This window comes from Bacteroides sp. AM16-24 (assembly GCF_003471885.1).
Lineage (GTDB): Bacteria > Bacteroidota > Bacteroidia > Bacteroidales > Bacteroidaceae > Bacteroides.
In genome coordinates this window covers 1-115,343 of the sequence record NZ_QRKI01000003.1, presented here as the reverse complement: position 1 = coordinate 115,343, position 115,343 = coordinate 1, and the positions used below count along the sequence as shown (strand labels likewise).

The 115,343-nt window shown below is 42.6% G+C and carries 78 protein-coding genes, 1 tRNA gene and 2 pseudogenes; 55 read left to right on the top strand and 26 right to left on the bottom strand.

Translation table 11 applies throughout. From position 1 onward, the window contains the following. Window positions 1-19: 19 nt before the first annotated feature. The 4 genes from DW182_RS04945 to DW182_RS04930 all read left to right on the top strand — a co-directional run bounded on the left by DW182_RS04945 (window position 20) and on the right by DW182_RS04930 (window position 4,985). Window positions 20-928, top strand: coding sequence for a glycerophosphodiester phosphodiesterase family protein (locus DW182_RS04945; protein ID WP_007661871.1), 909 nt, complete (start codon window positions 20-22; stop codon window positions 926-928). 23 nt (window positions 929-951) lie between these two features. Further along, entirely contained in the window at window positions 952-2,247 is a 1,296-nt protein-coding gene (locus DW182_RS04940) for an acetylxylan esterase (RefSeq protein ID WP_044533997.1), read from the top strand. Window positions 2,248-2,658: 411 nt separating this feature from the next. Next, window positions 2,659-3,234 carry a helix-turn-helix domain-containing protein gene (locus DW182_RS04935; protein ID WP_007661869.1) on the top strand — a complete coding sequence of 192 codons (576 nt, stop codon included), beginning with the start codon at window positions 2,659-2,661 and terminating at the stop codon, window positions 3,232-3,234. Between the two features lie 104 nt (window positions 3,235-3,338). Next, window positions 3,339-4,985: an AMP-binding protein gene (locus DW182_RS04930; protein ID WP_118294867.1), complete on the top strand. Its 1,647-nt coding sequence runs from the start codon at window positions 3,339-3,341 to the stop codon at window positions 4,983-4,985. A 75-nt stretch (window positions 4,986-5,060) separates the two neighbouring features. Here DW182_RS04930 and DW182_RS04925 read toward each other — a convergent pair whose 3' ends face one another. Further along, complete coding sequence (locus DW182_RS04925; RefSeq protein WP_115502327.1) at window positions 5,061-6,233, bottom strand: PAS domain-containing sensor histidine kinase; 1,173 nt, start codon at window positions 6,231-6,233, stop codon at window positions 5,061-5,063. 171 nt (window positions 6,234-6,404) lie between these two features. Between DW182_RS04925 and ahcY the strand changes: the two genes are divergently transcribed. Next, complete coding sequence (gene ahcY, locus DW182_RS04920; protein ID WP_199678548.1) at window positions 6,405-7,823, top strand: adenosylhomocysteinase; 1,419 nt, start codon at window positions 6,405-6,407, stop codon at window positions 7,821-7,823. Between the two features lie 113 nt (window positions 7,824-7,936). Then, window positions 7,937-10,450, top strand: a complete 2,514-nt coding sequence (locus DW182_RS04915) for a YfhO family protein (RefSeq protein ID WP_118294982.1) — start codon at window positions 7,937-7,939, stop codon at window positions 10,448-10,450. Between the two features lie 302 nt (window positions 10,451-10,752). Here the strand turns inward: DW182_RS04915 and DW182_RS04910 are convergent, their stop codons facing one another. Beyond that, window positions 10,753-11,631: an AraC family transcriptional regulator gene (locus DW182_RS04910; protein WP_118294865.1), complete on the bottom strand. Its 879-nt coding sequence runs from the start codon at window positions 11,629-11,631 to the stop codon at window positions 10,753-10,755. 183 nt (window positions 11,632-11,814) lie between these two features. Between DW182_RS04910 and DW182_RS04905 the strand changes: the two genes are divergently transcribed. From DW182_RS04905 to DW182_RS04850, 12 genes are all read left to right on the top strand, one after another. Further along, a complete protein-coding gene (locus DW182_RS04905) occupies window positions 11,815-13,200 on the top strand; it encodes a sugar porter family MFS transporter (protein ID WP_007661862.1) in 1,386 nt (461 codons plus the stop codon). Between the two features lie 98 nt (window positions 13,201-13,298). After that, entirely contained in the window at window positions 13,299-16,622 is a 3,324-nt protein-coding gene (locus DW182_RS04900) for a DUF5107 domain-containing protein (protein ID WP_118294864.1), read from the top strand. A gap of 97 nt (window positions 16,623-16,719) precedes the next feature. Continuing rightward, window positions 16,720-18,063: a hypothetical protein gene (locus DW182_RS04895; RefSeq protein WP_233564079.1), complete on the top strand. Its 1,344-nt coding sequence runs from the start codon at window positions 16,720-16,722 to the stop codon at window positions 18,061-18,063. A gap of 22 nt (window positions 18,064-18,085) precedes the next feature. After that, window positions 18,086-21,106 carry a TonB-dependent receptor gene (locus DW182_RS04890; RefSeq protein WP_233564078.1) on the top strand — a complete coding sequence of 1,007 codons (3,021 nt, stop codon included), beginning with the start codon at window positions 18,086-18,088 and terminating at the stop codon, window positions 21,104-21,106. 13 nt (window positions 21,107-21,119) lie between these two features. Continuing rightward, window positions 21,120-22,739, top strand: coding sequence for a RagB/SusD family nutrient uptake outer membrane protein (locus DW182_RS04885; RefSeq protein ID WP_022209426.1), 1,620 nt, complete (start codon window positions 21,120-21,122; stop codon window positions 22,737-22,739). A 34-nt stretch (window positions 22,740-22,773) separates the two neighbouring features. Then, window positions 22,774-24,396: a glycoside hydrolase gene (locus DW182_RS04880; protein ID WP_021968376.1), complete on the top strand. Its 1,623-nt coding sequence runs from the start codon at window positions 22,774-22,776 to the stop codon at window positions 24,394-24,396. A gap of 29 nt (window positions 24,397-24,425) precedes the next feature. Further along, the gene (locus DW182_RS04875; RefSeq protein ID WP_118294862.1) at window positions 24,426-27,176 is read left to right on the top strand and encodes a sugar-binding domain-containing protein; all 2,751 of its coding nucleotides are present in this window, start codon (window positions 24,426-24,428) and stop codon (window positions 27,174-27,176) included. After that, window positions 27,173-28,978 carry a hypothetical protein gene (locus tag DW182_RS04870; protein WP_118294861.1) on the top strand — a complete coding sequence of 602 codons (1,806 nt, stop codon included), beginning with the start codon at window positions 27,173-27,175 and terminating at the stop codon, window positions 28,976-28,978. The genes DW182_RS04875 and DW182_RS04870 overlap by 4 nt, the downstream gene beginning before the upstream one ends. Further along, a complete protein-coding gene (locus tag DW182_RS04865; RefSeq protein ID WP_147400110.1) occupies window positions 28,975-31,668 on the top strand; it encodes a sugar-binding domain-containing protein in 2,694 nt (897 codons plus the stop codon). Before DW182_RS04870 ends, DW182_RS04865 begins: the two co-directional genes overlap by 4 nt. A gap of 6 nt (window positions 31,669-31,674) precedes the next feature. Next, complete coding sequence (locus DW182_RS04860; RefSeq protein ID WP_118294859.1) at window positions 31,675-33,450, top strand: glycoside hydrolase family 88 protein; 1,776 nt, start codon at window positions 31,675-31,677, stop codon at window positions 33,448-33,450. Beyond that, window positions 33,447-35,357, top strand: a complete 1,911-nt coding sequence (locus DW182_RS04855; protein ID WP_117706016.1) for a heparinase II/III family protein — start codon at window positions 33,447-33,449, stop codon at window positions 35,355-35,357. The genes DW182_RS04860 and DW182_RS04855 overlap by 4 nt, the downstream gene beginning before the upstream one ends. A gap of 9 nt (window positions 35,358-35,366) precedes the next feature. Continuing rightward, window positions 35,367-38,153, top strand: coding sequence for a glycoside hydrolase family 2 protein (locus DW182_RS04850; RefSeq protein ID WP_118294858.1), 2,787 nt, complete (start codon window positions 35,367-35,369; stop codon window positions 38,151-38,153). A 116-nt stretch (window positions 38,154-38,269) separates the two neighbouring features. Here the strand turns inward: DW182_RS04850 and DW182_RS04845 are convergent, their stop codons facing one another. The 3 genes from DW182_RS04845 to rbfA all read right to left on the bottom strand — a co-directional run bounded on the left by DW182_RS04845 (window position 38,270) and on the right by rbfA (window position 43,440). Beyond that, on the bottom strand, window positions 38,270-40,666 hold the full coding sequence (locus DW182_RS04845) for a TIM-barrel domain-containing protein (protein ID WP_118294857.1): 2,397 nt from the start codon (window positions 40,664-40,666) through the stop codon (window positions 38,270-38,272). 1,212 nt (window positions 40,667-41,878) lie between these two features. Next, the gene (locus tag DW182_RS04835) at window positions 41,879-43,111 is read right to left on the bottom strand and encodes an FtsX-like permease family protein (RefSeq protein ID WP_118294855.1); all 1,233 of its coding nucleotides are present in this window, start codon (window positions 43,109-43,111) and stop codon (window positions 41,879-41,881) included. Then, window positions 43,108-43,440: a 30S ribosome-binding factor RbfA gene (gene rbfA, locus DW182_RS04830; RefSeq protein ID WP_117706041.1), complete on the bottom strand. Its 333-nt coding sequence runs from the start codon at window positions 43,438-43,440 to the stop codon at window positions 43,108-43,110. The genes DW182_RS04835 and rbfA overlap by 4 nt, the downstream gene beginning before the upstream one ends. Window positions 43,441-43,578: 138 nt before the next feature. Between rbfA and DW182_RS04825 the strand changes: the two genes are divergently transcribed. Further along, window positions 43,579-44,670: a sensor histidine kinase KdpD gene (locus DW182_RS04825; RefSeq protein ID WP_118216360.1), complete on the top strand. Its 1,092-nt coding sequence runs from the start codon at window positions 43,579-43,581 to the stop codon at window positions 44,668-44,670. Further along, a complete protein-coding gene (locus DW182_RS04820; protein ID WP_118216359.1) occupies window positions 44,667-46,613 on the top strand; it encodes a HAMP domain-containing sensor histidine kinase in 1,947 nt (648 codons plus the stop codon). The genes DW182_RS04825 and DW182_RS04820 overlap by 4 nt, the downstream gene beginning before the upstream one ends. Before the next feature lie 3 nt (window positions 46,614-46,616). Here DW182_RS04820 and DW182_RS04815 read toward each other — a convergent pair whose 3' ends face one another. The 3 genes from DW182_RS04815 to aroQ all read right to left on the bottom strand — a co-directional run bounded on the left by DW182_RS04815 (window position 46,617) and on the right by aroQ (window position 49,256). Continuing rightward, window positions 46,617-47,246 carry an O-methyltransferase gene (locus tag DW182_RS04815; protein ID WP_118216358.1) on the bottom strand — a complete coding sequence of 210 codons (630 nt, stop codon included), beginning with the start codon at window positions 47,244-47,246 and terminating at the stop codon, window positions 46,617-46,619. Window positions 47,247-47,353: 107 nt separating this feature from the next. Continuing rightward, on the bottom strand, window positions 47,354-48,811 hold the full coding sequence (pyk, locus tag DW182_RS04810; RefSeq protein WP_007661761.1) for a pyruvate kinase: 1,458 nt from the start codon (window positions 48,809-48,811) through the stop codon (window positions 47,354-47,356). Between the two features lie 22 nt (window positions 48,812-48,833). Continuing rightward, window positions 48,834-49,256, bottom strand: a complete 423-nt coding sequence (gene aroQ, locus DW182_RS04805) for a type II 3-dehydroquinate dehydratase (protein ID WP_007661760.1) — start codon at window positions 49,254-49,256, stop codon at window positions 48,834-48,836. A 239-nt stretch (window positions 49,257-49,495) separates the two neighbouring features. Between aroQ and xerD the strand changes: the two genes are divergently transcribed. The 9 genes from xerD (at window position 49,496) to DW182_RS04760 (ending at window position 63,854) form a co-directional block, all read left to right on the top strand. Beyond that, entirely contained in the window at window positions 49,496-50,446 is a 951-nt protein-coding gene (gene xerD, locus DW182_RS04800) for a site-specific tyrosine recombinase XerD (protein ID WP_007661759.1), read from the top strand. 138 nt (window positions 50,447-50,584) lie between these two features. Beyond that, the gene (locus DW182_RS04795) at window positions 50,585-52,276 is read left to right on the top strand and encodes a tetratricopeptide repeat protein (protein ID WP_117706045.1); all 1,692 of its coding nucleotides are present in this window, start codon (window positions 50,585-50,587) and stop codon (window positions 52,274-52,276) included. 126 nt (window positions 52,277-52,402) lie between these two features. After that, window positions 52,403-53,437, top strand: a complete 1,035-nt coding sequence (locus DW182_RS04790) for a TlpA disulfide reductase family protein (RefSeq protein ID WP_118294854.1) — start codon at window positions 52,403-52,405, stop codon at window positions 53,435-53,437. A gap of 35 nt (window positions 53,438-53,472) precedes the next feature. Then, window positions 53,473-55,011, top strand: coding sequence for a YifB family Mg chelatase-like AAA ATPase (locus DW182_RS04785; protein WP_118294853.1), 1,539 nt, complete (start codon window positions 53,473-53,475; stop codon window positions 55,009-55,011). Between the two features lie 398 nt (window positions 55,012-55,409). Beyond that, window positions 55,410-58,406 (top strand): TonB-dependent receptor, encoded by a 2,997-nt coding sequence (locus DW182_RS04780; RefSeq protein ID WP_118294852.1) that lies wholly within the window; start codon window positions 55,410-55,412, stop codon window positions 58,404-58,406. Window positions 58,407-58,419: 13 nt separating this feature from the next. Then, window positions 58,420-60,036, top strand: a complete 1,617-nt coding sequence (locus DW182_RS04775; RefSeq protein ID WP_118294851.1) for a RagB/SusD family nutrient uptake outer membrane protein — start codon at window positions 58,420-58,422, stop codon at window positions 60,034-60,036. Between the two features lie 131 nt (window positions 60,037-60,167). Continuing rightward, window positions 60,168-62,444, top strand: coding sequence for a GH92 family glycosyl hydrolase (locus tag DW182_RS04770; RefSeq protein ID WP_118294850.1), 2,277 nt, complete (start codon window positions 60,168-60,170; stop codon window positions 62,442-62,444). Beyond that, window positions 62,441-62,992: a hypothetical protein gene (locus tag DW182_RS04765; RefSeq protein ID WP_118294849.1), complete on the top strand. Its 552-nt coding sequence runs from the start codon at window positions 62,441-62,443 to the stop codon at window positions 62,990-62,992. The genes DW182_RS04770 and DW182_RS04765 overlap by 4 nt, the downstream gene beginning before the upstream one ends. 256 nt (window positions 62,993-63,248) lie before the next feature. After that, window positions 63,249-63,854, top strand: coding sequence for a DsbA family protein (locus tag DW182_RS04760; RefSeq protein WP_118294848.1), 606 nt, complete (start codon window positions 63,249-63,251; stop codon window positions 63,852-63,854). A gap of 21 nt (window positions 63,855-63,875) precedes the next feature. On the opposite strand, the gene DW182_RS04755 is transcribed toward DW182_RS04760, so the two are convergent. The 10 genes from DW182_RS04755 to DW182_RS04710 all read right to left on the bottom strand — a co-directional run bounded on the left by DW182_RS04755 (window position 63,876) and on the right by DW182_RS04710 (window position 81,781). Next, on the bottom strand, window positions 63,876-65,111 hold the full coding sequence (locus DW182_RS04755) for a histidine-type phosphatase (protein ID WP_118294847.1): 1,236 nt from the start codon (window positions 65,109-65,111) through the stop codon (window positions 63,876-63,878). Further along, on the bottom strand, window positions 65,108-66,532 hold the full coding sequence (locus DW182_RS04750; protein ID WP_118294980.1) for a glycoside hydrolase family 28 protein: 1,425 nt from the start codon (window positions 66,530-66,532) through the stop codon (window positions 65,108-65,110). The genes DW182_RS04755 and DW182_RS04750 overlap by 4 nt, the downstream gene beginning before the upstream one ends. A gap of 13 nt (window positions 66,533-66,545) precedes the next feature. Further along, on the bottom strand, window positions 66,546-68,000 hold the full coding sequence (locus DW182_RS04745) for a glycoside hydrolase family 28 protein (RefSeq protein WP_118294846.1): 1,455 nt from the start codon (window positions 67,998-68,000) through the stop codon (window positions 66,546-66,548). A gap of 22 nt (window positions 68,001-68,022) precedes the next feature. After that, on the bottom strand, window positions 68,023-70,263 hold the full coding sequence (locus tag DW182_RS04740) for a GH92 family glycosyl hydrolase (RefSeq protein ID WP_118294979.1): 2,241 nt from the start codon (window positions 70,261-70,263) through the stop codon (window positions 68,023-68,025). An 88-nt stretch (window positions 70,264-70,351) separates the two neighbouring features. Next, a complete protein-coding gene (locus DW182_RS04735) occupies window positions 70,352-71,485 on the bottom strand; it encodes an acyltransferase family protein (RefSeq protein ID WP_255421278.1) in 1,134 nt (377 codons plus the stop codon). A 44-nt stretch (window positions 71,486-71,529) separates the two neighbouring features. After that, window positions 71,530-73,692 (bottom strand): alpha-N-acetylglucosaminidase, encoded by a 2,163-nt coding sequence (locus DW182_RS04730; protein WP_118294978.1) that lies wholly within the window; start codon window positions 73,690-73,692, stop codon window positions 71,530-71,532. Window positions 73,693-73,792: 100 nt separating this feature from the next. Further along, the gene (locus DW182_RS04725) at window positions 73,793-77,968 is read right to left on the bottom strand and encodes a two-component regulator propeller domain-containing protein (protein ID WP_118294844.1); all 4,176 of its coding nucleotides are present in this window, start codon (window positions 77,966-77,968) and stop codon (window positions 73,793-73,795) included. 18 nt (window positions 77,969-77,986) lie between these two features. Further along, window positions 77,987-80,050 (bottom strand): acetate--CoA ligase family protein, encoded by a 2,064-nt coding sequence (locus DW182_RS04720; RefSeq protein WP_117706065.1) that lies wholly within the window; start codon window positions 80,048-80,050, stop codon window positions 77,987-77,989. A gap of 212 nt (window positions 80,051-80,262) precedes the next feature. Beyond that, on the bottom strand, window positions 80,263-81,333 hold the full coding sequence (locus tag DW182_RS04715) for a TIGR04133 family radical SAM/SPASM protein (RefSeq protein WP_118294843.1): 1,071 nt from the start codon (window positions 81,331-81,333) through the stop codon (window positions 80,263-80,265). Further along, the gene (locus DW182_RS04710; protein WP_225710413.1) at window positions 81,326-81,781 is read right to left on the bottom strand and encodes a radical SAM-associated putative lipoprotein; all 456 of its coding nucleotides are present in this window, start codon (window positions 81,779-81,781) and stop codon (window positions 81,326-81,328) included. The genes DW182_RS04715 and DW182_RS04710 overlap by 8 nt, the downstream gene beginning before the upstream one ends. Window positions 81,782-81,962: 181 nt before the next feature. On the opposite strand from DW182_RS04710, the gene DW182_RS04705 reads away from it, so the two are divergent. Together DW182_RS04705 and DW182_RS04700 are read left to right on the top strand one after the other, a co-directional pair. Continuing rightward, window positions 81,963-83,573: an AAA family ATPase gene (locus DW182_RS04705; protein ID WP_118294842.1), complete on the top strand. Its 1,611-nt coding sequence runs from the start codon at window positions 81,963-81,965 to the stop codon at window positions 83,571-83,573. Further along, entirely contained in the window at window positions 83,545-85,005 is a 1,461-nt protein-coding gene (locus tag DW182_RS04700) for a hypothetical protein (RefSeq protein ID WP_118294841.1), read from the top strand. Before DW182_RS04705 ends, DW182_RS04700 begins: the two co-directional genes overlap by 29 nt. Before the next feature lie 9 nt (window positions 85,006-85,014). Here the strand turns inward: DW182_RS04700 and DW182_RS04695 are convergent, their stop codons facing one another. Beyond that, window positions 85,015-86,151, bottom strand: a complete 1,137-nt coding sequence (locus DW182_RS04695) for an ATP-binding protein (protein WP_021967781.1) — start codon at window positions 86,149-86,151, stop codon at window positions 85,015-85,017. Window positions 86,152-86,250: 99 nt separating this feature from the next. Then, window positions 86,251-86,943, bottom strand: coding sequence for an HAD family hydrolase (locus tag DW182_RS04690; protein ID WP_118294840.1), 693 nt, complete (start codon window positions 86,941-86,943; stop codon window positions 86,251-86,253). A gap of 572 nt (window positions 86,944-87,515) precedes the next feature. On the opposite strand from DW182_RS04690, the gene DW182_RS22245 reads away from it, so the two are divergent. Both DW182_RS22245 and DW182_RS04680 read left to right on the top strand, forming a co-directional pair. Beyond that, a complete protein-coding gene (locus DW182_RS22245; protein WP_171032153.1) occupies window positions 87,516-87,686 on the top strand; it encodes a hypothetical protein in 171 nt (56 codons plus the stop codon). Window positions 87,687-87,700: 14 nt separating this feature from the next. Further along, window positions 87,701-88,294 (top strand): N-acetyltransferase, encoded by a 594-nt coding sequence (locus DW182_RS04680; RefSeq protein ID WP_199678547.1) that lies wholly within the window; start codon window positions 87,701-87,703, stop codon window positions 88,292-88,294. A gap of 18 nt (window positions 88,295-88,312) precedes the next feature. Here DW182_RS04680 and DW182_RS22410 read toward each other — a convergent pair whose 3' ends face one another. Next, complete coding sequence (locus tag DW182_RS22410) at window positions 88,313-88,513, bottom strand: DUF6125 family protein (RefSeq protein ID WP_118294839.1); 201 nt, start codon at window positions 88,511-88,513, stop codon at window positions 88,313-88,315. Window positions 88,514-88,836: 323 nt separating this feature from the next. Here DW182_RS22410 and DW182_RS04670 point away from each other — a divergent pair, with 323 nt between their 5' ends. The 8 genes from DW182_RS04670 (at window position 88,837) to DW182_RS04635 (ending at window position 99,383) form a co-directional block, all read left to right on the top strand. After that, window positions 88,837-90,576, top strand: coding sequence for a lipopolysaccharide assembly protein LapB (locus tag DW182_RS04670; protein ID WP_118294838.1), 1,740 nt, complete (start codon window positions 88,837-88,839; stop codon window positions 90,574-90,576). 120 nt (window positions 90,577-90,696) lie between these two features. After that, the gene (locus DW182_RS04665) at window positions 90,697-91,086 is read left to right on the top strand and encodes a DUF3244 domain-containing protein (RefSeq protein ID WP_118294837.1); all 390 of its coding nucleotides are present in this window, start codon (window positions 90,697-90,699) and stop codon (window positions 91,084-91,086) included. Between the two features lie 66 nt (window positions 91,087-91,152). Next, the gene (locus DW182_RS04660; RefSeq protein WP_147400109.1) at window positions 91,153-91,410 is read left to right on the top strand and encodes a hypothetical protein; all 258 of its coding nucleotides are present in this window, start codon (window positions 91,153-91,155) and stop codon (window positions 91,408-91,410) included. Between the two features lie 101 nt (window positions 91,411-91,511). Further along, window positions 91,512-92,642 (top strand): 6-bladed beta-propeller, encoded by a 1,131-nt coding sequence (locus DW182_RS04655; protein ID WP_118294835.1) that lies wholly within the window; start codon window positions 91,512-91,514, stop codon window positions 92,640-92,642. A gap of 119 nt (window positions 92,643-92,761) precedes the next feature. Beyond that, window positions 92,762-94,801, top strand: coding sequence for a methionine--tRNA ligase (gene metG / locus DW182_RS04650; protein WP_118294834.1), 2,040 nt, complete (start codon window positions 92,762-92,764; stop codon window positions 94,799-94,801). Window positions 94,802-94,820: 19 nt separating this feature from the next. Beyond that, the gene (locus DW182_RS04645) at window positions 94,821-96,506 is read left to right on the top strand and encodes an RNA-binding domain-containing protein (RefSeq protein WP_118294833.1); all 1,686 of its coding nucleotides are present in this window, start codon (window positions 94,821-94,823) and stop codon (window positions 96,504-96,506) included. A 151-nt stretch (window positions 96,507-96,657) separates the two neighbouring features. Further along, complete coding sequence (locus tag DW182_RS04640) at window positions 96,658-98,109, top strand: lipopolysaccharide biosynthesis protein (protein ID WP_118294832.1); 1,452 nt, start codon at window positions 96,658-96,660, stop codon at window positions 98,107-98,109. Next, window positions 98,106-99,383 (top strand): glycosyltransferase family 4 protein, encoded by a 1,278-nt coding sequence (locus DW182_RS04635; RefSeq protein WP_158580783.1) that lies wholly within the window; start codon window positions 98,106-98,108, stop codon window positions 99,381-99,383. The genes DW182_RS04640 and DW182_RS04635 overlap by 4 nt, the downstream gene beginning before the upstream one ends. Window positions 99,384-99,388: 5 nt before the next feature. Here the strand turns inward: DW182_RS04635 and DW182_RS04630 are convergent, their stop codons facing one another. Genes DW182_RS04630 through DW182_RS04615 form a run of 4 tightly spaced genes read right to left on the bottom strand, consistent with a single transcriptional unit; the run spans window position 99,389 to window position 102,581 of the window. Beyond that, window positions 99,389-99,886 carry an HAD family hydrolase gene (locus DW182_RS04630; RefSeq protein ID WP_118294830.1) on the bottom strand — a complete coding sequence of 166 codons (498 nt, stop codon included), beginning with the start codon at window positions 99,884-99,886 and terminating at the stop codon, window positions 99,389-99,391. A 13-nt stretch (window positions 99,887-99,899) separates the two neighbouring features. After that, complete coding sequence (locus DW182_RS04625) at window positions 99,900-100,940, bottom strand: N-acetylneuraminate synthase family protein (RefSeq protein ID WP_118294829.1); 1,041 nt, start codon at window positions 100,938-100,940, stop codon at window positions 99,900-99,902. 40 nt (window positions 100,941-100,980) lie between these two features. Next, window positions 100,981-101,733, bottom strand: coding sequence for a cytidylyltransferase domain-containing protein (locus DW182_RS04620; RefSeq protein ID WP_118294828.1), 753 nt, complete (start codon window positions 101,731-101,733; stop codon window positions 100,981-100,983). Further along, window positions 101,730-102,581 (bottom strand): hypothetical protein, encoded by an 852-nt coding sequence (locus tag DW182_RS04615; protein ID WP_118294827.1) that lies wholly within the window; start codon window positions 102,579-102,581, stop codon window positions 101,730-101,732. Before DW182_RS04615 ends, DW182_RS04620 begins: the two co-directional genes overlap by 4 nt. A 207-nt stretch (window positions 102,582-102,788) precedes the next feature. On the opposite strand from DW182_RS04615, the gene DW182_RS04610 reads away from it, so the two are divergent. Then, a complete protein-coding gene (locus tag DW182_RS04610; RefSeq protein ID WP_118294826.1) occupies window positions 102,789-104,054 on the top strand; it encodes a glycosyltransferase family 4 protein in 1,266 nt (421 codons plus the stop codon). Next, a complete protein-coding gene (locus tag DW182_RS04605; RefSeq protein WP_118294825.1) occupies window positions 104,047-104,793 on the top strand; it encodes a glycosyltransferase family 2 protein in 747 nt (248 codons plus the stop codon). Before DW182_RS04610 ends, DW182_RS04605 begins: the two co-directional genes overlap by 8 nt. Window positions 104,794-104,964: 171 nt before the next feature. On the opposite strand, the gene DW182_RS04600 is transcribed toward DW182_RS04605, so the two are convergent. Beyond that, window positions 104,965-105,666, bottom strand: coding sequence for an NAD-dependent deacylase (locus DW182_RS04600; RefSeq protein ID WP_118294824.1), 702 nt, complete (start codon window positions 105,664-105,666; stop codon window positions 104,965-104,967). Window positions 105,667-105,858: 192 nt separating this feature from the next. Between DW182_RS04600 and DW182_RS04595 the strand changes: the two genes are divergently transcribed. The 12 genes and pseudogenes from DW182_RS04595 to DW182_RS04540 all read left to right on the top strand — a co-directional run. Further along, complete coding sequence (locus DW182_RS04595; protein WP_044532062.1) at window positions 105,859-106,449, top strand: FKBP-type peptidyl-prolyl cis-trans isomerase; 591 nt, start codon at window positions 105,859-105,861, stop codon at window positions 106,447-106,449. A gap of 25 nt (window positions 106,450-106,474) precedes the next feature. Further along, window positions 106,475-107,341: an FKBP-type peptidyl-prolyl cis-trans isomerase gene (locus DW182_RS04590; RefSeq protein WP_007661689.1), complete on the top strand. Its 867-nt coding sequence runs from the start codon at window positions 106,475-106,477 to the stop codon at window positions 107,339-107,341. Window positions 107,342-107,533: 192 nt separating this feature from the next. Beyond that, window positions 107,534-107,998 (top strand): Lrp/AsnC family transcriptional regulator, encoded by a 465-nt coding sequence (locus tag DW182_RS04585; protein WP_007211685.1) that lies wholly within the window; start codon window positions 107,534-107,536, stop codon window positions 107,996-107,998. 10 nt (window positions 107,999-108,008) lie between these two features. After that, complete coding sequence (locus DW182_RS04580) at window positions 108,009-108,320, top strand: DUF4491 family protein (RefSeq protein ID WP_007661686.1); 312 nt, start codon at window positions 108,009-108,011, stop codon at window positions 108,318-108,320. 95 nt (window positions 108,321-108,415) lie between these two features. Then, window positions 108,416-108,489, top strand: a tRNA-Ile gene (locus tag DW182_RS04575). A gap of 611 nt (window positions 108,490-109,100) precedes the next feature. Next, window positions 109,101-110,591 carry a tyrosine-type recombinase/integrase gene (locus DW182_RS04570; RefSeq protein WP_182420361.1) on the top strand — a complete coding sequence of 497 codons (1,491 nt, stop codon included), beginning with the start codon at window positions 109,101-109,103 and terminating at the stop codon, window positions 110,589-110,591. 13 nt (window positions 110,592-110,604) lie between these two features. After that, window positions 110,605-111,850, top strand: a pseudogene (locus DW182_RS04565) (DUF6043 family protein). 179 nt (window positions 111,851-112,029) lie between these two features. Beyond that, window positions 112,030-112,350 carry a DUF3853 family protein gene (locus tag DW182_RS04560; protein ID WP_004323931.1) on the top strand — a complete coding sequence of 107 codons (321 nt, stop codon included), beginning with the start codon at window positions 112,030-112,032 and terminating at the stop codon, window positions 112,348-112,350. A gap of 1 nt (window position 112,351) precedes the next feature. Further along, window positions 112,352-113,737 (top strand): virulence-associated E family protein, encoded by a 1,386-nt coding sequence (locus DW182_RS04555; RefSeq protein WP_025081635.1) that lies wholly within the window; start codon window positions 112,352-112,354, stop codon window positions 113,735-113,737. 136 nt (window positions 113,738-113,873) lie between these two features. Next, window positions 113,874-114,221: a hypothetical protein gene (locus DW182_RS04550; RefSeq protein WP_004323933.1), complete on the top strand. Its 348-nt coding sequence runs from the start codon at window positions 113,874-113,876 to the stop codon at window positions 114,219-114,221. Between the two features lie 50 nt (window positions 114,222-114,271). Further along, window positions 114,272-114,799: pseudogene (locus DW182_RS04545) on the top strand (hypothetical protein). Between the two features lie 172 nt (window positions 114,800-114,971). Next, window positions 114,972-115,343, top strand: a 372-nt coding sequence (locus DW182_RS04540; protein ID WP_118294823.1) for a hypothetical protein, incomplete at its 3' end; no start/stop codon positions are given.

The window sequence follows — 115,343 nt, the reverse complement described above, 5'->3', positions numbered from 1 at the left end:
ATTATAAAACAAAGAATCTATGAAAAGAAAACACATTATCGCTATTATCTGTCTGTTTTGTTTGTCCTTTCAATATGAGATCACAGCTCAGAACAAAAGCAAAGTAGACGAAATACGGGACGAATTACTGAATCCCAATAATAATTCTGTATTGGTAGTCGCCCATCGGGGAGATTGGCGGTATGCACCGGAGAATTCATTGGCTGCCATTGAGAACGTCATCAAAATGGGATGTGATGTGGTAGAAATCGACATCCAAAAAACCAAAGACGGGCATCTCATACTTATGCACGATAACACATTGGACAGAACAACTACGGGACATGGTAAAATAAGCGATCAGACTTTGGATGATGTCAAAAAGCTGAAACTAAGAAATGGTTTAGGCATACATACAAGGCATACCGTACCAACATTGGAAGAGGCATTACTCCTGGCAAAAGATAAGATTATGATAAACCTGGACAAAGCCTACCCCTTGTTTGATGAAGTATATGAGTTATTGAAAAAAACAGGAACGACCAAACAGATCATCATGAAAGGTAGTCAGCCTGTGGAACAGGTAAAAAAAGAATTTGGTAAATACCTGGACAAAGTTATTTTTATGCCTGTGATTAATCTGGATAAAGCCAATGCACAGCAAATGATTGAAGATTACATGAAAAAATATCCTCCGCTTGCTTTTGAGTTCTCCTATGTATCCGATACAAATACATTACCCAAAGAAATGGGCAAACGGTTAAAAGGGAACTGTCTTATCTGGTACAACACATTGTGGGATACAATGTCCGGTGGACATGATGACGATATGGGTTTGAGAGATCCCGACAAAGAATACGGATACCTGATCGATACATTAAATGCACGTATCATCCAGACGGATGTACCGGAATTTTTAATTAAATATCTGAAAAACAAAAATATGTAGTACATAATAATCCCATCAAAAAAATGAAAAAATTACTATCCACCATCAGTTTACTTTTTATCGTAATCACCTTATGGTCTCAGCCAAAAGAGCAGATGATAAAAGTATTTGTTTCTCCCGACCATACAGACTGGCTGTATAAACCGGGAGAAACCGTAAAGTTCAATATCAGGATAACAAAGAACAATATTCCGTTGCAAAATGCAGATGCCTATTACGAACTTTCGTATGACATGATGCCTCCACTGAAAAAAGAAAGTGTGAAATTAAAAAACGGAGAACTAACAATTAATGGAAGCACCATGAATATCCCTGGATTTATGCGTTGCCGGGTATGGACTAAACACGAAGATAAGACATACAGCGGATATGCAACAGCCGCATTTGCACCCGAGGACATAAAGCCCACCACTACTTTGCCTACTGACTTTGAAGCTTTTTGGGAGAAAGCGAAATCAGAAAACTCCAAAATACCCATCGATTCACGGCTACGTTTACTCCCGGAAAGATGTACAGGAAAGGTTAATGTGTATGAAGTTAATATACAGAATTACCGTATAGGAAGCCGGCTTTATGGCATACTGTGCATTCCTAAGGCACCAGGTAAATATCCAGCAGTACTACGCGTACCGGGCGCAGGGATACGTCCTTACAATGGGATGATTGCAGAAGCAGAAGACGGCTTGATTACACTTGAAATAGGAATTCATGGAGTCCCTGTCACGATGGATCTGGTCATCTATAATAATTTACTATATGGAGGATTGAACCAATATCAATATATGAATTGGGACAATAGGGATGAAATTTATTTTAAACGGGTTTATATAGGATGTGTCCGTGCAGCAGACTATATTTTTTCAATGGATGAATTCGATGGAGAAAATCTGATCGTGTATGGAGGCAGTCAAGGCGGTGCATTAGCTATTGTTACTGCTGCTTTAGATCCGCGCATAAAAGGTTTGGTTTCCTTCTACCCGGCTCTCTGTGATTTAAACGGCTATGTACATGGTCGGGCCGGGGGTTGGCCTCACCTCTTCCGGAATTCAACAGAGAGTCCGGAGATCTTGAAACAAAAAACCAAAAATACACCTTACTATGATGTCGTAAACTTTGCCCGTAAAATAAAAGTTCCAGGATTCTATTATCTGGGATATAACGATATGACATGCCCGCCCACTTCTATGTATTCAGCATATAACACGATTACAGCCCCAAAAGTATTAGAAATAATGGAGGAGGCCGGACATTTTAGTTATCCGGAATTATGGCCTAAAGCAAAAGCTTGGATCTATACTCATCTTCAGGTTAATCAATAAAGAAATTATGCATAGGTATTAATTTTACGAGGATTTGAGACTGTTTTCTTTTTAGGGCTGGCTGGATAAGTCAGCCCTAACATCGTATTAAACTGGAAATATATTTTTTCAATCTGAAAAACAGACCAATCGAAACTACATCACACTTAAACTATACTTGCGTCATACCCTCTTCGTACCTTCCTCGTACCAACTTCGCTATTTTCTTTCCACTATAGAAGCGAAGAAAACGCGAAGAAGGTAAAAATCAAAAGAGAAAAAGAACAAAAGCCAATAATGACAAATCCCTTCTCTTTCTTCTCACAGATGAAAACTTTTCCGCACGGATTGTTGCATCAAGTAAAAGTTTGTTTTATTTTTGCAGTTTAACAATACAATTTATAACCTAATAGGCGAAAAACATTATCAATTATGGATACAAGCAAGATTGTCGGAGAAAAAATCAAGTCGCTCCGTGAAAGCCAGTCAATCAGTATTGAGCAGTTGGCCGAACGTTCCGGATTAGCCGTAGAACAGATTGAACGCATTGAAAACAACATCGATTTGCCTTCATTGGCTCCACTCATCAAGATAGCCCGCGTACTAGGTGTACGCTTGGGAACTTTCCTTGACGACCAGGACGAAACAGGTCCTGCTATCTGCCGCAAAACGGAATCCAAGGACACCATTAGTTTCTCTAACAATGCTATCCAGAGCCGCAAGCACATGGAATATCATTCCCTGTCCAAGTCGAAAGCAGACCGCCACATGGAACCTTTCATCATCGACGTAGCCGCTACGGAAGACAGCGATTTCGTACTCTCCTCACACGAAGGTGAAGAGTTTATTATGGTTATGGAAGGTATTATGGAAATCAGTTATGGCAAAAATACATACTTGCTTGAAGAAGGAGACAGCATCTATTATGACTCCATCGTTCCGCACCACGTGCATGCTTACGAAGGCAAAGCAGCAAAAATTCTTGCAGTAATCTATACACCCATTTAAGGATGGTAGGATGGTAAGATGGTAGAATGATAGGATTACTATTCTAATCTTATCACCATACCATCTTACCATCCTATCACTTTTATAATATTATCACTTCATTTATGCTTTACGAAAGAACACTCGGCCAATGGCTGGAGCACTGGGCAGAGACTACGCCCGATAAAGAATACATTGTTTATTCCGACCGCAACCTGCGCTTCACCTGGAGCCAGTTCAACCGACGGGTAGACGACATGGCGAAAGGACTAATCTCTATTGGTGTAGAACGCGGAACCCATGTAGGTATATGGGCTGCCAACGTCCCCGACTGGCTTACGCTACTGTATGCCTGTGCCAAAATCGGTGCCGTCTATGTAACCGTAAACACCAATTACAAACAAGCCGAACTGGAATACTTGTGCCAAAATTCAGATATGCATACCCTCTGCATCGTGAACGGTGAAAAGGACAGCGACTTCGTGCAAATGACATATACCATGCTGCCGGAATTGAAAAACTGCGAACGCGGACACCTGAAAAGCAAACGTTTCCCACACATGCGCAACGTTGTTTACGTAGGCCAGGAGAAACATCGTGGTATGTACAATACGGCTGAAATTCTCCTACTGGGTAACAATGTGGAAGACGAATGTCTGAATAATCTGAAAAGTCAGGTAACCTGCCATGATGTGGTAAATATGCAATACACATCAGGTACCACCGGTTTTCCGAAAGGAGTTATGCTCACCCACTATAACATTACCAATAATGGTTATCTGACGGGAGAGCATATGAAGTTCACAGCCAATGACAAACTATGTGTCTGTGTACCTCTGTTCCACTGTTTCGGTGTAGTGCTTGCCACAATGAACTGTCTGACTCACGGTTGCACGGAAGTCATGGTAGAGCGCTTCAACCCGCTAGTAGTTCTTGCCTCTATACATAAAGAACGCTGCACAGCTCTATACGGTGTGCCCACCATGTTTATTGCTGAGTTGCATCATCCCATGTTCGATATGTTCGATATGTCCAGCCTGCGCACAGGCATCATGGCAGGTTCGCTCTGCCCTGTGGAACTGATGAAACAGGTGGAAGAAAAGATGTATATGAAAGTTACGAGTGTATATGGTTTGACAGAAACATCGCCGGGTATGACAGCCTCACGCATTGACGACCCATTCGATGTGCGTTGCAATACTGTAGGACATGATTTTGAACATACCGAAGTCATGGTTATCGATCCTGAAACCGGAGAAGAATGCCCGGTAGGTGTACAAGGTGAAATGTGTAACCGGGGCTATAACAATATGAAAGGGTACTACAAGAATCCGCAAGCCACGGCCGAAGTCATTGATAAGAACGGCTTCCTCCATTCCGGTGACCTCGGAGTAAAAGATGAAGATGGTAACTATCGTATCACGGGACGCATCAAAGATATGATTATCCGTGGTGGCGAGAATATCTACCCACGTGAAATAGAAGAATTCCTTTATAAACTGGAAGGCGTGAAGGACGTACAAGTTGCCGGAATTCCATCAAAAAAATATGGTGAAGAAGTAGGTGCTTTCATCATACTGAAGGAAGGGGCAGATATACACGAATCGGATGTACGCGACTTCTGCACAGGCAAGATCTCTCGTTACAAGATACCGAAATATGTATTCTTCATTGACGAATTCCCAATGACGGGAAGTGGTAAGATACAGAAGTTCAAATTGAAAGATGTAGGATTACAACTTTGCAAGGAACAAGGAATCGAGATAATCTAAAAAATTCAACATAAAGAAACAGGCTGCAACTTAATAGTGCAGCCTGTTTTTTATGTTTAATTTCGTAATCCTCAATTATCCCAGCGGTAGCGTAAAGAAGAATGTCGTTCCTATTCCTTCGCCGGAACGTACCCAAATGCGTCCACCCATCCGTTCCACCAACATACGGGAAACAGTCAGCCCCAGCCCGGTGCCTTGTGCAAAGTTATTAATCTTGCCGAAGCGTTCGAAAATCTTCGCCACCCGGTTGGCAGGAATACCAATACCCGTATCTTTTACGTAGAACTGTACAATATTGCCGCGTAACTGATAACCAAAATGTATTTCTCCGGTAGGAGTAAATTTAGCAGCATTACTCAACAGATTCATCAATACCTGCATAATGCGCATTCGATCTCCCATCACACACAACTCCTCATCCACATCGTCCAGTATCAAAATCACACCTTTATTTACTTTCAACCGATGACTGTCATATTCTTCAAGGCAAGCATGATAAAGGTTCACCTTCTCACGAACAAATTCCAAAGTCCCTGATTCCATTTCAGACAAGTCCAGAATATCATTAAACAAACACAACAACAATTCCGAATTTTTCTCGATAATATTGCAATAATCCTCCTTGTCTCCTTCGTGCCCCGGATCAATAACCAACCTTGAAAATCCAACAATCGCATTCAATGGAGTACGGATTTCATGACTCATATTTGAAAGAAACGCAGATTTTAATCGATCGGACTCTTCAGCCTTTACACGGGCAGCCGCCAGTTCACGTAGCGCATTCACCCGGCTCGTCACATCCCGGCACATACATAATAAATATTTATCTCCCAAAGGACATACCAGATTTTCATAATGATGCATCTCTCCTTCAAACCACAATGAATGTTCTCCTATGCTGGGACAATCGGTACGCATCACTTTCTCCATATTCGCCCGGATTTTGCGGTATTCTGATTCCGGTACTATATCTTTCAGATTAGGATGTGACTTATCCTCACCGGATAATCCCTCTACATGATTGGTATCAGGAGAGGACAGTAGTTCTATATAATCCAGATTATAATCAAAAACAGTCAACATATCCGGGATAGCGTCCAGAATTTCTTTACCGTATTGCTTACGGAAGCGCTCCAAGTCTTCATCCTGGCATGAAGAATCCGGAAGAGTACGATTTTCCAATTGCTCCTCTAATTTCCGGATAATCTCCAGTAGTTCTTCTTTTGTTTTATCTTTATAGTCCTTCATTTCAAGGCCGATATGTTGTTGAGTGTTACATTCGGGCAACAAATATACTATTCTTTTCAATTATATCAACATATATTGCGAGCTTTTATTTAAAAAAAACCAATAGCTTTTGCCCTACTAATCAGAATGTTCTATCTTTGCATCACTTTTTATTTTAAATCATTAATTAATATGTCTAAAGAATTATTCTCTACTCTGCCCTACACGGTGGCAGACATTACGCTTGCCGACTTCGGTCGCAAGGAAATCGATCTGGCAGAACAAGAAATGCCCGGCCTTATGGCTCTTCGCGAAAAGTATGGAGAAACAAAACCGTTGAAAGGTGCTCGTATAATGGGTTCCCTGCATATGACCATCCAGACGGCGGTACTGATTGAAACCCTCGTGGCACTGGGCGCCGAAGTACGCTGGTGCTCATGTAACATATATTCGACTCAAGACCATGCTGCTGCTGCTATCGCTGCAAGTGGTGTTCCCGTATTTGCCTGGAAAGGTGAAACACTGGCTGATTACTGGTGGTGTACGCTTCAGGCGTTGAACTTCCCCGGCGGCAAAGGTCCTACGGTAATCGTTGACGATGGCGGTGACGCTACCATGATGATACACGTAGGGTACGAAGCCGAAAGCACTGCCTCTATTCTGGATAAAGAAGTCCATGCGGAAGATGAAATAGAACTGAATGCTATCCTGAAGTGTGTATTGGCTGCAGATCCTACCCGTTGGCATCGCGTAGCTGCCGAAATGCGTGGCGTTTCAGAAGAAACTACGACAGGTGTACACCGTTTGTATCAAATGCAGGAAGAAGGAAAATTGCTGTTCCCGGCATTCAATGTGAACGACTCAGTGACGAAGTCTAAATTCGATAATCTTTATGGTTGCCGTGAATCTTTGGCCGATGGTATCAAACGTGCCACAGATGTAATGATTGCCGGTAAAGTAGTAGTGGTTTGCGGTTATGGCGATGTAGGTAAGGGATGTTCACATTCCATGCGTTCATACGGTGCCCGTGTACTGGTTACGGAAGTAGACCCGATCTGCGCCCTGCAAGCTGCAATGGAAGGCTTCGAGGTAGTAACTATGGAAGAGGCTTGTACACAAGGTAATATCTTTGTTACTACAACAGGCAATATCGACATCATCCGCATCGATCACATGGAGAAGATGAAAGACCAGGCAATTGTCTGCAATATCGGCCACTTCGACAATGAAATCCAAGTGGATGCTCTTAAGCATTACCCCGGCATCAAATGTGTGAATATCAAGCCACAGGTAGACCGCTATTATTTCCCCGACGGACACAGCATTATTCTATTAGCCGATGGTCGTCTGGTGAACCTGGGTTGTGCTACCGGTCACCCGTCATTCGTTATGAGTAACTCATTCACCAACCAGACATTAGCTCAGATTGAGTTGTTCAACAAGAAGTATGAAACCAGTGTTTACCGTTTGCCTAAGCACCTTGATGAAGAGGTAGCACGTCTGCACCTTGAGAAAATCGGTGTGAAGCTGACGAAGCTGACTCCCGAGCAAGCTGCCTATATCGGTGTAACTGTAGACGGACCGTATAAAGCCGAACACTATCGCTATTAATAACGAAATGAAGAATGAAGAATGAAGAATGAAGAATTGGCTGCGCTGTAATGCCGCATGGTAATTTTTCATTTTTCATTCTTCATTCTTCATTTCATAAAGACTTCGTTTTTATGAAAAAGCTCCTCCCTGACCTCCTGGTCATTCTTACGTTTGCAGTACTTTCGTTCGCCTACTTCTTTCCGGCGGATATAGAAGACCGCATTCTTTTCCAACATGACACGGCTGCCGGTGCAGGTGCCGGACAAGAAGCAAGCTTGTATCGCCAGGAAACCGGTGAGTATACGCGCTGGACTAACTCCTTATTCGGTGGTATGCCGACTTACCAGATAGCCCCCAGCTACGATTCAACTCAACCGCTGACATGGGTGCAGAAAGTGTACCGACTATTTTTACCCACATATGTCAACCTGACGTTTATTCTGATGCTGGGCTTCTTCATCCTGCTGCGTGCATTCGGCATACCTACATGGCTGGCAGGGTTAGGCGGATTAATGTGGGCATTCTCGTCCTACTTCTTCATTCTGATATCTGCCGGACACATCTGGAAGTTTATCACACTGGCGTATATACCGCCCACGATAGCAGGTATCGTACTGGCATACCGGGGTAAATATCTGGCAGGAGGTATCGTTACAGCATTGTTCATTGCCCTGCAGATTCTGTCGAACCACGTACAGATGAGTTATTACTTCCTGTTCGTCATCCTCTTCATTGCAGGAGCCTATTTTGAAGATGCATGGCGCAACAAGACCTTGCCACAATTCTTTAAAGCTAGCGGTGTGCTTGTAGTAGCTGCATTGATTGGCATATCCGTCAATCTATCAAACCTGTATCACACTTACCAGTACAGCAAAGAAACCATGCGCGGTAAAAGCGAGCTTGTAGAAACCGGTGATGCAGCCAAACAAACCAGTAGCGGACTGGATCGTGACTACATCACTCAATGGAGCTATGGTATCGGCGAAACCTGGACCTTGTTAGTGCCTAACTTTAAAGGTGGTGCCTCCGTACCTCTCATCCTGAATGAGACAGCCATGGAAAAAGCCAATCCAACCTATTCCGGACTATACCAGCAATTACCCCAATACTTTGGTGACCAGCCGATGACCTCAGGTCCTGTATATGTAGGTGCTTTTGTACTCTTCCTCTTTATCTTGGGTTGTTTTATAGTCAAAGGTCCATTGAAATGGGCATTAGTCGGAGCTACATTCTTCTCCATTGTTCTTTCATGGGGCAAGAACTTCATGCCACTGACTGATTTCTTCATCGACTATATACCTATGTATAGCAAGTTCCGTGCCGTATCGTCCATTCTCGTTATTGCAGAATTTACAATTCCACTACTAGCTATCTTTGCGCTGAAAAAGATTCTGGATGAACCAGAGATACTCAAGAAGAAGATGAAGTTTATAGGTGTCAGCTTGGCACTTACTGCCGGCGTAGCCTTGATATTAGCCATTATTCCCGGAGCTTTCAGCTCAACTTTCATCCCTGCAAAGGAAGCACAAATGCTACAGAATGCGGTCAATCAGCAAATGATTCCTGCAAACGAGTTGTCCGGCATCCTCTCTAATATGGCGGAAATGCGTGCTGCAATGGTTAGTGCCGATGCACTGCGTAGCTTTATTATTATCGTAATTGGTTGTGCACTGTTGTGGCTTTACTATAGTGGAAAATTAAAGAGACCCTATATTATTGCAGGCATTGCCATTCTTTGCGTGATCGATATGTGGGGAGTCAACAAGCGCTATCTGCACGATGATCAATTCGTTCCACGTTCTACCCAAGTTGATACTTTCAAAAAAACGAAAGCTGACGAAATCATCCTGCAGGACACTGATCCGAACTACCGTGTACTGAATTTCTCCGGAGATGCATTCAACGAGAATAATACTTCCTACTGGCACAAGAGTGTGGGCGGATATCATGCTGCCAAGTTGCGTCGTTATCAGGAGATGATCGAACGGCACATTTCTCCTGAAATGCAAGCCACCTATCGGGTTATTGCCACCGCAGGCGGAGAAATGGACAGCGTAGATGCTTCCAAATTCCGCATCCTGAACATGCTGAATACGAAGTATTTCATCTTTCCTGCCGGACAAGGACAGACAGTGCCTATCGAAAACCCGTATGCTTACGGCAATGCATGGTTCGTAGATAAAGTGGAATATGTGGATAATGCAAATCAGGAAATAGATGCATTGAATACTATACTTCCAACGGAAACTGCCGTAGTAGATACACGCTTCAAAGATATTCTGAAAGGTGTTACCACCGTTCATAAAGACAGCCTTTCCAGCGTACGCCTGACGAATTACGAACCGAACCGTCTGGTTTATGAAACAAATAATTCAAAGGATGGTGTAGTCGTATTCTCCGAAATCTATTATCCGGATGGCTGGATAGCTACCATCGACGGAGAACCTGCCGACATTGCCCGTGCAGACTATATCCTGCGCTCCATGTATGTACCTGCTGGAAAACACACCATTGAAATGCGCTTTGATCCGAAGAGCTTGCATGTAACAGAAGGTATTGCTTATGCAGCACTGGCTCTAATGGTGATAGGTATTATGATAATGGTGATTGCATATAAAAAGAGGTTAAGCTCTTCCAAAAGCTAAAGCCTAGCAAAACTAATTTTTCTTTATTACAAAATGCGCCTTAAAAGTCTGTAGCAAACTTTTAGGGCGCATTTCACATTATATCCGAAGTTATTTATACCCGTTGGCGGAATTAACGGCCTCCTCCCCGTGCCCGAATAGAGACCAGGACCGGGTTTGGGCAGTATCCGATCCGTACCAACTCCGTAGTAAATTCGGTCAGAAGTACCTCTATCCGAAGATGGTACGGAGCAAATAGGGATTTGATTCCTCTCTGATACGACTCTGACAGGATGCTGACAGCCTCTAATCCCGCCAACGGGTTATTTATATCTCCTCCTATATTCTTTAGGAGTAATTTCCATCTCTTTATTAAAAGCTTTCGAGAAATGGAATTGATCGTAGTACCCTAGACGGAAAGCAATCTCTTTGATTTTTAGATCGGAGAATTGCAAGAACGAACAAGCACGTTGAATTTTTAATTGGTTATAATATTCCATTGGAGCATAAGAAGTTCTCTCCGAAAACAATGCACTGAAATGAGATGCGGAATAGCCCACATGCTGAGCTATATCCTCCAGCGTAATCTTATTCTCCATATTCTCTTTCATAAAGGAAATGCTCTTCTGTATAAAATCCGTTTCTCTCACCTTCTTTATTTCTCTGAACTGATTAATATACTTCAAAGAAGCCAGAAAATGCATCAGGCAAAAGCTAACATATTCCAAGTTCTCAGGACTATATCCCATTTCCAAGTTCTGATACATTTCTTCAAATAGTTGAAAGCGATCATCATAACGGCTCTTATCCGACTCCTCCAAAGATATAGCCTTACCTATTATAGAGGAGAACATAGCCACGCCCTCGCCACAGAAATGTAGCCAATAGATACTCCAGGGATTCACTTCGTCCGCTCCATATGCATGTTGCTCATTAGCCGGTAATATAAAAGCCTGATTTTTAGTCAGGATATACTTCTCACCTTTATAACTAACCCAACCGCAACCACTCTCACAATATATAAAGATATTCTCGTTAGTCCCTTTTTCCCTTTCCCTAAAATGATTTTCTGCATGAGGATAGTATCCAATATGACTGACGAATAATTGTTTTGTAATATTATTCTCTCGTTGAAGGTTACGTATATTATAAGGTGTAACGATAGCCTTCTCTCCTTTAAAACCTTCTGCAACCTTTTCCATAGTATCTGATTTTGGTAGTATTTTACATATATATCATAGTATTTTACATGAATGCTTATTCAAGCAATACATTCAAGCATTTACAGCCATAAATATAATAAGATTATACATTAAATTGATAACAATCTGCATTTTTTTATTAAGTTTAATGGCATACATTTGCCATACAATAAATCGTATATCATGAAAACAAAACCATTTAGCAACAATTTTTACCTATTACTTATTTCGCTGGTATCTGCCATGGGAGGGCTACTCTTCGGATACGATTGGGTAGTCATTGGAGGTGCCAAACCATTCTATGAAATCTTCTTTGCAATTGAGAATTCTCCCGGTATGCAGGGATGGGTCATGGGCAGTGCCATTCTCGGCTGTTTAATAGGGGTAACAATTGCAGGTAGCTTATCTGATAAATATGGGCGCAAACCTTTGATGATAATAGCAGCTATCACTTTTACCGTTTCTGCAATAGGTACAGGAGCTGTCAATGACCTCAATTGGTTTATCTTTTACCGCATATTCGGTGGTATTGGCATCGGCATTGCTTCCAACTTATCTCCCATGTATATAGCCGAGGTATCACCCAGCCATGTACGAGGGAAGTTTGTATCGATCAATCAATTGACAATCGTATTAGGTATTCTGGCAGCCCAGTTCGTCAACTGGTTGATCGCTGACCCGGTAGTTCCCGGCGAAAATATTCTGGAAACATGGAATGGGCAAATGGGATGGCGTTGGATGTTCTGGGCAGAAGTAGTACCTTCGGGACTCTTTTTTATCCTTATATTCTTCATTCCCGAAAGTCCCCGTTGGCTGGCTACAAAATTACAATACGGTAAAGCTGAAAATATCTTGAGCCACATAGGTGGAAAAGAATATGCCAAAAAAGAAATTGAAAGCATTAAAACAGTTATAAATGTCACCAAAGAGAAGTTAAATATCCGCCTGCTTTTTCAAGGCAAGATACCGGGAATATTATTAATAGGCATCGTTATTGCAGCCTTCCAGCAGTGGTGCGGACTAAACGTAGTGTTTAATTATGCCCAGGAAATCTTTGCAGCTGCAGGTTACGGTGTTTCTGATATCCTATTCAATATTGTAGTAACAGGAGTGACGAACGTAATATTCACTTTTGTAGGTATGTACACTGTAGATAAGTTGGGAAGACGCTCCCTTATGTTATTCGGAGCTTCAGGGCTTGCCATCATTTATATCATCATGGGCATATGTTACTACCTCAATATAACCGGAATGGCCGTACTAATTATGGTTGTATTAGCTATAGCATGCTATGCAATGACACTTGCTCCCGTTACATGGGTCGTATTATCTGAGATCTTCCCAAACCGTATCCGTGGTATGGCAATGGCAGTATCCACCTTCTCTCTTTGGGCAGCTTGTTTTGTACTGACATATACATTCCCTTTATTAAATTCCGGATTAGGTGCCTATGGTACTTTCTGGTTGTACGGAATCATCTGTATTCTCGGATTTGTATTCATCAAAATCAAATTACCCGAAACAAAAGGAAAATCACTGGAAAGCATTGAGAAAGAATTAACTAGTTAAAAACAACATATCATTTATTGAATTACATCTTACTTAAACGATGACAAGAAATCATCGCTTAACTTACCCTTATTGTCTAAAAAAACAATAAATACCTTATGGAGAAAATTACAGAATATTTAATTAAACCGACCCTCTCAGAAAAAGGAATTGTGAAAGTTTGGAAAGAAACAATCAAACTTCCGACTTATGAAATCGGAGAGGAAGAAAAAAATCCCATCTTTCTGGAAAAGCGTGTTTATCAAGGAAGTTCAGGAGTAGTTTACCCTTATCCTGTCGTAGAAAAGATATGCGACGAGAAAAAAGAAAAAGACTATCAGGCCTACTTCCTTGAAAACGAATACCTTAAAATTATGATCTTGCCGGAATTGGGAGGGCGAGTACAAATGGCTTATGACAAAGTGAAGAAACGTCACTTTGTCTACTACAACCAAGTCATTAAACCAGCCTTAGTAGGTTTGACCGGTCCTTGGATATCAGGCGGAATTGAATTCAACTGGCCTCAGCATCATCGTCCAAGTACATACTTACCTACCGACTGTATGATTGAAGAAAATGCAGACGGTAGTAAAACGGTCTGGTGCAATGAAGTAGAGCGTATGTTCAATACGAAAGGGATGCAGGGATTCACACTTCATCCGGACAAAGCTTATCTGGAAATTAATGTGAAGGTTTATAACCGAACTCCGTTCCCCCAAACTTTCCTTTGGTGGGCGAACCCTGCCGTTGTTGTGAACGACCACTATCACTCGGTTTTTCCACCCGATGTACATGCTGTTTTCGATCATGGGAAAAGAGATGTATCCAATTTTCCTATAGCTACAGGCATATATTACAAACAGGACTATTCGGAAGGTGTCGATATTTCCAAATATAAGAATATCCCTGTTCCCACTTCATACATGGCCATTAAATCACGCTATGACTTTGTAGGCGGATATGAAGAACATATACAGGCAGGATTATTACATGTAGCCGATCATCACCTCTCACCAGGAAAGAAACAATGGACTTGGGGAAATGGTGATTTTGGTATTGCATGGGACAGAAACCTTACTGATGAAGATGGTCCTTACATCGAATTGATGACAGGTGTTTATACAGATAATCAGCCTGACTTCACATGGTTACAACCTTATGAGGAAAAGTCATGGAAGCAATACTTCCTGCCATATAGTGAAGTGGGATATGTAAAGAATGCGACCAAAGATTTCATTTTGAATCTGGATGTTGCAGATAACACCGCACACATCATTGTATATGCAACCGGTAAGCAAGAAAACATCAAAATAGAATTAAAAGATATAACAGGAAAGGTGTTATTTGACAAAATAACCACACTTTCGCCAGAAAATATCTTTAAAAGTCAGATAAATATAACAGAAGAGTTACCCGAAAACCTTATTTTATCCTTGTATGATAACAGTGGCAAACTACTTTTGAAATATAAAGCTGATAAGCCTGAAATAAAACCAACTCCGGATGCTGCTAAGGCAGCCAAACAACCCAAGGAGATAGCTTCCATAGAGCAATTATTCCTGACTGGGTTACATCTGGAGCAATATCGGCATGCGACCTATGACCCAATGGCTTACTACATGGAAGCATTGGAAAGAGAACCGGGAGATATACGTTGCAATAATGCCGTAGGGTTGCTGAATATGCGCCGAGGTAAATTTGAAGAAGCTGAACAGTATTTCCGTACAGCCATAAAAACATTAACAGAGCGTAATCCTAATCCTTATGATGGAGAACCCTATTATAATCTGGGGTGGAGCCTGAAGATGCAGGGTAAGTATGATGATGCATATAGTGCCTATTATAAAGCCACATGGAATGCGGCTTGGAGAGATGCAGGCTACTTTGGTGTGGCACAGATAGATTGTATCAGAGAGAATTGGACTGCCGCTTTGGAACATATAGATCTGGCTCTCATCCACAACTGGCATAATCATAAAGCACGCCAGTTAAAAGCTTCTATCCTGAGACATTCAGGAAAGACTGAAGAAGCCTTGAAATTTATTGAGGAATCATTGATTGTCGATAAGTTTAATTTGGGATGCCGATTTGAAAAATATTTCATTGAAAGCAATCCGGTAGAATTGCAGGAAATGCTAAGTATCCTCAACGGTAGTGTACACAACTATATTGAATATGCATTTGATTTTTCATCCGCAGGAATGTATGAAGAAGCTTCCCGGATTATGCATACTTATATAGACGAACAAACCAATATTTATCCAATAGCTGCTTATATGTTAGGATACTTTGCATCAATGGCAGGAGATAAAGAAACAGCCCAGAAATGGTATAAGAAGGCACAAAGCCTATCTCCTGACAAGTGTTTTCCAAACAGAATCGATGAAGTCAATGTACTGACAGATGCTATGAAGATGAATCCAGAGGATTTCAAGGCTCCTTATTATCTGGGGAACTTCTGGTATGCACACCGCCGTTATGAAGAAGCTACTGTATGCTGGGAGAAATCAGTAGAGATAAATAATCAGTTCCCTACAGCTCTGCGCAACCTTTCATTGGCTTATTACAACAAAAAAGGCAGGAAAGAAGAAGCATGCCGATTGTTGGAGAAAGCATTTGAACTGGACCAAACGGACTCACGCATCTTTATGGAGCTGGATCAACTATATAAGAAAATGGGACGAGCCCATGCAGAACGCCTGACCTTTCTAGAGGCACATTTGGAACTGGTGGCACAGCGGGATGACTTATGCATAGAACGAATAACCCTCTATAATCAATTAGGCAACTATGAAAAGGCAAGAGAACTGATAGCCGCACGGAAGTTCCATCCGTGGGAAGGTGGCGAAGGTAAAGTTACAGGGCAATATATTCTCTGTCGGGTAGAACTTGCCCAAAAAGCTATTAAGGAAAAGCGATATCTTGAAGCCATCAGTCTTTTAAAAGAGACAGATCATTATCCGCATAATTTAGGTGAGGGTAAACTGATCAACGCCGAAGAGAATGAGGTAGACTACTATAAAGGAATAGCCTACCAAAAGCTGGGCAACGAAGCCGAATCCATAAAATACTTAATGAAAGCAACACAAGGTTCCAGCGAGCCTCAACAAGCATTCTATTACAATGACCAACAACCTGACAAGATTTTCTATCAAGGACTTGCCTGGAGGGCATTAGGAGAAGAGAGCAAAGCACGTAGCCGCTTCAACAAGCTGATAGACCACGGCAAGAAGCATCTCTTCGATGAATGCAAAATCGATTATTTCGCAGTATCCTTACCAGAGCTTGCGATCTGGGAGGATGACCTGAATGTACGTAACAAGGTTCATTGCTATTATGTTATGGCATTAGGATATAGTGGTATAGGAGAGGAAGAATTAGCAGAAGAATATTATGAAAAGGTGAAAAGACTTGATGTGAATAAACAAGTGTTCAGGATGTGATTGCTCTTATTGTACGGGGATGTGCCAAAATCGACACATTTCCCTGTACAGTAATTCACTTAGAAATAAACTATTAGTTAACAACAATATTAATATTATGAAGAGTTTATTTAGATTATCAGCATTATTAATGCTGCTTTGCTTTATGGGATGTTCGGACGATGAGGGTATCTCCTATCCTACATCTGATGCCCCGGAAATAAAAGTGTTGCGTGATGAATTGTATTCTAATCCCAACAGAAAGTTTGTGATTAAGGCTGATTTAAAAGATGATTTAGGCCTTAAGTCTTTGAAAATTGTGATTCCAGAATTTTATCTGGATAAGGAAATTGTATTCCCGACAGATACTTTAGTTACAGAATATGAGTTGACTTATGAGTTTCTGGCACCAAAGGATACGAAAAATGAAGATGTATATATCGTAAATCTTGCACTGGAGGATGTTTCTGGAAATGTTGTAACCAAAGAGCTTACATTACATTTGGATGGAGACTTTAATGCTCCTAATTTTTCAAATGTATCACCACAAGACGGAACAGTACAGCTATTGGAAAGCAAGATGGAATTGTCACTTTCCTTTAAAGTCACTGATGATTCAGGCTTAGATTCAGTATATGTGGAAGAACCGATATTGGGTATCATGGAAAGAATCAAATTAAACGGCGAGAAAGAGTACTCTTTCAACAAAACTTATTCTTTACCATCCAAACCGGAAGAGTATGAACTAAAAATAACAGCAATTGATAACTTTGTAGAAGCTAACAGGAAAACACAGAAAATTAAATATATTGTTTCCAGTGAAATGGTTACTTTGTTCTTGGCCGATGTTCCTAAGGGAACTGATTTAACAGCCGATGTTTGTGGAGTACCGATGCTCTATCATAAAAAATCAAATGGTATATTTACTTTCAAATATTATGCGGATTGTGATAATAAGGAAATCTACTTTTTGGGACAGGAGAGCGCTTTTGAACCTCACTGCTTTGGCGTATCAGAAGAGAACGGTAAATTGCTAAATAGTCCTTCTGCCGCACCAATAGTGCTACCAACAAAGGGATACTATGAGATTGTAGCAAATACCAAAGAGCAAACATATACTGTGACTCCTTATATACCTTCTTCAGCTGTGCACGATTCTCCTGATATCACGATGTGTGGTTACGGATTTGAAGGTGCCGGATGGGATCCCGCTAATAAAAACTGTCTACTCACACCCGACGCAGAGAATCCATATATACTTGGACGAACTCTTATACTGAACGCAACCCAGCTTAATGTAACCATTACCTATCCGGGTTGGAGTAAATATTGGCGCTTACTTGAAAATGGTATTATTGATTATATGGGCTCAAGCCAACCTTATTTGAAGGTAAATCAAAAGGGAAGTTATAAATTCATTATTGATACTGAGATTGCGCGTGCTAAATTATTGAAAGAATAATCATTAAATCATGTATATAGTCATGAAAAGAAATATTATATTTTCTCTTGTTGTTTTCTTCTTCTGCCTTACAGCTAATGCGCAGATAAAGGTTCGAGGAACTATTGTTGACGACAAAAATGAGCCTCTGATAGGTGTTAATATCCAAGAAGAAGGAACTACCAATGGTAGTATATCTGATGTGAATGGACAATACAGTATAACAGTAGCTGGAATAGATTCCAAACTGTCATTCTCTTTTATCTCTTACAAAACCATTGTAGAAAAGGTAGGGAATAGAACTGTCATTAATGTAACTTTGGTAGAAGATTCAGAGCTGCTTCAAGAAGTGGTGGTAGTAGGCTATGGCGTACAGAAAAAAAGTGATTTAACAAGTTCCATCTCTTCTGTGAAAGGAAAAGAAGTGAGATCAATGAATGTAAGCAATGCTACCGAAAGTCTTCAAGGAAAGGTGGCTGGTGTAACAATTGTAGGAGCCGGGAATCCAGGTGGTCAGCCAAAGGTTTTGATTAGAGGTTTCTCTACCATCAACTTGTCCACTGACCCATTGTATGTGGTTGATGGGGTTCCTATGGGCGAAGGAATCAATTTTCTTAATCCTAATGAGATTGAGAGCATTGAAGTCTTGAAAGATGCTTCTGCCAGTGCCATTTATGGTAGTCGTGCCTCAAATGGAGTTATTATGGTTACTACTCGTAAGGGAGTGGAAGGCAAACCTTCATTCTATCTCGATATGCATTATGGCGTACAGGAAATGAAAAATCCTTATAATATGGCAGATGCTGTGGAGTATGCTGAAATATTGAATACAGCCGCCCGTCAGGCCGGCTATCCGGAGGAATTTGAAAATCCCGCTTCTTTTGCAGGTAAAACAACAAATTGGTGGGATGCGGGTATTCGTCAGTTTACCCCTCAATTGAATGCAAGTTTGGGTGTACAGGGTGGAACGGAGAAGAATAAGTATTCGGTTAGTTTAAATTATTTTCAGCAAGATTCTTTCTACCAGAAGGGAGGATATAAGCGATTTACAGCTCGTTTTACCAATGATTATAAATTTAATAAGTATTTTTCAGCTGGATTCTCATTAAATCCGCGTTATGAATCATGGGGGAATCCTACTAATTGGTCGGACTTTGACAGAGTGGATCCTATTACCCCCATTTTTAAACCTGAGGATGAATTAAATGGTACTGAAAATGAATATAGTGTATATTCCCGTTCTCCTTCTCAAATTTGGAATCCAGTTGGTTATGTTCACAGATGGAATCAAAGTAATAATTCTTATGCTTTGTCATCTTCTGCCTATCTTGAAATTAAGCCGATAAAAGATTTGATATTTAGATCTCAATTCTCTATAGACTTAGATACTCGAATCTCTAATACGTTTGCACCGGATTTTGTTATTGATGCGGCTCATGAATTTCAGACGAACAACAAGTTCACGCGTAACAAGCCCACTTATCGTAATTGGAGTTTGCAGAATACATTGACATACCTAAAAACTTTTGCAAATAAGCATAATTTTTCTTTTATGGTAGGTAACACCTTGGAAGAATGGAATAGTACTACTTTGTGGGGAAGCTATGAAAAAATGCCCAACAACTCAGATAATTTACATGAATTGGATGCTGGTACCGTCAATCCACAGACCGGAGGTAATTCTTCTACCACTTCTATTTTGTCTTATTTAGGTAGACTAACTTACAATTATAATGATAAGTATTATCTTACAGCTACTTATCGCGTGGATGGTTCTTCCAAATTCCTGTCCAAGAATAAATGGGCTTCTTTCCCTTCAGCTTCTATTGCTTGGCGTATGTCTAATGAGCCGTTTATGGAAAGTATAAAATCTGTACTTAACAGCCTTAAACTTAGAATAGGTTGGGGACGCGTAGGTAATCAGAATCTTCCTTCAGGAGTTTATATGTCTCAATTAGGACAAGGTTACTATGTATTGGGCGATAATGTGGTGAATACTGTTTACCCCAGTTTGGTTAAAAATGAGGATGTGAAATGGGAAACTGTAGAAGACTATAACTTTGGTATTGATTATGGATTATTTGATAATCGTTTAACGGGATCTTTTGAGTATTATATAAAGAATACCAAAGATATGCTTTTTCAGAAAGCTTATCCCAGTTATTCCGGCTACCCGGGTGATGCCAAGATTTGGACAAATGTAGGTTCTATGCGTACCAAAGGTTTTGAAATGGCAATCAGCTACAATGACCGTTGGGGAGATTTTACCTTTGGAACTACTTTAAACTTGACTACTTTCAACGTCAATATGACAGAGTTGACAGGCGATAAAGACCCATTGTATGGAAATGGTGAAAAGACAAAGACAATAGAAGGTGAAGAGCCTGCTTTCTTCTATGGATATGTGGCTGACGGTATCTTCCAGAATCAGACTGAAGTGAATCGTCATACTAATAACAAAGGACAGTTCTTACAACCTAACGCACAAGTTGGCGATATTCGATTTAAGGATATAAACGGAGACGGACAATTGAATGCAGATGACCGTACAAAGATTGGTTCTCCATGGGCTGATATGACGATGGGACTTAATCTGAACTTAGGTTATAAGAACTTTGACTTAGTGGCAAACTTCTATGCCAGTATCGGTAATGATCTTGTCAATCAGAATATTCAAGAATTGTACAATGCTGCCGGCAGTGGTGGAAAAGTGAATAAGGTGAGCGGTTTACTTGATATGGCTTGGCACGGTGAAGGAACTTCTAACTATGTTCCTCGCTTATCTACTCAAGATCATAATGAGAACTTTACCAAATTCTCATCTTTCTACATAGAGGATGGTTCTTACTTAAGACTAAAGAATTTACAATTGGGGTATACTTTTAAGAAAATCCCTGGCGTCAATAAACTGAGATTATATATAGCAGGACAAAACTTGTTTACCTTAACTGGCTATAACGGCGTTGAACCCGAAGTTTCAGGTAGTGTGTTGAGTTTTGGATTTGGCGGATGGACTTATCCAGTACAACGTATATACTCAGTAGGTGTAAATGTAACATTTTAATAGATTGTAAATCATGAAAAAGAATATATTTGCTTTCATAATAGCGGCTTCATTGGGATTTATGTCTTGTGAAGATTTTATTGAACACGAAAAAAGAGGTGTTCAAGATTTGGATAACTATTTTAAGACAGATACAGAATGTCGTGACTTTGTCATTGACTTGTATAAGCGTGCATTGTTGAATAATGACTGGCAGCCGATAGCTCATACCAGAATAACAAATGAAACGGCTACCGATGATGCTTGGATGGGAAATACCGGACAATCTACTGATGGATTCAGTCCAGCTTCGGAATACTTGATCACTCCCAATAGAATGGGATATCTTACAGATTTATTCAAGGAGAGATATAAGAATATTATGGCATGTAATATTGCCATAAACTCTATTCCCGAAGCTCCTATTTCTGAAGACAAAAAAAAGTCTTATGTCGGTGAAGCTCTATTTTGTCGCGCATATAATTATTTGGATCTTGTAGGCAATTTTGGGGGTGTACCATTGGTACTTAAAATGCTTTCATCCAATGATATGAATCTAGGACGTTCTAGTAAAGAAGAAATATATCAGCAAATAGAGAATGATCTTAAGTCAGCCGTTCACATGGTAAATACTACGTATGGAAGTGAAGGAAAAGGTAGGGCTACTGTATGGACTTGTACTGCATTATTAGCAAGAGTTTCATTATATCAAGGAAAATGGAAAGAAGCTTATCATTATGCAGATACCACAATCATGAATAGTGGCTGTAAACTAGAACCTGATTTTCTGGATATTTGGAACGTCAATAATCACAATGGTATAGAATCGCTTATTGAAGTTCAGACAAGCCCTGAAGTGGGTAAGATTTTGGGCAATCCCCTTTCTACACTTTGTGGAGGACGTGGTGAAAGTTTGGAAAATTTCCCCAGTAAAGACCCCAATGACATTATGGATGGTTGGGGATGGGGAGTACCCACCAGCGATTTAGAAAATTGTTATCTTTCGGAAGAAGATGAGATAAGAAGGCGCAGTACAATAACGGTTTGTGGTGACGCTGTATATGGTGATGAGGATTTAAACCCTACTTATGTATTTGACTTGGCACAGAATAAGTCTGGGCGTGTAATCCGTAAATACTATATTCCTATCGCTACTCGTAGGACATTGGAAGATAAAAGATATAACGCTCCTTTGAATACTCCAATTATCCGTTTGGCAGAAATATATTTGACGCGTGCAGAAGCAGCTTTTCACTTGGGTATGTTTGATGAAGCAATGGATGATGTAGACATCATTCGTGCTCGAGTAAAACTTTCTCCGAAAAAAGGAACTGTAACCGGTAACGAAATACTTTATGCTATTTGGAAAGAGCGCAGAATGGAACTGGCATTTGAAGGATTGCGTCTGTTTGATATTAGGAGACAGATAGATCCGGTCACTAATCAACCCGTTATAGCTGGTTTGTTCGGTCCGAATGGAAGTTTTGTTCGTTACAATATGTATGAATCAACGGATCAGTATGAAACGAGCAACCTTAAAGAGCTACAGAACAAAGGTATCAACTTCGATATCAATAAACATTTGGTATGGCCCATTCCTCAATCGGAAATAGATCGTAGTTTTGGTACTGTAACACAGAATCCTAATTACTAATAAACATAAGAGATCAAACTTAAATTTTATAGAAATGAGAAATAGCAAATATTTGCAGATATTAGGTATCTGTACACTGTTTTCAGTTACGGCATGTAGTTCCAAATTGGAGATTCCAGAACCGCCTGTTTACAATAAGGTGAGAAATATTTCAGTAGACTTGAATCAGGAAATGCAGACAATTGACGGCTTTGGGGCATCAGATGCTTGGCGCTGTCAGATGGTAGGAAAATATTGGCCGGAAGAGAAAAGAAATCAAATTGCCGATTGGCTGTTTAGCCAGGAAGTCGATGAAAATGGAAATCCAAAAGGCATCGGCTTGTCCATGTGGAGATTTTACATTGGTGCGGGAAGCACAGAACAAGGGCTTGATAGCGACATTGCGGATGAGTGGAGACGGTCTGAATGCTTTTTATCAGCTGATGGTACTTACAATTGGAATAAATATGAAGGACAGAGATGGTTTTTAAAAGCTGCTCGAGACAGAGGGGTTGAGCGTTTTCTGGCTTTTAACCTAAGTGCTCCGGTTCATATGTCCATAAATGGGAAAGGCTTTTCAATTAAAGAGAAAAGGATGAATATCAAGGCAGGTATGATGCCTGATTATGCAGACTTTTTAGTAGAATGCATTGATAACTTGCAGAAGAAAGAAGGAGTTAAATTTGATTATTTAAGTCCTGTGAATGAGCCACAATGGGATTGGAGTAAAGGCAGCCAGGAAGGGACTCCCGCCACCAATGAAGAAATATCTCAGTTCGTAAAATTGCTATCAGAAAGACTCAGCAAAAGAGGATTGGCTACCAAAATAGCATTGGGCGAAGCTGGGAGTATTCAATATTTGTATAAAAATGTAGATAATGAGAACTTTGATAATCAGATTGATGATTTTTGGAATCCGTCATCTCCGTTGAGCATTGCTTCTCTGCCCAATGTAGAGCGAGTAATGACTGGACACAGTTATTGGACTGTTTGGCCCGTCAAGGATTTAGTTTCACATCGTAAAGCCTTGAATGATAAAATAAAAGAGCACAGCGGCTTAAAATATTGGCAAACTGAGTATTCTATCCTCGAAAGCCCCGGAGAGTCCGAAATTCCTAACGGAAACGGAAATAAACGCGATTTGGGTATGCAAACGGCACTTTTTGTTGCACGTACTATTCACAATGATTTGACATTGGTAAATGCTTCCTCTTGGTCTTGGTGGACAGCTCTTACCCGTGCAGACTACAAGGACGGTTTGGTATATCTGGATGATGGAACAAATAATGGTTCACAAGTTACAGACTATTGCAAAAAAGATGGATTTGCCAGGGACTCTAAGCTTATGTGGATGCTAGGTAATTATTCTTTTTTTGTCCGTCCGGGTATGAAACGTGTTGCCGTTATTACCGAAAATCCAGACCCTGAGAAAGAGGGTAAAGATGTTATGATTAGCGCATACAAAGACGGTTCTTCCAAAAAGATAGTTTTGGTAGCAGTTAATATCGGTTCTGTCAACCGAAAATATAATCTTCAAGATTTGAAACTGAAGAATCAGACTTTAACTCCTTACACCACTTCTGAAACATCCAATTTAGGAAAGGGAACGGCAATAAAAACTAATGAGATTGTTGTTCCGGCAAAGTCTGTCGTAACTTTTGTTGGTGAACTAGAATAATGTAATGAATAACTTGAAATATTGACTCTATGCGTAATATTTTCTTTCTCATATTAAGTTGCTTTTGTCTGCTTTCAGTACACGCACAGAATGAAACGTCAAAAGATCATATTTCATTAGCTGGTATCTGGAACTTTAAATTGGATCCTTTGAATGTTAGTATTCCGGTAAAAGGAAGTAATTTTGTATCTAAGTTTCCAGAAGAAATAACTCTGCCGGGGTCTACAGACCAAGCTGGAAAAGGATTTAAAACGCAAGATATGAGTTCGCTTCGGCTTACTCGCATGTTTGAATATAGTGGAGCAGCTTGGTATGAGAAAGAAAATATTTTTATTCCTGAATCTTGGAAAGACCAACAACTTTTTCTGTTTTTGGAACGAGTACATTGGGAAAGCCAAGTGTGGATTAATGGGAAATTTGTCGGAAAAGAGGAAAGTCTTTCTACACCACATTTGTATGATATAACTTCTTATGTAAAGTTTGGAGACTGGAATACTGTTCGCATTAGAGTAGATAATGGGAACATCCATGATATAGCCTATACACATGCCATCAGTGCTGAAACACAGACTAACTGGAATGGCATTATTGGACGTATGGAAATCCAGGCTGTGAGTAAGGTACATATTGCTGATGTACAGATATATCCTTTACAAAAAGAAAAAAGGCTAAAGATTGTGGCGCAGATTGTGAACTATAGTAACCTGCCGGTTAACGGCGATATACGGATAAATTGTCATTTTTTGAATGATTCTCAAGATTTGCATCTAAAGGAGAAAAATACAACTTTTAATAGTTCGGATTCTTTAATACACTTGGTACATTACTATGATTTGGGAGATAAGCTATACACTTGGGATGAATTTGAGCCTAATCTGTATGAAATTGACTATGAGATAAAGTGTTGCGGTAAGAGTGATGTGCGAAAAATAAAGTTTGGTATTCGTGACTTTGGAACAAAAGGTACGCATTTCACGATAAATGATATTCCTACATTTATTCGCGGTGCTGTAAATTCTTGCGAGTTCCCCATTACCGGTTATCCTCCGATGAGTTATGAAGAGTGGAAAAAGGTAATGAAGGTATATAAAGATTACGGATTGAACTGCATTCGTTTTCATTCTTGGTGTCCCCCTGAGTCCGCATTTCAAGTTGCAGATGAATTGGGCTTGTATTTACAAGTCGAAAACTCGGATTGGCGTTTTACGGTAGGGGAAGATGAGGCAACCAATGCTTTCTATTTAGATGAAGCTCAACGTATTTTTAAGGAATATGGAAATCATCCGTCTTTTGCCTTCTTTTGCGAAGGCAATGAATTAATTGGAAAAGGTTGTGTGGATTTTCTAAAAGAAATGCTAACTGAATGGAAGAAAGACTCACGTCATCTTTATGTGGCTGCATCTGGTTATCCTACAGTGGAAGGAAGTGATTTTTTCGATTTTTATGGTGCTCGTCCACAGCGTTGGCAGGAAGGCCTGAAAGGACGTTTTAACTCACAGCCATTAAACACAAGATATGATTACATAGATTATGTAAAAAAATTCTCAATACCTATGGTGACTCATGAGATAGGACAATGGTGTGCTTATCCTGATTTTAACCAAATATCTAAATATATAGGGGTTTTAAAACCTTATAACTATGAACTTTTTAGAGAAGATCTCCGTAATAAAAAAATGCTTGATCAGGCTCATGATTTTCACATCGCTTCAGGCAAGTTCCAAGTTCTTCAAAAAAAGGAAGAATTTGAATCTTATTTCCGCACCCCTGGTTTCGGAGGCTATCATTTACTTCAACTAAATGACTTCCCTGGTCAGGGTACTTCACCGGTCGGAGTTGTTGATGTTTTCTATGACGCTAAGCCTTATGTGGATGCCCAAACATTCAAACAGATGCAAAGTCCTTGTCTTCCTTTATTACGTACTGATAAGTTGGTGTGGAGTCAAAATGAGACTTTTGAAGGAGATGCCCAAGTAGCTAATTTTTTGAAAGAAAAACTAAAAGGAGCGGTAGTGGACTGGAAACTTGAATATCTGAATGGCAGTGTTTATAAAGACGGCTCCTTTAAACTAGATATTCCGAATGGTGGCATTACTGACTTGGGAAGAATTTCTATTCCCTTGACCGAAATTTGTCAAGCTGCAAAGATGGTATTGAAGATGGAAATTAGAAACACCTCATTTTCCAATAACTGGGCTATATGGGTTTACCCAGACAAGCTACCAGAAATATCAGAAAAAAAAGTAATGTTGACCAGAGAATGGAATAATAGAGTCAAACATTATTTGCAGAAAGGAGGAACGGTATTGTTGCTTGCTGATACTGCCCAAGTAAAATCTGACGTGCCCCCTTGTTTTTCCAGCATATCCTGGAATGCAGTCTGGTCTGGTACACCTCCAAATACTTTAGGCATTTTATGTAATCCCAAACATGTCTTATTCAGACATTTTCCTACAGAAGAACATTCAAACTGGCAATGGTTTGACTTGGTGCGTAATTCGAAACCTATGTTGCTTGATCATACTACTTATGAATTTAAACCCTTAGTGCAGATTATTCCAGATTGGAACAACAATCGAAAGATAGGCCTAATTTTTGAAGCTAAGGTGGGTAAAGGAAAACTAATGGTTACTTCTATCGCCTTTGACCGGATTATGGCTCATAGCCCTGTTGCACGGCAGATGTATTACAGTCTGGTAAACTACCTTAATTCACCCGATTTCTCTCCGGAAGTGACCCTTACTAACGAAATGATTGACAAGATATTTATTCAGCCATGAAACACAAGAATATCCCTTTGATATTGTTGATCCTTTTTTCAGCCGTGACATATAATTTATATGCCCAGCAGAAATACTGGAATGAGCACACTCAACTCACCCCATGGCGTTTTCCATTGACGGCAGACAAGACTGAACTCACTTATGAAGATCTCACAGGAGACGGTACGCCAGATATCATCCGTGCTTTCGTCCTCGACAGCATTCCCGTCATGTGGATTGATGACGACGGAGATATGAGATACGATGATTTGGAAGGTGATACAGATAATGATTGCCTGCTGATAGACCTGAACAAAGATGGCATCTTCGGTGGTCCGAAAGACCTATGCATAGACTGGGTGGACACAGACGAAGACGGAATAGCCGATATGCAATTGGTTATTTATAACGGCAGTGCCGATGCTCGTTGCGGCTATGACTGGGACTCTGATTTCATTATTGTTATAGATATTGAGAAGGATGATATCAAAAGTTTCATCGACTGGAACCAACTACTCCCTTTATGCTGGGAACATAGTGGTCATTCTAATTTCTTTCAAGATTATCATGGGAACACACTATTGCTGAAAATGCACTCATCTAGTTTCAGAGTTGCCGACACTCGCTTCAACTGCGAAAATCCTTTCATCTTCTACGATCACGACAATGATAACCTGACTGAAATGTCTGTCCGCCTGATGGATATTCCACACGTCCGTCCCTGTAACGGGGATACTCCCCATGAAACATTCAGAAAAGTGTCTGATGAAATAGATGTTGTGTATAGCGGCCGCATTCCTTGGGCAAGTATCTCTTGGGATGTGGATAATGATAACGGGCAGGGCAACGAATTCGATTTTGATATGACTGTCCATTTCTATGGAAAAGGATTCGATTATTCTGATCAGATACATAAATTTAAAAACCTGCGCGGGCTTCCGGAGGCTGACAGATATATTTATGACCCACGTTGGCGACAAATGTCCGAACTTATCTATCCGGACGAAAAAGTGGCTTATAATATGATTTTCCGAAAAGGGAAGTGGGATTACTGCTGGTTTGTCTTTGATGAGGACGACGACTGCAACCGTTGGGAGCGTGTAGAGTTCTACTATCCATACGACCTTTTCAAAGTAGGTGCCACACAAGGCGGACTCGATAGCCACAAGCAAGCTGATGCAGCCGGTGACCGTGGAGAGTTCGATCAGGATAACTCTGGAAAAGGGAGACTGTACCTCTCCCCCATCGACGGAAAGATACATCTTTTCGGTGCTGAATGGGGTGCCTGGCGCATTGACCAAAATGCAAAATGCTTTCAGGGATACGGTGGATTATATCCCCCGGGAGAAAAAGAGCAACGTTTACACAAAGACCCAGAGTCTTTCGCAACAGTCAAGTATACGGATACCGATAACAATGGATTTTTCGATTTGATAGAATATGACCTTAACGGAGACAGAATATTTGAAGAACGTGTATCTTTGCTTGAACTGAATATCGATGATTCGGGGATGATTTATGATACCTCTGAGATGAAATATGAAGATGTCAAAGCATTATTTGATATATGTACAAATGGAATGTGGGAACGGGGACAAGATGCCATAGAAGTAGCAGGACAATATAACCTGAACACAAGCTGGTACTCATTCTGGAAACAACCTCACACTCCGTTCGAACGATATTCATACGGATATTGGCTTAATTTCTATATTTATAAAGATCTTTGCCATCTGGCAGAGCTGAACAAAGATACTAAAATGCGAAAACGACTGGATAAAGCATATTATTCAGGCAATTGGAAGGAGGTACTAAAATGAAGAATATCTTGATACTTTCCTGCGTTGCATTATTGATGCTTTCCTGTACACCGACAGAGTCAGTAATAGATTTGTCTGGCGAGTGGAAAGTAAAAATTGATTCTGTACAATACAAAGTAATGCTGCCGGGTTCTCTTGCCGAAAACAAAGTCGGTTTTCAGCCTAAGGATTCCGTAACCAATATTCTGACCGAAACCTATAGCTACCAAGGAGCAGCGTGGTATGAAAAAGATATTGAAATTCCGGCTTCATGGGAAAATCATCCCGTAGAGTTGTTTATGGAAAGAACAAAAGTTTCCGAAGTATTTATCAACGGAATATTTTGGGGAAGCCAGAACAGCGTGTCCACTCCACATATATATATGATTGATTCGCTGCTTAAAATCGGCAAGAACAGTATCAGAATCAAAATAGACAACACTAAAAGTCTGCTCCCATTGGGCGGTTCGCATGCATACTCAGAACATACTCAGAGCAACTGGAACGGCATTCTCGGTGATTTTTATTTAAGAAAATTACCTGATATCTGTATCCGGCAAATACGAATAGACAGTCCATCCAACGGTAACTGCCTCGTGACGGTATCACTCGCCAATTATTCAAAGGAAACAGATACAGGAATAAAAATAGTGGTTATAAATTCCGATGACAGCAAGGTAGTAGAAGAAACTGTAAAAGTATCAGTTCCCCAAGGTAAATCGGAACATACAATAAAAGTAAGAATTCCCGTTCCGCAGTTATGGGATGAATATACCCCCTGCCTGTATAACTTCCGAATAGAGATACCCAATTATGATTCCCAATGTATTCAGACCGGATTCAGAGACTTCAAAACGGCAGGGACACAATTCATAAACAACGGAAGGGTTGTTTTTTTGCGTGGAAAAAATGAAGGTGGAGTTTTTCCATTGACTGGATATCCAAGTATGGAAATCAATGACTGGAAACGATACTTCGAAACCATCCGTTCCTATGGTATCAATCATGTACGTTTCCATTCATGGACACCTCCCCAGGCAGCTTTTTATGCAGCTGATGAAACAGGTATATTTCTCCAACCCGAACTACCTTTATGGGGAACATACCGGGAAAAAGACACCATTCTCATTTCTTATATGAAACAGGAAGGCAAAAGAATCATTCAAACATATGGAAACCATCCCTCATTTGTCATGTTCAGTTTAGGCAACGAGCTTGAAGGAGACACCGCTATAATGGCAAGTATAGTGAAAGATTTGAAGAAATATGATAAACGCCATCTCTATATTTTAGGAACCAACAATCATTACTGGGACCCTCAAACCCATACAGAAGAAGATTTCTTCGTCGCTATGCGACATGGGAAAGCGGCCAACAATAACAGTACAGACCTACGCGGTTCTTTCTCTTTTGCCGATTCCAATCAGGGAGGTATAATAAATTGCAACGTTCCAAACGCCATGCGCAACTTTACAACAGCCATACAAGGTATGGATAAGCCAGTAATAGGACATGAAACCGGACAATATCAAGTATATCCCAATTTTGAGGAAATAGACAAATATACAGGAGTATTACGTCCACTGAACTTCATAGTATTCAAAAACAGGCTGAAAGAGACTGGTATGAGTACTAAGGCAAAAGCTTTTCTGAAAGCATCAGGCGCATTGGCTGCATTGTGTTACAGAGAAGAAATCGAAATGTCGCTCCGTACTCCACAATTTGGTGGCTTCCAGTTGCTCGATCTGCAAGACTATCCAGGACAAGGCACTGCCTTAGTAGGTATCCTCGACGCATTTTTGGAATCCAAGAATGTTATCTCCACAGAAAAATGGAATGAATTCTGCAATGACATAGTCCCATTGGCACGTTTTTCTAAATACTGCTGGAACACGGACGAAACATTTGTTACAGAAGTCCAGATTGCCAACTATGGACAGTCCGATATAAAGGACAAAATCATATCATGCACATTGTCTACCGAAGACGGAGAAACTCTTTATTCAGAAGATATCAGAAATACAGCCATTCCGCAAGGCCAATTATCAACTTTCAAAAGTTTACATATACCACTTAACCACGTAAAGGAATCCCAAAAGCTGACTTTCCGCATTGCCCTAAAAAATACGTCTTACCACAACTCATGGAATATATGGGTATATCCCCGTTATGATAAAATAAAAGAAGGAGTCATAGACGGAGTGACCGTGACCCGCGATAGTAAAGTCTTCGCAAAATTATATCAGGAGGAAAAACCGGTTTTATATATCCCCAAAGAAAAGGATATCAAAGATCAATCGGTAGGAGGACTTTTCATTAGTGATTTTTGGAACTACAAAGTCTTTGACAATGTAACCAAAAGCCTTGGAAAAGAGTCTTCTCCCGGAACACTGGGATTACTAATTGAAAGTCCGGAACACAGTATTTTCAATTCTTTTCCAACGGATTTCCACTCTAACTGGCAATGGTGGAATATTATAAAGAAATCCAGCCCTATAATACTAGATGAAATGCCAAAAGATTATTACCCGATTGTACAGGTAATCGATAATTTCGAACGAAATCATAAGCTAGGGTTGATATACCAATTACCGGGAACAAAAGCATTAGTATGTTCTTCCGACTTGTTTGCAATAGCTGACGAACCGGAAGTTAAGGCACTTTTCCACAGTTTATTAAACTATTTGAAAACAGAGAAAAAACAAAAATAAAAGAATATGAAATATCTGTATCTACTATTATGCACATTGTTAGGGTTTGACGTCATGGCACAGACTGGTCAATCCTTCGAATTCACGCAAATCCGCCAAGAACTGCAAAAGAAATGGCCGGATAACAGAACTGTAAACCTTGTATTTCATGGGCACAGTGTACCTTCCGGCTATGCCAACACACCTAATGTAAAAACGCTTCAAGCTTATCCCCATCAAGTCTTGGAAGCTGTCAAAGAAATATATCCATACGCAGTGGTCAACTCTATCACCACATCCATTGGTGGTGAAAATGCCGAACAGGGGGCCAAACGATTCAAACAAGAGGTCTTACCTCATCGTCCGGACATTTTATTCATAGATTATGCTCTGAATGACCGTAGCATCGGACTGGAAAGAGCTTTGAAAGCCTGGAAAAAAATGATAAAGGAAGCACAAAAGCAAAACATCCCAATCATTCTCCTAACCCCAACACCCGATTTAACCGAAGATATATTGGACGATAATTCTCCACTTGAACAGCATAGTCGCCAGATACGCCGTTTAGCCCACGACTATAAAACAGGACTGATAGACAGCTATGCAACCTTCAAGGAGAAAAGAAAAAATGGAGAAGATTTAAAAATATATATGAGCCAGAGCAATCACCCCAATGAGAAAGGACATCGGGTAGTAACCAGACTCATCTTGAACTATTTCTTCGAAGAGGCACAATGGAATGAATACTGCCAAAACCAAACCATGACGATTATGAAAAAGGTAGCCGACTGGCAACTGATGAATTTCGAAAATCAGGTACGAAAAGGTTCTCAATGGGCCAACTCGCATGCTTACTGGGCATGGACTAATGCAACCATGTATATCGGTATGGCAGAATGGGCGAAGATGTCTGACGATCCTAAGTATTGGGACTTCCTGCTGACTATGGGCGAGAAGAATAAATGGCAGACTGGGCCTAGTATTTATTTTGCTGATGACATCTGTATTATCCAGCCTTATGCCATATTATTCAGTAAATACAAGGAACCGCACATGATCCAAAAGTCCGTTGAAACCTTAGATACTCTCATTGCCAATCCCAGACACAACAGCCTAAGCTATTATGCTGACGGTTCACATTCCCGCTGGTGTTGGTGCGATGCCCTGTTTATGGCTCCGACTTCTTTTGCCCGTATTGGAAAAATAACAGGAGAACCAAAGTATTTTGAGTTTATGGATAAAGAATTTCAAATCACTTATGACAGTCTCTACTCAGTTGCCGATAGTTTATTTTTCAGAGATACCAGATATATCAATATGCGTGAGCAAAACGGGAAGAAAGTATTCTGGGGACGAGGAAACGGCTGGGTAACAGGGGCACTAACCTTCATCATCGACAACATGCCTGCCCAACATCCCTCACGCATTTTCTATATCAGCCTTTTCAGGCAAATGATGAAAAAGATATCTACGCTTCAGGATAAACAAGGCTTCTGGCACTCTTCTCTACTGGACACAGCTTCCTATCCCATGCCGGAAGCCAGTGCATCAGGTTTCTTCACATATAGCCTGTTTTGGGGCCTTAATCATGGATATCTTGAAAAAGAAGAATATCTGCCCATTGCAAAAAAAGCGTGGAATGCATTAGCTTCCATCGTACACGAAGACGGCAAGATAGGCTATGTACAACCAATAGGAGCTGACCCGAAGAAGGTAGATATAAACGACACAGAAGTGTATGGTACGGGGGCTTTCCTGCTAGCTGCAACCGAATATGTCAAATACTTAAAGCATACAAAATGAAAAATAGACTTTTACTCGCGCTGATCTTTATCCCTTGCCTGCTTTCAGCGCAAAACGGATATTATTTCTTCACAGAAAGCGACATCAGCCAAATACGCTCAGCCGCAAAAACGGAATGGGGAAAGGATATCATAGAATCACTGAAAGATACCGTGGAAGCTCGGCGGGAATATCCCCTAACCGTACCTTTACTGGAAGGAGGACATATACACGATTATTTTTGTCCCGAACACAAAGTACGTTTTTCATTCGACTGGAATAAGCCGGAAGCACATTACTGTTCACAATGCAAGCATTATTGGACAGGGAATAAGCGTTATGATTGGGCATGGGTAAATGTGGCGCATACTCATAATTATACATATTTGCGCAACTGTATGTATTTATACCTTGCCACTGGCAATAAAGTCTATGCTGAATACATCCGGAATATGTTATTGGATTATGCATCCAAATATATTACTTATCTAGACCACGACACAGCCAGGAAAGTAGGTCCCTGGGGAGGCAAAATGTTTGGTCAAAGCCTTGATGAATCTGCATGGGCCAGTGATGTCTGCCGAGCCTATATGGTAGCCAAATCCATAATGACAACTAACGAAATAAGAGAGATAGAAAAAGGTTATCTTATACCCTGTTCCGAGCTTTTGCTGAGAAGAAGAGGAACTGCCAATTGGCAAGTATGGCACAATAGCGGTCTGATAGCATTAGGAGTAGCATTAGAAAATGACAGCATCATCAACGTAGCTATCAATGATCCAGAATGTGGATACCATGCCCAAATGGAGCGATACGTTATGGATGACGGCTGGTGGGGCGAAGGTTCTCCTACCTATCATTATTATCCTTTACGAGCTATGCTTCTGTCAGCCGATGCCGTACGTTGCCGTAATATCAATCTATATGACAGAAAACTATATAAAATGCTTGCTGCTCCTGCATCCGGAGTGTATGCAGATCTATATTTTCCAGCCCACAATGACGGATGGTATGGAGAGTCTTTAATTGCTCAGGTCAGCCTATATGAAATTGCCTACCAACGCTACAACAAGGATCCATTTTTCCTGAGTGTACTTCAACAGTGCTACCGATATACAGACAGGAACTTCGGTGAAGCATTACAGAATAATATAGAAATTCCTCAAGTAACAGCAATGGCAGCATGGCCATCCGTTCATTTTAAGGAAACGGGCTATGCTGTACTCAGATCAGGCACAAAGACAGTAGTCATGAAATACGGTCCACATGGTGGAGGACATGGTCATCCAGATAAACTATCCATTTCCATTCATGACGGTGAAAAGGAGATTGTATCTGACATGGGGACATGTGCCTATGGAGTACCTACATTTACGAAATGGTATCGGAAGACTTTATCACACAGCACACTAACCGTAGATGCTAAAGATCAAAAAGAATCAACCGGCAAATTGTTAGCATTCAAAGCATATAAGGACGGAGGAGAAGTTTCGGCTGAAGCTCTGGGGGCATATTCTGGAGTCGCAATGGAAAGAAGGTTAATTTTAAAAAAGAATAAACTTACAGATATACTTACCGCCCGTTCTGATGAGCAGCATCTCTATGATTATGTCTTGATGCTTACAGAGAGACCTGTATTCAGCCAAACCGGAGAAGCTATCATCCTCAATGACTCGCCAAGCTACAACTATATAAAAAACGCAATAGTGCGAAAGCAATCATCGCCCCTTAGTTGCAAAATAGGAAAAGCATATATGAAGATCGAAGTGCCCGATGGACAAGAGTTTGAAGTTATTATGGGGGAAGCTCCTGGCATTCCACCGGGAAACGGAAGTGTTCTGCCAAAATATGATTCACCTTTTTGCTATCCTTTGATTGTAAGAGTAAAAGATAAGAAACTGAGAATTAAGACAGAATGGAAATTTTAATTTGATATTATGAGAATAAGTAAAGTTTTAATCGCCTGGGGCATCATGGCCCTATTGGCAACTTCGTGTAAACAAGTAGTACGCGAGATGGATCTCTCCGGAGAATGGGAAGTAGCACTGGACAGTCTGGATAAAGGCATTTCAGAAAAATGGTATATGGAATCGTTTCCAGATAAGATCACCCTCCCCGGAACACTTTGTGATGCCGGCTATGGAACTCCATGTACCCTTGAACCTACCATGGACAAGGAGATATTCTTAAATTTGAAACGTAAATTCGATTATCTCGGCCCAGCCTGGTACAAGAAAGAATGCTTCATCCCGGCAGAATGGAACGAAAAAGATGTCTTCCTTACTCTTGAACGCGTGATATGGAATTCGCAAGTATGGATCAATGGTACTAAAGTAGAAGGATTCAATGAAAATCTTACCACTCCTCACTATTTCAACTTGAGCAAGTATCTTGTTCCAGGAGAGAATAACAAAATCGTTATACGCATCGATAACCGGAGACAACATGATATATCAGTCAAAAACCTTGCACATGCTTATACGAACGATACCCAGACTATGTGGAATGGCATCTTGGGAAAAATAGCATTGACAGCAAAAGATAAGGTACAGATTGAGGAATTGCGCTTAACACCCGATATTGATAACCAAACGGTCAATGTCAGTATAAAAATCGGAAGTAACGGTTCATCCCCGGTATCCGGTAAACTTCTGTTCGCTGTCAAAGACCCCAAAGGAAATAAATTGGCAAATAAAGAAGTACAGGTTAACAATACTGAAATGACATTCACTTATCCCATTAACAACCCAATGTTGTGGGATGAATTCAACCCTAATATCTACGAAGCAGCCGCAACTCTTGAAATGGAAGGCATGACTGATTCGAAATGTGAAACATTCGGTATGAGAAAACTGACGAACCAAAATGCTCTCCTACAGATTAATAACAGAAGACTCTTCCTTAGAGGAACACTGGAGTGTTGCATTTTCCCGCTAAAGGGATATCCGCCGATGGACGAAGCCGGTTGGGAAAAAGTATTCAGTGCCGCCCGTGATTATGGCATGAACCACCTGCGCTTCCACTCCTGGTGTCCTCCGGAAGCTGCTTTCAACGTAGCTGATAGAATGGGATTCTACATTCAGGTTGAATTGCCTCTATGGACACTCAACGTAGGTGAAGATAAAGGCACTGTCGATTTTCTGTATAACGAAGCTGCCCACATCATGAAAGAATATGGCAATCACCCATCGTTCTGTTTCTGGAGTTTGGGTAATGAGCTGCAAGGAGATTTTAGTGTCATGGATAAATTACTCACCACCATTAAGCAGCAGGATAGCCGTCATTTGTATATGACTACTACATTCACTTTTGAACCAGGACATGGCAGTTGGCCCGAACCTAATGACGACTTCTGGGTTACACAGTGGACTAAAAACGGCTGGGTACGCGGACAAGGGATTTTCGACGACCAACCTGTAAGTTTCAATAAAGACTTCTCCAGTGCTATAGAGGGTTTGCCTGTACCACTTATTACCCACGAAATCGGACAATACAGTGTATTCCCCAATCTAAAAGAGATTGATAAATACACAGGTAATCTGATACCATTAAACTTCAAAGCCGTAGCTGCAGACCTTAAAAAGAAAGGACGGCTTCATCTGGCGGAAAGCAACCTGATGGCAAGTGGCAAACTGGCAACTATCTTATACAAAGAAGAAATAGAACGAGCACTAAAGACTCCCGGATTCAGTGGTTTCCAACTATTGGACCTGCATGACTTCCCCGGACAGGGCACTGCACTCGTCGGAATTATCGATGCCTTCTGGGAGAGCAAAGGATTAATCACTCCTGAAGAATTCCGGAATTTCTGTTCTCCGGTGGTACCGTTAGCACGCTTTGATAAAGCTACCTATGTAAATAATGAAACCTTTAAAGCTCAGTTTGAAGCTGCAAACTTTAGCGATAAAGTCCTGAGTGATATTCAACCGGAATGGAGATTATGTGACTCAAAAGGAACGGTCATTGCACAAGGCAATCTGGATAAGCAAGAAATACCCGTGGGGAATGCATTTAATCTGGGAAGCATCTCTGTTCCTCTGGAATCCATATCCGTTGCCGACCAATTAACTTTATCCATCCGTTTTGCAGGAACCCAGTACCAAAACTCCTGGAATGTTTGGGTATATCCTCAGGAAGTACCGGAAGTTGGTAAGGAAATCTTTTACACCCGTAGCTTTACCGATGCAGAGAAAGCATTAAGTCAAGGGAAAAAGGTATTGCTGAACCCGGAAAAAGAAGAAATTAATGGGCTGGAAGGCAAATTTGTACAAGTATTCTGGAGCCCTGTGCACTTCCCTAACCAACCGGGAACAATGGGAATCTTCTGTGATCCCACCCATCCGGCATTAGCTGACTTTCCAACTGAAATGCACAGTAACTGGCAATGGTGGGATATTTGCAAGAATGCTACAACCATGGAACTCGACAGTTTAAAGAACAATATGCAACCGATTGTCAGAATGGTAGATAACTTCTATAAGAACAGAAACTTAAGTTTACTATTTGAGGCAAAAGCAGGAGACGGAAAGCTATTAGTATGCAGCTCAGACCTGGCAAAAAGTCTCAATACCCGACCTGTAGCCCGTCAATTACGCTATAGCCTCCTGAAATATATGGAAAGTGATAAGTTCAATCCACAAGAAAAGGTTACATTTAAACAGATAAAACAGGTACTCCATAATGTGAACCGGACAAAAGAAGAAAAGAAATCAATCTATGAGTAATTTTAATTTCTAAAATCAGATAAAAGAATATGGAGATGCGGCCAAAAACCACATCTCCATATTTTATAAATGATCTCTATATAACATCCTCAAGATAAGGATACCATATACTAAAATTACAATTTAACCGATTTCTTCTTCCCACCATATGAAACCGATTTCGTGAATTTCGTCGACTGAACACTCCCTGTCCCATTTTCCTTATCCACTACAACTATATTGAACTTACGAGATTTCAACATACCGGGGAAAGTTCCTTCCCGATCTGCGATATTCAACGTCCGGTTTGCATCATCCCAAGTAAACTTAATGGTTGAATAGACACCTTTCTCATAGTTATAATTATCGTTTTCATCTTCATACAACACAAATTCTCCATCAGCTCCGGGATAAATGCGTATCTCCAGATTATTCCATTTCTTTTCTGTAGAATACTGTACTTTCGGTCCAAAAGGAACAATGGAACCCGCACGTACATACAATGGAATAATATCGATAGGAACCTCTTTGGTAACCATCTGTCCGCCATTCAATACTTCTCCCGTCCAAAAGTCAAACCATTTGGTTCCCTTAGGAAGATAAACATCCTGTGTTCCTGTCTTACTAAAATCTTCATACGGATCTTTCCACTGTTCCTTATCAGAGAATACATACATATTCCTGGTTACAGGAGTCACAAGAAATGCCTTTCCAAACATATACTGATTACTGATAGTGTGTACCTTCTTATCTTCGTTGAAGTCCATGAACAAGGCACGGAGGAAAGAACCTGCATTATCAGTCACCTGCCATCCTGTTGAATACAGATACGGCAGCAGTGCATAGCGCAGGTTTATGTATTTCTCTTCCGAATCATACACCCAGTCACCCTTTTTACCCAGATTGTAGATTTCCTTTTTCACGCCACTTCCATGCGAACGCTGCATGGGCAGGAATGTACCATATTGAAACCAGCGGGTATACAGTTCATGATAAGCTTTATTTTCAGCCCCACCATGATAAGGCCAGTTAAAGAATCCACCTATATCCGTATTCCAGTAAGGTATTCCCGATAGAGAAAAGTTCAAACCTGTGGGAATCTGCTTACGGAATGTTTCCCAATTACACATAACATCTCCCGACCAAGTATTCGCCGCATAACGCTGTTGTCCGGCAAATGCACAACGAGTCAGCAGATACACGCGTTTATCAGAGGTTACAGCACGCTGATGCTCATAAACTCCCTTGTTGCTCATCAACGGGAAAGCATTTACTACACTACGATAAGTTCCCATTGCCGTCGGAATATCAAAGTCTCTTTCCTGAACATCCAGATGATCAGGTTCCGTTGAATCTGTCCACCAGGCATCAATTCCTTTACTAAACAGGCCTTTATTCAAATGTTTCCAATAAATATCACGTGCTTTTTCATTATAAGCATCATAAACTTTCACTCCCCCGTCTGCAGGCCATGTCTTGAAGTTGAACAGGGCATTGATTTTCTCCAAGTCCTTGTACGGATTCGTATCCGGCCCGAATGAAGCCCATATAGAGATCATAATCTTCGCATTTTTCTTCTTCACATGATCGATCATCTTCTGAGGATCAGGGAACTCCGGATTATCAAAATTCATAGAGTTCCAGTTAGAGTTCGGCCCCCAATATTGCCAGTCCTGAATAATTCCATCCAAAGGAATCCCTAACTCACGATACTTATCCACGACTTCCATCGTTTCCTGTTGTGATTTGTAACGCTCACGCGATTGCCAGAAACCGAATGTCCACAACGGATACATAGGTGCCTGTCCCGTTAAGTCGCGTATCTGCGCTATCACGCCATCTGCATTGCCGCCATACATAAAGTAATAATCCATACACTCTCCCACTTCCGAATCAAAGGACATCTCCTGCGGATTATCTGTATAAGTGGTTGGGGAATAATTATCCCAAAACATTCCGTACCCTTTTGTAGACTGAATAATTGGAACACTGGCATACAATGCACGCTGACGCATGAAATGTTTATGATTGCGCTGATTCAGATCATCAACCTGCTGCTGTCCCAGACCATAGATAGCCTCATCCTTATCCAACAAAAAAGCTTGACGCACACTAAAAGTCTGATTCCCCGCATCATTGAACGGAGTAAACTGAGCACCATAATCTTTCTCGGTAAATAATGCCTTTCCTTGCTTGTCAAAGAAAGAAATCCGTCCAGTCTCCACATTGAAATCAACGCGTACAGCATTGCTTTTCAGGGAAACGGTTTCCCCTTTCTTCTCGGTCGTTACAGACATGCTTTCAGGGCTTTTAACCACAGAAAGGCTTTTCTTTGTAAAGCTACGTCCTTCGGGCGCCTTCACCACACGTACAATTTCAGGGCTGACGAATTGGATTTCAATGTCCATTCCCTGCGTAGTACCCGTTATTCCCTGCTTAGTTTGCCGGAAAGTCTGAGCCTCGACAGGCAAGGTCGATAAGAAAGCTGCAGCCACCAGTATACTACTGATTTTTAAATAAAACTTCATGTTCATGGTTTCTTTTTTACTTGTTTATGGATTCATAATTCTATTATTTATGATGCAAAATTACTGGAAAAGAAGTTTTGATAAGGGGCAGTTCGTTGTTTTTTAGGGTACATTTCGTTGTTTTCAAAGATTTAGTGATAGTCGGATGGCGCACAGCTGCAGGAAGAAAAGATAAAAGCGATCAGACAGTTTAACTCTTGTATCTCCGCTCCTTCAGCAATACATCTCTCGGATATGCTTTGTGCATTTCTGTAGCGGTAATGAAGCAAATGATAACTTATCAAGCTGAAAACTTAAACTTGAAAGACATGAAGAGGAATTTCCGTTCCCATGAGGAGAAACAGTCGTTCCCATTAAGGGAAACGATTGTTCCCATGAAAGGAAACTGACGTACCACCATAGGGAAAGTCTTATCACTTTGATCGTTGACAATTTCATTGTTATGTTTTCCATATTAGATTATCAGTGATGCAAAGATATAGAAAAAATATATCTGATAAAGATTCCCATAAAAAGAAAACCGTCCCCTCCCCTCACGGGGGTGGAACGGCACAGTCAATAATACATGAAAAAACGCTATTTAGAGAGAGTCTCTACAAATTTATAAACTTCCGGTACTTTTCATTTTACGTCAGTTTATATTTTGATGCAAATGTAAGGGGTAAAAAGAAGAGCAGAAAATAAAATCTACGAAAGGGGAGGTTTTGTCGACGGAATAGCCAAATGGGAAAACAATTATGCTGAGCCATTAATCCGACAACATAATAAATCCTCCCCCCACTGTCCGCAAAAATTTCATATCCCTCAAGAATTTCCTGCAATCCGCCTTGCACAATATAAAACAAAGCAGGGGCGTTTGCATCTTCACAGTAAGCGCTACCAGGTATTGACCTAGGCTAATAAGCCTGTCAACCTAGGTTAACCGGCCTGTTAACTAGGTTTGATAGGCCAGTTAACCTAGGTCAACACCCAACTATCCCTAAGAGGAAAGAGATATACCACTGGCTCTCAACAGAATAACACCTGATATAAAGTAAATAGATGCATCGTCCTGATATAGGTTGACTGTGCTAGTGAGAGTAACCCTTTTACTCTCACTCTTAAAAGTTACTCTCACTAACACTTAAAATTCTTATTATTACTGCTTTATATACAAAGTGAGAGTAGTGAGAGTAACTTGATCCAACTTTTTATTGAGCTCCCTTAAGCCTTAGCCAATTATCTCTTCAGCAGCCTGCGCGTCAGATAGTGTACCGGATACCATACTGAAAGGAAGCCAACGGTAATCACGGTAACAAATACCAATATAACGTCCGTTACATGAACACTGACTGGATAAGCATCCACAATAAAGCCACCGCTACCACCGCCCAAAGAAATAATGCCGAAACGCTGCTGAATATAACAAAACAGCAAACCAAGGATAATGCCGGAAAGTGCACCGAACAAAGATATAAGCCGGCCTTCAAACAAGAAGATGCGAGCGATTAACCGATCATCCGCTCCAAGATTACGTAAGGTTTCCACGTCCTCCCGCTTATCAAGAATAAGCATAGAAAGAGAACCAATCACATTGAAACAGGCTATAGCAAGGATAAACGTAAGGAACAGGTAAGATATAAACTTCTCTATCTCCATGATACGGAATACATCAGCCTGCTGCTCATAACGGTTCAAGACCACAAAATCATCACCTAAGATGCGGGAAATCTTTTTCTGTACGGCAGAGACATCTGTATCCGATTTCAACTTCAGTTCAACAGCAGATACCTCCGTATCATAATTAAAAAGATTACGTGCAAAATCAAGAGAAGTGAGAATATAACGAGCATCATATTTTTGCTGGTTCACCACAAACACAACTCCGGGAGAAAAGAGGTAATCGCGATTAAAAGAAGCAGAAGGATTAGCCATATTCACACGTACATTCCGCTTAGGAGCATATACCTGAAGCGGATCGACGAACTGAAGACCAGTCCCCAGTTCAGATATCAGTTCCACACCCAAAACCCCGTAATCCACTATGGAATCGTGCAAGATAAAATCCCCTGCACCGTATAGCAAACTGTCGATAGACGTCAGTTGTTCAAAATTATCTTCCACCCCTTTTATGACTGCCATAGCCTGACGGTCTTTATACTGCACCATGGCGTTATCTTCCAGTGTCTCTGTCCAGACATCAATTTCCGGCAAAGAACGCACCTCTTGAAAAGCAACTCCATTCGGTTCAAAGACTTTTCCCTCACGAACCATAATCTTCAGTTCCGGATCGAAAGCCGTAAAAAGACCTGCCACCATATCCTGAAAACCATTGAACACGGAGAGTGTACAGACCAACGCCAACGTAGCCAATGCCACTCCACACACCGAAATGCCGGAAATGATATTGATAGCGTTGTGTTTCTTCTTAGAGAAGAGATAGCGCCGGGCTATGTAGAAGGGAAGGTTCACTTCAACAATTCATCTATTTTCTCAAGATAATCCAGTGAGTCATCCACAAAGAACTTCAGTTCGGGGATGATACGAAGCTGATGACGTACACGAGTTCCTAGCTCATAGCGGATAGACTTCATGTTTTCATTGATATTCTTAATCATCTCTTCCGCCTTTTCCGAAGGAAAGATGCTGAGATAAGCACGTGCAACACTCAGGTCAGGGCTGATACGCACGGCGCTAACTGATACCAATACACCCGGCATAGATTTTGTTTGTAACAAGAAAATTTCGCTCAATTCCTTTTGAAGTAAACGACATATTTTGTTCTGTCTGGTAGTTTCCATACTATTTATTCCTTTATTTAGAGACAAAGTTACTGAAATATCTGGGTTAGTTGACAAATTATACTTTTTTTAGCACGATTATCAAGCCAATCAATCTATAATAAAATTATCTTTGCAACAACACTAATCAAAAAAAACATGAAAAGACTCGTCTTCATATTGCTACTCCTGCCTCCCTTGCTTCTTTGCAGTCAAGCTAATCAGGACAATAAACAAGATAGCCTCCGAAAAGTTGCGGATCAGTACATGAAAGAGCAGCAGTATGAAAAAGCCGCCAATTTATATAAAGAATTAGGAGAAAAGATTGATTCTGACTACAAAGAAATCAGTATTCACAAAGTAAAAGATCTACGTAATACATATTCTATTGACGAATTACAACTGGCCAATAACCAGCAACAGAATCATTTGTTATCATTAGCACTTATCGTATTGCCTTGCCTTATCATTATCACTATTTTCGGCTTCCTCTACCTAAAAAGAAAAGCAAAAAAATTAATGCTTTCAAAACGGAAATTACAAAAGGCAGAAAAAGCCGTGGAAAACTCAATACGCAATAAAAGCTTGTTCATATCAAATATGAGCCATGAAATCCGAACGCCTCTAAACGCTTTATCCGGCTTCTCTGATGTGCTTACGACTCCGGGCATTGATGAAGAAACCCGAAAACAATGCAATGACATCATCCAACTAAATTCACGCCTCTTACTGAATCTCGTAAATGATGTCGTAGACATCTCTTGCCTCGATATAACAAACATGAAATTCAATCTCAAACAGTGCGATGCAGTAGACTTATGCGAAGGTATCATACAAACACTGGAAGGTATCAAACAAACACAGGCTGAAATATTCTTCAGGACAGAACTTCCTTCTTTAGAAATCGAAACTGATACGCTGCGGCTACACCAGGTACTAATCAATATATTGGTCAACGCAACTAAGTTTACAAAAGAAGGAAACATCATTCTGCAATTGGAACAGAATAAAGAAGGGATGGCTCAATTCTCTATCACAGATACCGGTTGCGGTATCCCGTTAGAAAAACAAAGCAGCATATTCGAACGTTTCGAAAGAGTAAACGAGAAATCTCAGGGAACAGGTCTCGGATTGGCTATCTGCCAACTCATCATCAGCCGCCTTGGCGGAAGAATATGGATAGACCCGCAGTATACCGATGGCTCACGCTTCGTCTTCACACACCCGTTAAAGCAGGAGGGCAAAGTATGAAAAAAGCAACATTTATCCTTCTGTTTATGATGGGAATACTTTCCCTGATAAATGCAGAATCATCAGCTTTGATGAACAAACAATTCCGTGACAGTATCTTCCAGACTGCCAAGTCCGAGCCCAACGATACTCTCCGTTTACAAATATTGAGAGAAGCCTTTCAGCAATACATCGGGCAAGATGCAGCTTTGGAATTCCTAGATTCGGCCCTTGCACTTTCCAAACAAAAAGAAATGCATGAAGAGGAGTTGGGTGCCCTTTTCGACTATTGCCGCCACTATGAATACCGGGGTGACCTCTCCAACATGGAACAATATTTTCGGATTCTGAAAGAATCGAGTTATCAATATAAGGATTACTCATTTTATTATACCATTTGGTTAGCCATACTTCAAATCAGATGTGCTCAGGGAGATACGGAATATGCCACCATGCAGGCCAAAGAAATGCAGAAGGAAGCCATCCGGATCAAATATAAAAGCGGAACATTCGTCTCACTCATCGCCTTGGCACAAGCACAAGACTTCGCAGAACAATATAACGAAGCGATTGCAAGCTATAAACAAGCTTTAGCCGTAAATCCGGATGCCAACAATTATTCTCTTTTACTGATACACCAGAATTTGGGAGGAATATATTTGGCGCAGGAAAAGTATGCAGAGGCTCTCAGTGAATTGAAGCAGCAACAAGAGGTACTGAATAAAATGCTGGCAGAAGCCCCGCAATCTATGAGTGCATTGAAAAGTATTTTCTTAGAAATAGAGATATCTTTTAGTAGAGTCTATGCAAAAACTGAAGACAAAGACAACCTCAAATTGCACCTGACAAAAGCCGAAAAGTATTATGATAAAGAAAGTTTTTTTAGTTATTACATTGATTATCACGCCCTATGGGGCATGTACTATAAACTCATAAAGGAATGGGACAATTGTTTCCACGAATTCGACCTAGCCTTATCATCCTGCCAAGGAGCAGAACCCTTTCACGAAAATAGCATCCTTAAGATGAAAGCAGAAGCTATGCTGGAAGCCGGTCGATATGAAGAAGCAGCCAATATTTATAAAACAGCAACCCTAAAAGGAGATTCTCTCAACCAGGATATGTTGCAACGCCATGAAGAAGTATATCAAGCTAACTATAAAATCAAAAAAGCGTTATTAGACAAGGAACTGCTGACCAAACAATATCGCTGGATATACGTCGGAGCCTCTGCCATCATACTGATCCTCATGCTCCTTGCCATCATACGTGCCTTTCGCATTCACCGACAATTACGTCGTTCGGAGGAAGAAACCCGACAAGCATTAAAAACGATAGCAGCAGCAGATAAAATGAAAGAGTATTTTCTGCAAAATATCACTTACGAAATCCGCATACCACTGAATACAGTCGTAGGCTTCTCCGAACTGCTGTCTACCGAGAAAAGCCTCCCTGAGGGGGAAATACAAGAGTACTCAGCTGCCATAAAGAATAATACTGAAAAGTTACTGGCTTTGATAAACAACATCCTTGATTTATCACGCCTTGAAGCAGGAATGATGCGGTTTAACGTACATGAATGTGATGCCGTGGAACTCTGTCGGGAAGTAAAAATGATGGTAAATATGCAAACTAAAATGGTGGATGCATACTTCCATACGGATTTGGAGACATTACCCATTCAGGCAGATAGCAGATGGGTCCTCAAAGTACTGTCATCATTATTGTCCGTACCAAGATTGTATACCGGAGATATTTGTCAAGTAGAATATACCCTGACAAAAGAGAGCCAATACCTCAGAATCACTGTCACAGGAAGTCCACTCTACCATATATGGAAAGACGAACAGGAGCAACGCATCCTGCATGACATCAACAAGCTTTGCCTGGAAGCATTTAAAGGAAGTTATCTGGTTTCGAAAGGAGAACAGAAAGTGGTTACAATCACCTATCCGCTGGCTTAAATATCATTTCTTACGTATAATCGTCAGTCCGTCACGCAAAGGAAGGATCACTTTTTCCACTCGCGAATCTTGTGCAATAAGGTCATTGAAAGCCTTGATACCGATGGTTTGCAAGTCTGTGCGATGCGGTTGTTCTTCAAGCACATGCCCATCCCACAAGGTGTTATCAGCAATGATATAGCCACCATCGGACAGACGTGGCAACACCATTTCATAATAGTCTATATACCTGCGCTTATCACCATCAATAAAAGCAAGATCAAAAGTGAGATCAAACTGTGGGACCATTTCCAAGGCATTACCTATATAAAACTTAATTTTATCTGCATAAACAGAATTTTCCAGCCAAGGGCGTGTGAAGTCTTCCTGCTCATCATTAATCTCAAACGTATACAACATTCCGTCGTCCGGCAATCCTTCGGCCATGCAAAGAGCTGAATAACCGCTATATGTACCGATCTCCAATATTTTCCGGGGACGAATCATCCTGACAAACATCTTCAGCATCCGACCCTGCAAGTGTCCCGACGCCATACGCGGATACAGCAATTTAAGGTGCGTATCCCGATAAAGAGCTTTCAGATAATCGCCTTCATCATCGATATGCTGTAAAATATATTCGTCTATGGTCATAACAATCGACAATTAACTATTGACAATTAATAATTGATAATTGACAATTGACAATTAGCTGCGCTGTCACACTGCATAGTAATTGTCAACTGTCAATTATCAATTAATCAAAGGTATCTATTCTTATTGGGCAATACACTTTCTTCTGCATACTTCAGAGCATCTCCCACTACGTTAATTTCAAGGAAAGAAGTATGTGTACCGGCTTTGCCGCTACTTAGATAACCGACCATATCAGTCTCGCACAGACGACCTTCTTTCAGCAGACGGCGCAAAGCTGCAAAGTAATATTCTTGTCCGTTAGCAAGCTCCGGCATATAAATGGCTTCCACGCCATAAGAAAGTGCCAGATGACGCATGGTCTTTTCCTTATAACAAATAGCCAACACCGGATATTTACCACGGAATGCAGCCAGATTACGGGCTGTACGTCCACTGTAACTATCAGTAATGATCGCACGTATCTTCAACTTTGAAGTAGCCTTTACTGCTTGCTTTGCGAGGAAAGCTGTCACATCATTGCTGTTTTCATCCAACGGAATTCGGATATCATTATCAGCCAATTTATCTTTTTCTGCCTGTGCGGCAACCTTTGTCATGGTTTTCACAGCATCCAGCGGATATTTACCATAAGCTGTTTCACCGCTCAGCATCAAAGCATCCGTACGGTAATAGATAGCATTTGCAATGTCCGTTACCTCTGCACGGGTAGGACGCGGATTCGTAATCATCGTATGAAGCATCTGAGTAGCCACAATTACCGGCTTCTTAGCCAGAATACATTTACGGATGAGCACACGCTGGATACCGGGAATACGTTCTTGCGGAACTTCAATGCCCAAGTCACCGCGAGCTACCATCACACCGTCAGCTACTTCCAGAATTTCATCGATGTTATCAACGCCTTCCTGATTTTCTATCTTGGCAACAATCCTGATATCGCTGTTATGGGCATCCAGTATTTCCTTTATATCCAGAACATCCTGTTTATTACGTACAAAAGAATGAGCAATAAAATCGATATCTTTCTCAATGGCATACAGGATATTTGTACGGTCCTTCTCCGTCAGAGAAGGAAGATTGATACGTACACCCGGTACATTTACACTCTTACGACTTCCCAGAGTAGCATCATTTTGTATCTCACACACCAGATAATCATCCGTCTTTTCCACAACGACCATTTCCAGATCGCCATCATCTATAAGAATATGTATGCCGACAGCCACATCGTGCACAAAGTTCGGATAAGAGACAGAAATACATTCGCGCGTAGTGTCCAAATCGGGATTACCTACTACTTTTACCTTATCCCCTACTTTATACGGAATAGGTTCAGCACAGATGGTAGTGCGCACCTCCGGTCCCTTAGTATCCATCAGGATAGCTATGCGATTAGATACCGCACGCACATTATTTATCAACATCTCCGAGCCTTCGCGGCCGAGATGTGCCGTGTTCATACGCACCACATTCATACCGGCTTCAAACAAGCCTTTTATAAAATCAACGTCGCAGCGTTTATCAGAAATGGTTGCAACGATCTTAGTCTGTTTTAATAACATAATCTTATACCTATTTATTTAATCATTTATCACTTATCAACGCTTCCAGCGCCAGGCGGTAGGAGTTCAACCCGAAACCGCAGATAACGCCTTTACAGGCGCAAGCTATCATAGATACATGACGGAAAGCCTCACGAGCATGCACATTAGAAATATGTACCTCGATAACCGGAGAAGTAACCGAACGGATAGCATCCTGCAGGGCGATAGAGGTATGCGTGTAGGCACCCGCATTCAGGATAATCCCATCTACATCAAAACCGGTTTGCTGAATCTTATCTATCAGCTCTCCTTCAATGTTCGACTGAAAGTAGTCTATCTGTATATCAGTATACTTCTGACGAAGTTCGGCAAGATAATCTTCAAAAGTAACACTGCCGTAAATGGAAGGTTCACGTTTGCCCAGCAGATTGATATTCGGGCCATTAATTATTTGTATCCTCATAACACAATTTTTTATACCTTTGTCCCGGAAGTACCTGCTCCGTACCAAGCCCGTACCAAGTCCGTACCAAGTCCAAACATATAGATACGGAGCGAACACGGAGCAGACACGGCCCAGATATGCCCTAAGAAATATTTAAATCGAGCTGCAAAGATAGTGCAGACTGTACGCAGAAGCAAATTTATCAGTATTCTGCTAAAGTGCAGCCTATTTTCGCGGAGCAAAGGTAGAAAAAAGAAATGAAAACAGAAGAAAAATCAACGAATAACGAGAGACAAGCGTTGATAATCAGAAAGTACCAGCAATATTTAAAGTTAGAAAAGGCTCTTTCTGCCAATACGCTCGATGCCTACCTGACCGATCTTAACAAACTGCTGTGTTTTCTGAAAACAGAAAACATCGATATGCTGGCTGTGACTCTGGATGATTTGCAACGCTTTGCTGCCGGATTACACGACATCGGCATTCATCCCCGCTCGCAAGCACGTATCCTGTCGGGAATAAAATCTTTCTTCCACTTTCTGGTCATGGCAGACTATCGAGAAGATGATCCCAGCGAACTACTCGAAGGTCCTAAAATCGGATTCAAACTACCCGAAGTGCTTACCGTCGAAGAAATAGATACTATTATCTCCACTGTAGACATGAGCAAGAAGGAAGGACAACGCAACCGGGCCATCCTGGAAACCCTATACAGCTGCGGATTGCGTGTCTCGGAACTTTGTAACCTGAAGTTATCCGAGCTCTACTTTGACGAGGGTTTTATCAAGGTAGAAGGAAAAGGCAGCAAACAGCGTTTAGTCCCTATTTCTCCCCGTGCCATCAAAGAAATAAAATACTGGCTGCTCGACCGCAATCTTGGTAAAATAAAGAAAGGATTTGAAGATTACGTTTTTCTTGCCCGATGGGGAAATAGCATTTCCCGCATCATGGTTTTTCACCTGATTAAAGAGCTGGCAGAGAAAGCCGGCATCACCAAAAATATCAGTCCGCACACCTTCCGCCATTCCTTCGCCACTCACTTGTTGGAAGGAGGTGCCAACCTCCGCGCCATCCAATGTATGCTGGGACACGAGTCTATTGCGACCACTGAAATCTACACCCATATCGACCGGAATATGTTGCGAAGTGAGATCATTGAGCACCATCCACGGAACATTAAGTACAGAAAAGATACAGGATTTCATTAAATTATAATAAAATTGGCTATTCGTGTTAGATTGTGCCGATAGATTTAATATCTTTGCGAGGCTATTATTATGTGGTAATAGGCACTAAGAAAAACGAGTAGACTAATTTCAATTACAAACAATTAATTTATACCTAAGATGACTAAGAAATTGTATCTGCCTTTGTTAATGGCACTGGTTGTTGCTCTTTCATCATGTAGCAGCAAAATGGGTGAATTATCCTCTGATTACTTCACCGTGACTCCTCAGGTTCTTGAAGCCATAGGCGGCAAAGTACCGGCCACGATTAATGGAAAATTCCCTGAAAAGTATTTTAACAAGAAAGCCGTAGTGGAAGTAACCCCGGTTTTGAAATGGAATGGTGGCGAAGCTAAAGGCCAACCTGCTGTATTCCAAGGAGAAAAAGTAGAAGGTAACGACCAGACTATCTCTTACAAGATGGGTGGTAATTACACAATGAAAACTTCTTTCGACTATGTTCCGGAAATGGCTAAGTCTGAATTGTATTTGGAGTTCAAAGCTACAATCGGCAAGAAAACAGTAACTATCCCTGCTGTAAAAGTAGCCGATGGTGTGATTTCTACTTCTGAAATGATTGGACAGACATTGGGCAGTGCTAATCCTGCTAATGGTGACGACGCTTTCCAACGCATCATCAAGGAAAAACACGATGCTAACATCATGTTCCTTATCCAGCAAGCTAACGTTCGCGCCAGCGAATTGAAGACCGCTAAGGAATTCAACGAAGAGGTGAAGAATGTAGACGGTGCTGTAAACAAGAAGATCAGCAATATCGAAATTTCTGCTTATGCATCTCCCGATGGTGGTGTAAGCCTGAACACTAAGTTGGCTGAAAACCGTCAGGATAACACTGCAAAAGTTATCAACCAGAACTTAAAGAAATCTAAAGTTGACGCAGCTATCGATACTAAATACACTGCTCAGGACTGGCAAGGTTTCCAGGAATTGGTATCTAAATCCAATATCCAGGATAAAGAACTGATCCTTCGTGTTCTGTCTATGTATTCTGATCCTGAACAAAGAGAACAGGAAATCAAGAACATCTCTTCTGTTTACAAGAACTTAGCTGACGACATTTTGCCGCAGTTGCGTCGTTCACGTCTGACTTTGAACTATGAAATCATCGGTAAGTCTGACGAAGAAATTGCAAGTCTGGCTGCATCTGATCCTAAGCAGTTGAATATAGAAGAATTGCTGTATGCAACTACACTGACTAACGATCCGGCTAAGCAAGAAGTTATCTTCACTAAAGCTACTCAAATCTATCCGAACGATTTCCGTGCTTACAATAACTTAGGTAAGTTGGCTTATCAGGCAGGTAACCTTGACAAAGCTGAAAGCTACTTCAAGAAAGCTGCTTCTATCAAAGATGCTCCTGAAGTTAACATGAACCTCGGTTTGATCGCTCTGACTAAGGGTGACAAAGCTGCTGCAGAAAGCTATCTGAGCAAAGCTTCAGGTGCTAAAGAACTGAACGAAGCACTGGGTAACCTGTATATTGCTCAAGGTCAATATGACAGAGCTGTAAGCGCATTCGGTGACACTAAGACTAACAGCGCTGCTTTGGCACAGATCTTGGCTAAGGACTACAACAAGGCTAAAAACACTTTGGCTAGTGTAGCAAAACCTGACGCTTATACTGACTACCTGATGGCTGTATTAGGTGCAAGAACCAACAATGCTTCTATGGTAACCAGCAGTTTGAAGAACGCTGTTGCTAAAGAACCGTCATTGGCTAAGAAAGCTGCTTCTGACTTGGAATTTGCTAAGTATTTCACGAATGCAGAATTTATGAGCATCGCTCAGTAAGGAGCTCTTAACTCATATTAATTAGTTCCTATTAAAAAAACTATAGGGTGCCCGACATTGAGAAATGTTGGGCATTTCTTTTTTATTATCTGCAAAAGCCGTACTTTCGCGGAAAAGTATTTCAAAATGAAGAAAGTCTGTCTATTATATTTTCTATTAATCGCCCTTTTTGCCTGTAGTGAAAAGAAAACCGACAGCATCAGTCTCAACGGAGAAATCAAGGGATTGGGCAATGATACCATCTATTTATATGGTTCGGATAGAATGTATGACCGTATGGATACACTGATTGTCGAAAACGATAAATTCTCTACAACGCTTTCCGTTGATACATTAGTGAGTACAATCTTATTATTCAGTGATGGAACGGAATACCCGCTCTTCCTGGATAAAGGAAATAAAATACAAATAAAAGGATCCGCAGCTGAGCTGTCTTCATTGCAAATCAGCGGTAATGCTCCTAACAAAGATCTAACAGACTTCAATCAAGAGCTGAAAGGTCTGGGTACACCTTCCGAGAAAGCTTTGGAAGAGAAAGTAGAGAATTTTATAACCAAACATCCCTCTTCATTAGCCAACATTTATCTGTTGGATAAATACTTTGTACAGAAGCCCCAGCCTAATTTGGAACAAATAAAACAATTGACCGACCGTATGACCGGTGATCTGAAAGACCGCCCTTACATGGAAACATTGCTAAAGCGTATTGAGGAAGAAGAAAAAGTAGATATAGGAAAAACAGCTCCTTATTTCCGTATACGCAATACAGAAGGCAAAGATATCAATCGTTCCGATTTCAAAGATAAATATCTACTGATACAGTTCTGGGCTTCATGGGATACCATCAGCCGGGAAAAGAATGCAATGTTCCGCCGTATTTATAAGAAGGAACAAAAGAACAAAAACTTCGCATTAATGGGCATTTCCCTTGACTTGGACAGGGAGAAATGGTTGGAAGCAGTTAAGCAAGATACTCTGAAATGGGAACAGACCTGCGAATATTCCGGATGGGATGGAGAGGTCGCCAAACTATTCTGCATACATACCCTCCCAGCTAACATCCTAATCAGTCCCAGAGGTAAAATAGAAGGGAAAAACCTGGATGAAAAGGCTATTGAAGATAAGCTGAAAGAAATAGCCCGGAAAGAAAAAGAAAAGTAACCATTAATCATTAACCACTAATCACAAATAAGCACGTGTTAATCAAAGTCTTCGGAGCGGCTGTACAAGGCATTGACGCAACCCTCATCACCATTGAAGTAAACAGTTCACGAGGTTGCATGTTTTATCTTGTCGGGCTACCGGACTCTGCTGTAAAAGAAAGCCACCAACGCATTATATCTGCACTACAGGTAAACGGATACCGGATACCTACCAGTAACATTGTGATTAATATGGCTCCTGCAGACATCCGTAAGGAGGGATCTGCATACGACCTTCCACTTGCCATAGGCATGCTTGCCGCCGGAGAAGTAATTCAGTCCGATAAATTAAACCGTTATCTGATGATGGGTGAACTGAGCCTGGACGGTAGTTTGCAACCTATTAAAGGCGCTCTGCCTATTGCCATCAAAGCACGGGAATTAGGATTCGAAGGCATCATCGTCCCTCGGCAGAATGCTCGCGAAGCGGCAGTAGTCAATCAAATTCAGGTATATGGAGTGGAGAACATCAGAGAAGTCATAGAGTTCTTCAATGGCAAGCAGGAACTACCCCCCACTATTGTCAATACCCGTGAGGAATTCTATGCGCAACAAAGTGACTTCGATCTCGACTTCTCGGATGTAAAAGGGCAGGAAAATGTAAAACGTGCATTGGAAGTAGCCGCAGCTGGTGGACACAATATTATTCTTATCGGTGCGCCAGGCAGCGGAAAATCCATGCTTGCCAAACGCCTGCCTTCGATTTTGCCTCCTCTCTCACTGGGAGAAAGCCTTGAAACAACCAAAATACACTCAGTGGCAGGGAGATTGCAGGCAAATGCAGGGCTTATCTCCAAACGCCCGTTTCGTGATCCTCACCATACTATTTCTACAGTAGCGATGACAGGAGGCGGCAGTTATCCACAACCCGGTGAAATAAGTCTGGCACATAATGGCATTTTATTTCTGGATGAACTTCCGGAATTCAATCGCAGTGTGCTGGAAGTTCTCCGCCAACCACTGGAGGATCGTAAAATTACTATCTCCCGTGTAAAAAGCAATGTGGAATATCCTGCCAGCTTTATGCTGGTTGCCTCCATGAATCCATGTCCTTGCGGCTACTACAACCATCCCACCAAAGCTTGTGTATGTAGTCCGGGACAAGTACAAAAATACCTGAACCGCATTTCCGGTCCTTTACTCGACCGTATAGACTTGCAAATCGAAGTTGTCCCCGTACCTTTTGAAAAAATGTCCGATGCACGGCCAGGAGAGGCAAGTAGCATCATACGGGAGCGCGTAATACATGCCCGTCAAATTCAGGAAAACAGATATGCCGAGGTTACCGGTATCTACTGCAATGCACAAATGAACAGCAAACTGCTTTCCCTATATGCTCGTCCGGACGACAAAGGACTCATGTTATTAAAAAATGCCATGAACCGCCTAAATCTTTCCGCCCGCGCTTACGACCGCATATTAAAAGTAGCACGTACCATCGCCGATCTTGAGAATAGTGACCTGATACAACCTTCACATTTAGCAGAAGCCATCGGCTACAGAAACCTAGATAGAGAAGATTGGGCGGGATAAATACACAAAAAGAGCATACTTCACTATTTTCCCCCTATTTTGCATCATTTTCCCCACGATTCTAATTGCATTGGCTTAGATTTGCAGTAACAAAAATCTAAGATACTATGGAGACAAAGACATTTTTCCGTTTTTTCTCGAAACTGCCACTTTACATTGAGGGCAGCGTGGAAGTTCCGCACTCATTCTTTACATTACATCTATTTAAAGATAGTAATATAAAGCAAATACCCTTTTGTCATATTATGCACCAACTATTTATTTATCAATATATTAATCATTAAATGTAACATTAGTGAAATATATTCGTAATAGATATAGTCTACTTTTGCATCCCAAATAATATTTATAGGTATACAAAATAAAAGAACAGAATTTCTAACTAAAAACTTTATTTTATGCTGAATGTACAATTAAAAAGAAAAAGGACATTTGCACAAAGCATGCTCTTTGTAGTGTTCTTGCTAAGCAGTACCTTAGCATTCGCCCAAAACAAGGTGACCGGTACTGTAACAGACAAAACCGGTGAGCCGTTAATCGGTGTCAATGTGTTAGAGGCCGGCACCACCAACGGATGTATTACCGATGTCGATGGCAAATACTCCCTGAATGTAGAAAAAGGGAAAACACTTGTCTTCTCTTTTATAGGTTATAGTAGACAAGAAGTAAAGGTGACTCAAAACATCATCAATGTAACGATGAGTGAAGATTCCGAATTACTGGATGAGGTAGTAGTTGTAGGTTATGGCAGCATGACACGCAAAGACGTGACTAGCTCCATCACGACAGTGAAGGCTGACAAATTAAATGTGGGAACTTATACTGATCCGGCTCAATTACTTCAAGGCAAGGTTCCCGGATTAACGATTGTACAAAGCAGCGACCCCAACGGTGGAACTGCCTCTATCACCCTGCGTGGTGCTTCTTCGCTGCGTAGTGGTGCAGCTATGGAACCTTATTATGTAGTAGACGGAGTACCCGGAATATCATTAGCTATGATTGCTCCCGAGGATATCGAAAGCATTGATGTGCTTCGCGATGCGACAGCAACAGCTATATATGGTTCAAAAGCGGCTAATGGTGTAATCATCGTTACTACCAAAAAAGGGAAGAGTGGCAAAGCTACGGTAAACTACAGTGGTTATGTGGCATTTGATAATGTTCTAAAGAACCTCGATATGATGTCAGCTTCCGAACTGCGCGCCTATGCCAAGGCCAATAATTTCACCATTGATAACGACTTCGGGGGTGACGTAAACTGGCAAGATGAGGTTCAACGCACTGCCGTCAGCCATAATCACAACGTATCTATCTCCGGTGGAAATGAACACACGACCTATAATGCTAGTGTCAACTATATGGAAAAGCAAGGCATTATTCGCGGTACAGAAATGGATCGACTCATTGGCCGTGCATTTGTAGAAAGTAAAGCTTTAAACGACCGTCTGACACTTTCACTCAACATTAACGCAAGTGTTACCAATAACCACTCCGTAGAGACCGCAACAGATGGCGCAAGTGTATACGATGCCATGAACTACTACTCTCCGCTGGTTCCTGTCCGTGATGAAAACGGCAATTGGTCTGAATACCAAGGAGTCTCACAGAACTACAACCCGATGTCAATGATTAATGAAGACCGCCATGACCATGAAGTAAAACGCCTGCAAGGTACAGGTAAAGTAGCATTGGCGCTATATGACGGTTTAGTATGGAACGCCACGGTATCATACCAAAACGAGCAGTTCCTTTGGAGTGACTATAACTCAAGCAAATCGCAAATTATAAAGAAGAACGGTAAAGCACACCGTCATACTACAGCCGACCACAAAAAAGTATTTGAAACTTACCTCAATTACGACAAGACTTTCAATCAAATACACAAATTAGGTTTAATGGTCGGTTATTCTTGGGAAGAAGGCACCACAGCCGATGGCTACGGTTTGAGTGTGTATGACTTTTACAACGACTTACTCGGTTACAAAAACATGGGTATTGGAAATAAAATGGATATGACAGATATCTGGTCATCAGCTGAATCTACCTTACGAATGATTTCGCTTTATGCCCGCGCCAATTACTCTTTCAACAGCAAATACCTTGTGCAAGCCACTGTCCGCCGCGACGGTTCCTCTGCCTTCGGTAAAAACAACCGTTGGGCAACTTTCCCATCGGCATCCATAGCATGGCGCGCTTCAGAAGAAGACTTCATGAAAAACATGAATATCTTCGACGATTTGAAGTTCCGCGTAGGATATGGTGTCAGCGGTAATTCTCTGGGATTTGATGCTTATACCGCACAACCTATTTATGGAGCCACAGGATGGTTCTCTTACACAGATGCCAGTGGAAAAACATCCGACTACCGCACACTGGCCGCTGTACGCAATGCCAATCCTGACTTAAAGTGGGAACAAACTAGCATGTTCAACGTCGGCATTGATTTCTCTGTGTTAAGTGGACGTTTAAGCGGTACTATTGAGTACTACGACAAACGTACCAAAGACCTGATATTCGACTATCCGGTTTCTACCAACCGTTATCCTTACGGGAGCATGACCGCTAATGTAGGCGAAATCAGCAATAAAGGTATCGAGCTGACCCTTAACGCTATCCCTGTACAAACGAAAGACTTCCAATGGTCAACTACGCTGAATCTCTCACACAATAAGAATGTGGTTGAAAAGCTCTCAAATGCTACTTATTCTGTATCCTACATTGATCAAGGTAACCCTAATGTCGGTGGTTTTGTAGGAATAAACACCCAACGCATTATGGAAGGAGAGCCCATCGGCACGTTCTATATGTGGGAATGGGCAGGTTATGACGAAAGCGGAGTATCAGTATTCAACTCTTATGATGAAAATAGCGGTGAACTGATAGGTACCACTAATGATCCGCAAAATAAAGACCGTCGCAAAGTGGGATGCGCACAACCCAAACTTAATTTGGGATGGAACAACACGCTGTCCTACAAAAAATGGACGTTGACAGCATTTTTCCAAGGAGTGTTTGGCAACAAAATCCTCAACTCCACCCGTGCACAATACAATAATGTCAGCAACCTCAAAGTGGGCAAGAACGGATTGCGCGAAATTATCACCGGACAGAAAGCCAACGACGCCAATGCCAATGCCCCGTCCGACCGTTATTTAGAGAACGGAAGTTATTTGCGGCTTTCTTCATTGAACCTCTCTTATGACTTCGGTAAGTTAGGTAATTGGATCAACAGCCTGAAACTGACAGCCACCTGCAACAATGTATTCACCATCACCGGCTATGAAGGCCGTGACCCTGAAATCAATTTGGGCGGTTTAGCTCCCGGCATTGACAGCCGCGAGACCTATTATCCTCGCACACGTACATTTATGTTAGGACTTAATGTTAATTTCTAATAGAAAACAGAATATGAAAAATAGAATCAAACTATACTTAGCAGCCGGATTACTGATCGGCATTACCGGTTGTACAGACTTGGATGTAGATATCAAGTCACAATATACAGAGTTTCCCAATTCGGAAATTGCGGTAGAAGCCAAGTTGGCGGACACTTATTATGCCTTTAGAAATGCTTTAGGACGTCGCTTCAATGACCTTCAGTCATTCTCTTCCGATGAATTCACGGGTATTAGTTTTGAACTGGATTATTGGAATAATGGAGAAAATGCCTATCCTACACTCCATAGTATTACTCCGGATGATGTCAGCATCGGTTATTGGCCTGAAGATTTGACCGGCGGCATCACAAAATGCAACTCGGTCATCGTCGAGTTGGGTGGAGAAGACAGTGGGGCTGCCGCACCGGCTTTGGCTATGCGCGCTTTCTATCATTTTGTATTGATGGACCAGTTTGGCGACATGCCCATCCTTGACCATAAAATCGGAGAAGACGAAGCAATAGACCGTTCGCCACGCGCCCAAGTAACAGAATTTATTGAAAAAGATCTGTTGAAAGCCCTTCCCAATCTATCCTCCAAATCAGACCAATCCACTTATGGGAAACCAAACTACTGGATGGCGAAAGCACTACTTGCCAAATTATACATCAATTGGAATGTGTATACTTGCAGTGATGTAGCCACCTACACTCCCGATACTCCCAATCCTAAGCTAAACGACTGTATTGCTATATGCGATGAGATTATTGAATCCGGTCTTTTTGATTTAGGCGACAGTTACCGTAAAAAGTTCTGGCCGGAAAACGGATCACACATCAAGGATTTCATCTATGCCATGCCTTATGACCGCATCACTCAACAGGGTATGACTTATGCCCGTTTCCGTACATGGCGTCAGGCCAACAAGATGGAACCCTGTTACTATGGCTTTAAATTGGAAGCATCCGTAGGTGGAAATATGGCTATCAATCCGCACTTTGTAGATTTGTTCTGTCTGGAAGGTGATGAACGCAACGAAGTGATTATCGGAGGGCCTATCTTCAATTTCGACAATAGCAGGGAGCTCACAAACATCCCTTGCCTGTATGAAGGCAAACAATTGGAATTCACTAAAGAAATCACCATAGATGATGGTCCAAAAGGAGAGTTCAGAGGACAATTGAACACAGGTAAAAACGTAAATGGCTGGTCACAAGGTTACAAATCCGTTAAATGGTTTCCTCACCATGACGACTATCTAAACGGTCGTAATCAAAGCAATGACGTACCCATTTTCCGTTATGCCGACATCCTACTGACCAAGGCAGAAGCTATTCTCCGCGGGGGCACAGCTACCAAGGGGGACACGCCATCATCCCTCATGAATCAGATCCGGACTTATGTCGGAGCGCCAAGTGTACAGGGCAATCCCACCCTCCAGGATTTATTGGACGAACGCGGACGCGAGTTCTTTGACGAAAACTGGCGACGTAATGACTTGATACGCTTTGGTAAGTTCGAAGATGACTGGGGTCTCAAACATGTAGTCAATCCCAAAGCCAAAAATGAAAAGTGGCGTCGTATCTTCCCTATTCATACCGAATGGCTGAACAAAAACACCAACTGGAAACAGAATTTCGGTTATTAAATAAAAATGACGCTACAACAAAGTATTGTTTTCTTTTAGAGTTTCTAAAACTCAAAGCCCCGCATTGCAGCCGATACACCCAAATCAGTCGGTTGCAGTGCCCGGCTTTTCCATTAAAAAGACTTCCGCCAATGAAAAGCAAACTAATCACACTATCTGTCCTACTATTGTTCTCCGCAAATACCTTTGCACAGGACACCAGACTCACAGATTACGTAGACCCACGCATTGGTTCCGAAGGACTGGGACGAGTCTTTATCGGTCCTTCCTGCCCCTACGGAATGGTGAAACCCTCCCCGGACTGTACCCCACGCCCGAACAGCGGCTGGCTACCCATGCCCGAACAGGTAGACGGTTTCTCACAGGTACACGTCAGCGGAACAGGTGGCGGACCTAAATATGGCAATATCCTTGTAATGCCTTTCGGCGACGGAATGGACCGAACAAAGCATATCGATCACCGCAAGTACGAAACTATTAAATTAGGATATTATACCACCCAATTCCAAGCTTCCGGTATACAGACAGAAATAACTACCGCATCTAAAGCCTCATTCTATCGTTTCACCTATCCCAAAGACTCTCTGAAGTCACTGGCCATCGATGCCGGATTCTTCTTAGGTGAAAGTCCCGTACCCGATGCACGCGAGGCACAACAATTTGTAGGCTCCGAAATACAAATCATCTCCGACCGCGAAGTCATCGGCTATACCCGTATCCGTGGCGGATGGAACAATGGTCGTGCCTACACTGTCTACTTTTATGCAGAAACGGATAAACCTTTCGTAAATACAGCTACTTGGAAAGGTGATAAGATAACAAATGAAAAGTTCCAATACGACTCACATCAAAAGACTGGAGCATTACTACGCTTCAATTCATCTGAAGAAGTAGTGCAGTTGAAAGTAGGTATATCCTTCCTCAGCTCACTAAAAGCCCGCCAGAATGCTCATTCCGATATTCCTCATTGGTCATTCGAGACCGCACATCAGCAACTTCTGACCCAATGGGAAGACTTACTCCAAAGAATTGAAATCTCTCCCCGTACCCCCGAAGCACAAAAACGTATGTTCTATACCGGCCTCTATCACACCATGATTATGCCTGTAGACCGTAACGGAGAGAATCCTCTCTGGGCAGATAATGAACCTTATTATGATGACTTCTATGCCATCTGGGACACTTATCGCACTTCTTCACCACTTATTACCTTGATAGATCCGAAACGTGAAACAGACATCGTCCGCTCACTCATCAACATCTACAAACGAGACGGTTACATGCCTGATGCCCGTAGTGGCAACTGCAACGGACGCACACAAGGCGGTTCCAATGCTGAGATCGTAATAGCCGACGCCTTCGTAAAAGGCCTGGAAGGAATAGATTACGAACTCGGCCTGCAAGCCATGCTGAAAGATGCCACTGTAGACCCCGGCGACCGCCATGAGGCGGAAGGACGCGGTGCCCTGACCCATTACCTGCAACTGGGCTACATCCCCTACGGCATTCCTCGTGCCGGAAACCGCACCGTGGAATACTCCTATTGCGATTATGCCATTGCCTTGGTTGCCAAAGGGCTGGGAAAAGAAGATCTTTATCAGCACTATCTGAAGCAATCCGGAAACTGGAAGAACCTCTGGCGTGACGATTATGAACATGCCGGTGCCAAAGGTTTTATCCTGCCCCGCGATGAAAAAGGCAACTGGCTCGATGAAATCACTTTCGGAAAGTCCAATATACAAAAACCGACCTTTACCTATACCCCCGTCACTTTCGAAGGTCCCTGGTACACACCTTGGTGGAACATGTTCTTCTACGAGGCTTCCTCATGGGAATATTCCTTAAGCATTCCGCACGATGTTCCCGGGCTGATAGAGAAATGCGGTGGTGCAGAAAAGTTTGAAGCACGCCTGGACATTTTCTTCGACCGGGGATTCTTCAATGTAAACAATGAACCTTCTTTCCTCTCCCCTTGTCTTTACCATTGGCTGGGAAAGCCCTACCGCAGCAGTGACCGTATCCACGAAATCATTGCCAAGAACTATAATGACGGACCTATAGGACTACCGGGTAACGATGACTCCGGTGCCATGTCCTCATGGCTTGCCTTCCACATGATGGGACTATACCCCAATGCCGGACAGGACTATTACCTGATCAATACTCCTTTGCTGGAAGAAACAATCTTCCGGTTAGATAACGGAAAGACTTTCAAGATTTCCACTCAGGGGCTTTCGGATAAGAACAGATATATACAATCCGTTACATTGAATGGAGAAACTTACCCCTACTCAGCCATACGGCATAAAGACATCATTACAGGTGGTGAACTGATCCTGAAGATGGGAAAGAAACCGAGTGAATGGGGCAAACAATTATTGTTGAACGAAGAGAACGAGAAGTTATGAAGAAATATATGATTCTATCCGTCTTGCTATGTCTGGGCTTCACCGGAAGTCTATTTGCACAGAGCATTCTTCCCGACACATTGCTATTTGTATTCAAATTACACGGGCAGACACGGAAATACGAAATGTCTTTCCAGGAAAAGCAGGATTCCATATACCTGCATTGGGGAATAGAACGCAATTTGAAATGGCAATCGGGAAGCTATGCCATGGGACCCGAATCCGTAGAACAAGCTACACGGCTCAGCTTCCTGCAACCGGAAGCTGGTAAGCATGTACAGCTCTCTCCGGAGGAAACTGTTTATATCCTTTCCCGTTCCGCCTACAAGCAACTAAAGGAGCAGCAAACACTTATCTACAATCAAACGACGTACTCCGTTCTGGACAGTAACGAACGGGCTTTAGGTTATCCGCTTATTCATGTGAAGGATGCCGCGGAAGGATGCGAGATGTGGATACTGGATAATCCTAAGTTAGCGTTAGTATGGAGAACTTGTAATAATCCGTTAGGGGTTAACTGGGAAGTCACTGTTCAACCATCCAACTAAAAGGAAGGGTTCAATATAAAAATTTATGCAAGTCCTGCCACTTTTATTTCCTTTTCCGCCTATTCTTATTATCTTTGTCGCCTAATATAAATTCGTTCCACTATAGTAAAACGAAAGGATCACTATAGTGTACTTTGCGAACCACTATAGTGGAATGAAAGATATACTGTAGTAGAACGAAATAAAAGTAACGAATGAGCCGCATCCCGACAGGCAGCAGGATGAATCGGAATGCCTATATAAAACAATTATAATTATGAGCTTAGAATATGACCTTTACGAAACACCCGACATACAGCAGACCGGCGAGCAACAACCGCTCCATCCCCGCGTAGTTTTCAAAGGAACCATCGGTCGGGAAGAATTTCTGGACCGCGTTCACAAATTCACAGGTTTGAGCCGCAGCCTGCTCGCAGGTGCCATGCAGTCTTTCCAAGATGAATTGAGAGATTTACTTGCCGACGGGTGGATTGTGGAAATGGGAGAGATGGGTTACTTCTCCGTATCCCTGCAGGGACCTCCTGTAATGAATAAAAAGGACGTGCATGCACAGTCCATCAAATTAAAAAACATCAATTACCGCCCGAGTAGCCGGTTCAAGAAAGAAGTGCATTGGAAAATAAAGCCGGAACGCGGTGAATCCTTTACCCGTCCCAACAGGGAAGAACGCGATACAGAGAAATGCCTAAAAATAATCAACAGCCATCTGGCAAAATACCCCTGCCTCACCCGTGCCGACTACTGCCGGCTGACAGGATGCAGTAAGAAACTTGCCCTAAAAGAACTGAATGGCTTTATTGCCGACGGGCTTTTGATACGCTACGGAGCGGGAAAGCAGGTGGTTTACGGAAAGGTACAGTAATAGTTACAGGAGCTGAATCGACTACTCCAGTACTCCAGCCAGAAAAGTTTTAACTTCCTTCCATGAATAATAAGGAACCGTCTTGCTCTTCAACGGTAGCGTCACTTCACATTCATTCAACAGGAATTTCACCAGTATATCATTCTTCTTATCGCGATAGAAAATAATCTGCAGATTGGCTCCCATAGGAGAGACCCGATAATCTTGCCAGGCAAGATGGAATTTTTCCATATCCGCCTCCTGATTGCTACATCCTTCTATTTGCATCAAAGCAAGCAGACGGATGAGGTGGGTATCATGCCCGAAACGGAGATCTGCCGCAGGAGTACCTTTCTTTATAGCAACATCCGCACTTTCCAGAATATTGCGCAACAAAGGCACAGCACAGCGAGGCATCAGACCGCCATTGAGCGGAGCAGCAGCATTACACACGTACATGCGAGCATTCACCGTCTTCCAAATACCCACCAACTCCTCGTATTCAAAGATATCATAGAAAGACAAATCCAACTCTACATTCTGCATATCGGCAGCAATCCAATAGAGGCTGCGCATCATGGCATCCGGATCAGCTATCGCATCAGGTTTCACAAACAGGGAAGCCATCAGGCGTCCGGGACGAACATTCTTCTTTTCAAATTCCCTGAACCCACGTCTCCATGAAGCTTTCTCTGAAGAAAACTTCTCACCTTCGGGAGAGGTGTAAGCTATATAATCCATATACCGATGGTAAGCCCTACGCTCCACATGCAAGGCAGGATTCAGTTCTTTCAAGCGTTCCGTAAAATAGCTCATGCTCATAGCACAACGCAGAGAAGTGGACGAACGGGCGTCTACGAAAGCATCTTCCCGGAATACTTGCGGAAAATTGTGATACATGCGTTCAGCTATCTCACGATGTTGACGTTCGCCAAGGGGAGTAATACTTCCACTACATCCGCGGGCATCTTCCCAAACCTTGTGCAGACGCTGACGGACATCCATGCCAAGAGGAGTAAGCCCAGAACATTGATAAAGGGAATCAAAAACACAGATGACTTCCGTATAACGTTCATCCGCTGTCATCCAACGGGAGCCATGACGACCGTAGTGACTGATATAGAAAGGCTCGTATCCTGCCGGAGCAGGGGTATGGACAGATGGAGGGGCAGGATAAGCATAATAAATACTCCCTGTCTGCTCCGGCGTCAATACGGACTGGGAACGGGCGGTGAAAGTGCACAGTAAATACAATATAAAAATTATGCATTGTCTCATCTTCGTGACGAATTTAAGTTACCTTTCAGATTACGAACATCCTTCTGTCCAATACCTTCAGCTGCCTGATCGGGACGGATATCTCCCCAAGTAACCGTACAATCATCTATCAGGATATCGGATGCCGTATCGATATAGAACCCATACGTCTTATCATGGATAAATCCTTCGCCTACGCACGGACGTTTATCATAAATACCGCCCTCATAGGCAGTACGTTTCTGCAACAGCAGATCTACGTTTTCAAAGTAGATATGGTTCACCTTGTCTTGTGTATCCCCGCCTACAAAAATACCGTTCTCGCTGGTACACTTGATATTTGTGAAATAAATACGGCTCACCTCTCCGCAACGTCCTTCGGTAGCTCCCTTCGGAAAACGCCAACCGGCATCCTTATGATTGCCTACGGCACGCGGATAAGAAGTCACGTAAATAGGTTCCGCTTTCCCCCACCAGACATCCGAGTAGAACATGCAATCCACAATCATATTAGAGAAAATTACGTTAGTAACCGTTCCTTCATCCCGGTTCTGAATACCGATGCCGCGGTTGCTATTCTTAATGATACAGTTATTGAACAGTACGTTATTAATCTTATCCATATTTTCCGAACCAATTTTGATGGCACAGGAACGGGAGACCATGGTACAGTTGGTCACCACAATGTCTTCGCACGAACCGTATTCCTCAAACTCGCGGCGGTTCTTCAGGCAGATACAGTCATCACCCGATTCTATATGGCAATTGGCAATGCGCACATTCTTGGAATGGTCTACATCGATGCCGTCGCCATTGCGTATCTTCAGATTGTTCAGAATAGAGATACCATCAATGGAGGCATCATTGCAACCAATGAGATGAACCGTCCAATAGGCACTATTGCGGATGGTTACATCACGGATCACTGTCTTCTCTATATTGATAAGCGTCAGCACATGCGGACGGGGATCAAAGTCGGTCACCGGTTTCAGCTCGTAAGAATCTTCCAGTTCTTTGCCCATAAAGGAGACACCGTTTCCGTCTATAGTTCCTGTTCCGGTGATAGATACCTCTTTCAGATCTTGACCATAAATCCACATCATACCTTCACCACGGTTATCGCGGAAAGCGCTCAATGTATAGGCAGCCTCATCGGGATTGGCAAGCAGACAGGAATTAGGTTCCAAGTGTAGTTCTACAAACGAGGCAAGATGGAAAGGACTGCACATGAAAATACGCCCCGCCGGAACAAGGACCGTTCCACCACCCGACTTGGAACACAGGTCAATAGCGGTTTGTATAGCAGCGGCGTCATCGGTCACGCCGTCACCTTTGGCTCCGTAATCCATAATATTGTAGACAGTTCCTCCAGCCTTCGGAGTACCGCACGCCCCTAACAGCAAGATGCTGCATAGGGCAAACAAGAATGCTTTTACTCTCATAATATCTTTCTGATTAATATTTGTCTGTCGATATCCTCTTACAGTCTTCATACCTGAAAGCCTCGTAATTGCTTCCCGGTGCCTTCTCTCCTTTCACGCGAATAAGGGAAAGATCATCGATTTCCCGGAACAAATAGGCACTCTCCCAAGTAGCCTCCGGCTTTTCCTCGTTCCAACGCACTTGGCAATCCACCAGTGACAATTCATCTATCCCATAAAACAGAAAACCGTTACGCGACCTTTTATCTACCGCATCTTCCGGCTCCATGAAAAGCTGTACATCGCGCAAGCGTATGTTCTTCATTCGGTTACTGAAACCTTCCATACGGATCCCACTTTGTCCGCAGGCTGTTATATTGCTCAACGTTATATTTTCTATACTTCCGGCTGACGGAATGACCCCTCTTTTCTGTATGGTGAACCAAACCGGATCGCCATTCCCCCACCAGAATGTTTCCTTGCGTACCGTATTTATAGTCAGATTGGAAAAGATTACATTGCGTACATTCCCCCCATCGCGAAGAATGATGTTGAGTCCACGGTTTGCCCGGCTGATGGCACAATTCGATACGGTGATATACTCAAAGTCTGCATGAGACTCCGTCCCTATCTTCAACGCTGCTGATGAAGAGGTCAGAATGCAATTGCTTATTGTAATATAACGGCAAGATTGGGTTTTACCATTCTGCCGGGTTGTCTTCAGGCACAAGGCATCATCACCGGTATCAATCCGGCTATTGGAAACCATTACATTGCTGCACCCGTCTATGTCCAACCCATCCGCATTAACTCCGTTATGGGAATTAGACTGGATATAGACACCGTCCACATAGACCCGGTCGCACCATTGCAGATGCACCGACCAGAAAGAAGATTCAATCACTTGTATATCGCGGACATGGACATTGGTACATCCTGTAAAGTTGATAGCTCCCGGGCAAGGTGGAACCTTTCTGAACTTACTTTGATAATCCACTCCGTAACGCCCGGCATTGACAATCTCCCGTGCAGTAATAGAATCTGTAACTTCCGTTTTCGGCTCCCTGCGGTATCTGGTACGCACGGCACGGCAATTCAACATACCTTGTCCGGTGATTGAAATATCTCTGGCATTGACTGCCCCTATCAACATTTCAGCCTCAGCATTATCGGCTGCCCCCACTTTGCGGGCAAAATTACTGAAGTCTTCTATTCTCCGGCTGGCATAAATCGTAGCTCCTGCATCCAAATGCAGATTGACATAACTCTTCAACAAAACCGTACCGCTAAGATAGTTACCGGCAGGCACCCATACAGTACCTCCCCCGTGAGCAGCACAATCATCTATCGCTTTTTGTATAGCTACAGTGGAAAGTTGCGTTGTATCGGATATAGCACCATAATCAGTAATATTATAAACCCGTTGCCCCCACGCAGCAGAACCGCAAAGGAGTAATAAGAATAATAGAATGTGCTTAAAACATGCCATATCTTTCCCTTTCTTTTGTTAGTTATTTCATTACTTCCGGCGGACAGTTTTCTGCTCCCGCTCCCCACTCTTTATTCGGTTCATCCCCCATTACAAACTCCATCACACCACCATTCACTATATCCTGATGGGTAATATAATTCCGTGTATAAGGCTTTCCATTTAGTGTTGCCGACTGGATATAAATATTCTTCTGCGACGCATTACGGACTTTCACGGTGAATGTATTTCCATTCTCAAGATTCAGCGTAAAGCTGGGGAATGAGGGGCTGGCAAGTAGATAATACGGGGTACCGGGACATACCGGATAGAACCCCATAGCGGCAAACATATACCAGGCCGACATCTGTCCGGCATCGTCATTACCGGAAAGTCCACCCGGTTCATTCAGATATTCCGTTTCCATAATATGCCGGACGGCACGTTGAGTTTTCCAAGGCTCGCCTGCATAATTGAACATATAAGCAACCTGATGACAGGGCTCATTTCCATGCCAGTAACGCTGTTCGCTGAACATGGAATCCAGTTTGGCTACATATTTATCCTTGCCTCCCATACAATCCATCAATCCGTACGGATCTTGCGGCACATACCAGGTATAATGGCAAGGAGCGCCTTCAGTAATGAAACGGGCGAAATTGAAAGCATTGGCATCATTCAGGAAAGTACCATCGGCATGACGTCCCTGGGCATATCCGGTACGGGAATCAATCACATTGCGATAATTGGCAGCACGCTGTATCAATGCCTGGTAATCATCTGTCTTACCCAGAACTTTCGCCATCTGTGCAAGGGCAAAATCATCATAAGCATATTCCAGAGTACGCGACACTTGTTCTTTCGTGTGGAATGCATCGGGTACACCGTCTTCAAGAGGAATAAATCCATATTCCAGATAAGAAGTCAGGGCACGGCGCCCCATACCGTTTTTATATTCATCTGGGTTGGAAGGAGCTTCAAAAGCATTCTTACGCATTCCTTCATAAGCCTTATCCACATCAAAATTACGAATGCCCTTACAATAGGCATCACTGATAGCGGAGATACAATGATCGCCTATCATAGCGGCGGTATAGCTATTCCAGCAAGGGAAGATGGGTAACCAGCCGCCTTGCTCATATTTATGCACCAGAGATTGCATCATATCTCCGCCCTTGGCCGGGAAAAGCAGATTTATCATTGGATGCAGGGCACGGTAGGTATCCCACATGCTGTAATCTTCATAATACGTTTCTCCTTCAGGAAGTTGCCGTATCGGGGTTCCTTTCGCAAAAGAGGGATAACGCCCATCCACATCATTGAATGTATGCGGCAGAAAAGAGGCACGATAGAAAGCACCGTAAAACATTTCCTTGTCTGCAAGCTGCCCGGTCTCTACATCAATAGCGGAGAGATGTTTTTCCCAGATCTGTCTCAAATCTGTGCAAGTCTGACCGAAATCCCAATGAGGGATTTCAGCCTTCAGGTTTTGCAAAACACCGTCCCGGTCGGTAAAGGAGGAAGCAGCTTTTACCAGCACTTCTTCGCCTTCAGCTACATCAAATTCTACATAAGCACCTATCTGTGCCGCATCACCTATCCGGATGACACCTGGAGACAGGGAATCTCCCCTGAACACACCGTACCCCGTCAGCTTCTTTTGCAGCTGAACGATGAAATGTCCGTTATACCCTGCCGGTTTTCCCCAGCCCTGATAAATGCGGTGAACGGGATTGTATCCGTAGATCTGATTGTTGAGGGTATCGATGCAGATGTATCCCTGACCTTCATCACTGTTGGGATTCACCACCAAATAACCTTTTCCTGCTTTTCCGTAGGTGAAACGAAAGATAGCGGAACGCGAACGGCCCGTCATTTCAGCAAAGATATTCTCATCCGGTAGAGAAACCCTATAATAAGCGGGAGTCGCCATTTCCTCGGCATGCGAGAAACGGGTGGAACGTGCTTCCGGCTGACAACGTAATGTACCGAAGAGGGGCATCAGGGTCATAGAACCGTAATCCTGCGTACATCCGCCCACAATCCAATGGGAGTTACGGAAACCTTGCAGCAGGGAATCTGCATAATAATAGGGAGCTATACATTTTTGTTCCGTATCACGCGTCTGCGCAGTCCAGAAGTTCATTCCGTTGGGTTCAAGTACTGCTGGAAGAGTTTGCCCGTATTCTTCCGTATTTTTGCCGAACAATCCGGCCGTATGAGTAGCACTGGGGGCAGTGCCGACGCGGGTGTCGATATAGGATAACCGCGACTCATCATCCATTCCACAACGTCCGGTGCACGAAGTGGTACCCGGCAGCAAGGCAGTTACTAATAATAGGGAGCAGTATGTATAGATCGTTCGCTTCATATTATATTTTTATATAGATTTTCTTTTTATACAATGGATAGCCGCATGCTCCCATCAGCAACGTGAAAGCAAGAGCGTAAACGGCAGATGCCAGATAAGGATCGGTTATCAATGAATGTATCCCTTTGTAAACAATCGGTTTGCTTCCGGTGGCACCGATAACAATAGCCGCCACCTCACTGAGTACATAGAGAAACAAAGGGTTGACTCCGAATACCTCAAAAAAGCGGCACCAGTTCTTCTTCTCTTTCATATCGATGAAGTAAATAAGTACAGCCTGAAGCATGGCAGCCAGTCCGCAAGTAACCAATACGAAGGTAGGCGACCAGATACGCTTATTCAATGGCAAAGCCTCCGTCAGCACAAAACCGCATGCCATCAGAATAAAGCCTGCCACAAACAGTTTCAGGGTTTTCCGTTCCAAAGCTTCCTTAGCCAGTATGATCCTCCCACAACAAAAGCCAATCAATGTATGAGCAATAGCTGCAAGGGTGCTGGTAAGTCCTTCCGGATCTATCGGACTTTTATGATAAAGGTGGTCTGCACCCAATACATTCTGGTCTATAATTGCCAGAATATTTGTACTATCAGGGGTGTATCCGTTGCCAATACCGAGTAAGACGGCATATCCGATAATAAGGAAACCGATCATCCAGCCGATATACTTAGGCTTGACATACAGAGCTACGAAAGAAACGGCACAATAACATAAAGCGATACGTGGCAACACCCCCGTAAGCCGGAGATGGGCAAGGGGAAAGAAATCGCCCTCACAGATAAAGTGAAACCAATGAATGGCCCAGCCGATACACAGAATGACAAGAGTACGTTTCAGTATCTTACGGATCACCGGGCCTGATGCCTGGAAATGGAACTTGCTCAGAGCAATGTAAGTGGAAATGCCCATGATGAACAAAAAGAACGGAAAGACCAGGTCACAAAGCGTCAGCCCATTCCATGCAGAATGCTGCAAGGAGTCGTAGGATAGCTTTCCACCGGAATTATTGACGAGAATCATTCCGACAACAGTAATTCCACGCAACACGTCGAGAGAAAGCAGACGCTTTCTCAATTGACAATTGACAGCTGACAATTGACAATTATCTGTAGGGTGGAGGGGAGATGCCGTTTGCATATATTATGGGGCTAATTAAAAACAATTATCGCGCAGCCTAATTGTCAATTATCAATTGTCAATTGAATAAAGGCTTCCTTTGCCACATCCACACAGTTTCCTTCGGGAGTCGAACCATACGGATTCTTCGCCAATGTCCAGGGTTCTTCCATTGCATAATAATCCAACTTCACTTCGGGTTTACCATCCAGTTGGTCTTGGAGGGTTTGCCAATAAGCCGCCCAACGTTTATAGTAAAAATCGCGCAGAATGCCGTTCCATTCCTTATGGGCATAGTCGCGCAGACCGCCGTCGTCAGCACAAACACGATTGCCCCAGGTAGTTATCTGCACACGGGCATTCCATTCGTACAGGTCTTTCTCTTCGGGAGTAGTGCCCAGCTTGCGTGCCTGCTCTATCCAGCGACCTACACGGAACTCACTGCGTGTACCCAACAATTTATCCTGCAACAGCAGTATATCCAGGAATTTCCGGGAGTCACGGGCAAAACTGCGTTTATCAAAGCTCTTGAAGTCGGCAATGGTACGGTTATAAACAATGCGCCCTTTATCCGAAAGGGACTGGCGGACAATATCTACCAAGTCATATTCAAAGTTATTATTACCACGATATTTATCGGCTACCTCCAGCATCAGCCGGGCAGCTTCTTCCGTAACAGTGGGGTCGTAATAGTTCTTCATCTTCGACCAGCTCGATGCCTGAAAGTTATTCAGCGAAGGACGTCCACAGAAGATAGATTCATGAGGGCCTTGCTGATTATTTCCGAAGGGGCAGTTATAAATAGTATTGGCAAGCAGAGTCCATGCCTGTTCTATCTTCTCGTCGCGCACGCCGTAACGGGCAAAGAGATAATCTTTCAGCCATTCCTCTTTCGTGAATTTCTCCGGGCGCCAAGGCAGCTCACACATCAGTTCGAACATCATGGGGTTATTCTCTGAGCCTTCCATGGTGAGACCGATACCTTTCAGATGAGTTGCCAACGGGTTGTTCTTTGTCAGATAGAAGTTGTTGAGCAACTGATCCATACGGCCGTGCAGACCGACATTGCCGCCGAAATTGAGCAACATACAGAAAAGCCAGTCGTGCTGCTCATAACCTTTGTCGCGCTTCCAAATGGAAGGGATTCCCCACATAGGGCGACATTCGCTGAACAAGTCCAGTATCAGCAGATCTCCGTTCTGCATATTCTTTATCATTTCAGGGCGAGGATTCTCCGTCCAACCCTGTACTACCCAAGTGGCTTTCGGATTCACTTTCTTCATAGCCGTCATGATGGCCTTTCCGGCTGCATCGAAATCTACCGAAGCGGCATTTTCTGCTTCGTGGAAGGGGTCCATAGAGTAATAATCCGCCTTGCCGAAAAGCTTCTCCTGCTCCCGGTAATACAAATCTGCTATCTCGGCAAAACGAGCATCAGTAGGCTGCAAAAAAGCCGGACGGGTAAAGCCATTCCACAGATCGGACTTGGTCAGGTTCAGTCCCAACTTCTCGTCAGCATCATGCGGAACCATTCCGGAATATCCAGGAAATACAGGTTTAATGCCATACTCACGCATGCGCTTCAATATTTTCTTCTGCAAAGCTTCCTGCTGTGCGTACCAAGAGTCCGGATTGGGGCCGCCCCATCCTTCCAAATTATTCATGGCCCACCAAGCCAGAAAGGCGGGACCAGCTATAAAACCGTTTATTTCTTCTTTGGAATATCCCAGCTTTTGGAGCATATTGAACCAGATACACTCCTGCCCTACAGCGGCCAAAGGAAGATTGATGCCATGCAGAGCCATCCAGTCTATTTCTTTCTCCCAGCGCTCCCAATCCCAGAAAGCCATCGTATAAGAGTAGGTGCAATAGTTGAAATCATAACGAAGTGAGAGGGACGTTTCGTGACGCTCTTTCTGAGTAACGGGAGGGAGTACCACGGGGAGCGATGCCTGCATGCCGTTCCATGATAGCTGGATACCGGCATAATATTTCAGATACCAATTGATACCTGTCGCTATATTCACGTAGTTGTTACCACGGACAACAACTTTACTACCTTTCTGATCCAGTTCAAAAAAGTCGTCCGCACCTTTATTGAGTTCAATAACAAATTTCTTAGATGCTCCCTTATCAATTCTTTCAAGCAAGCCATTAACAGGGTTGGCAGATAAATAAGTAGACAAGCCTACTACTAACAAAATAACTAAATAGAGTTTGGTTTTCATGGTATTCATTACTTCTGGGTGATGTGCAAAAGTAGGCGTTTATTTTATTATATAAGGAGAAAATAGAAAAGTTTGGGACGAATATAGTAAACGAGCTACCTTACCCCTTCTTTCCCAGTTTCGAACTCGGTAAATACCCAAAGAACTCTTTGAAGCACTTAGTGAAGTACTTCGGGTCATTAAAACCTACAGCGTATGCTATCTCCGAAACATTGATGTCTCCAGGTCCTTCCTGTATCATCCGTTGCGCCACGTTCAGACGGTAATTCTTCATAAACTGTCCGATAGGTTGCCCTGTGAGGTCCTGCATTTTCTTGTTGACGAGCGTCTTGCTATATCCCATATCACGCACAAAACGTTCCAGGTTATATTCCGCATCGGCATAGTGCTCCTTCATCAGGTTGACGGCATTCGTAATGAATGTCTTGTCCCGCGACTCTTCCTTTACATGCAGCTCTTCCACATTGCTGCTGGATGAGAACATCTTCTTATATTTCCTCCGTAAATTCAGGATATTGCGAATACGAAGCCGGAGCACTTCTTCATCGAAAGGCTTACAGAGATACTCGTCCACACCTATCTCGAAACTCCTCTTTTCCTGCACATCCGAGCGAAGCGCCGTAAGCATAAGGAACGGAATATGCGAAGTGGCCAGATTCTCCTTGATGCGGCGGGACAACTCCATACCATCCATCACAGGCATCATCAGGTCGCTAACTATTAAATCTATCGTATGCTTCTGAACTATTTCAAGAGCTTCCTGCCCGTCACCTGCCTCAAACAAACGGTAATCGCCCACAAGCAACGTACGGATATACGAGCGCATATCCTTATTATCTTCCACAATCAAGATGGTCTCTTTCTTCTGTGTATCTTCCGGCTGTAAGGTATCCGGCAGGTATACAGTACCGGGATCTTCCACTATTTCTCCTCTTGTTCCCACTTGTTCACCGGGAACCAACGGCATCAACATACGGAATGAAGCCCCTCGCCCGGGATTATTACGGGCAAAAATCTCTCCCCCATGCAAGTATACAATCCGTTTACACAGGAAAAGACCGATACCCGTACCACTCTGCCCGTAAACCGGATATTTCATACTCTTCTTAGATTGATAGAAACGGTCGAAAATCTTCTCCATGTCTTCTGTCACAATACCGTGTCCCGTATCACATACATTCATATAGAGCAACTTCTCTCCGCCTTCACCCTTAATGGATGCCACAAATATATCAATGCGACCACCATCGGGCGTAAACTTAATGGCATTCGAAACCAGATTAACCAGCACCTTACGCATATATCCGGGATCAATCATCAGGAAAGGATTCTCCAATCGGAAATAAGTGCATATATCAATCTGCCTCTCCTTTGCAAAAACCCTGAAAGGTATCAGCAACTCAGATAAGAACTCGACAAAATTCGAGGAGCGCTTATCCAACACCACTTTATCGATGTCCAGTTTTCGGAAGTCCATCAGTTCATTGACTAGGGAGAGCAGATACCGTGAATTCCGTTCAGCTATCTGTAACTGTGCCTTCACCGCCTCGTCCTGTGTCTCCTTCAGGGCATGCTCAATGGGACCGTGAATCAATGTAACCGGAGTGCGGAACTCATGCGTGATATTTGTAAAGAAGGCAATCTTCTCTTCCGTAATCTCTTTCACGTGTTGGGCCATGGTCTCCAATTGCTTGTTTTGGACAGCCAGTTCCTGCGTACGCAGTTCCACTTCCTTTTCCAGTCGTGCTTTCTGTTCACGATAGCTCCGGGTCTTGCGCTTATAGAATAAATAGATAGCAATGCAAATGGCTATGGCAAGAAGCAGGTAGAACCAACCGGACTTATAAAAATAAGGCGTGATTCCGACTTTTATTTCGGTCGTTTCTTCCGACCAACGTCCCAGCTCATCCGTTGCACGAACCTGCAATGTATAGTTTCCCGGTGGAACAGCCGTATACCGGGCCATGCCATCACCCGGCTGAGTTTCGTTCCATTCCTCCTCGTACCCTTCCAGACGATAAGCAAAACGGATACGGCTACTGTTTCCATAATTCTGCGTAGTAAAACCTATGGAGAAACGGTTCTCCCGTTCATGCAGAAAAATACCGGAAGCAAGAGTGATATTTTTTTTCAGATAATCACCACTGGAAGGATAAATCATATTTCCACCAATGGCCAGGGAAGAAAGTTTTACATGCGAATCCGCAGGCTGTGAAGCCTCATCGTCAGGGTGAATAATAACCAGTCCGTCTATGGTTGCCATATAAATAAAATCATGCCTTTCCGAGTAATGGATACCATTCCAATAAAACTGGGTAGCAGGCAATCCATCGGCCTGCGTATAGTTGCTGAATGTCATTGACTGGATATTCAACCGGGACACTCCATCGTTCGTAGTCAGCCACAAGTTTCCCTGTCCATCTTCCGCCATGCCGATAATGGTATTATTAGGCAGCCCGTGGCGCGTCGTATAGTTTCTGAATACAAAGTGATTATTCTTGTCACTCGTCAACTGATACAAGCCGCTTCCATTACCACCCAGCCAGATGGTACCGTTTTTGTCTTCCAGAATACTGTTGATCTTTTCCAGTTGAGTGGACTGCGGATTATCCAGTTTATACTTGAGATACTTATAATCAAAACGTTTATTTGACTTGGCAAAAGAAGCAAGGTCCACGATAAAGACACCTTGTGTAGTACCTACCCAGAGGCGTTTCTTACTGTCAATCAGTAAAGCATAGATGGCCTCAAACTCATTATCAGACTGATCGAACAGTACACGAACGAAAGTATCCTTCCGCTTGTCGTAGAAGTGTACTCCGCGCGTGGAACCGAACCATATTCCATGGTTAATCACATCTTCACAGGCACTGTTGATAAAATCGCCTTCCAATTCAGGAATATTCTCGCGGGTATAGCGTTTGAAGGTACGGTTATTGGGGATATTCAGGTCGATCCCATTAATCCCCACACCCCAAGTATATGCCCACAGGCGGTTATCGGAGTCTATCAGGATACCCATCAAGGTATTGTTGCTGACAGAGGTTATGTCATTAGGAGAAAAGAGGTGGTGGACACAAGATTTACTATCTTCATTCCACTTCAACAAACCGCGCTCTACCAGGGCAACCCAAAGATTTCCGTTTTTGTCTTCATCCACCGCATTCACAGGCGTAGGGGCATCGTTTTCGGTATCCGCACTCCCACACGTCCACAGTTTTGTCTGAAGCCGCTTCGGAGAAAGCAGGTTGATGCCACCGGTTTCAGTACCCAGCCAAATGGTCTCACCATCGGTAAACAGGCAGTTGATGGCATTGCAGTTGATGGTAACTCCCACTCGTTCACTGGTCTGACGAATAAACGAGAAAGTATCCGTGTCTTTATCATAGACATTCAGTCCGTTAAGGGTGGATACAATCAGGTGTCCCCGCTCCGTTAGTTTGATATCCGTTATATAAGCCTGGCTCAGCATCCCGGGGCGGTGGGTGGAGTAACGATAACGTTTCAGACTTTGCCCGGTATGGTGGTATTTGAATAAGCCACGGTTAGAGCCAATCCACAACAAATCGCCGTCTACCTGCATACAGGAGATCCGCCAATCTTCACTGAAAGAAACCAAGCTGTCAGACAGTTTCTCCACTTTCAGAAGATGTCCTTCATGCTTCGTGATGCGGCACACTTCATTGTCAATACCTGCACAAACTGTCCAACCCAGATCGGTGACAGCATGCACCGGAGAAGCACACTCACTCTCCAGATGATAGTAATTCTTTATAGCTCCTTCGGTATCCAGCTCTATACACCACAAATCCTTGTTAGCAGAAATCCAGACATCACCTTGCTTGTCTTTGTAAACCGTACTTACGTTTTCATTCATCAACTTTTGTAGCGGACTGTCTGAGGGAACAGACAACTCCACCAAAGCATAAGTATCCAGGTTGAGAATGTCGATGCCACCCTCGGAGGCTATCCAAAGGCGCCGGAAGTTATCTTCGCAGACCTTATGGACAAAGTCGTTCTTGAGACATATCGGTTCCGTTTGAGTGCCATAGTTCAGGAATTGATAACCGTCATAGCGACCTATTCCGTAATGCGTAGCAACCCATACATATCCTTCGGAGTCCTTGAAGATATCACTCACAAAACTATAGGGTAACCCTGCAGTTTCAGTAATAAACTTAAAGTTGTACTGGCTGAAAAAGCGATCCATGCTTTCCGAAAAAAGCGGGGGAAGCTGCATCAGACAAATGAGGAATATCAGGATACGCTGTTTCATGTGAATTCAAGTTACGAGCTACTTCTTTTCTATCCGGATACGGGCATCCACTGCAATCACATGTTTCTCCGTAGCCAAAAGCGGATTAATATCCATTTCTTTAATCTCCGTAGCAAAGCGTAGCAAGGTAGAAAGGCGTACGATAATCTCAGCAAACTTATCTTCATTCACCCCTTTCTGTCCGCGCGTTCCCTTGATAATCTTGTAAGCGCGGAGAGAATGAATCATAGAGTAAGCCTCTTCGTACGAAAGTGGTGCCAAACCGGAAGAAACGTCTTTCAGCACTTCCACAAAGATACCACCCAAACCGCAGAGCACCACATGACCGAATTTAGCTTCATACTTGGCACCTACAAAAAGTTCCGTACCTGCCAGCATAGGTTGTACCAGTATCCCCGTCACTTCGGGAATTTGCATCATACGTTCAAATTCAAACGCCAGATGCTGTTCTCCTTTTATATTAAGCACTACGCCACCGACGTCGGATTTATGAACAGGCCCCACAACCTTTGCCACCACGGGGAAACCTGTACGACGGGCAAAGGCCAGTACTTCGTCTTTATTAGAAGACACAAATTCTTCAACGATAGGAATACCGGCAGCATGAAGCAACGCCTGTACATAATGCGGCTGGATATATCCGTCTTCGGGAATAGAATCTATAATACGGCGAATACGCGGCACATCCACACCAAAGAGTTCGATCTCATTGGTAGCAGGGCGGGGAGCATTCATGATACGTGACAAGGCTGTGCCCAGCGTCACTTCATCGGCAAAGTTCACATGACCTTTAGCAAGAAAAGCGGCAACTTCTGCTCCGGCGGTATTAATAGAAGGGAGAATGGGGAAGATAGGTTTACTGCAACTCTGCATTTTCTCATGCAGCACATCGTACATCTCGAACATGGTAACCAGTCCCGGCGTACCGAAAATAGCCAGAACAGCATCTATCGTATCGAATTTCTCTTCGCAGTATTCCAGACAGAGCCGCAGATGATCGGGAGTTCCCGTAGCCAGGATATCAATCGGATTTCCTACAGCCGCACCGGGAAAGAGTTTTCCTTTCAGTTCATCTACAACCGGGCCTTCCAGTTTTGGGACATTCAGTCCGCCTTTACTCAATGCATCAGTCAGCATAACGCCCGGACCTCCGGCATGAGTAATGATAGCGAAGTTCTTCCCTTTCAATTCCGGAAGGGTAAAGATACATCCTACTGTAGTCAGCTCTTCGCGTGAGTAGCAACGTACAATACCGGCTTTACGGAACAGAGCTTCCACTGCCGAGTCCGAACTGGCAATGGCTCCTGTATGCGAAGATGCCGCACGGCTCCCGCTCTCGCTACTGCCAGCCTTGATGGCGGCAATCTTACAACCTTTCTTAATTAAAGAAGAAGCATGAAACAACAAGCGGTCGGGGTCACCGATGCTTTCGATATAGAGTAATTTGATTTTAGAATCTTTGTCCGGTTGGAAGTTCTCGTCCATATACTGCAATACGTCTTCCACACCTATCTGCTTCGCATTTCCCACAGACCAGACGGAGTTGAACTGCAAACCTTTCGTTACGGCACTCTCCAGAATGAAAACAGCGGTCGCACCGGAACTGGATATCAAATCGACTCCTTGTGGATGCAGTTGCGGGATGGGTTGGCTGAACACACTATGATGCCAGGTATTCATCAGTCCAATGCAATTCGGCCCTATCAGGGAAGCTCCATACTTATTCACCGTTTCCAGAATACGGTCTTCCAGCAACGCACCCTCATGTGTCTCCTCACCAAACCCGGCGGAAAGGATGATAAACGCACGTACCTGCTTTTCAGCAGCAAGCACCTCCACAGCATCCGGACACATCTGTGCCGGAATGGCAAGTATAGCCATATCCGTATCGGGAATATCCTTCACATCGGCATAAGCTGTTACACCTTGTACTTCTGTCTCTTTGGGGTTTACGGCACGGAGTTCTCCGGTATAGCCACCGTTAATAAGATTACGCAAGATGGCGCCTCCCGGCTTGTGCACATTATTGGATGCTCCCACCACTACAATACTGGCAGGACGAAGCAATTGGTTTGTTATCATAGTTTATTCACTTTAAGTTCAGGATACGATGTCACAAATATACACCTTTTATGCAATCCTGCAATCGGAAAACAAAAGAAATACGAAGAGGAAGAATAGACTGATTTATTTTTTCCCAATAGGAGAAAAATAATTTAGTAATAGCCGATAATAAAATGGGAGATAAATTATCATTGATGTACCAAACTATTTTTAAGCGTTACTAAAATAAATCAAGGAACTAATCTCTTTGAATGACAAAACAGGAGATTACCGTTTTCATCACGAAGATGCATCCCGTTACCCTCGCAATAACGGAAGAAGGAACAATCGCCACAAGCATCTTTTTTCATCCAATCGCGGTTACGGAATGGCCGGAAGCGTTCTTCCCATACCTGCATAAAATTGTCCCGATAGATATTCCCTTGATGAAAATCACTCCGGATACTGGGACAAGCAGAGATAGAACCGTCTATCAGGATAGAACCGACAGTAACACCGGCATTACAAGCAAAGAAGCTATCGCGTACTTCTCCTTCGTACTTGCCGAGAAAGCCTTCGCAGCCATAACTCAAATGTATCTTTCCCTCCTTACGGATTTCTTTAATGAAGTCCATAAGTCCGGTAAATTCTTCATCTGTCAGCTGGAACTCAGGATGCGAAGCAGCACGGCCAACCGGAAAGATAGTAAACATCCGCCATTGGCGAACGCCTATTTTATAAAGAGATGTTTTTAATTCGTCCAGATAAGGGTAGTTACGTCGGTTAACGCAGGTCACCACATCCCAGGTCAGCTCCGGTTCATGTACCAGCATCTTTATGGCTTCCAAAGCATTATGATGGCTCTCAGGATGTCCCCGCAACCAATTATGATCTTCGGCAAAACCATCCAGACTGATAGTTATGGAATGCAATCCGGCAGCCATGAGACGTTGCAAGCGTTCCTTTGTCAGATAAAGTCCATTGGAGACCATGCCCCACGGATAACCACGACGGTAGAGGGCCAGCCCGACTTTTTCCAGGTCTTCCCGCATCAGGGGTTCTCCACCAGTGATGATGATACTTACTTTATTGGGATTTACATAAGGAGTAATGGAATCGATAGTACGCAAAAAATCTTCAGCAGGCATATCTTCCACTGCCGCCATTCGTTTACAGTCACTTCCGCAATGCTTGCAGTGGAGATTACAGCGCAAAGTACACTCCCAGAAGAGCTGCTTCAGAGGGTGCAGTTCTTTCAGGTTATTCCAGATCTTCCGGTTTATTTCCAGAGCAAGCTGTTTACGTAATGAAAGATTATTCATTCTTTTTCTTCAGTACAAAATCTACTTCTTTAGTGTCACTGCCTTGATACCAGCCTTTGCCACCTGTCGGCTCCATTTTTATGTCAGTTGAGTCTGCTTTATAAATACCCGGTGAATCTTCACACACTAAGCGGTATTTACCATAGCCACCTGCCTGCTCATTTAAGAATCGGAACTCTCCATTCTCTTGAGTATACAGAGTATCAGTGTAATAAGCTCCCATCGGTTCTCCATCCGACGTAAGTTCCTTTACGATAACCCTTGCATCCTTTACAGGTTCGCGTAGTTCATCGAGTACCTTACCTTTAATCTCAAAACGACAATAAGGTGTTCCATATTCATCAGCCCCCGTCCCGTCACATGCATTAAAACCCAGTAAGACCAATACACCGGACAATATACGGTTGTAGAAATGTAGCCATTGTTTTCTCTCTTCCTTCATTTTCATAGCATTTCTCTTGTTCATTCTTAAATTAGATATCCTTTTTGTAAAATGCTGTTCTTTTGGAAATACTGCACCAAAGATAACTTTTTATCTGCAATAATTCAAAATAATTGTCAGTATTCCGTATAAAGATTTCATATCTTTGAAGCTTCATACCTAAAATGAAGTGTAAACAAGAAAAATTATGGACATCAGAAACAGAATACAACAACTATTAACCGCCATCAACCAAGGGGTTTACGAAAAGGATACTGAACTCAGCTTGTCACTATTGGCTGCATTGGCAGGCGAAAGTGTTCTCTTGCTGGGTCCTCCGGGGGTAGCTAAGTCCATGGTGGCGCGTAGACTAAAATCTGCCTTTAAGGGAGCAAAAGCTTTTGAATATCTGATGTCACGCTTTTCTACTCCCGACGAGATATTCGGTCCTATCAGCATCAACCGACTGAAAGAGTTTGATAAATACGAACGTGCCATTGATGGGTATCTGCCTACGGCAAGCGTAGTGTTTCTGGATGAGATATGGAAAGCGGGACCTGCCATACAAAATTCATTGCTCACCGCCATCAACGAGAAAATCTATCGGAATGGCGATAGCGAAATTAAGTTACCACTAAAACTTCTGATTGCCGCCAGTAACGAGTTACCAGCACACGGCGAAGGACTTGAGGCTCTGTGGGATCGGTTCCTGCTGCGTATCATCTGCACCTGTGTAAAGGACGAACAGACTTTTTACAACATGCTGCTCGATGACAACGATAAAGAAATAAACGTGCCTTCAGAACTGCAAATCAGTGAAGAAGAATATGCAGACTGGCACGGACAGATCAACCGGATTTCACTATCTGCCGAGATTCTGCACTACATTACGAACGTTCGCCGCCAACTGAAACGGCTTCCACTGGATGATGAAGGCACTGCCCGAAACGTATATATAAGCGACCGCCGCTGGAAAAACATTGCACAATTGCTGAAAGCCTCAGCTTTCATTAACGGACGTACAGAGGTCAACTCATCAGACTTGCTGCCCCTATACCATTGTTTGTGGAATGAGGCAGATGAATGTGAGCCGATTCATCAATTGGTCATCCGGGAGCTATTCACCTCCTGCCTGGAAAAAATGGAAGAAATCACTGAAGCGATTAAAAGCGACATCCGGATCAGCCGTGTACGCCAGGCTTTGGAAGACTTCAAGAACAACTGTTCCCCCAGGAATGAACTGGAAATTACAGACTACTTCTATTACCATGTAGAGGAACACGGAACAGGCCATACATACATCTTTGCCGTAGACTATCTGGCTCTGAAGGAACAGAAGAAAGAAAATGCACCGAAACAAGCTGTTATCTATCCCGACCCATTGAATCCGGGACGTTCCATCATTCGTTGTTACCCGGGCGGAACCCCCTCATCATCTGCCTCCCAGCAACGGGTAAACCTGTACAGGGAAGGAACGGAATACCTGTTGATAGACGGCGTACGATATCCGATGAGCCAAAGGAAAAAAGGAGAGAAAACACTCCCTGCATCCGGCAAATCCTCTCAAAGCCTGTTCGACAAATTGCCTCAGATTACTCCTCGCAATTACCGGAACGAGTTGAATCAACTCTTCCAGCAACTATCAACCCTCACTAGTTCCTTATGTACGGACAACCAGTTCGTCACGTCGGCTGATAAAGAGTTAATCACCCGCTACTCGGACGAAGTATTAAAAAGACTGCGGAATGTAGAGATCGAAGAGGAAAAGTTACAATTCAATTTGCAACAATATGGCGGGGCTAACCCAAAAGAAGTATGACATCCACTTCTATACAAAGATAGTCGAGAAATTTGTGCAAACAGGAGAATGCGCCAAGACTCTATACGGCGAAACGGAAGATCCCTTGTTGCTCTATCTACTGGCCATCATGAACAATCCTTCCATCAGAGTTCTGGTGTTAGGCGATGAGGTCCGTGCACGCATATTCTATGACATCACCACGCAGTTTGTCTGGCAGTTTCTTGAACAGGAAAAGTTCCAGATGCAAAGAGCTCAATCTGAACTTGGAGAAATGGGAAGTGCCTTGAACTGGGTTAAGGAGAAGCGGGACGGTTGGCAAGCATTATTAAGAAAAATCAAAGACGATTATAAAGAAAATGCTTTCGATGAACCGTTCTACGAACACATGTTCGGAGATAAAGATAAGCAGCATGACTCTACTGTCTGGGAGAAAATGCTGAAAGATTGGGAAGATTCTTTTCATCAAAAACAACAGGAGCAGAAAGAGAAAAACCTGGATATCAAGAAGGACTTTCTGGAAAAGAAACTAAAAACCAGCCTGAATAAGATACCGGAATATCTGAAAGAGCACCAAGTGGATAAAGAAGAGTTCTATCAGGCATGGAGCATGATGAACGGACTATGGAATACCATAGATTTTGAAAATATCCGGAAGATTGTAAAACTGCAAAAGGAATACCCCGAACTGCTGAAAGTAGCCAACCGCATGGGCCGAATAGCCGACGATGAGGGTAGCAAACAAGTATATGTGACGGAAGGCAGTACCTACAAACTGGCTCACTCTCAAAAGAGTGATATTCTGGGTGTCACCATCGGCAATGACCTGAATGCCCTGCTCCCCTCGGAACTGCTATACTATGCAGACAATGAACTGCAAGATGTCTTTATGCTGAAATACTTCACACAGAAGTTGCAAACCTTCCGTTACAAATCGGAAATCATGCAACCCTCCAGACGTCTGGAAGTAAAACCGGCAGTCCTGAAAGGCCCTATGATTGTATGCCTCGATACCTCGGGCAGCATGACCGGAAAACCGGAGAAGATGGCTAATTCCCTACTGATAAAGCTCATAGAGATTGCAGAACTTCAAAACAGGGAATGTTTTCTGATTTCATTCTCTGTGTCTACCAAAACCATTGATATACGACGCGACCGATTGAAACTAATGGAATTCTTCAGCCATCCTTTTAGTGGAGACACAGATGCCACCCAAATGCTGAAAGACACTTTCAGAATGCTTGATGAAAACCGCTACATGAATGCAGATGTCTTACTTATCAGCGATTATCGCATCCCTGAATGTAAACCGGAATTATTAGAACAAATGAGTGTACACCGTGAAAAGGGTACTCGCTTTTACGGCCTGCAAATCGGCATTGCCCCGAACGAATGGACGGAACATTTCGATCATATCTACCGAGTAGAGTATCACGTAGACCGTAAATATTAGACCGGCTCGTCAGTTCCGCAACAGCCACATCCCCATAAAACGGTCGTAAACCATATATCCGTCAGCAGATTTATAAACAAGCTCTTTCTCCACCAACGATTTCAAAGCTGCATTGACACTGCTCGGAGTCTTCAGCCCATGCCCCAAGATAAACTCTCCACTATTGGGTGCCGTTACTTTCCCTTCATGCGCGATAGCTTTCATCAGCGCCAGCTGATTGTCCGTCAACATAATGATCAGATTCTGATAAACAGGCGTATTTTCTTCAAGGAGTCCCATCAATACTTGTTCTGCCTGAGTGGCATCTACAACCGATTCATTTCGCTCATACAACCGATTCAGCATTGCCTGCATATACCAGGTATGTCCCTCAAAGCGGCTATATATCCAATGAAATACAGATTTATCCAACTTTTGCCCCTGCAACTCAAAAAAGTTCCTTGCAAACCGATAATAGGACTCTTCATCAATCTCACGAAGCACCATCAATTGAGTACTCTGATAGAAAGGACGCTTGGCGGAAACAAACATCTCCTGCATCAAATGCTGGCTGCTACCTGCAAAGATGAAACGGACATTCGGGATAAACTGGATATAAGAACGAAGCAACGCTTCCGTGCCTTCCTCAGGATAAGAAGTGATTTGCTGAAACTCATCAATAGCCAGATAACAATTCTTACCGGAAGCAGCCATATAATCGAAGATTTCCTTCAATGTCTGTTCAGACTTATCGGCAACAAAGTCTAACGTAACTGTAGGAACTCCCGTCAACTCATCCGCACTGATCACCGGACGACAGGAACGAAAAAAGGAGGTAAGTTTATGCAAAGCACTCTCACTGAGTGTATCAAGTCGCCCTAATACAGTCTTTGCCAACAAACGAACCAAAGAGGATAAATCGCGCGTAGCAAAAATATCCATATAGAAACAGGCAACTTCCGGCTTCTGCTCTTGCAGGGTATAGAAGACATTTTTTATCAATCCCGTCTTACCCATACGGCGAGGTGCTATCAATGTCAGGTTTCGTTCATTCTCCAAAGCCGACAATATCTGTTGTGTCTCAGCTTCACGATCACAGAAATAACGAGGACTCGCATAACCATACACTAAAAAAGGATTCCGGGGTTGTATCTTCTGAGCTTTCATAAGCAGCATTACATATTTTACGTTACACTTTTTACGTAACACAAAATACGGAATAAATATTGGATAAAGCAAATAGGCGCAAACATTTAACCTGTATTATTAAAGCCAGCCCAACAATTCCATCGGATTTTTCATCTGTTTCAGTCTGGGATGGTTGAATGTATCCACCACCTCATGCTGCCACATCACCTCAAAAGGAATGTATACTCCGTATCCCCCGATAGCCAGTACCGGCTTAATATCGGATTTCAAAGAATTACCGATCATCAGGAATTCTTCCGGAGCGACCTGAAGGACTTGCAGCAGGCGAGTATATTCTTTCTCCGTCTTATCAGACATTATTTCAATGTGATCAAAATAAGGCATCAGTCCGGAACGTTGCAATTTACGCTCCTGATCCAACAAATCACCTTTCGTAGCCACTACCAGGCGATAGTCCCCTTGTTCTTTCAAGGCTTTCAGAGTTTCTTCCACACCGGGTAGCAATTCAATCGGCATCTGGAGCAGAGATTTACCTAAAAGAATTATTTGCTGTATCTTCTCTGCTGAAATCTTCTGTCCACTCACCCGCAAAGCTGTTTCAACCATTGAGATGGTGAATGCTTTGGCACCATAGCCCAAACATTCCAAGTTCCCCATTTCTGTCTTAAACAACTCTGCCGAAATCTCTTCAGTACTTCCGTATTCACTCAGTAAGTCTGTATATTTTCGTTCCACTTCTTGAAAAAATGGCTCGTTACTCCAAAGGGTATCATCTGCATCGAAAGCGATGACTTTAATAGCATGTTTCATCTTCTCTATTTTTATAAATAGTATTACGCACTTTACGTTACATGTTTTACGTTATACAAAACACGGAATAAATATCGAGCAAAGCAAATGAGGAACATTTTTTAACGCCTTTCTATCCAAAAGATAACTCAAAAAGCTGCACGGAACATACTTGAGACATACTTGCTCCGTACCAACCCCGCACTTTCTCCACTCAGAGGTACTTCTGGCTGGAGAACATATGGAGCAAGTACGATTCTGATATAGTCCGGGTACGGTTCAAATACCCTTGTCATATTTCTCTTCTCCCCTCTTTTCACAATATTATGCAAGATGTTCCTATCATTTTTATTCTTTGAGCCCACCGGAATACTTTTTATGATCATATCCGTTGCAATCACCGTGAGTGGATGTATAGTAATAGCATGGAGCATGGATAAACTGCACTTTTCACGCTTCTTCTTTGGACAAGATGCAATATTAAACTAACAGCTACATAAATCTAAGAGCTCTTTGACGTATTGGTTTACACGTAATTGTTTGGGAGATAAGGAGAATATGCCTACCTTTGCCATCAAAAGAAATACAAGATTATGGCAATAACAATCAAAACAATTCCGGTACTCGAAGGGCAGGCAGCCATCGAGTTTGTGGAACAGGCAGAAAAGAATGCCCGGCTTAAAACTCCGAAACTTAGCGAAAAGTCACGTCGCCGCTTGCAAGTCGCATTGGAGAAATCACGCCAATTCAAGTTTAAATCATAAATACGGACAAGCGGATGTTTTCCTTATATGATGAATGTGTGATGATGCCGCTCAATGCGGACGCGAGGCAAAATTGTATGCCCTTCTCGTGCGGCAACGACGACCTCGACGAGTTTTTCTTGCAAGACGCAGACCTTTATGCCGAGGAATTGCTGGGTAAGACCTATTGCTGGGTGACGCAGGAACAGCCATACAAGATAGTATGCGCTTTCACGCTTGCCAACGACAGCATCAAGACACGTGCCCTGCTGCCATCGGACAAGAACCGTTTGCAACGTCACATTGTCAATCCTAAGCGTGGACGCAGTTATCCTGCGGCGTTGATAGGTCGTTTAGGCGTGAATACGCTGTTTCAGGGGAAGGACTACCGGGTGGGGGCGCAACTGATGTCGTTTATCCGTGACTGGTTTCGGGATGCCGACAATAAGACGGGATGCCGTTTCCTTGTGGTGGACGCTTACAATGACCCCATCGCCCTTCGATACTATATAGACCGTAACGGCTTCAAACCCTTGCATAAGACGGAACAGGACGAGAAAGCCTTTTATGATATTCCCGAAGAAGAGCCCTTGCATACGAGGCTGCTTTATCTCGATTTAAAGACATAAGAGTTTTTATCCACATATTCACCGAAAGCGTGTAAACCAATTATCAAAGGTTTGCACGCTTTTTTTGTGTGCATACCTGCATGGCAAATGCCTTTTGGCGGACATCAACAGATATGTAAAAGCAAAATAATTAAAAACTTTCCACGCTTCCCTATCGTGATGCATGGCCTCATCCATTCCGTATTTTCGTTTTACCGATTGAAACCATACACCATCCATAGCCAACCAGTTTTTGGAATAGCTTCGATGAGTTTTATTTAGTAAGGGAGTTTAAAAGAGTATTTTGTTTCATTGTTAAAAGCTTATATGAATAACTATAGAAATTTGTTGAACAATATTTATTGCTATCCAGATTTTGCAAATGTATAACTTTAATTCTAATCTTAAATACTATCTGTTTTTCTCGTGGAGTATATTATCAGTATTACGTATAATAAATAATAAAAAATACTAGTATAAAATAGTTCCTTTTTCCCATTTTTTACAAGAAACGGTCTATATTTGCATAATTAAAAACAAAAACTGTCAAAAAGTATACATACATGAAGTTAACCAAATTATTATTTGTTATTTTCCTATTATCGCATTTCTATTCTTGCAACAATAAACCACTTCCCTACACTATGAAGGTCGCAAATTCTCTTGTAAACACTCACCCCGATAGTACTCTTGCATTATTAAAACAATTTAAAGACAGTATAAACCTAGAACCTAAAGAAACGCAAATATATTATCAACTACTGACCATAAAAGCAAAAGATAAAGCATACATCACACATACCTCAGATAGCGTACTATTAAAAGTATTACACTATTATGAAAATAAAAAGGATAAAAGACATCTACCGGAAGTATACTACTACGCAGGGCGAGTATATAGAGATTTAGGAGATGCACCACAAGCATTGGATTTTTTTCTCCAAGCTATTGATGCTTCATATTTATATATGGACTACAAGTTGGTGAACCGCATTTATAGTCAAATAGGTACCCTTTACCTTTATCAAAACGTATATGATAAAGCTCCCGAAGCATTTAGCAAAGCATATCAATTTAGCATATTATCAAAAGATAGCATTAGTATGATATATAATTTGCGAGATATTGGGCGAGCATTTAGCACACAAGAGAAAGTAGACAGCGCAATATACTATTACAAAAAAGCAGATATGTTAGCTGATAAAATAGAGAATTTAAATCTAAAAAGAATTATTAACGGTGAATTATCCGGATATTACACCAAACTAGGTATGTATCAAGAAGCCTATAAAAGCATGCAAATTGCCTTCAAAAAAATAAATGTTATTAATTTAGCTCCTCGCTATAGCACAGCAGCACAATATTACTATTATACTAATCAATTAGACTCAGCAATCCATTATTATACGCAACTATCATTTATGGATAAATACAGCTACAAGGCAGAAGGATACCAAGGATTAAGTTACATTGCCCGTTCAAAAGGAGAATACAAAAAAGCATTAGAGTATTTAGACAAAGATTTAGCATATACAGATTCTGCAAGAAGCATAATTCAAACAGAAATTGTCCGCAAAATAAATTCATTATATAATTATCAATTAAAAGAAAAAGAGAATAAACGCTTGCAGCATCAGGCCAGTAATCATAAAATATGGAACATTATTCTCATCTCTTTTCTTTTTTTCCTCATGCTTCTTTTTGTCACTTATCAACAATACCGCAAAAGAAAAGAACAAGAGACCTTACTTCAACAAGAAAAAATAGAAAGAATATTAAGAGAAGAATATAACCAAAGTCTATCATATATCGAACAAAACAAAAGACAAATAAAAGAATTAGAAGAATCTTTAAAGGCTGCAGAGAAAACAAGCAATCTACTAACACTAGATTTGCTTAGACTTCAGAAAAGAAATATAGAAAAAAATAATGAGCAAATTATAGTTAAACAAGAATTAAAAGAGCATGCCATTACAATCCTAAAGAAATCTTCAATATATAAAAAATTCATACAGGCAGACCAAGGGGGAAAAATAAGGAAAGAAGACTGGGAAGAGCTGATTAAGAGTATAGACGAAACATATCCTCAATTTACACAACGCTTATTCGAACTCTATCCAATGAAAACTATAGAAATGCAAGTTTGCCTATTAATAAAAATAAGATTATCTCCCACACAAATCGCATTTATAACTGCACATACAAAACAAGCGATTACATCTATACGTAAAAGGCTATGCAAAAAAGTTTTCAAGAGAGAAGGAAGTTCTGAAGAATGGGATAGATTCATTCATGCAATGTAACTAGAAGAGTACTTATTGCATACTATTATTGCCCCATTCACAAAAATGCGTACTATTTGCGTACTCCATTATGACTTAAGTTCAGTATAAGCCTTTATATTTGTAACAAAAAAAATAGTTATGGTACGTTACTTCTTTATATTTTTTCTGTTAGTAATATATCTTTCTCCCGTAATACGGGCAGAAGAAGTTATTATTTCAATAACGTCTAAAATTGCAGGGAATGATGATCCCAAAGAAAAGAACACATGGGAACAAGATAATCGCTCTATTACAATTTGCCCAACTGTTATAAAAGATGATAATACTATATATATTTACTCAAATATTTTATTAGATAATCTCCAGATAACGATAAAAGATGAAATGGAAAATATTATATACTTTAATAATGTTACTATAACAAATGATCATCCATATTCATTTATGACAACATACATAAAGAACAAAAAATATATCATTGAAATGACCTATAAAACAACAGTATTTTACGGCACTTTTCAATACTAAAACATTCTCATAGACAAACAACGTTGTTCTAAATACCACATTATTAACTCAAAAATGATCAAGATTATGAAAAAGAACTTTTTTATTATTTCTGTAGCCCTATTGGGAGTTACAATTATCTCTGTAGCCAATAATCAGAAAAATGAAAATGTAGCACCTCGTGCTATACAAAACAGAAAGATTACGGATACACTAAAGGATGCAACTTTTCAAAGGCTGGAAAACGGTCAGGTTTTAACAATAAATACTTGGCAAAGAAGCTGTCCTTACGGTGGTTCTGACTCTTGTGACTCTGGTACCTATACAGAAAAAATTGTTATATAAACTCATTTGAACGGGAAGTGTCTGAAAGGTAAGTTAATCAACAAAACAAATATAATATTCATTTACCTTTCGGACACTCTTTCAATCCAAATTTTTAAAATATGAGAAAACTTCTATTCCTTCTTTTAAGCACCTTGCTTTTTTCCTGTCAGCCAAGCTCCAGACAGGATCACACAAGTATTATGGGTTTCCAACTGGATACCGTACAAGCATCAGACGTTAACCCGGTATGTGAGGTTAAATATATTCCATTAGAATTAACAGATAATTCATTAATCGGAAGTATCGATAAAATTTTATACCGGAATAAACATTTCTACATTTTCGATAAAAGTGCCAACATGGGAATTCTTATATTCAGCGAAAACGGCAAGTTTATAAAAGCACTATATCGAGTTGGAGAAGGTCCCGGAGAATACATAGCACCCATTGACTTTGACGTGGACGACGCTGGAAATTTATACATAGCAGACAATGCCCGCCAAAAGATTATCAAATACAATGGAAATGACTTCGAACAATACGAAGAAATAGATATAGGATGCTATTTCATGGAATTTGCCGTAATTGATGAAGAGCATATAGTATTATCAGAAATATACAATCAAGGCAGCATAAAAGATAAATTGGCCGTTTATTCTCAAAAAGACAGAAAAGTATATCCTCTACTCAAATCGGCACTGACAGAAATAGACGAACAAAGAATTCCAAGAGGTTCCTCTCACTATTTATATCGTTCCGGCAATAAGGTTTACTTTTATCAACGTTTTACCCCGGAAGTTTATATCATACATGGAGAATCCATTGATATGGCAGCAAATCTTCTTTCGGATAAATATTTTAAGGAGGAAGAGCTGAAAGCTTTAGAAGGTGATTCTCGGTCATTCATGGTTGATATGAAGCATATTAAAGATATAAATGCCTTCTATGAGACATCAAATGGTTACTTCTGTTCCCTGTCCACTTTTCCGCTTCCACAATTCTTTTGGATTTCGAAAACAGATGGAAACATATGCAACCTTAATCTGATAGAAGAAGATAAGCTATTGGGGAAACTGACTATAAACGGAGTGGCAGACAATTACTTAATTTGCAGTTCTAACTATAGCGAGGAAACTGTAAATACTGCACTGAAGATAGACGGATTGAGCGAGAACACAAAACAGATGTTCGGGAACTGGAGCGAAGACAGTAATCCGATATTGATATTATTCCAGTTAAGCCACCAATAAATATAAATTTCTGCCACATGTAGTTGGATATTTCATTGTCTTCTCTTTTTCTTTGAGTGGAAAACTGCTATCTTTGCACACCAAAATGCGCTCATAACAAAAGAGATACATATATCACAATGGAAAAGAAATTCAAACGCACTACCGTTACGTCGGCATTGCCCTACGCTAACGGACCGGTTCATATCGGACACCTGGCAGGAGTTTATGTACCCGCTGATATCTACGTTCGCTATCTGAGACTGAAAAAAGAAGATGTAATCTTTATCGGAGGTTCGGACGAGCATGGAGTACCCATCACCATACGCGCCAAGAAAGAAGGCGTGACGCCGCAGGATATAGTAGACCGTTACCATACACTTATCAAAGAATCATTCAAAGAGTTCGGCATTTCATTCGATGTATACAGTCGTACGACTTCAAAAACTCACCACGACACTGCTTCGGAATTCTTCCGCAAGCTGTATGACAAAGGTGAATTCATCGAGAAAACCAGTATGCAGTATTACGACGAGGAAGCCAAAACTTTCCTTGCCGACCGCTATATTACGGGCGAATGCCCCCACTGCCATGCAGAAGGTGCCTATGGCGACCAATGCGAGAAGTGTGGTACAAGCCTCAGCCCCACAGACCTGATTAATCCGAAAAGTGCCATCAGTGGAAGTAAGCCTGTAATGCGTGAAACAAAGCATTGGTACCTGCCGCTCGACCAACACGAAAGCTGGTTGCGCCAATGGATTTTGGAAGACCATAAAGAGTGGCGCCCCAATGTATACGGTCAATGCAAAAGCTGGCTTGACATGGGTTTGCAACCGCGTGCAGTAAGCCGTGACCTCGACTGGGGTATTCCGGTGCCTGTAGAAGGTGCAGAAGGTAAAGTGTTATACGTATGGTTCGATGCCCCTATCGGTTACATCAGCAATACGAAAGAATTGTTGCCCGACACTTGGGAAACCTGGTGGAAAGACCCCGAAACACGTCTGATCCACTTTATCGGTAAAGATAATATCGTATTCCACTGCATCGTATTCCCTGCCATGTTGAAAGCGGAAGGTAGTTTCATCTTACCGGACAATGTACCGAGTAATGAATTCCTGAATCTGGAAGGTGATAAGATTTCTACTTCACGCAACTGGGCTGTATGGTTGCACGAATATCTGGCAGACTTCCCAGGCAAGCAAGATGTGCTTCGCTATGTGCTGACTGCCAATGCACCTGAGACAAAAGATAATGACTTCACCTGGAAAGACTTCCAGGCACGCAATAACAATGAGTTAGTGGCTGTTTATGGTAACTTCGTGAACCGTGCCCTGCAACTCACCAAAAAGTATTTCGATGGTGTAGTGCCTGCTGCCGGTGAACTTACGGATTACGACCGCGAAACATTGAAAGAATTCTCTGACGTAAAAGCAGAAGTAGAAAAGTTACTGGATATATTCAAGTTCCGCGATGCACAGAAGGAAGCCATGAACCTGGCCCGCATCGGAAACAAATACCTGGCAGATACCGAACCCTGGAAGATTGCCAAGACGGATATGGACCGCGTGGCCACTATCTTGAATATCTCCCTGCAACTGGTTGCCAATCTGGCCATTGCATTCGAACCGTTCCTGCCGTTCAGCAGCGAGAAATTGCGTAACATGCTGAACATGGACAGTTTTGACTGGGCTACTCTGGGCAGCACTGATCTATTGCCGGCCGGTCACCAATTAGCGACACCTGAACTACTGTTCGAAAAGATAGAGGACAGCGTTATCGAAGCACAGGTACAGAAATTGCTCGATACAAAGAAAGCCAATGAGGAAGCCAGCTACAAAGCCAACCCCATCCGCCCGAACATTGAGTTCGATGACTTCATGAAACTGGATATTCGCGTAGGTACCGTATTGGAATGCCAGAAAGTTCCTAAAGCCGATAAATTGCTGCAATTCAAGATTGCCGATGGATTGGAGAACCGTACCATTGTCAGCGGTATTGCACAGCACTACAAGCCGGAAGAGCTGGTAGGCAAACAGGTATGCTTTGTTGCCAACCTTGCACCGCGCAAACTGAAAGGGATTGTCAGCGAGGGTATGATTCTTTCTGCCGAGAACTTTGACGGTTCACTTTCCGTGGTTACTACCATGAAAGAGGTGAAACCGGGTAGTGAAGTGAAGTAATTAATAATCTTAATGCCGAATGACAACTCAAGAACTCATAAAGCTTTTGGAGGATTTCATCCACTTACCGGGAGAAAATGAAGTCGTAGAATTCAAAAAGGCTCAGAATGGATTCGACACACAAAAGTTAGGAGAATACTTCTCTGCGCTCAGCAACGAAGCCAATCTTGGCCAGGAAGAATTTGCGTGGTTGTTATTCGGCATTCATGATAAGACTCACGCTGTTTTAGGCAGCTCATATAAACCGACACGCCCCTCACTTGATGCCTTGAAAAGAGAAATAGCCGAAGGGACTAACTGTGGCATCACTTTTACGGAAATACATGAAATCATGTATCAAGGGAAAAGAGTTATCATGTTTCAAATTCCGGCAGCCCCTAAAGGAATACCGACTTCTTACAAAGGACACTATTATGGACGCGATGGCGAATCATTAGTTGCCTTGAGCCTTCACGAATTAGAATCTATCCGCAATCAAAGTCAGCAGTCCGATTGGAGTGCCCTGATTATAAAAGGAGCGACTCTTGACGATTTAGACCCCAAAGCCATTTCCATTGCACGCTCACTGTACATTACTAAAAACAAAAAGAATGCTGCTGAAATTGCAGAATGGGATGACATAACCTTTCTCAACAAGGCAAAGCTAACAGTAAAAGGCAAAATAACCAATGCTGCCATTGTTTTATTGGGAAAAGAAGAAAGTGAAGTACTTATTTCACCGGCAGTAGCCAAAATACGCTGGATACTCAAAGACTCACAGGGAACGGAGCGAGATTACGAGATTAAAAGTTGTCCGTTTATCATCTCCATCGAAGAAATCTACCAAAAGATACGTAATTTGAAATATCGGTATATCAACCCGGAGTTCCGTACGCTATTCCCCGAAGAAGTGGACACCTATGAGCCGTACGTCATTCGAGAAGCTATTAATAACGCTGTCGCACATCAAGACTATACATTAGGAGGACAAATCAATGTAGTAGAATACGAAGACAGGCTTGTATTTACCAATAAAGGGAGTTTCATTCCCCGTACAATCAGCAACGTATTGAAAGACAATGCACCGGAAGAAGTTTACAGAAATCCTTTCTTGGCTCGTGCAATGGTAGGACTACAGATGGTAGACACGATAGGAAGCGGCATCAGGAAGATGTTCAACTTTCAGAGGCAACGGCTTTTCCCTTTACCCGACTATACCATTGAGAGAGATAGAGTACAAGTAACCATTATCGGAAAGATTCTGAATATGGAATATGCCAATATATTAGCAAAGAAGCAAGATTTATCTTTGGTGGAAATCGAAGCACTCAATCGTATACAACTGAACCGTTCGATATCAGATGAAGAGGTATCGCATCTTAGGAAGAAAAAGCTTATTGAAGGAAGAAAGCCGAACCTATTTATAGCAAAACCGGTTGCTCAGCAATTAGATCAGAAAACAGCCTATTCCAACAACAAAGGATTTGAAGACAGTTATTATTGTGATTTAATTCTCAAAGCACTCACCGAGCATGGTACGCTTACAAAAAAGGAAATAACAGAATTACTTTGGAATAAGTTGCCAGATGTGCTGAGCGAAAGCCAAAAACACTCAAAAGTCAGAAACCTACTTACCAAACTGAGGAAGCAGGATAAGATTAGAAATGTATCCAAAGGCATACACTCGGATTGGTTTCTTAATGCGGATAATTTAAACGCAATTTAAACGCAATTTAAACGCAATTTAAACGCAATTTAAACGAGACCGAGGACGTAATAAACTAATAATAAGAAATATACATTTTAATATTTACGAGCAATTCATCCGAGATTTAAACGCAATTATAATGATATCTTAATCATAAATTGAACAAACGATGGCAGAAGCGTCACTCAAAGAGAAAACAGCAAAAGGATTATTCTGGGGCGGAATAGGCAACGGGGCCATGCAACTGCTAAACCTCGTCTTCGGTATATTCCTTGCTCGGTTGTTATCTACAACAGACTATGGCATGGTGGCTGTATTGACCATCTTCTCTGCTACAGCCAGTATCTTTGCCGAAAGCGGTTTTGTAACGGCCATCGTTAACAAGAAAACAATTAAAAACGAAGATTATAATGCGGTATTCTGGTTCAGCTTCTGCATGGGTACCGGACTCTACTTGCTGTTATTTATCTGCGCACCGCTTATAGCCAATTTCTTCGAAGTTCCAGCACTATGTCCTCTGGCAAGAGTGCTCTTTCTCGGGTTTCTGTTCGGCAGTTGCTCTACAGCCCCTTCCTCCTACTTTTTCCGCAACTTAATGGTAAAGGAACGGAGCCAGATACAAATCATCGCCATTATCATATCCGGTATCACGGGTATTGCCCTTGCCTACTTCGGCTTCGGATATTGGGGCATTGCACTGCAAACTCTCCTTTATTCCGGCTGCAACACTTTATTGCTATGGCTACGTTGCCCGTGGAGACCTAACCGGAATTTCCGTATGGAGCCCCTCCGTGAAATGCTTCCATTCAGTCTGAAGATATTCTTCACTACCTTGTTTACGCATATCAACAACAATATCTTATCATTTTTGATAGGCAAATTCTATACAATAGCACAGGCGGGATACTATTCGCAGGGAAGTAAATGGACTACTATGGGATACTCCACGATCTACGGGATGATTAACAGTGTGGGGCAACCCGTATTCCGTGAAGCCTACACTGATATGGAACGTCTCCAGAATATATTTCGCAAAATGCTCCGTTTCACAGCATTTATATCTTTCCCTGCCATGTTAGGGTTGGGAATTGTCTCTAAAGAACTGATCGTCATCACCATCACCGAAAAGTGGCTGCCATGTGTACCTATCATGCAGATTCTTTGCGTATGGGGCGCATTTATGCCTATAAGTACTTTGTACACCAACCTGATGAACAGCATAGGCCGCCCCCATATTTACATGTGGAACACAATTGGCTTGGGAATTGCCCAACTCCTGTTCGTATACTTTAGTTACCCCTTCGGCATCAATACGATGTTAGTGATATACACAACCGTCAATGTATTGTGGCTGGGTATCTGGCACCACTTCGGCCATAAACATATCGGATTACCCTTGTTTTCAATCCTGAAAGACATTACCCCTTATATGCTTTTGACAGCATTTTCATTAGGTATCGCCTGGTATGCCGCCTCGTTTTTCACTAATGTTTATGCAACGCTTTTCATTAAAATATCTGTAGCAGCTTCACTCTACATCCTGGCTTTATGGAGATTGAAATCAAAAATATTCGAAGAGAGTATCCAATTCCTGTTCAAACGAAACAAGCAGTTACTATGAGAATTCTGTTTCTTACTCAAGATATTACGGTGAAAGATATTCCCAGAGCTTACAATACGGGATTTTCACTCATGGTGGCACAAATCGCTACAGCACTTGCTGCCGAGGGTACCGAAGTGTATGTTTCTTCGTCTTCACTGACTAATGGCACAACCGTAGTCTACTCCAAAACAGGAGAGAAGCAGTTCACTTTGCTGGAAAGAAAACTGAAATACCTACTAACTAATCTCCGGTGGAAAGATATACCACGGGCTATCCGTCATGCCTTGTCCTCGCATAAGATGTCTATGGCATGGCGTATCAAATTATTTAAATATACCCTCAGTATCGGTTTTAATATACACCTGATACGGGAAACGAATCCGGACGTTATCTTCATCCACTCTTTAGGACCGGAAGTACTCCCTTTCATATCTGCCGCCCTGCATACAGGCAAACCGTTTGTTCTTGCTTTACACGGACTATTCAGCCAAGCTAATAAAGACGACTTCACAACACAAGGTGAAATACAGTTATTGCCCAACTTGCTTCAATCAGGAATGCCGCTTACTGTAGTAAGCAGTGGCATGCACAACAAATTACTCAATCTCTGTGGATGGAAAGAATGCAAAAACATATACGTTGTTCCAAATGCACTGAATGACGATGATGAAGAAACAGAAAATACAGCAATCGATGATCCCTGGACAGAAACCTACCGCATTCTTTCAATCGGTAACCTCAATGAAAATAAGAACCAGCTGCAAATACTACGGGCGTTTTCTCTTTTGCCTACCAATATCAAGGAGAAAAGCCAGCTGTGCTTGATAGGTAAAGATGCCCTTAACGGGCAACTACATAAGGAAGCAGAAAAATTAGGAATCAGCCAAGCATGTATTTTTACAGGAAGTCTACCCCACAATGAAGTATTCCGCTGGATAAGAAATACAAAAGTAGTAGTGTTGGCAAGTAAGCTTGAAGGATTCGGCCTTTCTATTATTGAGGGTTATCACTATGGAGTACCTGCCGTCTGCTTCGACCGTATAGATGCTTTTGACGATTTATATCATGAAAAGTGCATGACTCCAGTCTATGAATATAGCGACAAAGCACTTGCGAATGCTATTCACAAAACTCTGATGCAGCAATGGGACAAAGACTTCATTCGTACGTTTGCCCAAAAGTTCAGCAACCATGCGATGGCATCCGCATACTTGAACATCCTTCGACAAGCACAGGTTGGCAAGCTAACAGAAAAGGCATTCAATCGTTTAGCAGATAAGTATTTATCATAAGAAGACTAAGAAAAACTTTTCACTAGTTCTTCCAACATGCCGTTATCCGCAAGAATCTTCTCTACAAATTCACGGAATGCGCCGAAACCACCATGAGCTTGCGTCACATAGTTCACTTCTCGCTTTACATAATCAGGTGTATTACAAGGAGAAGCACTGAAACCAACCGCACGTAACAAATGGATATCATTCAGATCATCACCGATAAAGGCAACATCCGCAAGGGTTATTCCCATTTCCGCACAAACTTCTTTTGCCTTCGCCAGTTTATCACCGACATGTAGATAGCAACGGGAAATCTTCAATTTATCCGCACGCTTCTGAACGATTTGTGAATTTTCTCCGGTCATAATGGCAACAGGTATGTTCAATTTATGCAGGAATATCACCCCCCAACCATCTTTTACTGAAAAACGTTTCATAACATCTCCCTCAGCAGTATAATACATTCCGCCGTCGGTCCACACACCATCAATATCGGTAATTACTAATTTCGGCAACATAATTCAATAACAGTTAAATGATAGAACTCGGATAAATGATCTCATTACGGGGAATTTCTTTCAATGCCTTATGCCCTACTACCTTCTCACGGTCTGCCCACTTAAAGCCATCACCGGGACTTAACAAATGGATATCATCTTCAGTAATAATGTCTCCGGGATGCAAGGTTTTATTTGTTGCAATAGAACGTTCCAGCTTCACTTTTGCCGAAGTCACCGAGGAGTCGATATACAATTCTTCTTTTCCCAACCAGCGTTCGGCAATACGGATATCACGGATCATGCGATTCACACCATCAGGTCCGAGCGAACCTTGCTGATCGGTTCCTTTCATGCGACGGTCGATAGTGACATGCTTTTCGATGATCTCCGCACCCATACCCACAGCAACGATAGGAGCAGCAATACCAATGGTATGGTCTGAAAAACCAATACAATATTGACCATAATGCTGTTTCAGATAAGAAATCGTCTTTAAATTCAGATTATCGGGCTGAGTGGGGTATTGGGATACACAATGCAAGATAGAAATGTTATCATGATAGCGAGTGATGACTTCCAAAGCATCATCTAGTTCCTTCTTGCCTGCCATACCAGTAGACAGGATAATAGGTATCTTAGTTTCGGCCATTACTTCCAGCAACGGCAAGTTGGTAAGGTCACGGCTTGCCACTTTCAGGCGGTCGGGAATGAAGAGCTTCAACAAGGAGAGACAGCCTTTGGAACAAAGCGTTTCCACAAAATCGAGGCCTAAAGCCTTGGCATGCTTATAGACTTCCAGATGCTCTTCGTCCGTCAGTTCCAGGAAAGCGCGATGCTCGCCATAGGTACGTCCGAAAGAATGAGGAGAATCATACGGACGGTTCATCTGCGAGTCCGTCAATTCCTCATTCAGATCACGCTTGGTCAGTTTCACCGCATCCATCGGGCGGAGTTCTATATTGAACACTTCTTCACGAACAGGGCGGGACACCAAGTCTACGATCAACTTGGCTATGTCGACGGAACCGTTATGATTCTGTCCGATTTCTCCTATTATATAAGTACTATTCATTGTTCTATCAAAATTAAGAGGGATGTAACAGAGTGATCTGTTATTTTTCGTTTTGGGCTATATTCTCCAACATCTTGGCACGGTATTCAGGGTGTGATGCTACTAATTGCAGCAGGGCATGAACACTACGATCAGTCTTTTCATAGAAAGTAGCATAAAGCTCTTGTAGCAGAGTAAAGTCTTCCATCGTATCGAGGGTGAAACGAAGATCGAAACGGCCCTCCAACTCGGCAGGCAAAGGGAGCAGACGCACCTTGAACTTTTCGGGATGCGTATAAAGATAAATGGTGACATGCTCGATGTAGAGTTTCTCTTGTGTGGAAACTGCCGCACGACGCAGAGCATTGATCGTTGTCAGCTCGGAATATAAACCCAAGTGAGATTTAATAGTAGGGCGTCCGTCAGCAAAGCCATAGGCAATATAATCTGCCGGACAAAAGGCATGTTCAGCAAAGAAAGTATTGAAAGTTTCGGGACGCAGAAAAGGGTTATCCGAACAAACACGGATAAAGCGATCCACACCGAAGACTTCGGCAGCACGGATAAAGCGGTCGAGCACATTGTCCTCATCACCACGGAAACTGAGGATGCCTGCCTGATGAGCTACTTCGGCAAGTATATCATCCTGCGGACGGTTGGTTGTGGCAAGTATGATACACTTATCCGGACAAGCCTGTTTGATATTGGCTATCAGAATGTCGATAATCCGCTGTTCGCCATAGAAAGGGAGCAGTATCTTATTGTACAACCGGGTGGAACCGGTACGTGCCTGAATGATTATTCCATCTTTCATAGTTTCATCCGTTTAAAAGCATCGATATAAGAGCCGGGGGTAACGTTGATTACTTCCTTACCCAATTTGCGGGCGTAGGCTTCAAGAATAAAGTAGGACTTGAAGGCTACATGCATGTGATAAAGAACCGTATAAAGTCGTGCGCTGTTCAGATTCTCCTGCTTCACGGTGTCGGCCTGCGATTTATTCTGGTCGTAGAAGTGCTTCTGATGCATCAATACGACGTTGTCATCCGTTACTGTAATTTCCGGCAACCAGGAATGGTCGGCACCTGCCAGATAGATCTTCCGGAATGGCAGACGTAACCCCATAGCAATAGAAGGTATCAGCACATTGTGCGGACGAGGAACACCCCATCCTTTACGGAAAATCCAGTTACAGAAACTCTGGAAGCCTTCAATGGGCGTTGTATTATAAATATAGAGTTTGATATGAGGATTGCCAGCCAATAAGGGTTGCCATTCTTTATCTTTCAGGGCACGGGCAGGAACAAAAAAATTCATGTCCCAAGTAGTTTTCTCGGCCATTGTCTTGAAAAGCTGCACGCGCTTCTCAGGAACAATCCAGAACAACGGATCGGCAATCAGATAAAGCTCAGGGCGGAGACGCTCGAACATAGGTGAGCTTACACAAAAATTCACAGCCAGTAACGTTTTTCCTTGTATGAAGTCTGCGGATTCTTCTACGGTACGGTTCAGCGAAGGGCCGTTAGCCAATATCAGCAACTCATCCGGATTGCTGAAAGAAGACGGCAAACGTGTACCCCACTTGGACTGCAACAGAATCTTCACTATACTGAGAAAGCACTGCCAGAGCTGTTCCAACCATTTCAAACCTTTTTCTACCATATTATTATTAAAGTTACGAGCTACAGGCGACAAGCAACGAATACGATTCGGTATGGCAGCGTAGCCACTCGTAGCTCGTAACCTGTAACTTGTAGCTAATTTGTTCCTCCGCAAAGATAGATACTTTCGCCTTTATTGGCTAAAAAAAACGCGAATTTGTGGATATAAAGCTGTAAAAGCTGTACTTTTGCCAAAACATTCCACAACATGAGAGTACTTATTATCAATACATCCGAACGTATAGGCGGTGCAGCCGTCGCCGCAAGCCGACTCATGGAATCCCTCAAGAACAACGGCATCAAGGCAAAAATGCTGGTGCGCAACAAGCAGACCGACCAAATCAGCGTAGTGGCCCTCAAGCAAAGCTGGAGCTTAGTATGGCAATTCGTATGGGAACGCATCGTCATCTGGAAAGCCAACCACTTCAAGAAAAACGACCTGTTTGCCGTCGATATCGCCAATACCGGCACGGACATCACCACTCTGCCGGAGTTCCAGCAAGCCGACGTCATCCACCTCCACTGGATAAACCAAGGTATGCTTTCTTTGAAAAACATCAAGAAGATCCTTGCCTCTGGCAAACCCGTGGTATGGACCATGCACGATATGTGGCCTTGTACCGGTATCTGCCACCACGCCCGCCAGTGCACCCGCTACGAACAGGAATGCCACCATTGCCCCTTCCTCTACGGCGGCAGCGGAAAGCGAGACCTCTCATACCGCGTCTTCCTCAAAAAGAAAGAACTCTACCAGAGCCATCCCATCACCTTCGTAGCCTGTAGCCACTGGCTCGAAAATCTCGCCCGGAAAAGCGCCCTGCTCAAGGGGCACACCGTCACAAGCATCCCCAATCCCATCAACACCAACCTCTTCAAGCCCCATAGCGCCGAAGAGGCCCGCCGCAAATGCGCGCTTCCGCAGCAAGGCAAACTCCTGCTGTTCGGTTCGGTGAAGATTACGGACAAACGAAAAGGTATCGACTATATGATTGAGGCCTGCAAGTTACTGGCAGAGAAGCATCCCGAGCTGAAAAGCGAGTTGGGTGTTGTCGTCTTCGGCAACCAGTCCGAACAAATGGAACACCTGCTACCCTTCAAAGTATATCCGTTCAACTTCGTCAGCAACGAACACCAACTGGTAGACATCTACAATGCCGTCGACCTCTTCGTCACCCCCTCACTCGAAGAAAATCTCCCCAACACCATCATGGAAGCCATGTCCTGCGGCACCCCCTGCGTAGGTTTCAACGTAGGTGGCATACCGGAAATGATAGACCACCTGCACAACGGCTATGTGGCACAATATAAATCGGTTGAAGACTTCGCCAACGGCATCTACTGGATACTCACCGAACCGGAATACGCCACCCTCGCCGAACAAGCCTGCCGGAAAGCTGTTTCCAATTATTCGGAACGCGCCATTGCCAAGAGATACATTGACGTCTACAACAAAATAACCGGAAGACATGCATAATCGCCTTACGCCCAAGTTCAGCATCATCACCGTGACCTACAATGCCGAAGCCGTATTGGAAGACACGATACTAAGTGTGATCTCCCAAACCTACCACCACATAGAGTACATCATTATAGACGGTGCTTCCAAAGACCGCACCCTCGCCATTGCCGAAAAGTATCGCGACCGCATTACGCAGATCGTCAGCGAACCGGACAAGGGACTGTACGACGCCATGAACAAAGGCATCAACCTGGCAACCGGCGACTACCTCTGTTTCCTCAATGCCGGAGACAGTTTCCACGAAGATGACACTTTGCAACAGATGGTACATACCCTGGGAATTGGCGAACTACCGGACGTAATTTATGGTGAAACGGCTCTGGTTAATAAAGAAAGGCACTTCCTCCGTATGCGCCGCCTCTCCGCACCCGAAGTGCTGACGTGGAAGAGTTTCAAGCAAGGGATGCTCGTTTGTCATCAGGCTTTCTTCGCTAAACGAAGTCTGACCATACCCTACGATATGCAATACCGCTTCTCTGCCGACTTTGATTGGTGCATCCGCATCATGAAAAAAGCACGGACGTTGCACAACACGCACCTCACGCTTATCGATTATCTGGAAGAAGGCATGACCACGCAGAATCAGAGAGCCTCTTTACGGGAACGCTTCCGCATCATGGCGAAACATTACGGGCTGGTAAGTACCGTAGCACATCATGCATGGTTTGTATTGCGGATGATATTAAAGAAGTAAAACTCAAAGAAAGCCTCACTCTTTCCATCTAATAACAGTGCCAGAGTTGTGCCACAGCCTTGGCACAGTTTTGCCATCGTCTTGGCAAGACTATGCCATACCCATGGCACAACTGTGCCAAAACGATGGCAAGATATGGCAAAAGGTTCAGTCTGTAGACAACACAGGGAGTTAGTGAAGAATCTCTGCCTTCAGTTCTTTCACTCCTTCCGAAGCTCCCTTCTGAATGACATGTATCTGCCTCATCGAGTGCGTATCCACCGGTTTCGGGTCAATCAGATACACCTCTGTCGTCCGCGGTACATAATTCAGCAAACCTGCTGCCGGATACACATTCATCGAAGTACCTATGATTACAAAGATATCCGCCTTTTCCACATAGCCGATAGCCGTTTCTATCTCCGGCACAGCTTCACCAAACCAGACTATAAACGGGCGCAACTGAGAACCATCGCCTGCTTTGTCGCCCATCTTCACTTCATACTCTTCCGGTTTCAACTCTCTCACATAACGGGGATTATAAGGATCACGGCTCGAACAAACCTTTGTTAACTCACCATGCAGATGAATGACGTGCGTACTTCCCGCACGCTCGTGCAGATTGTCCACATTCTGCGTAACTACCGTCACATTAAAGTCTTTCTCCAACTCAGCAAGCCCTGTGTGTCCTGCATTCGGTTCCACATCAAGCAATTGTTTACGACGCTCGTTATAAAAGTTAATCACCAGCTCCGGGTCACGTACATACCCTTCGGCACTGGCAACCTGCATCACCGGATATTTATCCCACAGTCCGCCTGCATCACGAAACGTACTAATGCCACTCTCGGCACTCATTCCGGCACCGGACAAAATCACTAAATTCTTCTTCATTGCCAAATCTCCTTTCTATTTATCGCAGTTTCTTTCCTACAAAAATACAGAAGATTGCCGAAGTTGGCACAGATATAAGAAAATTTAAATCCTAAAAGCATAAATCATTCAAATAAAACCCTTACTTTTGCAACTTGTAATTTTGCAACTGATTGAAAGATACATCACTTTCAGTCGCAACCCCAAATATATATGGATAAATTCAGTTACGCTATCGGCCTTGGAATAGGTCAAAATTTATTAAGCATGGGTGCAAAAGGCATCGAAGTAAATGACTTTGCGCAAGCTATCAAAGACGTATTAGAAGGAAACAAAACCGCTATTTCGCACGCAGAAGCCCGTGATATAGTGAACAAATACTTCGCCGAACTGGAAGAGAAAATGAATGCCGCCAGCATAGAACAAGGCAAACAATTCTTGGAAGAAAACAAGCAACGTCCGGGTGTTGTCACCCTGCCAAGCGGTTTGCAGTATGAAGTCATCAACGAAGGCAACGTAGGCAAATATGCAAAAGCTACCGACCAGGTGAAATGTCACTACGAAGGTACACTGGTTGACGGAACACTGTTCGACAGTTCTATCAAGCGCGGACAACCTGCCGTGTTCGGTGTAAACCAGGTAATCCCCGGTTGGGTAGAAGCTTTGCAGCTCATGCCCGAAGGCGCCAAATGGAAACTCTACATTCCTTCCGACCTGGCATACGGTGCACAAGGTGCAGGCGAAATGATACCGCCTCACAGCACATTGATCTTCGAAGTAGAATTACTTGAAATATTATCCTAAAAATAAAATAAACAGTAAAAGCAAAATGAAAAAAGTAACATTGATCATGGCTCTTGCAGTAGGCGCAGGTTTAGCTTCCTGTACTGCACAAAGCCCGAAAGCAAATCTGAAAACAGAAGTTGACTCATTGTCTTATGCCATCGGTATGGCTCGTACAGAAGGTTTAACTCAGTATCTGATGCAACAAGGTGTTGATACGACTCAGATGGCTGAATTCATCAAAGGTTTCAACGAAGGTGCTGCTAAGACCAGCGAAAAAGACCTCGCTTATATGACTGGTATGCAAATCGGTCAAATGGTAGGCAAACAATGGGTAGAAGGTTTCAACCAACAAATCTTCGGAAGCGACTCTACTCAGACTATCAGCCGCGAAAACATGCTGGCAGGTTTCATTGCAGGTATCACAGGTAAGACTGGCGTTATGACTAAAGAAGCTGCAACAACTTACATGCGCGAAGGTATGGAAAGCATCAAAGAGAAAGCTTTGGCAGTTAAGTATGCTGATAACAAAGCTGAAGGTGAAAAATTCCTCGCTGACAACAAAGGTAAAGAAGGTGTTGTAACTACTCCGAGCGGTCTGCAATACAAAATCATCACCAAAGGTACAGGTGAGATTCCTGCTGACACCAGCAAAGTGAAAGTAAACTACAAGGGTACTTTGATTGACGGTACTGAGTTCGACAGCTCTTACAAACGCAACGAGCCTGCAACTTTCCGTGCTAATCAAGTTATCAAAGGTTGGACAGAAGCTCTCACTATGATGCCTGTAGGTTCTAAGTGGGAACTTTATATCCCTCAGGACCTGGCTTATGGTGGCAGAGAAACCGGCGGTCAGATCAAACCGTTCTCTACTCTGATATTCGAAGTAGAGCTCGTTGGTATCGAAAAATAAATATCAGCTGAAGATTTCTTCTTCACCTGCATAAACTTAGCGGACGAAACGGATGTAAACAAAAACATCTGCTTCGTCCGCTTCTTTTTTACTCTTTCCCTATTTTTTCCTCCATTTTTATAGAGAAATTAAAATAAAGTCCTATATTTGCTTACTATTTGATAAAAACAAGAACTTACATAAATTGATATTATGGAAAAAATAGACAATCTTGACCGGCAGATTCTGGAAATCATCTCTCAGAATGCCCGCATTCCTTTCAAAGATGTAGCTGCTGAGTGTGGCGTATCACGTGCTGCCATTCATCAACGTGTACAACGTTTGATTGATTTAGGCGTTATTGTCGGCTCCGGTTATCATGTGAATCCTAAATCTCTGGGATACAGAACCTGCACATATGTAGGTATCAAGCTTGAGAAAGGTTCCATGTATAAATCAGTGGTTGCCGAAATGGAAAAGATACCGGAAATCGTGGAATGCCACTTTACCACAGGTCCTTATACAATGCTGACGAAGGTTTATGCACGTGATAATGAGCACCTGATGGACTTGCTAAATAACAAAATGCAGGAAATTCCGGGCGTAACCGCTACTGAAACATTGATTTCACTGGAGCAAAGCATCAAAAAGGAAATTCCCATTTGCCCGGAGAAATAACAGATAGTTTATGGAATTCTTAAACGAATATCATCTTTCGGGACTGTTCATCGGCATTTGTACTTTTCTTATCATCGGGTTGTTTCACCCTGTGGTAGTAAAGGCCGAGTACTATTGGGGTACCAAGTGCTGGTGGATTTTTCTTGTACTGGGCATCGGAGGTGTCGCTGCTTCACTTTGTGTAGAAAATATCCTGATTGCTTCCCTCTTAGGTGTATTTGCTTTTTCCTCGTTCTGGACGATCAAAGAAGTCTTTGAACAGGAAGACCGCGTAAAGAAAGGATGGTTCCCCAAGAACCCCAAACGTACGTATAAGTTCTAAAAACAAAGCAGCAAACAGTATATTTTACCCGAAAGGTTTGCATATTTCAACTGAATATACTATTTTTGTGCCCGCTATCCGATGAGGATAACACCGGACTTGTAGCTCAGTTGGTTAGAGCAACAGACTCATAATCTGGAGGTCCTAGGTTCAAGCCCTAGCTGGTCCACATTAAAAATCAAGCAGTTACGAATTTCGTAGCTGCTTTTTTCTTGCTCTTGCGTAAACAATGCGTAAACAAACTGTTTGAGTTGGTTATGTTTACGCATAGAACTTCTGTGAAACTCCATGCAATCCTATATCATGTTTATCAAGGCAGGTAGTCAATGTGCTCATACATGACGGTTAAATAAATTCAAATATATCCTATTTGCATCTGATTTATAGAATAATATTGTAGTTTTGTATTGCATAATGCATTTGTGGCAAGCCATGACCATTATGGTGCTCTTTCTTGAAAAAGGAAAGTGAGTTTGCCTAACCATCGTGGGAGGGTTATCCCATTCCGATGAATCAATGCGTAGAGGGAATGCCAGTCGGAGGGTGTTCTACGACAAACGAAACGCGAGAGTTGCTTCAGGGGTTGAGACCGATAAGCATAAGCCCGGCTACCAGTCAGCGACAGAAGACAACGAGATTGCACCGCTGCATATAACAACAATGTTTTTATCCACCTAAGGATAGGGACTTAGTGGTTATATGCAGCGTTTTGTGTATGTATGCCTCACATTGCAAAGCGTCTGTGTTCAGAGGTTATGTTGAACATAAACAATGAATGCAATGGAAAAACTGACAAAGTCCATGTCCCTTTTCAAAGAACGGAATTGTTCTGTCTCTATCGTGTTGGATTCACGCACTCGCAGAAAGAATGCGTATGAGTTCCCTTTATCCCTACGTTTCACAATTGACCGCAAGTTCTTTTATCTTACAGTTGGAAGTTCTTTTACTGAGAAAAAGTTTTCGGACATCTGCAATGCGACTAAATGTAAGAGCGAGAACTACAAACTTCAAAAGGAATGGAAAGATACCATTACTCCCAAATACAAGGATATTCTGACGAACCTGAACAAGGGCGGTATCCTGACATTTGAAATGGTACGTCAATGTATCATGGGCGAAGGAGTGGTGCTTTTTAATGAGGACACAACAAAGGCTCAATCCTTTGTTAGTGTATGGGAGCAAGTCATTCACGAACTACGCACAGACGACGGTGGAGTGCGTTTTACCACAGCAGAGAGCTATGAGTGTTCGCTCAAATCATTCAGAAAGATACTCGGAACAGATGTGGTCAAGGGATTCTGTATCAGTGCCGCAGAAATCCAGAAATGGAAAGAGGGGATGCACAATGGAGTGAAAGATGAAAATGGGGCAATCATTGGAAAAATCAGCGATACTACGGCAGGAATCTATCTGCGCTGTTGCCGTGCTGTATGGAATCGGTGCATACACGAGGGCTTCCTTAAAGATGTTCCTTACCCTTTCTCTAATAAGAAGGAGAAGGGGCTTGTAAGCATACCCAAGAGTGCGAAGCGCAAACAGAGTTTCTTGAACGTTAGTCAGATGACGGAACTCTACAATCTTTTTGTCTCGAAGAAATACCCCGAACACTGGTCGGAAGACTATGTGAAACGCGCACATTATTCATTGGGACTTTTCCTTGCCCAGTACCTGTGCAATGGCTTCAATATGGCTGATGCCGGACGATTGACTTACGATAATTACTATTATCAGACAGATGGCAAGGCTTTTCGCTTCAACCGAAAGAAAACTTCCCGAAGAAGTGCTGACGGTTCCGAGGTAATAGTTCCCATCATCCCTCCTTTACAATATGTGTTAGACGAAGTGGCGGCACCTCCGACTCGGGGCGGTCTGGTTTTTCCCCATATATTAAAAGGTGCGGAAACAGAAGAACTGCGCCGTAAATACACCATGCAAGAAAACTCAAATGTAAAAGACCGCATCATCAAGATATGCCATGAAGCACTGCACTGGGACAAGTCCATCCGTCCGTCCGGTACATGGTGTCGTCACTCGTTTGCCACCAACCTGCATAATGCAGGGGTAGATATGGATTATATCTCTGAAAGTATGGGGCATTCATCTTCCGACCATGCAATCACCCAAATATACATTGAACATTACCCTCTGGAAATTCAGATGGAGAATAACTCAAAGCTGTTAAACTTGGAAGAATCTTCTGCAAGGGATGTGTTGTTGGCGAAACTGGCAAGTATGTCCACGGAAGAATTGGCCAAATTGTTTACACGATAATACGACTTTGAAGATGATAAATTTCATAGAGAAAATAAGTGACTACTTCAAGAGGAAAGATCACGCAGATATGGCTATTCATGCATGGAAATCAGCTCATGAAGAGTCGTATGCCGATTTCTGTAAACGCATGGACGCTGTAGGCAAGGGGAACTTATCTGTTTTGATGGATATATACCAGATGATGCGGGATTGTACACCGTCCGAAGCCTTAATGCTGTATAACTGGCTTTCTGATTTCATGAATGGCAAAGATGTACAGAATATAGCCGATCAACAGTGGGCTGGTAGATATACAGATATTATAGCCCAATGTATCACTAACAAACGGCTGTGGATAGGTATCAATGTAAAAACGGGCACAGTAGAGTTACTCACATCTCCAAAGTCAGAACTACTGATGGTTCGTTCTGAAACACCTATTGAAATTTGGAACCGTCTGCCACAGGAAACGAGAGCCTATTTGACAGGACAGTTGGATGTACTCATAAGGAATAGTAAAGGATGCTATCTGATGAGCAAACTGGAAAGAAAGATGGTGTACCAATCCCTGACGTACATCTTACGAATCATTATCCTTTCTCATGCTGTTTTTGTTGGTGGGCTAATGGCTAATCTGTATGATTATGTGATGGAAAAGAAAGAAACATTGGCTTATTGTATGTATTATTTCGTGGTATTTGACCATGGTCTTTCACGTATGGCCAAGTTACTTGACTGCCTGTTGAACAGTGGTGAGGTTGATAATGGCGCACATGATTTTGATTAAATCATGCGTTGCTGCTCTTGTAACTCAAAGCATCGAAATGGGGACTGAAAGCAAAGCCGGATGGGAAGATGCTGTGGAAACCTGTAATCCAGAAATATGGAAAGAAGTGATGTTTGCCTTGCGAAAAGTAAAAGGCAGACGGGGAAATCGAAAGGTAGTACAATCACTGGATGATATTCTTACAGGAGATAAGGTGCATATCAAGCAGGGAATCCGTCTTTTTCTTGAAGAGAACACTGAGGACATAAGCCTTGCCTACCTGTTGAAAGCATTGGTAAAAGCAGGAATGGTGAAAGCCTCTATAAGATACATGACATTCCATCGTGCCATAGAGCAGTTCTCCCAACGACATTACGGACACGATATACCACAGAAACGATATGGTGAAATCAAGGATATGACTTTGAACTCGCCTCAGAGAGGAAGCAGTTATACCAAGGCAAAACGAATAATAGACCGATGGTCGGAGTATTTTATCAATAACGGGTAGTTGGAAAATCCAGCTATCCGTATTTTGTCCGCAAACATCTGTTGAAATACGGTCGGTAAAATTAAAGTGTAAATAAACCGACCGATACGCAGAGTTTCATACACCACCTTTGCTTGTGAAATCGGTTTCACAGAGTTGAACCGAGGCTTAAATTATTCAATAATCAAACAAGTAAAGACATGGAAGAAAACTTCAATCTCAACCAGCTACTTCAGAAGCCCATCGCCATGATGACGGGCGAAGAACTTTGTTTTCTTATCACCAAGAGTGTGGAAGCCAGCGAAAAGCCCACTATCCAAACAGCATCCAAAGGCAATTACTATGGGATAGAGGGGATTGCCCGTATTTTCGGATGTAGTGTCCCCACTGCCAACCGCATCAAAAAGAGCGGCATCATAGACAAGGCTATCACACAGATAGGACGAAAGATTGTGGTGGACGCAGACCTTGCGCTGTCTTTGGCAAAGGAATCAGGTGGAATCCGTATTAAAGAGCAGTAGTATGGATGGAATTTGGAAACAGCAGCTGACAACAGACAGCTACGGGAATCCTGTCCGTTCCATCAGTAACCTTAGACTCATTTTTACATCGGACGAAAATTTGAGGTTGATAAAGTACGATACCTTTTGTCAAGACGATGTATGTTTCAGCCCTTTGTTCCGAAATGTTAATGGGAATAAGGTTGATGAGGAATCAGCAGGAAAGATACAAGACTATTTGGAAAGGACATATAGACTGCGTCTGACACAGAATAAAGTCTTTGAGATACTGAAGACCACTTCTTCAGAACGAAGTTTTAATCCTGTACAGGAATTCATCACGCAAGAGACATGGGACGGACAGCCTCGTATAGCTACAACCATCATAGATTATCTCGGAGCTGAGAACAATCCGCTTGTCAGGGAACAGACAAAACTGTGGTTTGTGGCGGCTGTGGCACGTGTATTCTGTCCCGGTTGCAAGTTTGACAACGTACTGACCTTGCCCGGTCCGCAGGGTATCGGGAAAAGCACCTTTTTCAAGACCATCAGTGGAAAGTGGTTTAACGACTCGTTCTCTTTCGCCAGTGGCGATAAGGAGAAAGTAGAAACCATAACCAATGGCTGGATTATTGAAATCAGTGAGTTGAATGGTTTGAAACGGGCGAATGATGCAGAGGCAGCCAAGGCTTTTCTGAGCCGTTGCAGCGACTATATGCGTCCTGCCTACGGACATAAAGTGGTGGAGTTTATGCGACATAATGTCTTTGCGGCTACTACCAATGAGACAAACTTCCTGCAAGGAGACAATGGAAACCGCCGCTGGTGGATAATTCCAGTCAAAGGCAATGGTCATGTATCCGAATGGCTGGATACTCTACAATGCGCTGTTCCCCAACTTTGGGCAGAAGCATACGCCTATTATCGGCAAGGGATGAAACTTTACTTGACAACAGACATGGAATTTAAAGCCAACGAGATACAGGTGCAACATTCCAGCATCCTTGTTGACCCCATCATGGAAGATTTGGAGATGTTCTTGGAGCGTGAGGTACCCATGCAGTATGCAAGTTGGACCATTCCTACCCGACTGGCTTATCAAAAAGGGGCATACTCAGAGCCAAACTCAACAATGACTTCACTCAACATGGTTTGCGCCCGGCAGATTATCGAGGAAATGCCTAATGATTTGGTCAGACGCAATCCGTCCAAATACACTTCGCTATATATCAACCGCCTGATGTCAATGATTCCAAACTGGAAACGGAGCACTCAGGAGAAGGTCAAGGGCTTGCATCCTGCCTATTGCGACAAGACGGGGCGGACAAAACACCCGTGGGTGAGAGTGGGTACACCTAGTGAAAAAGCCTGTACCACATTACCAAGTGAACCGGATTTACCATTCTAAATTTCAAAATAAGGGAAAAGAAAAATATCATGTCCCTTTGTCCCTCTTTCCTTTGAAAAAGAATAAAAACAAAAAAACAGAGAAAAGAGAAAGTTACAGGATATGCTTTGGGACATGGGACAAAATAATTGAAAGCATGAGAAAGGAAGAACTTATCAAACAACTGCAAGAATGTGCTCCGCTACTTGCAAATGCGGTCAGCCACATGGTAGAGTATATTCAAGACCGTTGCCCTGCGGCATATCCGAGCAAAGAACAGACCGAAGCTGTGAACGACTACCTGCACAGTGTACATGCTGATGGAGACGGTAGTATGTCAGAAAAGAATTGCGAACACCGCCGTATCGCCTCACAGAATATCACCATTGCCGCTATCCGCATATTGGACAGCCGACAACTTGACAGGCTGCAAAACGTGCTTGACCATATCGCATACGATAGGGAGTATTATATGCCGGAGAGAGGTTGCGGAATGCACCGTTGATTTTCTCTTTTGGCTGCACCATTTATAAAACACCTTCAAACAGACAGACGATGAAAACAAACTTGAATTATTGTATCGTGCTTTCGTCAGAGCAACTTTCGTATTTGGCAGGAAGCAAGTACGGCATTGACCGCATGAAGATTTTGCACCGACTTATTGAAGCGGCTGTATTGAAAGAAACAAAGTATGCCATCAAAGGTTTTTCCACGACCTTGCAAGTGGGGCAAGCCATCCTTTCTGAGGTGGATTTGTCCAGCAAGTTGGGCTATGACAAAAAGACCATATCCCGTGTGCTTGACAAGATGAACCAGTTGGGAATTGTCGCAACCACGCAGAGTAACCGAACAAGCGTCCACACGCTGAAATGTATATCAGCATGGATGCAAGAGGGCAACCGCATAGACAATCCTTTCTATGTCCGGCTGAAAGACTGACAAGATGAAAGAGAGAATGTGCCTGTTATACCAGAAGAAGGCGAACTGCTTTCCCTTTCTTCTTTCCCTTCTGTTTCAGTTCCTCCACAGCCTGCGGCAGAGGAAGAATCTGATGAGGGTATTCCGACAGATAATATGGCATAACCATATCGGGGAAGCTATGTGTCCGAAGTTGTTGTATATAGTATTGCAAGAAGTTCCTATGTCGCACAAATTCGCTCCGCTTATTCGTACCACATAGGCATATGCCGGCAGTCGCAAGCTCCCACCGTGCTGTCCCTTTTTAATTGATGTTTTACTCATAGCATAACAGAGTATGAAGAAAAAAAAGAATACAGACAAGAAAATCACAAGGCGCACCCTGCGGCTTGAAGCCAGAGTAACGGAACAAGAATACACCCAAGTGGCGGAACTTGCTAAGACCTGTGGTTTGTCTATGAGCGGTTATATACGGCGTACTGCTTTGGGGCAACACCCACGGCAACGGTTGACTAACCGTGAAGTGGAAGCTCTGTGCAGCCTGACGGATGCAAGGGGTGACCTTATCCGTATTGCGGCAGCTGTGAAATCCATTCAAGCGGATAAACGGGCAATCTATTTCAGCGATACCCGGTTTGTGGAGCAATGGATGAGAGCTGCTGGAAAATCCAGTGTAAGCTGCCCCCTAAAACCAAGCGATTCTGCCCCC

Excerpts from the sequence above, each read along its gene's own strand:
- DW182_RS04705 (WP_118294842.1), top strand. The coding sequence starts at position 81,963 with ATGGACATCAGAAACAGAATACAACAACTATTAACCGCCATCAACCAA.
- DW182_RS04915 (WP_118294982.1), top strand. The coding sequence starts at position 7,937 with ATGAAAAAGCTCCTCCCTGACCTCCTGGTCATTCTTACGTTTGCAGTA.
- DW182_RS04820 (WP_118216359.1), top strand. The coding sequence starts at position 44,667 with ATGAAAAAAGCAACATTTATCCTTCTGTTTATGATGGGAATACTTTCC.
- DW182_RS04605 (WP_118294825.1), top strand. The coding sequence starts at position 104,047 with ATGCATAATCGCCTTACGCCCAAGTTCAGCATCATCACCGTGACCTAC.
- DW182_RS04905 (WP_007661862.1), top strand. The coding sequence starts at position 11,815 with ATGAAAACAAAACCATTTAGCAACAATTTTTACCTATTACTTATTTCG.
- DW182_RS04870 (WP_118294861.1), top strand. The coding sequence starts at position 27,173 with ATGAAACACAAGAATATCCCTTTGATATTGTTGATCCTTTTTTCAGCC.
- DW182_RS04895 (WP_233564079.1), top strand. The coding sequence starts at position 16,720 with ATGAAGAGTTTATTTAGATTATCAGCATTATTAATGCTGCTTTGCTTT.
- DW182_RS04940 (WP_044533997.1), top strand. The coding sequence starts at position 952 with ATGAAAAAATTACTATCCACCATCAGTTTACTTTTTATCGTAATCACC.
- DW182_RS22245 (WP_171032153.1), top strand. The coding sequence starts at position 87,516 with ATGGCAATAACAATCAAAACAATTCCGGTACTCGAAGGGCAGGCAGCC.
- ahcY (WP_199678548.1), top strand. The coding sequence starts at position 6,405 with ATGTCTAAAGAATTATTCTCTACTCTGCCCTACACGGTGGCAGACATT.
- DW182_RS04745 (WP_118294846.1), bottom strand. The coding sequence starts at position 68,000 with ATGGCATGTTTTAAGCACATTCTATTATTCTTATTACTCCTTTGCGGT.
- DW182_RS04700 (WP_118294841.1), top strand. The coding sequence starts at position 83,545 with ATGGCGGGGCTAACCCAAAAGAAGTATGACATCCACTTCTATACAAAG.
- DW182_RS04710 (WP_225710413.1), bottom strand. The coding sequence starts at position 81,781 with ATGAAAATGAAGGAAGAGAGAAAACAATGGCTACATTTCTACAACCGT.
- aroQ (WP_007661760.1), bottom strand. The coding sequence starts at position 49,256 with ATGAGGATACAAATAATTAATGGCCCGAATATCAATCTGCTGGGCAAA.
- DW182_RS04825 (WP_118216360.1), top strand. The coding sequence starts at position 43,579 with ATGAAAAGACTCGTCTTCATATTGCTACTCCTGCCTCCCTTGCTTCTT.
- DW182_RS04615 (WP_118294827.1), bottom strand. The coding sequence starts at position 102,581 with ATGGTAGAAAAAGGTTTGAAATGGTTGGAACAGCTCTGGCAGTGCTTT.
- DW182_RS04635 (WP_158580783.1), top strand. The coding sequence starts at position 98,106 with ATGAGAATTCTGTTTCTTACTCAAGATATTACGGTGAAAGATATTCCC.
- DW182_RS04550 (WP_004323933.1), top strand. The coding sequence starts at position 113,874 with ATGAGAAAGGAAGAACTTATCAAACAACTGCAAGAATGTGCTCCGCTA.
- DW182_RS04875 (WP_118294862.1), top strand. The coding sequence starts at position 24,426 with ATGCGTAATATTTTCTTTCTCATATTAAGTTGCTTTTGTCTGCTTTCA.
- DW182_RS04665 (WP_118294837.1), top strand. The coding sequence starts at position 90,697 with ATGGTACGTTACTTCTTTATATTTTTTCTGTTAGTAATATATCTTTCT.
- DW182_RS04865 (WP_147400110.1), top strand. The coding sequence starts at position 28,975 with ATGAAGAATATCTTGATACTTTCCTGCGTTGCATTATTGATGCTTTCC.
- DW182_RS04600 (WP_118294824.1), bottom strand. The coding sequence starts at position 105,666 with ATGAAGAAGAATTTAGTGATTTTGTCCGGTGCCGGAATGAGTGCCGAG.
- DW182_RS04570 (WP_182420361.1), top strand. The coding sequence starts at position 109,101 with ATGGAAAAACTGACAAAGTCCATGTCCCTTTTCAAAGAACGGAATTGT.
- DW182_RS04690 (WP_118294840.1), bottom strand. The coding sequence starts at position 86,943 with ATGAAACATGCTATTAAAGTCATCGCTTTCGATGCAGATGATACCCTT.
- DW182_RS04850 (WP_118294858.1), top strand. The coding sequence starts at position 35,367 with ATGAGAATAAGTAAAGTTTTAATCGCCTGGGGCATCATGGCCCTATTG.
- DW182_RS04760 (WP_118294848.1), top strand. The coding sequence starts at position 63,249 with ATGAGCTTAGAATATGACCTTTACGAAACACCCGACATACAGCAGACC.
- DW182_RS04625 (WP_118294829.1), bottom strand. The coding sequence starts at position 100,940 with ATGAATAGTACTTATATAATAGGAGAAATCGGACAGAATCATAACGGT.
- DW182_RS04930 (WP_118294867.1), top strand. The coding sequence starts at position 3,339 with ATGCTTTACGAAAGAACACTCGGCCAATGGCTGGAGCACTGGGCAGAG.
- DW182_RS04590 (WP_007661689.1), top strand. The coding sequence starts at position 106,475 with ATGAAAAAAGTAACATTGATCATGGCTCTTGCAGTAGGCGCAGGTTTA.
- DW182_RS04945 (WP_007661871.1), top strand. The coding sequence starts at position 20 with ATGAAAAGAAAACACATTATCGCTATTATCTGTCTGTTTTGTTTGTCC.
- DW182_RS04860 (WP_118294859.1), top strand. The coding sequence starts at position 31,675 with ATGAAATATCTGTATCTACTATTATGCACATTGTTAGGGTTTGACGTC.
- DW182_RS04780 (WP_118294852.1), top strand. The coding sequence starts at position 55,410 with ATGCTGAATGTACAATTAAAAAGAAAAAGGACATTTGCACAAAGCATG.
- DW182_RS04795 (WP_117706045.1), top strand. The coding sequence starts at position 50,585 with ATGACTAAGAAATTGTATCTGCCTTTGTTAATGGCACTGGTTGTTGCT.
- DW182_RS04755 (WP_118294847.1), bottom strand. The coding sequence starts at position 65,111 with ATGAGACAATGCATAATTTTTATATTGTATTTACTGTGCACTTTCACC.
- DW182_RS04770 (WP_118294850.1), top strand. The coding sequence starts at position 60,168 with ATGAAAAGCAAACTAATCACACTATCTGTCCTACTATTGTTCTCCGCA.
- DW182_RS04855 (WP_117706016.1), top strand. The coding sequence starts at position 33,447 with ATGAAAAATAGACTTTTACTCGCGCTGATCTTTATCCCTTGCCTGCTT.
- DW182_RS22410 (WP_118294839.1), bottom strand. The coding sequence starts at position 88,513 with ATGGATGGTGTATGGTTTCAATCGGTAAAACGAAAATACGGAATGGAT.
- DW182_RS04645 (WP_118294833.1), top strand. The coding sequence starts at position 94,821 with ATGACAACTCAAGAACTCATAAAGCTTTTGGAGGATTTCATCCACTTA.
- DW182_RS04815 (WP_118216358.1), bottom strand. The coding sequence starts at position 47,246 with ATGACCATAGACGAATATATTTTACAGCATATCGATGATGAAGGCGAT.
- DW182_RS04640 (WP_118294832.1), top strand. The coding sequence starts at position 96,658 with ATGGCAGAAGCGTCACTCAAAGAGAAAACAGCAAAAGGATTATTCTGG.
- DW182_RS04560 (WP_004323931.1), top strand. The coding sequence starts at position 112,030 with ATGGAAGAAAACTTCAATCTCAACCAGCTACTTCAGAAGCCCATCGCC.
- DW182_RS04740 (WP_118294979.1), bottom strand. The coding sequence starts at position 70,263 with ATGGATGATGAGTCGCGGTTATCCTATATCGACACCCGCGTCGGCACT.
- metG (WP_118294834.1), top strand. The coding sequence starts at position 92,762 with ATGGAAAAGAAATTCAAACGCACTACCGTTACGTCGGCATTGCCCTAC.
- DW182_RS04580 (WP_007661686.1), top strand. The coding sequence starts at position 108,009 with ATGGAATTCTTAAACGAATATCATCTTTCGGGACTGTTCATCGGCATT.
- DW182_RS04790 (WP_118294854.1), top strand. The coding sequence starts at position 52,403 with ATGAAGAAAGTCTGTCTATTATATTTTCTATTAATCGCCCTTTTTGCC.
- DW182_RS04900 (WP_118294864.1), top strand. The coding sequence starts at position 13,299 with ATGGAGAAAATTACAGAATATTTAATTAAACCGACCCTCTCAGAAAAA.
- DW182_RS04610 (WP_118294826.1), top strand. The coding sequence starts at position 102,789 with ATGAGAGTACTTATTATCAATACATCCGAACGTATAGGCGGTGCAGCC.
- DW182_RS04730 (WP_118294978.1), bottom strand. The coding sequence starts at position 73,692 with ATGAAAACCAAACTCTATTTAGTTATTTTGTTAGTAGTAGGCTTGTCT.
- DW182_RS04925 (WP_115502327.1), bottom strand. The coding sequence starts at position 6,233 with ATGAAGGACTATAAAGATAAAACAAAAGAAGAACTACTGGAGATTATC.
- DW182_RS04660 (WP_147400109.1), top strand. The coding sequence starts at position 91,153 with ATGAAAAAGAACTTTTTTATTATTTCTGTAGCCCTATTGGGAGTTACA.
- DW182_RS04695 (WP_021967781.1), bottom strand. The coding sequence starts at position 86,151 with ATGAAAGCTCAGAAGATACAACCCCGGAATCCTTTTTTAGTGTATGGT.
- DW182_RS04880 (WP_021968376.1), top strand. The coding sequence starts at position 22,774 with ATGAGAAATAGCAAATATTTGCAGATATTAGGTATCTGTACACTGTTT.
- DW182_RS04620 (WP_118294828.1), bottom strand. The coding sequence starts at position 101,733 with ATGAAAGATGGAATAATCATTCAGGCACGTACCGGTTCCACCCGGTTG.
- DW182_RS04775 (WP_118294851.1), top strand. The coding sequence starts at position 58,420 with ATGAAAAATAGAATCAAACTATACTTAGCAGCCGGATTACTGATCGGC.
- rbfA (WP_117706041.1), bottom strand. The coding sequence starts at position 43,440 with ATGGAAACTACCAGACAGAACAAAATATGTCGTTTACTTCAAAAGGAA.
- DW182_RS04765 (WP_118294849.1), top strand. The coding sequence starts at position 62,441 with ATGAAGAAATATATGATTCTATCCGTCTTGCTATGTCTGGGCTTCACC.
- DW182_RS04595 (WP_044532062.1), top strand. The coding sequence starts at position 105,859 with ATGGATAAATTCAGTTACGCTATCGGCCTTGGAATAGGTCAAAATTTA.
- DW182_RS04890 (WP_233564078.1), top strand. The coding sequence starts at position 18,086 with ATGAAAAGAAATATTATATTTTCTCTTGTTGTTTTCTTCTTCTGCCTT.
- DW182_RS04735 (WP_255421278.1), bottom strand. The coding sequence starts at position 71,485 with ATGCAAACGGCATCTCCCCTCCACCCTACAGATAATTGTCAATTGTCA.
- DW182_RS04715 (WP_118294843.1), bottom strand. The coding sequence starts at position 81,333 with ATGAATAATCTTTCATTACGTAAACAGCTTGCTCTGGAAATAAACCGG.
- DW182_RS04935 (WP_007661869.1), top strand. The coding sequence starts at position 2,659 with ATGGATACAAGCAAGATTGTCGGAGAAAAAATCAAGTCGCTCCGTGAA.
- pyk (WP_007661761.1), bottom strand. The coding sequence starts at position 48,811 with ATGTTATTAAAACAGACTAAGATCGTTGCAACCATTTCTGATAAACGC.
- DW182_RS04750 (WP_118294980.1), bottom strand. The coding sequence starts at position 66,532 with ATGAGAGTAAAAGCATTCTTGTTTGCCCTATGCAGCATCTTGCTGTTA.
- DW182_RS04885 (WP_022209426.1), top strand. The coding sequence starts at position 21,120 with ATGAAAAAGAATATATTTGCTTTCATAATAGCGGCTTCATTGGGATTT.
- DW182_RS04720 (WP_117706065.1), bottom strand. The coding sequence starts at position 80,050 with ATGATAACAAACCAATTGCTTCGTCCTGCCAGTATTGTAGTGGTGGGA.
- DW182_RS04680 (WP_199678547.1), top strand. The coding sequence starts at position 87,701 with ATGTTTTCCTTATATGATGAATGTGTGATGATGCCGCTCAATGCGGAC.
- DW182_RS04585 (WP_007211685.1), top strand. The coding sequence starts at position 107,534 with ATGGAAAAAATAGACAATCTTGACCGGCAGATTCTGGAAATCATCTCT.
- DW182_RS04725 (WP_118294844.1), bottom strand. The coding sequence starts at position 77,968 with ATGAAACAGCGTATCCTGATATTCCTCATTTGTCTGATGCAGCTTCCC.
- DW182_RS04630 (WP_118294830.1), bottom strand. The coding sequence starts at position 99,886 with ATGTTGCCGAAATTAGTAATTACCGATATTGATGGTGTGTGGACCGAC.
- DW182_RS04845 (WP_118294857.1), bottom strand. The coding sequence starts at position 40,666 with ATGAACATGAAGTTTTATTTAAAAATCAGTAGTATACTGGTGGCTGCA.
- xerD (WP_007661759.1), top strand. The coding sequence starts at position 49,496 with ATGAAAACAGAAGAAAAATCAACGAATAACGAGAGACAAGCGTTGATA.
- DW182_RS04655 (WP_118294835.1), top strand. The coding sequence starts at position 91,512 with ATGAGAAAACTTCTATTCCTTCTTTTAAGCACCTTGCTTTTTTCCTGT.
- DW182_RS04910 (WP_118294865.1), bottom strand. The coding sequence starts at position 11,631 with ATGGAAAAGGTTGCAGAAGGTTTTAAAGGAGAGAAGGCTATCGTTACA.
- DW182_RS04670 (WP_118294838.1), top strand. The coding sequence starts at position 88,837 with ATGAAGTTAACCAAATTATTATTTGTTATTTTCCTATTATCGCATTTC.
- DW182_RS04555 (WP_025081635.1), top strand. The coding sequence starts at position 112,352 with ATGGATGGAATTTGGAAACAGCAGCTGACAACAGACAGCTACGGGAAT.